The following is a 112,531-nucleotide window of genomic DNA, read 5'->3' as shown; positions in this document are numbered from 1 at the left end:
GCCGTCGATAAACGGGGTCGCGGGCAGGTCGATCTCGGCGGCGATGGCGCCATATTCTTCGCGGGTCAGAAGGTCAGTCATTTGGCCTCTCCTGTGATTTGGGCTATCGCCGTGTTCATGGTGCGGATCACTTCCTCAAGCGCGCGTTTGTCGTCTTTGTTGAGCGGGTGCAGGGGCTTACGTGGCGGGCCGCCGGGAATGCCGCGCATGGTCAGGCCGTGTTTGATGCATTGCACGAACTTGCCACCCTGTTCGAGGACGCGCATCAGCGGCAGCATCGCTGACATGATCGCCCGGCCCTTGGTGAAATCGCCCTCAACCACACAAGCCTGATAAAGCGCGATGTGCGCCTCGGGCGCGAAATTGGATCCTGCACAGACCCAGCTTCGGGCGCCCCAGGCGAAGAATTCAAGCGCCTGATCGTCCATGCCGCAGCTGAGCGCAATATGCGGATAGTCCCGCGCCAGCATGTGCAACCGGTTGATATCGCCAGAACTTTCCTTGATTGCACAGAAATTCGGAGAGCGGCCCAAACGGTCCAGTGTCTCTTCGTCCATGTTCACGCCCATCCGGCCCGGATAATTGTACAGCATCACCGGCATGTTGGCGGCGCGGTCAACAGCGAGGCAATGTAACGCCACTTCGCGCCCGGTGGGGCAGGAATAGGGCGGGGTCGCGATCAGCAGGGCGTCAGCCCCTAACCCCTTGGCAGCCTTGGCATATTCGATACTGTTTTCGGTCCGGATGTCGCCGGTGCCCGCGATCATCGGCACGCGACCCTTGATCAGCTTGTGCACGCGCTTCATCATCCAGATGCGTTCATCAAAGGTCTGCGCGTAGTATTCGCCGGTCGTGCCCGCCACGATGATGCCATGTACCCCGGCCCCGATCAGCAACTCGACCGTGTCGGCAAGTGCTTGTTCATTCACGCTAAAGTCATCGTGATAGGGTGTCACGATCGGCGTGTAGATGCCTTCAAAGCGCATGTTTATGTTCCTTCATTGCAATCACATCCAGCGGCAGAGGATCTGGCGAGACGAATTGTTCAAGCCGGTCGCGGGAGAGGTTCCAGTGGTCGATGGTCAGGTCGACAATGATGGCCGGTTCCTGACGCTCGATCGCGACAATCATCGCGTCGTGATGATCTATCGCACTGATAACACGTGTCTTTTCGTCTTCGGATTTGGGCCGGTAGAATGTCTGGCTAAGGCGGGTGTGGTCGATCAGCATCCGTCCCAGGCTGGCGCGCAGGTACGGGTTGTGAGACATGACGCCAATTTGTTCATGAAATGAATGGTTTAGCAGGGCAGACTGGCCGGTATTTCCGGCCAGAACAGCGGCGCGAAACTGTTCCTGAATGGCCCTAAGCGGCGGAATCTCGTCAGTACGCCGATTTTCGGCGGCCAGACGAGCCACATTGGCATAAATCATCGGCGCGGTCTGGAAGAACATGCGCATGACGCCCAGATCCATCGACGCCACCTTGGCCCCCCGGTTCTGTTCGATCCGCAAATAACCTTCACCGCTAAGCCTTTGAAAAACCTCGCGCATCGGCGTCCTTGAGATACCGTAGTGATCACATAGGGATACCTCGTCCAGATCAGTTCCCGGCGCGATATCCAGCATCAGGATACGCATGCGCAGGTCTTCGAGACAGGCAAGTTTCTTGTCTTTGGACATCGATTCTCCTCACTTGAATACATTTTGTATACACTTCGAATACCGAGTCCAGAAAAATCCTGACCCGATATGGAAAAACGTACGTCCCGTACGGCATGTACGCGAATTACGTACGTTTCAAATTTGATGAGCGCAATGAAGAGGAAAGGCGGTCAGACCCCGAGATACCGGTCGGTCAGATCCGCTGTCAGATCGCCGAAATCACCGGCCCAGACCGAACGGCCCTTTTCAAGGATGACAGCGCGGTCGGCGACGGCGGCAAGTTCGGACAGGGATTTGTCGATCACCAGAATGGCCATGCCGGTGTCGCGCTTCAATCGGGCGATGGCGGCCCAGATCTGTTGCCGGATGACCGGAGCCAACCCTTCGGTCGCCTCGTCCAAGATCAGCAGGCGGGGATTGGTCATCAGCGCACGGCCGATGGCGAGCATCTGCTGTTCGCCGCCCGAGAGCGAGGCAGCGGATTGATCGCGCCTCTCGGCGAGGGCCGGGAAAAGCTGTGCAACGGTTTCAAAGGTCCAGTCGCCGGGACGGGCGGCGGCGATCAGGTTTTCATGCACGGTAAGGTTGGTGAAACAGCGACGACCCTCGGGCACCAGACCGATGCCAAGGCGGGCCGCGCGAAACGACGGCAGCGCGGTCAGGTCGCGACCATCAAACGTGACCTTACCGTCGGGGTTTCCCAGCAGGCGGCAGATCACCTTGACGGTTGTAGACTTGCCCATGCCGTTGCGCCCCAGAAGCGCCAGCACCTGCCCTTCGTCCAGCGAGAACGACACGTCAAAAAGTGCCTGCGAAGGCCCGTAAAAAGCCGTGACATTCCGGAGGGACAACAGGCTCATGTCAAGGCCTCCTCACCCAGATAAGCTTCGCGTACCTGCGGGTTGGCGCGGATCTCGGCGGCGGTGCCTGTGGCGATGATCTGGCCGTAAACCAGCACGCTGATCCGGTCGGCCAGGGCAAAGACCGCGTCCATGTCGTGCTCGATCAGCAGGATCGGCGCCTGTACGCGCAGCCTGTCGAGTAGCGCCACCATCTGCGCCGTGCCCTCGGTGCCCAGACCCGCCATCGGTTCGTCCATCAGAAAGGCACGAGGTTTGAGCGTCAACGCCACGGCGACCTCTAGCTGGCGGCGGCGGCCATGAGACAGCTCGGACGTGCGGGTATTGCGGACATCGCTCAGACCAACCTGTTCAAGCGCCTGATCAGCGATGGTCAGCAGCTCTTGATCTTTCATGACACGATTGAAGAGGCGAAACACGCCGCCACGCTGTCCAAGCGCACCGAGGACCACGTTTTGCAGCACGGTATAGTCCATCGCCAATGCGGAAATCTGGAAGGTCCGACCCATGCCCAGACGGGCGCGGGCGGCGGCGCTGAGGGTGGTCACGTTGGTGCCGCCAAAAATGACGTTGCCGCTATTGGGGCGCAGGCTTCCGGTGATCTGCTTGATCAGCGTTGATTTGCCCGCGCCGTTAGGGCCGATCAGCGCGTGGATTTCACCGGCGCGCAGATCGAGTGAGATGTCCTTGCTGGCTGTGAGCGCGCCGAAGCTTTTGGTGATGCCCTTGGTGGCAAGAACAGCGTCAGTCATCCGCCACCTCCCGCCCCGCCAGCAGGCCGATGAGGCCGCCCCGCGCAAACAGCACGATCCCCAGCAGGATCGCCCCCAGATAGATATGCCAGAACTCGCTGAGGCCCCCCAGCACATGTTCGAGCAGGATGAACATTGCCGCCCCCGCCACCGGGCCATAGACCCGCCCGACACCGCCAAGGATGACGAAAACCATGATCTCACCAGAGGTTTGCCAGCTGAACATCGTGGGGCTGACGAAGCGGTTGAGATCGGCAAAAAGCGCGCCTGCCAGACCGGTGATCGCCCCCGAGATGGTGAAGGCCGCGAGATAGAGCGTGAACGGGCGCTGACCCACCGCCTGAATGCGGTCTTCATTCTGGCGCGCGGCACCAAGGGCAAGACCGAAGGACGAGCGGACGAGGCGCGCGACCAGCCACAGAACGGCCAGCAGCATCGCATAGCAGATGGCAAAAAACGTGATCGGGTCCATCGTGTTGAAGCCCGCGAACCCGTTGCGGACATAGATCGAGAGGCCATCCTCGCCGCCATAGGCGGGCCAGCTGATGGTGAAGAAGTAAAACATCTGGCCAAAGGCCAGCGTGATCATGATGAAATAGACGCCCGAGGTACGCAGTGACAGCGCGCCGATGCCAAGGGCGGCGATGGCGCTGGCGATGGTGGCGGTGAGCCAGATCACCGGCATGGATTTGGTGCCGTCGATCACGAAATGCCATTCGATCAGCGGCGTGTAGGTTTGGGCATGATAGGCTAGGATGCCCATTGCATAGCCGCCTATGCCGAAAAACGCCGCGTGGCCAAGGCTGACCAGCCCGCCGAAGCCAAGCGCGAGGTTCAGCCCGATGCCGGCAATGGCAAAGATTACCGCGCGGGTGGCCAGCGTGATGATGAACAGCTCGTCCAGTATCAGCGCGGCCAGAGGCACTGCCAGAAGCAGGACCAGAAGGGCCGCGTTGAGGGTGGTTTCGCGGATCATTCAGGCCGCCCCGAACAGGCCGCGAGGCCGAAAGATCAGCACTGCCGCCATGAGGATGTAGATCGACATGGAAGCGAGTGACGAGCCAATGGTAGTGGCCGATGACGTGTCCATGAACACCCCGAAGAAAAGCGGCAGCAGCGACCGGCCTAGCGTGTCGGTCAGGCCCACCAGAATGGCCCCGATAAATGCGCCCTTGATTGATCCGATACCGCCGATGACGATCACGACGAAAGCGAGGATCAGCACCGGCTCTCCCATGCCGACCTGCACCGACTGGATCGCGCCGATCAGCGCGCCCGCAAACCCCGCAAGCGCGGCACCAAGGGCAAAGACCAGCGTGTAAAGCCGGGCGATGTTGACACCAAGCGCGCCCACCATCTCGCGGTCATTTTCACCGGCACGAATCTGGATGCCGATGCGGGTGCGGGCGATCATCAGAAAAAGCCCGGCAGCGACGGCAAGACCCACAAGGATGATGGCAAGGCGGTATTTCGGATAGGTGATGCCAAAGGGCAGCTGCGTGCTGCCCTTGAGCCAGGCAGGCGTGTCGAGATAGAGGGGAAACGATCCGAAAAGCCATCTGGTGCCTTCAGAGAAGATCAGGATCAGCGCAAAGGTCGCCAGCACCTGATCGAGGTGATCGCGGTCATAAAGCCGTCGCATCACCGTCATCTCGACAATCACACCGGCAATGGCCGCGACAGCAAGGCTGGCCATCAGCGCCAGCAGGAACGACCCCGTGGCGGCCGCAGTCGCCGCCGCCGCAAAGGCGCCGATCATGTAGAGAGAGCCATGCGCGAGGTTGATCAGCCCCATGACGCCGAAGACCAGCGTCAAACCGGCGGCCATCAGAAACAGCATCACGCCGAACTGGAGGCCGTTCAAAAGCTGCTCGATGAATAGAAGAAGGGGCATTTGATCGTCCGGGGGTGTTCGCGCCTGCCCTACCGGTAGCGGAAAGGCGGCGCCGGGGGTATAGCGCGTTGTGACGTGGTGCGGGAATGGGCGATTTGGGCAACATATACCGAAGCCTGGACAAACCGGCGACAACAGGGCCAATGCGTCGGATGCAACACGCTGCGGGAATTGGGAAAAAGCACTGAAATCTGATGCTTCGGCGGCATTTGATCTATCCGAACAGATCCTGAATGACGTCCTCGGCAACCGAAAACCCGTGTGTCATGCCCTGACCATTTGTCATTGTAACGGCTGTCACCCCATCGGTGGGCAGCAATATAAGTGTCTCCCTGCTTGGCAGATATGCATAGTGCCCGATCCATCGCTGGGAAATCCGGGGGTCAGGCAGGGCAATCATACCGGATAAATCGCTCAGGATGAGCTGGTCAATCTCGTCGGATCGTCCGCCATCCGGGGCATCGCCATACGCATGCGAGTCACCGATCGTTATGCTGCCGTCGGGCTCCTGACATGCGATCACATGCACGCCATGCGCAAGGTGCGACGCGTAATGTGTTTTTTGATAGTCTTTAAGGGCGGGCAGGCTCGGGCAAGTTTCAAAGAGATTGTAGCGCGTCATACTCAGGCCGCCCAGAATGAAGGGCTTTAGCTGCCAGTTGTCAGGTTGCGGCGGCGTTCGCAGCATTTGCAGCTGACACCGGGTGACACCCAGCGCGCGGAATGTGTCTGGGAAAAGCGTTTCGAACTCATCTCCGCCGCAGAGAATGATCTGTCCGGCTTTGAATGTTCCCGCCGAGGTTTCGAGCGCGCCCGTTGTTACCGAGTGAACATTGGTTGAAAAGTGAAACGAGACGCCGTGTTCACTTTGCAACCAGTCAGCGATCCTGGCCAAAGCCTGACGCTGATCAACTTTCCAGGCATCCGCGCTCCACAAGCCACCAAGAAGCTGATCCGACGGCAAGTTTGGCGCGTAGTCGGACAGGGCTGACCTCGGCAACAGCTCAAGTGAATGGTCATTGTCGCGGTTAACTACGGCACTTTCCTCAAGAACCTGCATTTCCTCGGGCGCCCGAGCCAGAAACAGGCATCCCGCACGTCGCATCGCGATACCGGCGTGAAGCGCCACCTCCTGCCAGCACGCCAACGACCGCTGAGCGGCGTCAAGCTGTTTTCCCGGTGCCTGCGCCACGACAGCAAGCATACCGAAATTTCGTACGGATGCCCCACGGGCTTCCGGGGACCGTTCGAACACGGCAACGGTCAGCCCTGCCCGTACCGCATGGATGGCGTGCGCCAGCCCCATGATACCCGCGCCGACAATAGCTACATCCACCTGCTTCATCGCTGCCCGTCCCGCATACCCGACCAACCCAATTGAGCGTCATAGATTTCTTTGTTGATCAAATATGGTTCAATTGTCGGCTCCGGACAAATTCAAAGTCGGCAAAGCCCGCTGAGCCGTCATGTAACGCGCTGCCTACGGTATTTATGAACGGCGCCGGCGTCTAACCGTAGGCCGGGTCGGAACTGCTGTCTTTCCAGTTCGGCTCGAACCCCAGCACCGCGGTGTCGGGCGGCATGTTCGGGTTGAAGAGCGTGTTATGAGCGACGGTGGCCTTGTGCAACAGGTTATGGGGGGCGAGCCGCCAGACCTTACAGGTCAGATCGAAGCTTTGCACGTAGGCGTCAAAGATCAGGCGGCATTCACCGGCATCATGGATTTTCGCGGCGCCTTCTGATCCGGGTGGGAAGGTAGCGGTGAGGATATCAGAAAACTCGACCGCGTTCTGGTAGTAGCCCGCTGACAGGAACCGGATCGCGGCGTCGCGGCGCTGCGCCGGGTCGTTGGTCTTGGCAGACATGTGCACCAGTTCCGAGGTGACCGAATAGCCGGGCGATTTGCTCATCACCGTGATGATATGGCCCATCGGTTCGGCCTCGCCGGGCAGAACCACGGCGGGCATGATCGCATCATCGGGACGACCGTCCTGTTCGCGCATCGACATCTGCCGCACCCGGCATTGCCAGCGCAGGAACGCCTTGCGCAGCGGGTGGTCCGAATAGCTTTCACCCAGTTGGGAGGCGACAGAGCTCATGCGACATTCCTTTTGGTATCATTGGTCAGGGTATAGGGGCGGTCATGGCCAAGGCTGGGGATGCGGCGCTCGGTCTCGGCCACTTTATCCAGATCAATCCGGGCCTGCACAACCCCCGGCAGGGTGCCGCCATCGCTGATCACCTCGCCCCACGGATCGACCACCAGCGAATGGCCATAGCTTTCGCCGCCGCCGGGGACCGGACCAATGGCGCAGGGCGAAATGACAAAGCGCGTGGTTTCGATCGCTCGGGCGCGGTTGAGCACATGCCAATGCGCCTCGCCGGTCTTGCGGGTGAAGGCGGCGGGGCAGATGATGATCTCGGCCCCCGCCTGAGCGAGTTGGCGGAAAAGATCGGGAAAGCGCAGATCGTAACAGATCGTATGGCCGATCCTGGCAAACGGCGTGTCGTGGATCACGGCCTTGTTCCCGGCGCTGACGCAGGCGCTTTCGCGGTAGATTTCCGTTTCGCTGAGTTGAATGTCGAACATGTGGATCTTGTCGTAAGAGCCACGGATGCCGCCATTGTCATCGAGCATGTAGCCGCGATTGATGATCTTGCCGTCGGGACCGTCCACGGCGATCGAGCCGAGGTTGATCCAGACCTGCCGCTTGGCGGCAAATTCCTGCATCGCCTGCAGGAACGGATGTGCGCCCTCGGGGGCCGAGGGGGGCGTGACGCGCGGACCATCGGTTTTCAGCCCGCCGCAGTATTCCGGTAGAAACAGGATGTCCGCGCCCGCTGTTGCGGCTGAATTGGCCAGTGGCATCGCCTCGTCCAGAGCCTGTGCAAAATCGGGCATCGGGCGGGTCTGAAGGCAGGCGATATCAAGCGGGCGCGGCATGTTTTCAGTCCTTTGTCAGAACTTCATATAGGCCTTTCTGAGCGAGACCAACGGGTGACGGTCGGACATCTGATACTTGATCAGAAATTCCCGGGCGATCATGTCGCGATCCTGCTGGTTGTCGGGCAGATCATAGGATTCCGGCACCCGGACCCAACCATTGTTGTTGCGATCAAAGACGGCGGCAGCGCCCTCTTCATAGCCCATGTGCACGTCTTCAAGCCAGTTCAGATCGTCCCAGCCCATAGTTTCCATGTATTTGCTCAGGAAGGGGGTGATCCGGTCGTAATCCGGCACAAGGTTTACGTCATAGCGATAGCCAATGTGCTGACCGATTTCCTTTTCGCGTTCCGAGGCCAGGCCATCGGCATCGTTCAGGAACTGATTGACATCGGTGATTTCCGAGCCGCGGTACTGTGTTCCAGCCATTTTCTTTCTCCTTATCGGAGCGTGGGCGCCGTGCCCGGCGATCAGGTCGCCGGGCGGACAATCCACGCTTTAGAGGTGGTGATAATCTTCGACGCCGACCGTGTGGTTGGTGCCCGCAAGGGGAACACCCGCCATGGCCGAGGCTTCCATCGTGAGCGCGGCCAGATCCTCGGGCTCCAGCGAGTGGAGATAGGTCTTGCCGCAGGCACGGGCGAAAAGCTGTGCCTCGATGGTGAGCGTATGCAGGAAGTTATACACGCGCTCCGCCGCCGCATCGGGATCGAGACGCTTGCGCAGTTCCGGATCCTGCGTCGCCACGCCAACCGGGCAACGGCCCGTGTGACAGTGGTAGCAGTAGCCGGGTTCTGCCAGGATCTCTTCCTGATAGTTGGCCTCGGGAATATCCTTGTTGCAGTTCAGCGCCATCATCACCGAGTGACCGATGGCAATCGCATCTGCACCAAGCGCAATCGCCTTGGCCACGTCGGCACCGTTACGGATACCGCCCGCGTAGACCAGGCTGATTTCACCACGCTTGCCGAGATCGTCAATCGCCTTACGCGCCTGACGAATGGCCGCCATACCCGGCACGCCGGTATCTTCGGTAGCAAGGTGCGGACCGGCACCGGTGCCGCCTTCCATACCGTCGATATAGATGCTGTCCGGGTCACACTTAACGGCCATCCGAACGTCGTCATAGACGCGGCTTGCGCCGAGCTTGAGCTGGATCGGGATCTGCCAGTCGGTGGCTTCGCGGATTTCCTGGATCTTCAGCGCCAGATCGTCCGGTCCCAGCCAGTCGGGGTGACGGGCGGGTGACCGCTGGTCGATCCCGGCAGGCAAGCTGCGCATCTCGGCAACCTGGTCGGTCACTTTCTGACCCATCAGGTGACCACCAAGGCCAACCTTACAGCCCTGACCGATGAAGAATTCGCAACCATCCGCCAGAACCAGATGGTTCGGGTTGAAGCCGTAGCGTGACTGGATGCACTGGTAGAACCATTTGGAGCTATAGCGCCGCTCGTCCGGGATCATCCCGCCTTCGCCGGAACACGTCGCCGTGCCAGCCATCGTGGCACCTCGGGCCAGCGCGGTCTTTGCCTCATAGGACAAAGCGCCGAATGACATGCCGGTCACATAGACCGGGATATCAAGCACCAGCGGGTTCTTGGCACGAGGGCCAATCACGGTCTGGGTTTCACATTTCTCGCGGTAGCCTTCGATCACGAAACGCGTCAGCGTGCCGGGCAGGAAGGTCAGGTCATCCCAGTGTGGGATTTTCTTGAAGAGCGAGAAACCCCGCATCCGGTAGCGGCCAAGTTCGGACTTGATATGGATATCGTCCATCACCGCAGGGGGGAAGATGAAGCTGTCACCGATACGGTTGGTATCGCGCGCCAGCGGTTTTTTCTTGGGCAGATCGCCGTCAGCCATTGTACTGTTCCTTTCGCTGGGCTTAGAGAATGAGTTTCTTCTCGTTGGGTTCCAGGTTGTCGTAGTTCCAGAGCATCTTGCCCGCGACGACCTTGGTGAAATGATCAACGCCCTTGTCCGGCATCATCCCGTATTGCTTCAGCTTGCGCGTCAGCCAGGCCTTGTCGAGATCGGTCAGTTCCGCCTCGACCGCGTCGACACCGTAGGACTTGGTTTCGCCACCGACGAAGATCGTGCCGTCATACATACTGTCGCCCAGGTTCTTGCCCGCGTTGCCACAGATGATCATCCGGCCCCGCTGCATCATGAAACCGGTCAGCGCGCCAACGTCACCGCCGACGATGATCGTGCCACCCTTCTGGTCGATACCCGTCCGCGAGCCCACCGAGCCCCGGCATACGAGGTCACCACCGCGCATCGCCGCGCCGAAGGTGGAACCTGCGTTCTTTTCGACCAGCACGGTGCCCGACATCATGTTCTCGCCGCAGGACCAGCCAACGCGACCCGTGATGCGCACATTCGGCCCGTCGATCAGGCCGACGCCGAAATAACCGGTCGAACCTTCGATGATCAGATTGAGCTTCGAGAGGATACCCACACCAAGCGAGTGCTTGCCGCGCGGGTTCTGAAGCACGATTGTGCCATAGCCCTCGGCCATCTTGGCACGGATCGCCTGGTTGACCTCGGTATTGGTCATGTCGTCGGTGTCGATTTCGGTACGCTTGTTGAAATCAACCTTCGGGGCCCAGGGGTATTCGAACCGTTCTTCGGCATCGGGGTCGAACTCTACGTAGAGAGATTTACCCGTCAGCTGTTCGGTGCGCATGCCCAGAGCGGTGACCCGCTCTTCCTGGGTCATCTTCTTGAGTTCTGCGTCGCTTACGCTTGCCATACCCGGACCTCCTCGTCGTAGGGATCAGTTGTGTCGATTTCTTGTGGCAGGATCGCGCGGATCGCCACCTCTTCCGAGGCCATGGCGATCAGGTCGTCCGATTCGTAAAGAACCAGCGGCTTGGCAGCCATCGTGTCCTTGGCCATACCAAGCTGATCCTTGGTGGCGACCAGATAGGTAAACACGCCGTCGATCTCTTGGATGGACTGGCGCAGGCTGTCTTCGAGCGACACACCGTTGGCCAGGTTATGCGCGGTGTAGACCGCCAGCAGTTCGCTGTCGCAGTTCGACATGAACCGGTGGCCCTTGCGCTCCATCTCGCGGCGCATGATCCAATAGTTGGTGATCTGGCCGTTATGAACGACGCTCACATCGTTATAGGGGAACGCCCAGTAGGGGTGCGCCGATTTGATGTCTACGTCGGATTCGGTCGCCATCCGGGTGTGGCCGATGCCGTGGGTGCCCTGAAAATCGTTCAGGCCATATGCCTCGGCGACCACAGCAGCGTCACCCAGATCCTTGATCAGCTCGAGCCCGTTGCCCATGCTCAGAATCTCGACGCCTTCGGTTTCTTCGATATGGCTTGCCATTTCGCCGGTGTCGCCCGAATGGGTCAGCACGTAGCGCAGGGAATACTCGCGCGGGGCTTCCTTGGTCTTGATCTTGGCGCCATGCTCGGCGAGGATCGTTTCGACCTCGGTGATCCGGTCGGCAATGACCCGATGGATGCCGCGGCCGCGGTCCATATCCTCGGCTTCAGCCACTTTGAGGCGCATCACGTAGTCGCCTTCGACCGGCTCGCCGTAAACCGCGTAGCCGGTGCTGTCCGGTCCCCGGTGCTTGAGGGCCTGCAACATCGCGGTCATTTCCGACCCGACATTGGCGCTTTTGCCCTTGTGTATCAATCCAGCAATTCCACACATCTGGATACGCCTCCTTATAAGTTGGCTAGTTCAAGTTCAGAAGAAGCGGCGGCAGGTTCAGGGCACCTGCCGCCAGTGTTTGGAATGACTCAGGGAAGACATTCCATATACGTGTCGTTGTCCCAATCGGTGACGGTCGCCATGAAGCGGGCGTATTCGTCGTATTTGTACTCGTGGAACAGACGGTACATTTCACCTGGCAGTCCGCGCTGGACGACTTCACTATTTTCAAGGAAATCAAGCGCTTCTCCCAGTGACATCGGCAGTTTCTTGACCTGTTTGCCGGCCTTGATCGCCTCGTAGATGTTACGCTCTTCGGGCTGGCCCGGATCAAGCTTGTTATCGATACCGTCATCCATGGCAGCAAGTAGACAAGAGCCCATCAGATAGGGGTTCACCATGGAGTCGACTGAGCGGTATTCGAACCGTCCGGGGGCCGAGACGCGCAGGCCGGTGGTGCGGTTCTGGAAGCCCCAATCCGCAAAGATCGGCGCCCAGAAACCGGTATCCCAGAGGCGGCGGTAGGAGTTCACCGTGGACGAACCGATGGCGGTCAGCGCCTGCAGATGGTGGACCACGCCGCCGATCGCCTCAAGCCCCTCTTTACCGGGCATTTGCGGATCGTCGTCGTCCGGCATGAAGGTGTTTTCACCGCCTTTGACGTACATGTAGTTCTCGGCCATGCCCGGCAGATCATCCGGATTGTTGCCGCATTTCACGAACTCATCCTCGCCACCGCGCCAGAGGCTCATGTTGTGGTGACAGCCCGAGGCCGACACGCCCATGAATGGCTTGGTCATGAAGCAGGCAAAAATGCCCTCTTCCCGCGCGACCTGCGCACAGATCTGGCGATAGGTTGTCAGACGGTCGGCATTGCGCAGCACGTCGTCGAACATCCAGTTCAGTTCCAGCTGACCGGGCGCATCCTCGTGGTCGCCCTGGATCATATCAAGGCCCATCTGACGGGCGTATTTGATCACTTTCATCGACACCGGACGCAGCGATTCAAACTGGTCGATGTGATAGCAGTAGGGCTTGGAATAACCATCCTTCGGCTTGCCGTTCTCGTCGAATTTCAGCCACATCATTTCCGGCTCGGTACCGATCCGCAGCGAACGGCCATGCTTGGCTTTGAAGTCTTCATGCATACGGCGCAGGTTGCCGCGACCATCCGAGGTCAGAAACCCACCCGGGTTTTCCTTTTCCTCGCGGTTGCGGAAAAGCGTGCAGTAGAAGCGGCCGATTTCCGGCGCCCAGGGCAGCTGCATGAAAGTTTCGGGCTCGGGGATACCGATCAGTTCGGCGGCTTCGGGGCCGTAGCCCAGATAGTTGCCGGCGCGGTCTGTGAACAGGTTCACCGTGGCGCCATAGACCAGCTGGAAACCCTTCTTGGCGATGCTTTCCCAATGGTCGGCGGGAATGCCCTTGCCCATGATCTTGCCGGTCACGGACACGAATTGCAGATAGAGATATTCAATGCCCTTTGCATCGATCATCTCACGAACCTGTTTGATCTTCTCGTCACGGCCCGGGGCTTCGACGAACTTTTCGAGATCTGTAGCCACTGTTTTAGTCTCCCTGAATGTGTTGCCTCTGCGATGCTGGCGCGCCGCTTCGGCCGGTTGGTTCAGCCCGTTGCATCCGGACCGTTATGGACCGGCTGCAAACCACCAAAGGCGGACCGGTCACGTTGAATTGGTTTAGGTTTGATTTGCCGATTGGTCGGCGTTGCGTTCAGATTGGCCGAGCGCGCACGGTGGTCAAAAACCTGTACGGAAAAGACCCGCGATGCCGCCGCATGATCGGTCGATGACGCGCCAAGCTTCCATGCAAGAGGCCCACGGTGTATACCCATATCAGTGATCACGAAATCAACTTGATCCGTAAGTGTCATCTGATTGGCTCCCTGGGGTCTGGTTGGGTGGCTTGATGTGCAAATCGAGGCGGTACAGCAGTTGTTAACGAAATCTTTCCCCTTACCTACCCAAAAGTCAACCACTTTTGGTCCAAATATTATCTCAACGCCTGAATTATTCCATTTTTGGTTCACTTTTGGTATATATACGGATGTTAGCGCATGACAGGCGAGGCTGATCAGAGATTGGGCGCTGCCGATATTGCCGCGCTGCTAAGGCGCGAGATTTCCAAGGGAATTCTGCAACTTCATGACAGATTACCACCCGAACGCGTGCTGGCAGACACGTATGGCACCGCCCGGGGAACCGTCAGAAAGGCGCTCAACCTGCTTGAAAGCGAGGGGTATGTCGAAACCCGCGCAGGCAGCGGTACATATGTGGTTCACATGCCAACCGATTCGTCTTCGGACGCGATTGATAACGCCACACCGCTGGAATTGATGGACACGCGATTCGCGCTTGAGCCGCATATCTGCCGGCTGGCGGTGCTGCATGGACGCCGCGCCGATTTCGACAAGATGGAGGCGCTGTGCACGCGGATGGAAACCCTTGCCGATGATCCCGTGTCCTTCTCCGAGGTCGACACCGAGTTTCACCGCGCCCTGACCAGCTCCACCCGCAACGGATTGCTGATCTGGATCATCGACCAGATCGCCCATGTCCGCAGCCAGGATGACTGGACCCGGATGCGCCACCTGACACTGGATGCGCGTACGATCAACCAGTACAACGCCCAGCACCGGCAGATCCTGAACGCCATCCGCACTCGCGAACCCGAGCGCGCAGCGAACATCATGAAAGAACATCTGGAAACCGCGCGGCTGTCCTTGACCCGCGCCGCCGAGACCTAGCCGGCCTTCGCCGTCATCTGCAGCCAGTTCATGTAAAGCCGTTCGGCCATGTCGTTGAACGTGTCCATGCGTTTGGCGCATGCAGCATCGAAGCTTTCAACCGCGCCCTTGCCCATCGCCTTTTCCAGCGCCCCGGCATATACAGGGATATCGGCCCAGTTGCGCACGGTGTCGGCCTCAAGCTCGATATGAAACTGCATCGACACGGCGCGGGTGCCCCATTTCATCGCCTGCACCGGACAGGCCGGTGAGGTGGCCAGACATTGCGCGCCGGCGGGCATCTGTTTGACCTCTGCAGAGTGCCATTGCAGCGTCTCGAACTTCTCGGGCAACCCATCAAAGAGAACGCCTGTGGCACCCGCCTCTGTCAGCTGCACCTCCATGACGCCGATCTCTGGCGTGTCGGACGGCCCGACGCTGCCACCCAGGGCTTCGGCCAGTAACTGATGGCCCAGGCAGAGGCCAAGAAAGGGCAGGCCCTTTTCTTCTACCGCCTTGCGAATGAAAGCTTTTTCATCTTTCAGCCAGGGGTGCGCGTCCTCCTGCCAGACATCCATCGGCCCGCCCATAACCCAAAGCGCATCATAGCCCCCAAGCTCCGGCAAAGCCTCACCCTGATCCAGTTCAACCGCGTCCCAGGTATGCCCGTCCTCCTTCAGGAAGCTGCGGAAAATACCGGGGTGCTCGACGCTTTCATGTTGCAAAACCAGTATGTGCATGGGGCCCTCCAATTTTGGCCGACCCTAAGCCGCAATCGACGCGCGGTGCAAGTATCCTAGCGGTTGGCCGAGGGTGGCTGCCCGTAATGCTGGGTGTAAGCGCGTGAGAAATGAGAAGAGTTGGCGAAGCCCGTCGCCAGCGCGATTTCAGTCAGCGACAGCGGCGAATGTCGTAGCAAACTCTGGGCTTTATCAAGCCGCAGCTCGCGGTAATACCCCATGGTCGACCGCCCCAGTTTTTCCCGGAAAAGCCGGTTCAGCTGCCGCGGCGAAATGCCCGCCGCCCCGGCCAGATCATCCAGCGGGATCGGCTCGGCCACGTGACTTTCCATTGCGTCCACGGCATCGAGAATCGCCGCGTTGGTCGAGCCCACCCGCTCGACCAACCCCCCCCGCTGCGGCCCGATCGAGGGGCGAATTTCAGTGTGCATGAACCAGTCGCTGACCAGCCGGGCGAAGGGCGCGCCGTGGTGTCGGGCAATCAGCGCATGCATCAGGTCAAGGGGTGCGGTACCGCCCGCGCAGGTCACCCTGTCGCGGTCGATCACATAAAGCGAGCGTTCGATCATCAGATGCGGCGAGATTTCGGCCAGTGCCTCGGCATGTTCCCAATGCACGGTCATGCGCCGCCCGTTCATCAGCCCCGCCCGCGCCAGCACAAGCGGTCCGCCCGACACCCCGCCAAGCCGTGTCCCCGACCGCGCCAAGCGCAAGAGCCAGGGGAAAATCGGGCGCTCGTTATAGTGCGCCGGGTTGCCCCCTGCGACGATGAACAGATAATCCAGCTTCAGATCATCATGGATGGTGGCCTGCGGCATGACCACCGCCGCGCCCGAGCTGGGCACCGGGTCTTGCGAGATGCCGATATTCACCACGTCATAAAGCGTGCGCCTGCCCAGCAAATTGGCCGCGCGCATCGGTTCCACTGTCGAGGAATAGGACAGCAAAGCGAATCCTTTCAGCGCCAGCACGCCGATCCGACGTTTTTCCGCCAATGTACCAATCGTGTCCATTTTGGAAATGTAACCGTCTATTTCAGAGAAGTCGATTCGCTTTTAAAGCGCGATGCTTCGGAAATAGGGATTCTCGGGGACGTCCATCCATGCGTTATTCAGCTTTCAAGATACTTACTCAGGGCTTGACCGGCAATAAGGGCTGGAAACCGGTCTGGCGCGAACCAGACCCGAAACCGGAATATGATATCGTCATCATCGGCGCGGGAGGTCATGGGCTGGCAACGGCCTATTATCTGGCCAAGGAATTCGGCATCACCAACGTGGCGGTCGTCGAAAAGGGCTGGCTGGGATCGGGCAATATCGGGCGCAACACCACGATCATCCGATCGAATTACATGCTGCCAGGCAATGAACCGTTCTATGAATTCAGCATGAAGCTGTGGGAAAATCTTGAACAGGATTTCAACTATAATGCGATGATCTCGCAGCGGTCGATCCTGAACCTGATCCATTCCGATGCGCAGCGCGATGCCTTCATCCGGCGTGGCAACGCGATGTTCCTGGCGGGCGCGGATGCGGAATATGCCAGCGCTGAGCAGCTTCGTCAGGAATTGCCGTTTCTCGATTTCGACAATGCGCGCTTCCCGATCAAGGGCGGGCTTTACCAGCGGCGCGGCGGCACCGTGCGCCACGACGCGGTCGCCTGGGGCTATGCGCGCGGCGCCGACAGTCGCGGCGTCGATATCATCCAGAATTGCGAAGTCACCGGCTTTGACATTGAGAACGGTACCTGCCGCGGGGTCGAGACGACCCGCGGCCCAATCCGCGCCAAGAAGGTCGCGGTCTGCGTGGCTGGCTCTTCGGGGCGGGTCATGGCCAAGGCGGGCATGCGCCTGCCGATTGAAAGCCACGTGTTGCAGGCTTTCGTGACCGAGGGTCTGAAACCCGTCATCCCCGGCGTCATCACTTTTGGCGCGGGACACTTTTATGTCAGCCAGTCCGACAAGGGCGGGCTGGTCTTTGGCGGCGATATCGACGGCTACAACACCTATGCCCAGCGCGGCAACCTGCCGGTGGTCGAGGACGTGGCCGAAGGCGGCATGGCGATCATGCCAATCATCGGACGCGCGCGGCTGTTGCGGTCGTGGGGCGGCATCATGGACATGTCGATGGACGGATCGCCCTTCATCGACAAGACCGACATTGGCGGGCTCTATTTCAACGGCGGCTGGTGCTATGGCGGCTTCAAGGCGACGCCCGCCAGCGGCTGGTGCTATGCGCATCTGCTGGCCAAGGATACGCCGCACCCGGTCGCAACCGAGATGCGTCTGGACCGGTTCAAACGCGGCCATATCATCGACGAAAAAGGTCAGGGCAACCAGCCCAACCTGCATTGATCGGAGGGACAGGACATGATCATCAACCATCCGCTGCTTGGCCCCCGCGACGCCGCCGAGTTCATCTATCTGGGCGATGCAAGCCTGATCGACAGGCCCGATTGGCAGGACGAAGGCGCCGACGAAAAATTCTATGAATACGGGTATTTGCGCGACAATCCCGCCGGTGAACACCAGGAGCTCTGGTATCACGAACAGGGGGATCGCTCGTGGCTGGTGGTAACGCGCAACACGCTGACGCATGAGATTTCGAAGGTTGAACTGGCCCGCGACGTGGCCCGTGCGCGGGGGCGCAGCAAATGACACAAGTGAACCGATTGACAGGCGGCCAGGTCGACCGCTCGCAGGTGCTGAACTTCACCTTCAACGGCAAGGCGATGCAGGGCCATCCCGGCGACACGCTGGCCTCGGCGCTGCTGGCAAACGGACAGCGTCTGGTGGGGCGGTCGTTCAAGTATCACCGTCCGCGCGGCATTCTGACCAGCGGGTCGGAAGAACCGAACGCGCTGGTGCAATTGCGCAGCGGCGCACATCAGGAGCCGAACACCCGCGCCACGGTGGCCGAGCTGTTCGACGGGCTGAGCGCCACCAGCCAGAACCATCGCGGGTCGCTCGAACATGACCTGATGGCGGTGACCGATCTGATGTCACCGTTCCTGAGCGCGGGGTTCTACTACAAGACATTCATGTGGCCCAAGGCGTTCTGGGAAAAGCTGTATGAACCGGCAATCCGCAAATCCGCCGGTCTGGGCCGCTTGTCGATGCAGGACGACCCCGACAGCTATGACAAAGGCTTTTTGCATTGCGACCTGCTGGTCATCGGTGCGGGCCCCGCGGGCCTGAGCGCGGCACTGGCCGCCGGACGCAGCGGCGCGCGCGTCATTCTGGCGGATGAGGATTTCGCCCCCGGCGGACGCCTGAATGCCGAAACGCTGGAGGTTGACGGGATGAGCGGCGCAGACTGGGCCGCCGCGGCAATCGCCGAGCTAAACGCCATGGACAACGTGCGCCTGATGACCCGCACGACCGTTTACGGCGCCTATGATCACGGCATCTATGGCGCGCTGGAGCGCTGCACCGATCACCTGCCCACCTCCGCCGGCAAGCCCCGACAAGTGCTGTGGCGGATCTATTCGAAACGGGCGGTGCTGGCGGCAGGCTCTACCGAACGCCCGATTGCCTTTGGCAACAACGACCGTCCCGGCATCATGCTGGCAGGAGCTGTGCGCACTTACGTGAACCGTTATGGTGTGACGCCCGGCCAGCAGGTTGCGGTCTTCACCAATAACGATGACGGCTGGCGCACTGCCGCCGATCTGGCGGCCAAGGGCATCGCGGTCACCAATATCATCGACACCCGCGACGCGCCCGCGGTCTGCGAAGTGCCCGGCGCGCGGCATATCCGCGATGCGGCGGTGATGGACACTGTCGGCCGCAAGGGTCTGAAAGCGGTCACACTGACCAGCGGTCAGGTGATCCCCACTGATTGTCTGGCGGTTTCGGGCGGGTGGAACCCGAATGTGCATCTGACCTGCCACCAGCGTGGTCGCCCGACCTGGCGCGAGGATATCAACGCCTTTGTCCCCGGCGGCGATCTGCCCCCCGGCATGGCCGTGGCCGGTGCAGCCAATGGGTCACTCACCCTTGCCGCCGCACTGTCCGAAGGCCGGAACGTGGCCAATGCGCAGATCAAGGAGCTGGGCTTTACCCCATCCCGCAAACCCGCCCCCAAGGCCGAGGACGAACCCAGCAACGGCATGGCGATCTGGCACATTCCGGAAAGCACGAAACGCGCCTGGGTCGATCAGCAGAACGATGTGACCGTCAAGGATATCAAGCAAAGCTACCGCGAAGGCTTCCGCTCGGTCGAGCATCTGAAACGTTACACCACGCTGGGCATGGCCACCGATCAGGGCAAGACCGCCAACATCCCCGCGCTGGCGATCATGGCCAACTGTACCGGCAAATCGCTGCAAGATACCGGCACGACCATCTTCCGCCCGCCTTATACGCCGATTCCAATGGGTGCGCTGGCGGGTCGGGCGCGGGGCCAGGATTTCCGCCCCTTCCGCCTGACGCCAAGCCACGACTGGGCCTCGAAAAACGGCGCCACCTTTGTCGAGGTGGGCAATTGGCTGCGAGCGCAGTGGTTTGCCCGCCCGGGCGAGCAGGGCTGGCGCGACAGCGTTGACCGCGAAGCGCTGATGACCCGTGGCTCGGTCGGCATCTGCGACGTGACCACGCTGGGCAAGATCGACATCCAAGGCAAGGACGCCGCCGATTTTCTCAACGTCGTCTACGCCAACGCCTTTGGCAAACTGCCCGTCGGCAAGGTCCGGTATGGCCTGATGCTACGCGAGGATGGCATCTGTTATGATGATGGCACCACCGCGCGGATGAGCGAGAACCATTTCGTGATGACCACCACTACCGCCAACGCGGTTCTGGTGTTCCGCCGGATGGAATTTGTCCGCCAGTGCCTGTGCCCGGATATGGATGTGCACCTGATTTCGACCACCGATGGCTGGGCACAGTTTGCCGTGGCCGGTCCCAACGCGCGCAACCTCCTGCGCAAGGTGGTGGACGAGGCGCATGACCTCTCGAACGAGGGGTTCCCGTTCATGGCCTGTGGTGAGGTCACCGTCTGCGGCGGCACGCCCGCGCGGCTATTCCGGATCTCGTTCTCGGGTGAGCTGGCCTATGAGGTCGCCGTGCCAGCGCGCTATGGCAATTCGATGATCGAGGCGCTGATGAAGGCGGGCGAGGAATACAATGCGGTGCCGTATGGCACCGAGGCGCTTGGCGTCATGCGGATCGAAAAGGGCCACGCGGCGGGTAATGAGCTAAACGGCCAAACCACCGCGCTGAACCTTGGACTTAATGGCATGGTATCTTCCAAGAAGGACTGCATCGGCAAGACGCTTGCCGCGCGCCCCGAGATGAACCGCGATGATGCGATCCGCCTGGTCGGCTTCCGGCCCGTGGACCGCAGCGTCAAGCTGATTGCCGGATCGCATTTCATCACCAAGGGTGACGATGCGACCATGGCCAACGATCAGGGCTGGATGACCTCGGTGGCGTATTCGCCGTCGTTGGGCCACTCTATCGGCCTGGGCTTCATCAAACGCGGCCACGAGCGCAAGGGCGAGATCGTCCGCGCCGTCAGCCCGATCCACGAGACTGAAATGGAGGTCGAAATCGTTTCGGCCCACTTCATTGATCCCGAAGGAGAACGACTCCGTGCTTGATTTCAAACTCGTCTCCGCGCCGCCGCTGGCGGGCTATGATCAAAGCTTTGAGGGCGTTACCCTCAGGGCGCCCGCAGATCTGGCCATCGTGTCGCTGGCCCTGCCGCTCGGGGGCGAAGCCGCCGCCGAAAAATCCGTGAAAACCGCCTATGGCGCGGCCCTGCCTGGTATCGGCAAATCGGCGCTTTCCAAGGATGGCAGCGCGCGGCTGGTCCGCCTGTCGCCGGATGCGGCCTTCGTGATCTTCACCCATGCGACGCCCGATGCCGAACCGCATGTTGCGAAGAAAATCAAGGGCGCGGCCTATACCACCGATCAGACCGACGTGTGGACCGGGCTAGAGATTGCCGGGCCCCGCGCCCGCACCGCGCTGGAACGCATCTGCCCCATCGACCTGCACCCCGACAGTTTCGATGTCGGTGACGCCGCCCGCACCACGATGGAACATCTGGGCACGCTGATCATCCGCACCGACGAGGATACCTTCCTGCTGATGTCGGGCAGTTCGTCGGCCAAATCATTCCTGCATGCGGTCGAAACCTCGATCCAGAACACGGCCTGACCGCTTGAACCCCATCCACCCGACGCCGAAGAAGGAAATTCGCGATGTATCTTGAAACACTGGAACCCACCCGATCGCCCGTGCCTTCCATGATGCATTGCCGGCGTAGCCTGTCCGGGGATTTCGTCTTTCTGTCGCAGAACGAAACCGTGTCGTTCGCGGCCGAAGCCTGTATCGACGTGTTGCGATCGGCCAACCGGCTGACCGGTCAGGACGGCTATAGCTGGACGCATCACACGGGCGAGGAATGCCTTGAGGATGGCCCGATCTGTGGACCGGATCAGACGCTGGTGCTGGTGGGCGGCGTCGAAAACCCCTGGCAACCCTCGCCCGAGTATCTGCACGATCTGCGCGCCTGCATCCGCAACGCGGCACGGATCTGCGTCGTTGGGGCCGCCATTTTCGTGCCATTGGCCGCGGGCGTGCTGGGCACCAAGCAGTTATCCGTGCATCCGAATTTCCGACCCGGCGTGCGCGAAACTGGCCGCATGCTGGAACTGACCGAAGGCGCAACATGTCATCACAAGGCGCTGTCCAGTGCCGTCAGCCCCACTGCCGCGATCCGCATGATGGTCGAGTTGGTGGGTGCGCGTGACGGCGAATTTACCCGCGCGACATTGGCGAAATACCTTGGGCTCAGCGATCCCGACGAAGATGCAGGCATGGCCGAACACTGGCGCTATAAACGAATGGCCCAGGGCAATCTGGTCATCAGCGAAGCGCTGAAAATCATGCAGGATCATCTGGAGGATACGCTGAACGTGGGTCAGATTGCCGATATCCTGGATGTCTCGCCCCGCAAACTGGAACGCGGGTTTCGTGATTTGCTGCACCAGACACCGCTGAAGGTATACCGCGACCTGCGGCTGGACCGGGCACGCAGCCTGCTGGCGCAAACGTCACTGCCGCTGAACGAGGTGTCGGTCGCCTGCGGGTTCTCGAACGTGACGCTGATGAAGAAATGGTTCATCGAGAAATACGGCGAACTGCCCGGACAGGTCCGCCAGCATGCGTTTGGGGGCGTCCTGCGCACGTGATTTGACCGCGCTTTCTCGTCTTGCGATGCTGTAACCCATGATACGCGGCATTCTTCTTGATCTGGCGGGCGTTCTCTATGATGGCGGGCGGGCGATTGATGGTTCCGTCAGGGCGGTTGCGCGGCTGACCGACGCCGGTGTGCCTTTGCGATTTGTCACCAATTCCACCCGGGCACCGCGCCGCAAGCTTTTGCAAAAACTGCAGCAGATGGGGTTCCGGATCGGCCCGGATCAGCTTTCTACACCCGCAAGCGCCGCCTGCGCCGCGCTGACTGCAAGCGGACGCAGGCCGCACCTCTTGATCCACCCGGACCTGACCGAGGATTTCGCTGATCTGTCCGAGGGCCGTGCGGGGACATCGGTCGTGATCGGGGATGCGGCAGAATATTTCACCTATGACGCTATGAATTCGGCCTTCCGCGCCCTGACAGACGGCGCCGACCTGTTGGCGCTGGCGAATAACCGGAGTTTTCGTGACGCGGACGGGGCGCTCAGCATCGATATCGGAGCCTATGTCGCGGCGCTGGAATATGCCAGCGGCCAGAAAGCGACCATATTGGGCAAGCCCGCACGCGGGTTTTTCGAGGCCGCACTGGCCAGCATGGGGGTGGATGCGGCCGAGGCGGTGATCATTGGCGACGATGCCGAAGCCGATGTCGCAGGTGCCCTGAGCGCCGGGCTGGGCCGCGCTGTTCTGGTGCGCACGGGCAAATACAGCAAAGGTGACGAGGCTAGGTTTACCCCGGCGCCAAGCCTTGTGGCAGATAATCTGGCCGAGGCAGTGGACCTACTTTTGCCCGAGATTACCTCGCAACAATAAACCCGGAACGAGACTGCCGTGGGGTGTAAGTTAGAGCATCGACCTTGAGTCTCGAACTGCGAACAATCTCTATAACCCATTGAATTAATGATATATATAAGGCGAGAAACGCCTCCGGCTTATCGCTTTCACTCTAGCCTGCGTGACGCCGGTCACCCCGAAACTCCGTTTCGTCGGTGACGGTAAACCGCCCGCCTTTGATTTTCTGGATCTTACCGTCGCGCAGCAATTGCCCAAAAGACCGTAACCCGTCCTCGCGCGAGAAATTCTCTCGCTCGATTTCCGCAACCTTATGCATCAGCATGGGACGCGAAAACTGAGAGCGGCCTTCAACATCCGACATGTAGGCTGCCGCAGCTTCCAGCAGATCGGGCAACTGCGTCGCACCCATTTCGCGGGCATAATCACTGAAGCTGTTGTCGCCTTCCTCGGCGGTTTGCTCCTGGCTACCAGCCGACTCCGTGGCTGCAATACGGCGGGGGCGGATCGGCTCCTGAGCGATATCGACACGCTGCTCGGCAACCAGTTTCAGTGGCGCCGGGCGGGCTTCAACCGGGCGTTCCGATCGGGCACCCTCCGCAGTGTTTGGGCGGTTCGGGCGTACTACGCTGGCCAGATCGCTGCGATAGGGCGTGTCATCGACACCCTTTTCAAGGTCCGAACCCGCTTTTTTCTCGGCACGAGTAGCGGCAACAGCGGCACGCAGATGCTGAATGGCACTGCGACGCTGGTTCGATTCAGGTTTTTCAAGCTGGCTGTCAGCTTCGTCGAAAATTCGCGAGATATCGGTTTGGCCGTCGGCGGTTTCAAATTTGTGCCGACCATCGCGAGCGGATGATGGTTGCGCAGGCTCACGGGCTTCACTAGCGTCCTCATCTGCATCAGCCGACACCAGATCAGCCTCGTCGACTTCTTCATCTGCGTCAGCCGACACCAGATCGGCCTCGGCCGCGTCTTCATCCGCTTCAGCCAAAGCTGCGTCGGTCGTGCTGTCGTCGTCATTCATGTCAATCGACAACAAATCCGCTTCGACCTCTGCCAGCTCGCGCTGCAACTCTTCTTCCTGCTCTGGGGTCAGCGACTGATCGTTGCCTGAGACGTCCACTGCGGTACTCGCATCAGATTGCATCAGATCTGATGCATCATCCGAACGGTCGTCATTAACCATTTCATCTGTGGTCGCGGCGTCAGCCTCGGTATTTTGCCCCCGGCGCATGCGCGCGCTGAGCCGCGCCGGCATCTCATCGTGATCACTTACATCTGCGTCAGCCTCGGAGGTCGCGGTTTCATCAATCACCTCGGCTGATGGCTGATCATCCTGGTTTTCATCATTTATTTCAATGGCTTCTCGCGAATCCACATCTTCGGGAACGGAGTTCTTTGCCAACCGGGACAGTACATCCTTAAGATCGTCACCGCCTGCCGCGTCATCAGTCTCAGCGACCGGCGCCTCGACCTCGGCAGCCTGTTGCTCGGACGTATCGTTATCCTCCTCAAAGGTATCCGCGCCGTTCAATTCGGCCACGTCATCCATAGCCAGCGCGGCGCCCAGTTCAGCGGCAGTTTCGCTCAGGAAATCCTGGGCGTGTTCATCTTCGCTGTAATCTTCCTGTTCTTCAGGCTGGTCGTTTTGCAACACGACCGAGCGAATACGGGTCAGCTTGGCCGTGATAGACTCCGGATCGGCAACCAGCTCCTCCACCGTTTCGCTTTCATACACGGTTGGGGCGTCAGGGCCGGGCGAGTTCTGAAAGAACTCTTCCGCGGTTTCGATATCGTCGTCTTCGATCATGGGACCATCGGCGGCGATATTGTCCGTCTCGCCCATCTCGGCCGCCATGTCCGGAACGGGTTCAACTGTTTCTACATTTTCTTCCGCTGGTGCCACCTGATCGTCGGCGACTGTATCTGCTACTATGTCGTCGGCAGCTTCATCCACAACGGTTTCAGCCGTTTCCACAGGTGGTTCGGCAACAACGTCTTTGGCAGGCGCGTTGGCTGTCTGGGTGACGACAGGATCGGCGATGGCAGGTTCCTGAAATGCGACGTCACCCGGCGCAGTTTGCACAGTGGGTGTATATTCTGTCCCGGCTTCGGGTTGCCCGGCTGAGGCTTCCTCGACCGGTTGCAGATCTTGAGCAGCGTCGTCCGCGTTTGGTGTATCGACATCCGTGGCCTGATCCGGCGCCGATGCAGCTATCTCGGCCGAGGTGGCAAGTGACGCCGTTTCGGCTGCTCGCAGAACGATACCGCCCTGGTCCTGGCGCGCTTCTACCTGACGGGCGATTTCACGTTCCGCTATCCGCGCCAGCATATCGGCGTCGGGTGTCGGTGGTTCAGCCCCGAAGTAACGGTCATCCGCCGCAAGATCGCGAAAATACTCTGCAATCGCCTTCATCGTCTCGAAGGAGTCATCGAACCCTTCAAGCGTGCACGAAAAAGTGCCATAGGAGACCGTGAGTATCTTACTTGTGTTAACCATGCCAATCGCTCGCTTTACTCTGCCTGCAAGCTCCATTTTTACCATGCCCGGAAAGACCAAAGCCGCCCGATTCTTGGAATTTTAACGTACCATTTTGTGACAAGAATGTGTTCTCTTCCATAAATTGAAGTTAACTCGGGGCAAAAATGATCGTTCAACAATCCCATCCTGTGACGCTGATTGGTGGCGCAAAGGTATACAATCAAGGGCTTCAGCGCGCCCTGACACTGGCCCCGACATTGGTGGCGGCGGATGGCGGGGCGGATTCGGCACTGATCGAGGGCCGGATGCCGGATGCCGTAATTGGCGATTTTGATTCGCTGAGCGATTCGGGGCGACATTGTATCCCACCCGAGCGCCTGCACGAGATATCAGAACAGGACAGCACCGATCTTGACAAATGCCTGCGCAATGTCGACGCGCCGCTGATCATCGGCGTGGGCTTCTCGGGCGCGCGGCAGGATCATCAGCTGGCGGCCTATAACTCGCTTGTACGTCACCCAGATCGCCGTTGCATCCTGCTTGGCCGGGACGAGATCGTTTTCCTGTGCCCGCCGTCGCTGCGGCTGGATCTGCCTGTGGGGACACGTCTGTCGCTTTTTCCGATGGGTGCTGTCGAAGGGGTGTCCGACGGATTGAAATGGCCGATCGCCGGACTGAATTTCGCTCCTGACGGGCGGGTCGGCACCTCGAACCAGACCACGGGGCCGGTCCATCTGAGCCTGACCGCGCCGAAAATGCTTACCATTCTACCCGAGAATGCGTTGGAAACAGCGACCACCGCCTTGCAAAATACCGTCGCCGGGTGGTCGTGAACGTCGGAAATCGCGATTTCAATTCCGCCAACGACCGCAACGAGCCCATCGTGACCGATGCTCCGAGCTGGTCAAATGTCTGCTCTCGGACGAGTTGACTTCTCAAGGTGTTCTGCAGACAAACGGATCCTAGTTCACGAACGACATCAGCAACCGCCGCAAAGAAATGAAAAATGAAACAGACGGTATCGACGCCCTCCAACCTGGATCTTGAGCGGCTCGAAGAACAAAGAGCCGTGGTAGTTCGATTTGTATCAGCTGATAGTCTTTCAAATTATCAGACTGTAGCAGGTAAACTCGGTACGTTGCGTGCACTTCTTGACGCCTCAGTTTTCGCACCGGATCAGACGTACGAACTGCAATGCATGGGCATCGTCTTTGGAGATGCGTTTGTTCAGCAGCACGGTTTTGAATGGGTTAGCGTTGAAGATGAATACGGTCGTGATCCTGCTCTTAGATTTCCCAGAACCAGCGTCTTGTTATTTCCTTTGACAATGATCTCAAAGCGCATCGAACGCGGTGAAGCCATTGATGTGTTCGATATGTTCAATGGTGTAGCCGACATCGCCCTAGAAAAGGTGCAAGAAGAACTCAAGGGTTGAATGGTTGCGAAGGATCTCAGTGTAGGTGCGCACTGCGACTATCGCTATCAATAAAAAGAAGCCTTTCGCGAAATCGCGGCGCAAGTCCGCAAAGTCCGCAGAGCGGGCAATAACGTTTGACTGAGCTGTTTGACCCGGATCGGTCGTTTTCTGGCGTGCCGGGCTTGGGTGCCGACATAAGATCGGAGCTATGAACACATCCTACCGGCTGCATTTCGCCCCCGATAACGCCTCTCTGATCATCCGGCTGGCGCTGGAGGAACTGGCGCAGCCCTATGAAACCGTACTGGTTCATCGCCAGGCGCGGGCGCATAAATCACCCGATTATCTGCGGCTTAACCCGCAGGGGCTGATCCCGGTACTGGAAACACCCGACGGGCCGCTGTTCGAGACCGGTGCGATCCTTCTGTGGTTGGCCGACCGACACAGGGCGCTGGCGCCCCAGGTCGGTGATCCGCAGCGCGGGGCGTTTCTAAAATGGCTGTTTTTTACCTCAAACACGGTACATACGGCGCTGCGCATGAACTTCTATCCGGATCAGTATATCGGCCCGGATCCGAACCGGCAGGAGGAGCTGCGCCACCACATGCAAAAGGCGCTTTCTGGGCACCTCTCGGTGCTGAACACGATGGCGGCGGAGCATCCCTCCTGGCTCGGAGCGACACAGCCCTCGGTGCTGGATTTTTATCTGGCGTGCCTGATGCGCTGGATGGTGTTATACCCTGAAGGCGGATCGGACTGGTACGACATCGGCAAATGGCCGCTTTTGCGGGAAATGGCGGCGCGTCTTGAGGCTTGTGATAGCGTCCAGTCTGCCATACATGCCGAGGGCTTAGGGGCGACTCCATTTACCGCCCCTCAATACGCTCGGCCACCAGAAGGGAGTGCCACCTGATGTTCCTGTCGGTTTTTGATATGTTCAAAATAGGCATTGGCCCGTCCTCGTCCCATACGATGGGGCCGATGGTGGCGGCGGCACGGTTCCTCGACAAGATGCGCGCGGCGGATTTCACCTGCCACGGCGTCAAGGGATCGCTACACGGCTCACTCGCCTTTACCGGCGTTGGCCATGCCAGCGACCGGGCGACCATTCTGGGCCTCGCCGGTTTCGTGCCGGAAACCTATGATCACGAAAAGGCCGAAGCTGCACTGGAACAGATCCGCGAAACCCATACCGTGTCGCCCGAGGGTCTGCCCGAGCTGGCATTCAACCCGAAAGAGGATCTGCAATTCGATTTCGGCCCCAATCTGCCGGGCCATGCCAACGGGATGATCCTGATGGCCACTGACAAGCAGGGCGATGTGATCCTGCAGGAGACGTATTACTCGATCGGCGGCGGCTTCGTGATGACAGAGGCCGAGCTTGCACAAGGCCGCAACACCGATGAGGGCGATCCTGTCCCCTACCCGTTCAAGTCCGCCGCCGAGATGCTGGAAATGGCCGAAACCAGCGGCAAGAGCATTGCCGAGATGAAAAAGGCCAACGAACATGCACGGGGCGGGCCGGAAAGCCTGACATCCGGTGTCACGCGGATCTGGCAGGTGATGAACGACTGCATCGAGCGCGGCATGACAACGGATGGCATCCTGCCCGGCGGACTGAATGTCAAACGCCGGGCCAAGGGCATCCGCGATGCGCTGATCGAAGAACGCGGGACAAACCTGAATGCGCCGCACAAGATCAACGATTGGATGAGCCTTTATGCCATGGCCGTGAACGAGGAAAACGCCGCTGGCGGTCAGGTGGTCACCGCGCCCACCAATGGCGCGGCAGGGGTTGTACCGGCCGTCGTCAAATACTGGCTTGAACATGTGCCGGGTGCCTCGGAGGCGCAAATCGAAGATTTTCTGCTGACCGCTGCTGCCATCGGCGGGCTGGTCAAGTTCAACGCCTCGATCAGCGGTGCCGAAGCTGGTTGTCAGGCGGAGGTGGGTAGCGCCTCGGCCATGGGCGCCGCCGGTCTGGCGGCGGTACTGGGCGGCACGCCCGCACAGATCGAAAACGCGGCCGAGATTGCGCTTGAGCATCATCTGGGCATGACCTGCGATCCGGTCAAAGGGCTGGTGCAGGTGCCGTGCATCGAACGCAACGGGCTGGGCGCGATCAAGGCGGTCTCGGCAGCGTCGCTGGCGCTGCGCGGGGATGGTACGCATCTGGTGCCATTGGATGCCTGTATCGAAACAATGCGCCAGACCGGCGCCGATATGAGCGAAAAATACAAAGAAACGTCACTAGGTGGATTGGCGGTAAACGTCCCAAATTGTTGAATTTTTCGGCGTTTTCGCCAAATCTCCACGTCCTGGTCTAACTTTCGCCCGGTTGGGGCAATGAAATCGATTCAACTTTGAAATGAATCGGGACAACTGCTCCATGCGTCTGGTATTTGCTGTTTTTCGACTGCCCTTTTGGGTGTTTCTGGCTGCCGCTGGCGGGATTTTCTATCTGGGTGAATTAGCCCATCGCGACACGTTGGCACAAAATCAGGAAATGACCCGGGCGCTGGCAGGTAACCCGCCCGAGACCGTCGATCTGGCAGATTTTTCCCGCACCATGAATACGGGCCCAGCTGACGAGATTTCGGTCCGGGGCATCATCAATCCGGACTACAATTACGAGCTGACGAAACGGCGCAAGGGTGCCGACAAGACACGCTACATGTTTGTGCTGTTTGATGCGGCTGACCCGGCAGACTCGAAAATGGCGCGCGGCGCGCTGGTGCTGACCGAGGATGAGAAAGACAAATTCGTCAATGAATACTACTTTGAGAATTCCGCAATTGCCTTTGCGGAGACCGGCGCCGTCAGTGTGATCGCCCTGAATGGCCAGGACGAAGGCTCGCCGGACCTGTCCTCAATGGTCCGGGATGCTTTTGAAGAACAGAACCTGACAAAATCCGAGAATTTCATCTATATCGAGCCGTTTTTGGATGGGCGCGAGGCGGGGTTGACCCCGACGATGAGCGCCAATGAACTGCGGGATATCATCCGCGGCGTTGGTCTGGTTGCCGCATTGATCGGCCTTGTCAAATTTGCCCGCCGACGCCGGAAAAAGGCCGCTCGGTCCGATGAAGGCTATGAAGAAGTACCCGCAACCAGTGATGCTGGCGCCCAGTTTGTGCAGACTGTTCCGGTAGGGGGGCATGGCACGGATCCGGCAGCCGACACCGGGGCGGCGCGGGACGGGGCAGCGACGCGGGACGGGGCAGCAGCGCCGAAACGGCGCCTTCCGTTCAAGACATTGGCAGTCGTCGCGCTGATTGCCGTGGCTCTCTACAGCGGAAATTTCGCCTATCTTTCTATCGCCCTTTTCATAGCAGCCTATGTTTTCATCATCCGCAAAACCCACAAAGCGATCAGCGGCGGGCTAAACCGGCTGGGTGTGACATTGCCCGGGTCAAAATCGGATGCGGCGATACTTGCCCAGTTTCAGAAAGACGCAGGTGCCGGTGCCGAAATCGGTGCGATGGCGGCAGAGGGGGACGTACGCGAAAACGGCACGGGCCTATCGCCATCCATCCATAAGAAAGATCTGGTCGAAGACAGCAAGGAGCCGGTCGGCACCGAAGCATCGCTTACGCGCGGACGATTCAAGCTGCCATTCGTTAATCGCAAACGCTCTGCCGCACCAGAATCTGCAATCGAAGGCAACAAAGACGATGAGACGGGGCACAAAGGGTTAGGATTGCCTCTGCCCGGACTGAACCGCGCCGAAGAAGCAACCCCGGCGGCGTCTGCACCCCGGGCCCCGGTCAGGCGCAGCAAAGAAGCGTTCCAGGCCCCGGTTCTGTTCGACTCTGGTGACACCGACGAAAGCCGCTCAATCGGCGGCAAACTACAGCTTCTTCTGGCCCGTCTGAAACCCGCCGAAGGTGCGCCGCGCGCGCTTGCCGGGCGGCCGGACCCGTTTGAAAAACTGGCATCAGAATCCCGGGGCAACACGGCACGCTGACGCCTGCTGACAGTTTCTGACTATTTTAAACCCAAGATGGATTGCCAAGTTCCAGTGCTGGCCCTAGCGTCGCGCCATGAGCAAGGATCGCACCTTATTCGGCATTCTTCTGATGGTGGGATTTTCGCTGATCGCCCCGCTGATGGACAGCTTTGCCAAGCTGATTGGCGATGCGGTTGCCGTGGGGCAAATCGCCGCCACACGGTTTGCGGTTCAAAGCGCGCTTTTGCTGCCGCTGGCGATACTGATGGGCTGGCTGCACCGGCCCGGCGGCTCCGAGATCGGCCTGCATCTGGCGCGCTCACTGCTCTTGATGGTGGCGACTGCGTTTTTCTTTACCGCCGTTCGATACATGCCCATTGCCGATGCGATTGCGATCTTTTTTGTCGAACCTTTCATCCTGACGCTGCTGGGTGGGTGGCTATTGGGAGAGCAGGTCGGCCCGCGCCGTTACATCGCCTGCGCCGTCGGATTTGGTGGGGCATTGCTGATTATTCAGCCCAGCTTTCAAGAGCTTGGTGCGGTGGCGTTTCTGCCGCTGGTCACCGCGCTTTGTTTCGCCTTCTACATGATCCTTACACGGCGCATGGCCACCCGCATGCACCCGATCTCTTTGCAGGTATATACCGGCTTGGCGGCGCTGCTGATCGCGGTACCGGTCCTATGGGCATTCAACGACAGCGGCGTGGCACCGCTTGATCCGGTCTGGCCGGAAGCGCGCGAGCTGAAGCTGCTGGCCGCTCTTGGGGTTGTCGCTACGCTTAGCCATGTCTGCATCAGTTTCGCCCTGTCTCTGGCGCCTGCGTCGGTGCTGGCGCCCCTGCAATATATCGAGATCGTCGGTGCCACCTTCTTAGGGTATTACATTTTCGGCGACCTGCCCGATGGGCTCACATTCGTGGGCATCGCCCTGATCGTCGGGTCGGGGCTTTATGTCTTTGTCCGCGAACGCGCCCTGCAACGCCGCCCGGTGCCGCCTGTCTGACAAGACACGCACAATCCGCCAGGATTTCAGATACACAACAAATTCCGTCGAAACTGGCAGTCCCAAGTTAGCCGGTCTCCACCAAATTTCCCTGATAACAGGGAAGCTCCGAACATGTTTCTGGGAAACGGCACCGATGGTTTAAATCCAGCAATTCATCTTCCTGTTATCCGGTAAGTAGGTAGAAGCAGACCCAAAGCCAAGTTGCGACTAAGGCTTGAAAGGAGCTCCACTCGACTACGTTTGCAATGAGGGGCGCCTTCGTGGGTTTCAGAGATGTTGGTCCATCTGGCACTGTCGCAGTTCTGCAACTGCAATCCAAATGACCCAAGGAGCGTGAAATTTGGTGAATGAATAATTGTGAGCTACGGTATTGGTCACGTACGAGAATTGGGGCTGTCATGCGATCTGGATGCATCTTGTCGATCATGTTTTTGGTTCATTTTGCCGATGCGGCTACAGCTTTCGACCGGGCTCCAGAGCAGCGTGCGAATTGGATGGTATTAGAAGCATCCAAGGACATCTTGGAGTTTCCGGACTTCATATTCGCCGCAAAGCCCGAGATATGAGCATATCAATCCTCGTCGATGCGGATGCGTGTCCGGTCAAAGACGAGATTTTCAAAACCGCATATCGGCATAAAACGCCGGTTGTGCTCGTGGCAAACAGCTATCTGCGCACGCCTGACCATCCGCTGATCTCGATGCAGATGGTCTCCGACGGGTTTGATGCGGCGGATGACTGGATCGCCGAGGCCGCCACCCCGAAGCATATAGTTGTTACTGCAGACATATTACTCGCAGGTCGGTGCATAGAGGCTGGCGCGACAGTACTCGCGCCGACGGGTAAGCCGTTTAACAGCTCGAATATCGGTGGTGCGATTGCGACGCGGGCCATTATGGCAGATTTGCGTGGTGGGTTGGAGCAGACCGGCGGTCCGCCACCCTTCTCGGCGAAGGATCGTTCTCAATTCCTAAACGCGCTTGATCGAGAGCTGAACCGTCTCACACGGCTTTTCTAAGTGTGGAACGTCGCGCTTCTTTGACTCGTTGCAGCCAGAAATTATCCCCGTCGCTACCGGATATGACATCACGCCGCTGAGCCTCCGCATTTGAAGGGGTCCACCGTTATGTTTAGGGAACGGAGGACAGAATGGCAAACACGCGATTAAAGCCGGAAGAGATTGTCTCGAAGTTACGGCAGGTTGAAGTTCTGATGGAGCAAGGCATGCCCCGTCTGGATGCAATCAGACAGATCGGGGTTGTCGAACAAACCTATTATCGCTGGCGCAAGCACGGAGCCTTGTTGCGCCATTGGTCCGAGCGACAATGGCGACGGGCGGAATAAGCGTAGACCAATTGAAGGAACTAAAGCGACTCCAAAAAGAAAATGAGCGGCTGAGGCGTGCAGTGTCAGACCTGACGCTCGACAAGTTGATCTTAAAGGAAGCCGCACGGGGAAACTTCTGAGCCCCGCTCGTCGCCGTACTTGCATCGATCATGTTCGCAGTCAGTTCAAAATCTCGGAACGTCGGGCTTGCCGCGTGCTGGGACAACACCGATCCACGCAAAGGCGTATTCCTCGGGGCAGACCGGATGAAGAACAACTGGTGGCGGATATAGTCGAGCTGGCCAGGCAATATGGTCGGTACGGTTATCGCCGGGCTGCGGTGTTGCTGAGGGAGGCTGGATGGTCTGTCAGCGATGGCCGCATCGAACGGCTCTGGAAGCGAGAGGGTCTGAAGGTTCCGCACAAGCAGCCGAAGAAAGGACGGCTCTGGCTGAACGATGGCTCCTGTGTTCGACTTCGACCAGAGCATCGTAATCATGTGTGGTCCTATGACTTCGTGCGTTGCCGCACCGATGACGGAAAGACCTTTCGTACACTGAACAACGAGACCTTGTCCGCCACCGGTCCGAGAACAATGGTCGAGTGACGAGTTCAGTCGGGAGTGCCTGACCATCAGGGTGAAACGGAAGCTGAACTCGGCGGATGTCGTCGACGCTCTGACCGATTTGTTCATCCTGCGAGGTGCACCGTCCTACATCCGTTCAGATAACGGCCCTGAGTTCGTTGCCCTGGCGGTTCGCGACTGGATTGCGGCTGTCGGCGCCAGGATGGCCTAAATTGAGCCGGGATCACCCTAGGAGAATGGATATTGCGAAAGCTTCAACGGTCGAATGAGGGATGAGCTGTTGACCGGGGAAATCTGTTATTTGATCAGAGGAACGCAGATCAACATCGAAGAACGGAGGAAACACCATAGCACCAAAACGGCCACATTGGGTATTGGACTACCGCCCTCCGACACCGGAAACCATCATACCAATGGAACCCAGACCGATCATACACTAACAATCAATTTGGACCAGTCAGATGAAGCTGCTCAACTTTACCGGCTCGGTACCAGTTAATCGGCATGGTTTGACCTGGAATGCTCAAAAAGTTAGAAAAGTTTTCAAAAAAATTTGAAGTTTTTTGGTGCCGCGCGCCACCCGCAAATTAACAAATTTTCTAGTCCACCGTGCCTAATAATGGCTTTGGAAAAGATGCGGCAACCGGTCCTGGTCTCAGCAAGCTTCCGGTCGAAACATTCGTGTTGATCATCGTATCGACCGGTACGCCGATTGCGAGATAGCATGTCGGAGCAGTGATTAATGGCGACGTATAACTTCACTGGCTTTGCGCCGGATGCATTTTCCCAGCCGACCGGCAGTACGATGCAACTGGAGCCGGACTGGGATGGCCAGGACGACGGTTATGATTTCGAAATCACCGATGATGAAAGTGATTTCCAAGGCGATGCCAACAATAACGAGACCGGCGACGACACCAGTCAGCAGACCGCCGTTGTCCGAGATGAAACCTATGATCAGGACGGCCCCAATACCATCACCGGCACCACCAATGACGATACGCTTCGCGGTGGTGGAGGGAATGACAGTATCGAAGGTGGCGAGGGTGAGGACAGCATCGACGGGGGTGCAGGTGACGATTCCATCTATGGCGATGCCGGCAATGATACGATGTCCGGCGGCGACGGGACAGGCTACGGCGACAGCATCGACGCGTCCGCCACCACAGACGGAACCGAGATCGAGACCGGGGGCGGCGACGACACCATCACCGGCGGTCAGGGCGACGACCGCCTGCTGGGCGAGGATGATGCCGACACGTTCATCGTCGAGGATAATTTCGGCAACGACACGATCGACCTGACCAACCTATCCGGTCCGGTCACCGTCACCTATTCGGGGGAAGAGGCCGGGACGATCACCGACGGCACATATTCCAGTAAGTTTTCTGTTCGAGACCAGTAGGTAATTGTCCAGTTCGCTGGCTAGAACCAATTTCTTTATTCTGGGCAATTCCTCCATCAAGCTTCCAGTTTTTTTACAGGGTTGAAAAAATCCTTATCGCTGAATGATGCATTTATTCCGTTGGTATGTTTGGCTTGGATGATTGTGCTACCTGTCCAAGGTGAGGCCGATGATGGATAACGTTCGGCGGTGCCGTGGAATTTAGAATCTTTGCCGCCATCTTTACCTTTTGCGAAGCCGACCAAACCGACGCCAAAAAGTCTTTGTCCCAGCGCCATGAGGACTTGTTCAAATTGGTCGTCAGAAAGATCGTAATAGTTCAATTTTTGCTCGCCCGACTATTAAGCGAGTAGCGGCAGCAGTTTTGATATTTAGCAACTTCCAATAGATGTTAATGCCTGTCAAAGATCAGCTTCGGGGTGAGAAAGGTTAGGAGCGACCTGCGATTTTCTCATATCTTATCAGTCATCGGTACGCGCACTCCGCAGGCGAGATGATTTGGAGCAAAATAAAATCTCTTGATCATTGCTGATCTATCGCAGGTCTGAAGATGGAAATGATGATAAGAATTATTCCGAATAACTGAAAAGTTGTTTTCTTACAATCGATTGCAGCTGGTAAGTGGCAGCCCGTAGGGGAATCGAACCCCTCTTTCCAGGTTGAAAACCTGGCGTCCTAACCGATAGACGAACGGGCCATACCTTGGCGTGAGGCGTTCTCTAGGCAAAACGGGGGGCTGACGCAAGGGGCATTTTGCAAAAAAGTGTGGTGCGCCGCTGACGGGCCGGGCTCAGGATCACGGGTGAGTAACGTCAGCCTGCGGGGGCTGCGTCTTCGAGGCGGAGCTGTACTGACTGGCGGCCGCCCCAGCTGTTGATGTCCAGCCGTCCGGCCAGATGAAAACGCGCGCCGCCATGTGCTTCCAGCGCAGAGCCCAGAGCGGTGTCGAACGCCCCGAAGGCGATTGCATCCATCTGCGCGCCCAGACCATCGCCAAAGCGCAGTTTCAGGTGGCTGTCACCGACCCGTTTGGCAAAACCAATCGCCATGTCGGGAAAGACGTATCGCGGCCCTGGTGCGCCAGCGCCGAAAGGGCCTGCGGCATCGATCTGGTCAACCAGTTCGACCGTTGCCGCCCCAGGCATCAGCACACCGTCGAGGCGCAGGTCCGACGGCCCGGCCTCGGCGGCGCCCTGACGTTCCAATAATTCCGACAGCCGCTCCATAGCGGCTTCCAGCTGGTCGCGTGCAACGCTCAGCCCCGCGGCCATCCGGTGGCCACCGCCCTTGTTCAGCAACCCCTCGGCGGCCAGCCGCTGGATCGATGCGCCCAGGTCGACACCTGTGATCGACCGGCCCGAACCTTTACCCTCGTCGCCATCAAGCCCGATCACCACGGCGGGGCGGTTGGTGGCCTCTTTCAGACGGCTGGCGACAATGCCCACGACACCCGGGTGCCAGCCCTCGCCAGCGGCCCAGACCAGCGGCGCATCCAGCCCACGCCCCTCGGCCTGCTCCATGGCGGCGGCGCGTACCGAGGCCTCGACCTCGCGGCGCTCGGCGTTGAGCTGATCCAGCCGCTCGGCCAGGCTGCGGGCCTCATTGGGGTCGTTCGACGCCAGCAAGCGCGCGCCCAGATCCGCCTTGCCGATCCGCCCGCCCGCATTGACGCGCGGACCCAGCACAAAGCCCAGATGATAGGCGGTCGGTGCGCTGTCCAGCTTTGCCACATCCGACAGCGCCACAAGCCCCGGACGGTCGCGCCGCGCCATGACCTTCAGCCCCTGCCGCACAAAGGCGCGGTTCACACTCCTGAGCGGGGCCACATCCGCCACGGTGGCCAGCGCCACCAGATCGAGCATCGCCAGCAGGTCAGGTCCTGATTTGCCTGCCTCACGCAATTGCCGCCCGGCTTCGACCAGCATCAGGAACACCACTGCAGCGGCACAGAGATGCGCCAGATCGCCGCTTTCATCCTGCCGGTTAGGGTTCACCACGGCCAGCGCATCCGGCAGGGTCTCGGCGCCCAGATGGTGATCAAGGATGATGATATCGGCGCCTTTGGCAGCTGCTACCGGGCCATGACTCAGCGTGCCGCAATCGACGCAGATGATCAGGTCGTGGGCGCGAGCCAATTCGGCCATCGCGGGTTCATTAGGGCCGTAGCCTTCGTCGATCCGGTCGGGCACATATAGGGTTGCGGCCACGCCCGTCTGCCGCAGCCAATCCACCAGCAGCGCGGCGGAGCTGCCGCCATCGACATCATAATCCGCAAAGATCGCGATCCGTTCACGCTGTTCTGCGGCCAGCAAAAACCGTGTGGCGGCGCGTTCCATATCCTTCAGCCCGCGCGGATCGGGTAGCAGATCCCGCAATTGCGGTGCCAGATAGGTCTCGGCCTCCTCGGGCGCAACGCCAAGCCGGGCCAATGTCTGGCACAGGGGGCGCGGCAGGGTGGTTTGTTGCACCATCGCTTCAGACTGGCGCTCGACCTCTGCCGAGGGACCGACCCAGGCCCGCCCGGTTAGCGAGCTTTCGATGCCAAGAAAGTTCATGACCTTGTGGACAGGATACTGTCCGTGCTCATCGCGTCGGCAAATTCGCCGTGCAAATGGGAGATGGCAGTGACGTGAATGGTTTCGGGGTCCATCTCGGGCAGCGACGGGGCCCAGCCGGTATTGGCATTGGCGCTGAACGCAGCGCAGGCATCATGGGCAATGGTGACGTCAAAACCCAGATTGGCGCCCATGCGGGTGGTGGTTGAAACACAATGCGGCGTGGTCAACCCGCAGATCACCAGCGCGGTGACACCAAGACCTTGCAGATGCGTCTCCAGCCCGGTGCCGATGAAGGCGGAATTGACCGATTTCTCAAGGATTACTTCGCCCTCGACCGGCGCCACCAGCGGATTGAATGCTGTGCCGCCGGTATCCGGGCCAAGCGGGCTTCCGGGTTCGATGCTGACATGGCGGATATGGACGACGGGCCAGCTCTGTTCGCGCCACGCCGACAACAGGCGCGCGGCATTTTCTTCGGCACCGGGATTGTTGCGCTGACCCCAGACCGGGCTTTCGAAACCGGTCTGGATGTCGATCAGAACAAGCGCCCGGGCCACGAGGTCACTCTACCGGGTTGCGGTAGATCATCCGCCGGAAAGACCCGGTTTTCGACCGCATCAGCACGGTTTCGGTCTCGACATAGCCGGGACGGCGTTTCACGCCTGCGACGATCGAGCCATCGGTCACGCCGGTGGCCGCAAAGATCACGTCGCTGGTCACCATCTCGTCGCGGTTGTAGATGCGGTCGAAATCGGTAATGCCCGCCTTGCTGGCGCGGCCACGTTCATCGTCATTCCGAAACAGAAGCCTGCCCCAGATCTGCCCACCCATGCATTTCAGGGCACTGGCCGCCAGTACACCTTCGGGTGCCCCGCCTGATCCCATATACATGTCAATGCCGGTACGATCAGCCTCGGCGCAGTGAATGACGCCGGCCACATCGCCATCGGTGATCAGATAGACCGCAGCACCGGTGTCGCGCACTTCGGCGATCATGTCCTGATGGCGCGGGCGTTCCAGAATGCACACTGTGATGTCGCTGGTCTTGCAGCCGCGCGCCTTGGCCAGCGCCTCGACCCGTTCGCGCGGACTCATATCAAGCGAGACAACATCCTTGGCGTAGCCCGGCCCGATCGCCAGCTTTTCCATATAGGTGTCCGGCGCGTGCAGCAACGTGCCACGCGGGGCCATCGCAATCACGGTCAGGGCGTTGGGCATCGCCTTGGCGGTCAGCGTCGTACCTTCCAGCGGATCAAGCGCGATATCCACGCCTGGGCCATCACCGCTGCCGACCTCTTCACCGATATAAAGCATCGGGGCTTCGTCGCGCTCGCCTTCGCCGATCACCACGACACCCTGAATGTTGAGCATGTTCAGCTGTTCGCGCATGGCATTGACGGCGGCCTGATCGGCGGCCTTTTCGTCGCCGCGCCCGATCATGTCGGCACAGGCAAGGGCCGCGGCCTCGGACACACGGGCAAGCCCCAATGAGAGCATGCGGTCGTTGAAATCAACAGTGGCGGACATCGGTTTTCCTTATTTTCGTGGTCGGGCCAGCATTATCCGGCGTGCCCGCAGGGCGCAAGCACCGCCTCAGACCGTTTCAATCCTGAGCGCGACGGGCTTGCCCGCCAGCACATCCAGCCTGGACATCGCAGCCAGCGCCTCATCAAGCGACGCACGGGTGGTCTTGTGGGTGACGATCAGCACTGGTGCGGTGGTGTCGCTATGCTGATACTGGCGCATCCGGTCGATCGAAACAGCGGCTTCGCCCAGCACCTTGGCCACTTTGGCAAGCGCACCGGGTTTATCCTCAAGCGCGAGACGCAGATAGTAGGGCGCGGGAGTAACAGCCTTAGCGGGTTTGGCGGGGCTAAGACCGGCGGCGGGCTGACCAAAAGTCGAAATCCGGAAGCCACGGGCAATATCCATCACGTCGCCCATCACCGCGCTGGCGGTCGGGCCTTCACCGGCGCCGGGGCCACGCAACACGATCTGTTCGACACTGTCCCCTTCCAGCACGCACATATTGGTGCCACCCTCTAGCTGACCCAGCGGGCTGGTTGCGGGCACAAGGCAGGGCGACATGCGCTGTTCAAGCCCCCGACCGGTCATCTGGCAAACCCCCAGCAACTTGATGCGGTACCCCATATCGGCAGCCTGATTGATATCGTCGATGGTGATCCGCTCGATCCCTTCCAGCTCAACCCCGTCGAAATTGACCTGGGTACCAAACGCAACCGAGGCCAGAAGCGAAAGCTTGTGCCCGGCGTCGATCCCGCCCACATCGAGCGTCGGATCAGCCTCGAGATAGCCCAGCTGGTTGGCCTCTTCAAAGACCTCCGCATAGGGCAAGCCCGCCGATTGCATGCGGGTCAGGATATAGTTGCAGGTGCCATTCATCACGCCCATCACGCGGGTGATGTCATTGCCCGCGAGCCCTTCAGTCAGGGCCTTGACCACCGGGATGCCACCGGCAACGGCGGCCTCAAACCGGATCACACAGCCAGCCGTCTCGGCGGCTTCGGCCAGCGCCTGGCCGTGATGTGCCAGCATTGCCTTGTTGGCGGTAACAACATCCTTGCCGTGAGCAATCGCTGCTTCGGTCGCTGCTTTGGCCGGTCCATCACTGCCGCCCATCAGCTCCACGAGCACATCCACATCGTCACGCTTGGCAAGGGCGACGGGATCGTCCTCCCACGCGTAATCCGAGATATTCACCCCGCGATCCTTCTCGCGCGTGCGCGCCGAGACCGCCGTGATCAACACCGGACGCCCCGAACGGGCCGTCAGCAGGTTGGCCTTTTGCCGGACGATCTTGACGACACCGGTGCCGACGGTGCCCAGACCGGCGATGCCAAGGCGCAGGGGTGTTGTCATGGGACTCTCCGATCAGATTTCGCGATTGTGTCTGGGGCTGCGATGTAACGGGTTCACACGTTGCTTGCAACGCGGGTTTTGGCCCCTGCGCCAGCTATTCCGAAACAGGCTCGATCCCGCTTTCCATCCGCCTCTGTGTGGCCTTGTCGACAACCGAGCCCCGCTTCAGCCGCTTGGCCCGCGCCTTCAGCCGGTCAACGCGCTCTTCCAGGTCTTCTTCGGTCTCGGGCTTGATCTGTGTTTCGGCGACACCGGCCGTGATCGTTTCGATCGGTACCAGATCAGGATAGACAGCATCCCGCGCGGCACTGTCTACAGATTCGTCCAGCTCGGGGAATTCATTGCAGGCGCCGAGGGCCACAAGAACGGCGAGGGGCAGAATATAAGTCTGGCGCATATGCGTGACAGGTCCATTGAGCGGGCATCTGATCCGCTTCATGGCATTTTTTGGTCTACCGGGGCAAGCAGGGGATTGATTTGAACGAATGTTCAGTTAAATCTGGCGCATGGCACGAACCCAAGGCTCTCATTCCGATATTACCGGCCCAAAGGTCCGCGAGGCAGCGCTGAGGCTTTTTGCGCGCCACGGTTATGCAGCGGTGTCGATGCGCCAGATTGCAGGCGAGGTCGGCGTGCAGGCGGGCGCGCTTTATAATTACACGCCCGACAAGCAATCGCTGCTGATGGACCTGATGAAAGGGCATATGGACGAGTTGATCGCGGCCTGGGAACACCAGTCCAGCGCTCGGGACCCGATGGCGGCATTGGAACAATTCACACGCTTCCACATCAGGTTTCATTCCAAACGCCCCGAAGCGGTGTTCATCTCATATATGGAATTGCGCAATCTGAACCCCGAGAATTTTATCGTGATCGAAGCCTTGCGCCGCACCTACGAAGATGTGCTGGCCGATATCCTGCGCGCGGGCGTCAATAAAGGCGAGTTCAGCGTGCCCGAGCCGAAAGTCGCCGCGATGGCGGTCATCGCCATGCTGACCGGCGTCAACACCTGGTATCGCGACGAGGGGCGGCTGAGCCTGGCGCAGGTCGAAGAGATTTACTGGGGCATGGTGCGTAAGACGGTCGCCGCCTGACACCAAACTGTGTGACCGTTGATCAGCTTGGCCCTCTGTCACGGGGTCACACCGCAGATAAGCGATGCGACCTCTGGTGACAGCGACATTACGCCGGAGGAAAAAGCCGATCAGACCGCCAGATTGGGAATGATCTGCTTTTTGCGGCTCATGATGCCGGGCAAAACCACTGTGTCGCCCGACACGTTGGTGCCGAAAGATTTTTCGGCGACGGATTTCACCAGATCGTTGGGCACCAGCAATGTCGCTTCCTCGTTCAGAATGTCGACAACGAAGAGAAGCACCTGATCGACGCCATCTTCGGCGGCCACAGCGGTCATGCTTTGCATCAGGCTGGCCTTGCGGTCCAGTACCGTGCCAGGTGCCGTGGTTTCCAACACGCTGACGCGGAAGTTGGTGTCGCCCACGCCGTATTCCTTACTGTCCATGCGCAGCAACTCGGCGTCTGAAAAGGCCGAGACATCGGATTTCGCGGCAAACATCTCGGCTGCGTAATCGGAAATGTTGATGCCCAGATCGGCAGCCAGTTTCTCGGCCACGGCACGGTCATGGTCGGTCGTGGTAGGACTGCGGAATTCCAGCGTGTCCGAGAGGATGCAGGTCAGCGCCGCGCCCTTGGCCCAGTCGGGCATCTTGTCAGCGTCATCGCCCATCAGATCGACCATGATCGTCGCGGTACAAGCCAACGGACGGATGGTAATGTCAATCGGGCCTTTGGTCTCCAGACCGCCCACCAGCTTGTGGTGGTCGATGATGGACTGCACATCGGCGCTGTTGATGGTTGCTGGCAACTCGGCCGGGTTGTTGGTGTCGACGATCACGCAGGGCTGATCCGCGTCGACATCGGCGATGATGCGGGGCTTGGGCAGGTCCCAGCGCTCAAGCATGAACGCCGCTTCGGTATTGGGCTCACCCAGAAGAACGGCCTCGGCATCGCCGCCTTTGACCTCATTGAGATACCAGGCCCAGAGGATGGGCGAACCGGTCGAATCCGTGTCGGGGGATTTATGGCCGAATACGAGCGTGGTCATGGAGAGATTCCTGTGCAATTCCTGAATTTTTGCGCCTTATAGGCGGCTTCAATCGGCTTGTCACCCGTTCGTGCTGCAATGCGGCACTGTGCCGGGTGCAAGGCGCCGCACAGGTTTCATATCGACAGGATATGGCCCTGCGCCTAGAGTGCCGCCATCGGGCAGGATGTCAGGCGACGGGAGGCGAATTTTTGGGAAACCAGCCACTAAAGGGGGTTGCGCGTTTGCGCGCCGCGTACCGGAATTCGGTGACCGGGTTCGGCGATATCTGGCGCGGAGAAGAAGCCTTTCGGCAGGAAGTTATTGTCTTGCTGGTCTCAATACCGGCTGCATTCTGGCTGACCGAACGGCCGATTGCGGCCGGTGTGCTGATAGCCTCGGTATTGCTGGTCCTGATCGTCGAGGTCCTGAATAGCGCGATCGAGGCGGTTGTGGATCGTATCGGGCCTGAACGTCATGACTTGTCGCGGATGGCCAAGGATCTTGGGTCATTGGCGGTGCTGCTGACGATGTGCATTCCAGCCATACTGTGGCTTTGCGCGCTTTATGCGAAACTGACAGGTCAGGTTTTCTGATCTTCGGAAGATGTACTGCGGCGCTACAGGAAAAAACCTTCGCCATTGCAGGTCGCACATCGTCTGGTCCGACTGCCAAAGCAACCAGAACAGCGCCCGGTTTTCTGATTGCCATAGGCATCCTTGCCCTGCGGCACCTCGCCCTTTCCGCCGCAGATTTCACAAGGCGCGCGGCCGGAACCGTGACAGCGGTGACACCGCCGTTTGATCGGTGGTGTCTGTTTGCCGTCAGGCGTTTTCTTCTGCATTGGCGTGCCTCGTCAAGATCTTGACTGCATCAGAGCACAAGACGCCTGCCCTGTCACCTTTTCAGTTCTTTGAAGGTTTACGACCTGAATACCAAAAAAAAAGACCCCGGACGGTGCCGGGGTCAGTCCAACAGGGAGGTGCATATGAAGACCCGCATATGCGACGGGTGTCGGTCTGATCCTAGAGGAGGGACAGCGGAGCAGACATTGATCTTGGTCAAGGCGGGTGAATTTACGCCAACAACCTGTAGCCACCGGATTCAGTCACCAGCAGGCGTGCATTCGAGGGATCGGGTTCGATCTTCTGGCGCAGCCGGTAGATATGCGTTTCCAGTGTGTGCGTGGTGACCCCGGCATTATAACCCCAGACCTCGTGCAGCAGAACATCGCGTGGCACGACACCTTCGGTCGAGCGATAGAGAAACTTGAGGATATTGGTTTCTTTCTCGGTCAGGCGGACCTTCTTGTCATCCTGGGTTTCAAGCATCTTCATTGCCGGTTTGAACGTGTAGGGCCCAAGCTGGAAAACCGCGTCTTCGGATTGCTCATGCTGACGTAGCTGCGCACGGACGCGGGCCAGAAGTACAGGGAATTTGAATGGCTTAGTGACATAGTCATTGGCGCCGGCGTCGAGACCCAAAATGGTGTCTGCATCGCCATCGTGCCCGGTCAGCATCATGATCGGGGATTTGACACCCTGCTTTCGCAAAAGACGACACAGTTCGCGTCCATCGGTGTCGGGCAGTCCCACGTCGAGAATTACAAGGTCGTAAATCGCGTCTTTTGCCTTGGCCATGGCTTCAGAGCCGTTGGTGGCCTCGAACACATCGAAATCCTCGGTCATCACCAGCTGCTCGCTGAGTGCCTCGCGCAGATCGTCGTCGTCATCCACCAGCAAAATTTTCTTCAATTGTCCCATTGGGAAATCCCTTGTGCAATTTTTTTAGAACATGCGGTAGTGCGGGTCGTTGAACAAGGTCTGCTACAGAACAATCACGGCCACGTGTTGCCACGCGAGGGATTGTTTCATTCCATTTCAAAAGGCTGTAGTTCTGGCTGGAATGAAGACGGACAGAGCAACATCATGAGTCTGGCACCCGACATTACCGAGATACTTGCCCGTGCGCGGGCCGATTTGCGCATGGGGGTTCCCATCGTGCTGAAGGATGGCGACAGCGCGGCGCTGGCCCTGGCGGCCGAGACGCTGGACGCGCAGCGACTGGCCGATATCAGGGCCCTGGGAAATGGGACCGTGCTGACCATTACCGCGCGACGGGCCGAAACGCTGAAAGCGCGCGCCTATGACGGCGATCTGGCACGGATCACCCTGCCACCGGATGCGACGCTGGCCTGGGTTTTGGGTGTGGCTGATCCGGCGGATGATCTGAAAACACCGATGAAGGGCCCGCTGATCTCTGAACGGGACGGCGTTGCCGATCTGCACCGGATCGCGTTGCGGCTGACCAAAACGGCAAGGCTGCTGCCCGCAGCGCTGATGGTTCCACTGACCGATGGTGCGGTGTTTTCAACCTCGCACGGGTTGACGCTGGTTGATGCCACGCAGGCCCGTCCGCTGCTTGAGACGACAAGCCCGCTGAACCCGGTGGTCAGCGCCCGGCTGCCGCTTGAGGTCAGCGAAGCCGGGCGACTGCATGTATTTCGCCCCGAAGATGGCGGCGAGGAACACTACGCCATCGAGATTGGCAAACCCGCCCGTGACAAGCCGGTTCTGGCACGGCTGCATTCGGCTTGCTTCACCGGCGACCTGATGGGCAGCCTGAAATGCGATTGCGGCCCACAGCTGCGCGGCGCACTGACGCAGATGGGGGCCGAAGGTGCGGGCGTCCTGCTTTACCTCAATCAGGAGGGGCGCGGCATTGGCCTTGCCAACAAGATGCGCGCGTATTCCCTGCAGGATCAGGGGTTCGACACGGTGGACGCCAATCACCGGCTTGGATTCGAGGATGATGAACGCGATTTCCGCATCGGTGCTCATATCCTGACAAAGATGGGATTTTCCGATGTGCGGCTTTTGACCAATAACCCCTCAAAAATAGCGATGATGGAGGCGAACGGCATCACCGTCACCGACCGTGTTCCGCTACAGGTGGGCGAAAACGCGCATAACCGCGCCTATCTGGCGACCAAGGCGAAGAAGTCGGGGCATTTGCTGTAATACCGACAGCCCGAAAGCACGGGCCACCCTCGTTTTACCATTCTGGCTCTGTCGGTAATTGAGAACCGACAATCGCCCAGAATTAGCTAGCACATTACTTCGATTATTTCTAAACAATGCTCAGATACATTAGGAACACATCAGGCAACATCTGATTTCGGAAAGGCCGCGGCTATGTCACAGGCATCTTCCCGCAAAGACCTCAGTCTGAAATGGCTGGAGCTGTTTCAGATCTGCGCCCATCAGGGATCGTTGCAGGCGGTTGCGGACGAAACCGGGCTGTCGGTCAGCACGGTTTCGCATCACCTGCGAAACCTTGAAGAGCATTTGGGGGTCGAGCTGTTCAATCATGCGCGCCGTCCCATGGTGCTGACACCCAAGGGGCGGGTGTTCCTGCGGAATATCGAAGAGGCCCTGTTCTCGATACGAAAGGCCAAGGCAGAGGCGTCTTCCGGCGACATTGCCGAAGCCAGTTATCTAAGGGTCGGGACGATTGAAGACCTGGACAGCGACATTATTCCGGAGCTAGCGGTGTCATTGTCAGCAAACATGCCGCTCTGCAATTTCATGTATCATACCGATACCAGCCAATCGATCATCGAGATGATGCGCAACCGCCACCTGGATCTGGGCGTGACGACACAGCCATCAGAGCGTTTGCGTGACTTGCAGGATCGCCCGCTTCTACGCGATCCGTTCGTGGTGGTACTTCCGCTGGCGGCCGAATTTTCCCTAAAAGACGTTGTTGAGGGCCGTTCCAGGCTGCCGTTTCTGAGGTTCTCAAGCAGCCAGATCATGGCCCGGCAGATCGAGGCGCATCTGCGTCGTATGGGAGTGTCTTCGTCGCACAGGTTCGAATGCAGCAACGACCAGACGCTGATGGCCATGGTCGCCGCCGGCGCCGGATGGACGATCACCACACCGCTGCTCTATTCCCGTGCAAAAAGATTTCAGCCCAAAATCCGGATGCACCGCTTTCCCGGGAAAAGCTTTTCGCGCTCTCTAGCGATCGTGTCGACGCCAGATTGCTCGCATTCCATACTCGACCTTGTGGATAGTCGACTTCGCACATTGATAACCGATCATGCAATCACCCCATTGCACAATGAAGCCCCTTGGCTGAAGGACAGTTTCGTGCTGATCGACTGATCGCGGCGGGCCGGGTTACAGTATTTTGAACGCAGCTCGGATTTGCGCATCCTGCTCTGCGGTCAGATAGTCCGGATGGTGCGTCGCAAGGATCTCGCGTGACTTTTCGCGTGCCAGCGACCACGCATCGGTCGCGCCCTTTTCCGCCCATGTTCGTGGCTCATCCCGGTCCGCCAGCGTCGGATAGAAATAATCCCGTTCCATCGCCGCATAGGTATGTTGCCCGCCCAGAAAATGGCCCTCGCCCAACACGGCTTCGCAAATGGCATCATATCCGAGGTTTTCGTCACTCACCTCGATGCCGCGCAGGGCGCGATAAGTGTGGGAATGCATCTCGTCATCCAGCACGAAGGCTTCAAAACTTGCCCCCAGCAGCGATGCGGTCATGCCGGAGCTTTCGTAGATTAGATTTCCACCTGCCAATGCCGCCGCTAGAGAGGTAATGCCTTTCTCGGCCCCATACTGCGCATCAATCGCCTTGGCGTCCGACATCGAGCAGGCGACGCCCGAAGGCAATCCCAGCCAGTTTGACAGCTGCGCCGACGCTGCATTCAGCACCGCGGTTTCGCCGCTGCCGCCGGAAAACGCCCCGGTGCGCAGGTCAATCACCAGCGGCCAGTTGGAAAACACCATCGGAAAACCTGGCTGGATTGCATGTACCATGACAAGGCTTGCCAGCGTTTCGGCCAGCGATTGGGCCAGGAACCCGGCCATGGTTGCGGGTGCCGTCGCTCCGGCCTGCGCTGCGGTGATACAGGACATCGGTATATTATGCCTGATACATTCATAGACCACGTCGACCGCATCTTCGCCATATCGCATGGGCGAGATAACGGGGCTGATATGGGCCTTCATGAAGGGACGTTTGGAAAACTCGCTGGGGCCGCCCGCCGCGATGTCCAGCATTTTGATGATGGGGTCCACATGCTCGGCCAGGGTGAAGGATGTTGCCGTCGGCTTGGTCGTGTTTTTCAGCAGCGCATAGACCGTGTTTACATCCAGATCGAAATTGTCGGGCACGTCGGTTGCGACGCAACAGCGCGTGAACCAGCTTACATTGGCCAGCGTATCCTGAAGCCGCGTGAAATCGTGCAGATCCCTCAGCGTCGAGGGCCGGTAGACGGCGCTGTCCAGATCAAGCGTCTGCACCGCGGCCCCGCCGGTTCCGAAATGCACACGATTTCCGCCGACCTCGATTGAACGGGCCTCGTCACGACCGTGCAGAACAAAGGTTTTCGCGGCCTGATCTATGGCTTTCTCGACAAGAACAGGAGGGAAAAGCAGACGCCCCGCCCCATTGTCTTTGGCACCAATGGCCAGCAAATCATCCCGCAGGCGCGGCGGCACCTCTCCCATTCCCAGATTTTCCAGCAGGTCCAGCGCCGTGCTGAAAATTCTTTGGACCTCGTCTTCGGTAAGGGGTTTGTACGCACCGCCGATCTGACCCGGCGGGCAGGGATCAATCGCGGGCTTTGCCGCCCGTTTTGCCAGGCGTTCGCGTCGTCCTGCTCGTTTTGCGCGTTGCCCCGCCATAACCCGCTCCTTGTGATTGGAATACTGACGCATGAACTGCGATCAAACAGCCGCTTGCAACAGGGTTCAGCATTATTCCCATAATTTCTGATAATAAATTCGAATAAGTATGAATAAGCTAAATTTCATTGCTTTCTCAGACGAGTCCATTGTCAATCCCGACCAATAGATACCGGAGGCACATCCCATGAAAACCCAAACGCGTTGCGTCGTAATAGGCGGTGGTATTGCTGGTTGCTCGACACTGTATCACCTCACCCAAGAGGGGTGGACCGACGTGGTTCTGGTAGAGCGGGACGAGTTGACCAGCGGCACAACCTGGCATTCTGCGGCGCAGGTGACCAATTTCGGGATGAACCAGACGATGGTGGGTCTCAAGTCCCACTCAATCGCACTCTACAAGAAGCTGCGCGACGACCCCGAATACCCGGTCGGCTATCATCACGGCGACGGTGGCATCCGGCTTGCCAATACCGAAGAACAGATGCAGGCCTATCGCCATTTCGCGTCGATGGCGCGCGGCATGGGCGTGCAGTTCGAGGTGATCGATGCCGAGGAATGCGCCCGCCGCCACCCGCTGCTCTCGACCGACAACTTGCTGGGCGGGCTTTGGGATGGCGAGGATGGCGATATTGACCCTGCACAGCTCTGTCAGGCGCTGGCCTTCCACGCGCGCAAGGCAGGCGCCGAGGTCTATCGCAACACCGCCGTCACGGGCCTGACCCAGCACACGGATGACGGCTGGACCGTACATACCGAAAACGGTGACATTGACTGCGAGGTTGTCGTTAATGCCTGCGGCTACCGGGTGAACGAGGTGGGCGCGATGATGGGTGTGCACCACCCCGTCGCGTCGATGGAACACCAGTATTTCGTCACCGAGGACATCCCCGCCATCGCCGAGGCAGGCCACCGCATGCCCCTGCTGCGCTGCCCGATCTCGGACTATTACAGCCGACAGGAAAAAGGCGGCCTGCTTGTGGGCTTCTATGAACAGGCATGCCGGACATGGGGCCTTGACGGGATCAGCCCGGATTTTTCCAACGATCTCTGCCCCGACGACCTCGACCGCGTGATGGATGTGCTTGAAGGCGCGTTCGCGCGCATGCCCGCGCTGACCGAGGTGGGTATCAAACGCGTGGTCAACGGCCCGATCACCTATACGATTGATGGCGCGCCGCTGGTGGGGGCCATTCCCGGCAAGCGCAACGCGTTCTGTATCATCGGGTTGCGCGCGGGCTTGGGTGAAGGCGGCGGTCATGGCTGGCTCCTGGCGCAGCAGATCGTGCATGGCGAGGCGTGTTATGACACCTGGATGCTTGATCCACGCCGCTTCACCGGCCACGCGAATGTGGAACTGACGGCGCTGAAAGCGATCGAAGATTACCAGAACGAATTCCGCTTCCATTTCCCGCATGAACACCGCCCGGCGGGCCGACCGGCCAAGACCACGCCCCTGACCCCGATCCTGGCGGCGGAAGGCGCGGAATTCACCGTGGTCAACGGCTGGGAGAGGGTGGATTACATCAAGCCCGACCCGGATTTCCACCCCTCCCTGAGCTTCAACTTCGACGAAGCCTTTGACGTGATCGCCGCCGAGGTCAGAAACGTGCAGGAAAATGTCGGCCTGTGTGAAGTCAACGGCTTCAACCGGTTCGAGATTACCGGCGCGGACCGCCATGCCTTCCTTGACCGGATGTTCTGCGGCAATGTCACCAGGCGCGATGGCCGCGTCGGTCTGGGGTATCTTCTGAACCACCACGGTATGGTCAAGGGCGAAGCGACCGTCGCCAACCTGCCTGCTAGCGATCGCGGGCCCGCGCGTGTCTGGTACGGCTCTGCCGCGGCGTCCGAGTTTCACGACATGGACTGGCTGCAACAGCACCTGCGCGCAGATGAAGACGTGCAGATCCGCTCGCTCACCAATGACCAGACCATTCTTGTGCTGGCCGGGCCGAAATCGCGCGATGTGCTGACGGCCTGTTCGCGCGGCAATTGGTCAAAAGACGCCTTCCCCTGGCTCAGCGTCAAAGAGTGTTTCATCGGCTTTGCGCCAGCAACCGTCATGGGCGTCAGCTTCTCGGGCGAACTGGCTTACGAAATCCACGTGCCCAACAACCAGCTTTACGCCGCCTATCTGGCCCTGCGCAAAGCGGGCGCGGAACATGGGCTCAAACTCTTCGGTGCCCGCGCGGTCGAATCGATGCGCATGGAAAAAGGCTTCCTGCACTGGAAGGCCGATCTGATCACCGAATACGATCCCTTTGAAACCGGTCTCAACCGCTTCGTGAAACTGGACAAGGGTGATTTCATCGGCAAGGAGGCCCTGCTTAAGCGTCAGGCAGAAGGCCCGCGCAAAAAGCTGGTTTCGCTTGAGCTGGATGCCACAAGCGCGCCGGCACATGGCGGGGCGTCGCTGATGCGCGACGATACAGTCATCGGGACAGTCACATCAGGCGACTGGGGCCATCGGGTTGGCAAAAACATCGCCTACGCCTTTGTTGATCCTGACATGGCGGATGAGGGCACCGCGATGAAGCTGGATATGTGCGGCCAACTTGCTGACGCAACCGTCATCGGCCCTTGCCCTTACGATCCCGACTACACCCGCATCCGTGGCTAAAACCCAATGCACGAGGAATCCGTCGCAATCATTGTCGAGCGGGGCTTTGTGCCAACCGAATTGGCGCTGGTTCAGGACATTCTTCGCATCGCAAGCCGGTTGAGTGACGTTCTCCGCTTTTCGACCAAAATCTATACCTCGTCTGCGCCGGGGCTGGTCGAGGGAATGGGCGGCATGATGGTGCGTGCGGATCAACTAAACGCAGATATGTCAGATCTGCCCCAGTACATCGTTGTCCTGGGTGGCTCCGATCTGAAGGATACATTTACCGACATACGCGTACGCCTTCGTTGGTTCGAGCGGCGCGGATGCACAATTATCCTGCTCTCCGACGCAGCTTTGGAATGGCGAAAGCTGTTTCAGGGAAGCGACGGTTTCGTCACCCATTGGGAAAACCAGCAACTGCTGGTGGATGCCGGGGATGTCGAACGCGAAAACCTGCCTTTATATTCGCAAAAAGGCCGGATCATAACGGCGGCCGGTATGATAGCCACTGCCGACGTCATTCTGAAAAAGATCGTCGCCGAGAAATCGCCGAACCTGGCGCAAGCGACCAGTCTGGTCCTGCTGGTGGATCGCATTCGGGACGGCGACGCGTACCAGCGACATAGCGGCAACAACAATGTCGTGTTGCAGCTTGCCGGGCTGAACGCCGTGATCGCGGGAATGGAACAGAATTTGGACTGCCCCCTGTCTGCAAGTGAATTGGCCGCACTATCCGGCCGATCCATCCGACAACTGGAACGCAGGTTCAGGCTGGTCGTCGGTCAAAGCCCAATGGCGTTCTACCGGTCCTTAAGACTGCGACGCAGCAAAACAATGCTCGAACAGACAAGCTTGCCGATCACCGAGGTAAGTTGTTCCTGCGGTTTTGGCACACCTTCCACATTCTCAAAGCTGTTTCTGCGCGAGTTCAATATCACGCCGACCAAGCTTAGGAACCAAATGGTCGCCAGCAAAAGCCCCAGCGCCAGACCGCGCAAAATTTGACCGCATATCACATGTACCGCGTCTCAGGCAGGAAGATCGGGCAGCCAAATTTGGCGCAACAGAGAGCGTCATCCGACAAGGGGGTACGGCGCGGCTCCTCCGCCTCAAAGGTGCGTTTCTGCGATCTGGGACGTCACTCCGGTGAATTGCACTCGCACCTCGTTGGCATTGCCCTTATAACCCTGCCAAACATCGGGGAGTCGCCGCCATGTCGCAAGAATTGTCGCCCATCGACAAAGCCAAATTCGTCGCGGCCAAAAGAGCCGTTGATTTTGTCGAAGACGGGATGCGGGTTGGCCTTGGCACCGGCAGCACGGCGGCCTGGATGGTCCGCTGCCTGGGCGAACTCGTCCGCGACGACGGCCTCAAGATCCGCGGCGTGCCAACCTCGACCCGCACCGCCGAACTGGCACGCGGCGTGGGAATCGAGGTCATCACTCTCGATGAGGCCAAGTGGCTTGATCTGACCATCGACGGCGCCGACGAGTTCGATGCCGATCTGAACCTGATAAAAGGCGGAGGCGGCGCGCTCCTGCAGGAAAAGATCGTTGCCACCGCAAGTGACCAGATGGTCGTAATCGCGGATATCGGCAAAGAGGTTGAAACCTTGGGTGCGTTCCCACTGCCGGTCGAGGTGATTCCGTTTGGATGGCAGACCACCAAATCGCTGATCGAAGAGCTTTTGATCAGCATGGATGTGCTTGGACGCGAAGCCAGGCTCCGGATGAACGGCGCCAGCCCCTTCGTGACCGACGAGGGTAACTACATCCTCGATCTGCATCTGGGCCGGATCGGCAACGCGCAGCAATTGTCTCTGGCGATGAATCAGATGCCGGGGGTGGTTGAAAACGGCCTGTTTATTGATATCTGCGATGTGGTCGTTCTGGGCTACGGCGATGGCCGGGTCGAGACGCGCGACATCAACCAAGGCACGGTGGCCGAGGATCGTCTGGATTTTCTGGAATCCGACAACCTGTTCACCGACATGTCCGACTGAGGCAGGAACAGCAGATGGCATTCGACTATGATCTCTTTGTGATCGGCGGCGGCTCGGGCGGTGTCCGGGCAGCACGGGTAGCGGCGCAAGGCGGCGCCAAAGTGGCGCTAGCCGAAGAGGACCGCTATGGCGGGACCTGCGTGATCCGGGGCTGTGTGCCCAAGAAACTTATGGTGTTTGCCAGCGAATACTCCGGGCTGATGCAGGATGCTCGCGCCTATGGCTGGGATGTGACGGCGGGTGCGCATGACTGGCCTGCGTTCAAGACAAAACTCCATGCCGAGCTTGACCGGCTTGAAAGCGTCTATCGCAGCATTCTGAAGAACAATGGTGTCGACAGCTTTGATGCCCGCGCGCGACTGGCGGATGCGCATTCGGTCGCCCTCAGCACCGGTGAAAGCTTCACCGCCAAGCATATTCTGGTGGCCACCGGCGGTCATCCGGTCAAACCCGATCTGCCGGGCGCGGAACATGCGATTGTCAGCGATGATATCTTCCATCTGGACAAGCTGCCAAAATCCGTCCTGATCATTGGCGGCGGCTACATCGCCTGCGAATTTGCCGGTATCCTCAACGGGTTGGGTGTCGCGGTCACGCAGTTCTATCGCGGCCCACAAATCCTGCGCGGCTTTGACGATGAGGCGCGCGGGCTGGTCGCGGACGAGATGAAGGCCTCGGGCATCGACCTGCGGCTTGACACCAACATAAGCGAAATGACTCCGGTCGAGGGTGGCTACCGCGTCACTTCCACCACCGGTAGCACAGATGTGGTCGAGACCGTCTTTTTCGCAACCGGCCGCGCGCCCAATAGCGGCGATATGGGTCTGGAAGAGGTCGGCGTCGCCCTGGGGAAAGCGGGCGAAATCAAGGTCGATAAATATAGCCAGACCAGCGTGCCTTCAATCTACGCGATTGGCGATGTTACCAACCGGGTGGCCCTGACACCGGTGGCGATCCGTGAAGGCATGGCCTTTGTCGAGACGGTGTTCAACGGCAACCCGACCCCGGTGGATCACGACCTGATCCCGACGGCGATTTTCACCCAGCCGGAAATGGGCACCGTGGGCCTGTCCGAGGAAGACGCCGCCAAACAGGAACCGATCGAGGTCTACGCCACATCGTTCAAGCCCATGCAATCAAGCTTTGCCGGGCGCGATGACAAGGTGATGATGAAACTGATCGTCAGCCAGAAGACCCGCAAGGTGCTGGGCTGTCACATCGTGGCGCCGGGCGCCGGCGAAATGATCCAACTCGCGGGCGTGGCCGTAAAGATGGGCGCGACCAAGGAAGATTTCGACCGGACCGTGGCGGTGCATCCCACCATGTCCGAGGAAATAGTAACGATGCGAGATTTTGTGCGCAGAACTTGATTTTTTGCATCTCCTGCACAGGTTAGATACACCGCTTGCAAAGGCGGATTCGAAAGGAAAGAGGATACATGGCTGGACATTCTGGCGGCCCTTGGGGCGGCGGCGGAAATTCGGGCGGCGGCGACGATGACGACCGCGGCGGCAATCGGGGCGGCAGACGCCCCTCCGAGGGCGGGCAGATACCCGAAATCGAACAGCTCATGAAAAAGGGCCAGGACCAGCTGCGTGTGCTGATGGGCGGTCGTGGTGGCTCCGGTGGCTCCGGTGGCTCGGGCGGCGGTCAGGGTCCCGGCTTTGGCAAAGGCACTTTCTTTATCGGCGCACTTGTGGCTGTTGGTCTCTGGGGCGCGGCAAGCTTTTACACGGTCAAACCCGAAGAGCAGTCGATCGAGCTGTTTCTGGGCAAGTTTTCCGGCATCGGCACCGAGGGCCTGAACTTTGCCCCCTGGCCTGTTGTGACCGCCGAGGTATTCAACGTCACCACCAACCGGACCGAAAGCATCGGTGTCAGCCGCGGCGGCGGCGACAATGACGGTCTGATGCTGACCACCGACGAAAACATCGTCGATATCGACTTTCAAGTGGTCTGGAACATCAAGGACGCCGAGGATTTCAAGTTCTCGCTGAAATACCCCAACGAGTCCGTGCGTGCCATTTCCGAGGCGGCGATGCGTGAAGTGATCGCCCAGTCCGAGCTGGCCCCGATCCTGAACCGTGACCGGGCAGCGATTGAAGCGCGGGTCAAGGAACTGATCCAGGAGACGCTGGATAACCGCGAAACCGGCATCAACATCATCCGCGTCAACTTTAACAAGGTGGACCCACCCAGCCAGACCGTCAGCGTGACGGATGCCGAAGGGCGCACTGCGAACGAGTCGGTGATCGACGCCTTCCGCGATGTGCAGGCGGCGGAACAAGAACGCGACCGGGTGGAGCGTCAGGCCGATGCTTATGCCAACCGCAAACTGGCCGAGGCGCGCGGTGAATCCGCACAACTGCTGGAAGCCGCCGAAGGCTACCGCGCCCGGGTCGTCAATGACGCCGTGGGTGAGGCCAGCCGTTTCCTTGCGGTTCTGAACGAATATCAGGCCGCGCCTGAAGTGACCCGGAAGCGTCTCTATCTTGAAACTATGGAAAAAGTGCTGGGCGATGTCGACAAGATCATCCTCGAAAACAACACCAATGGCGGCGGGCAGGGCGTCGTACCCTACCTGCCACTGAATGAACTGCGTCGCAGTCAGGGAGCAAACTGATGGGAAAAACCAAATTCCTCTTTCCGATCCTCGTTGTTGCCGTTGTTGTGGCGCTGTCGTCGATCTTCATTGTAGATGAGCGCGAAAAAGCTCTGGTGTTGCGCTTTGGCCAGATCAAGCAGGTCCGTGTCGAACCGGGCCTGGGCTTCAAGGTGCCGATGCTGGACGAGGTCGTGCGCTACGAAGACCGTATCCTGTCGCTTGAAACGCCGGTGATCGAGGTGACGCCCGCTGATGACCGGCGGCTAGAGGTTGACGCCTTCGTACTCTACCGCATTGCCGATGTGCGCCAGTTTCGTCAGGCGCTTGCGGCAGGCGGCGAACGCGAGGCAGCGATTCAGCTCAACGATATTCTCGATGGTCAGATCCGGGCGGTTTTGGGCTCGCAGGGGGTGACTTCGAACACAATCCTGTCACCAGAACGGGCCGGCCTGATGAACCAGATCAGGAACCGCGCGGACAGCCGCGCCAAGGCACTGGGCCTCGAAGTGGTAGATGTGCGCCTGCGCCAGACCAACCTGCCCGAGCAGAACTTTGACGCCACCCTGCAACGGATGATCGCCGAGCGCGAGCGCGAGGCCACCGACGAACGCGCCCGGGGCCGCGAGGCGGCGCAACGGGTGACGGCAACCGCCGACCGGACCTACGAAGAGATCCTCTCGGAAGCGCGTCGTGATGCCCGTATCATCGAGGGTGAGGCCGATGCCGAGCGCAACAAGATCTTTGCTCAGGCGTATGCTCAGGATGCCGAGTTCTTCGAATTCTACCGCTCGCTGGCGGCCTATGAACATTCGCTGACTGGCAATAATTCCAGCATGGTACTGTCGCCGGACAGCGAGTTCTTTAATTACCTGCGCTCGGATCAGGGGGCTGCGGCCAACCGGGCCAGCGCGGCGCAATGATCGAAACGACGTTTCTGGCCCTCGGGCTGGTACTGATTGTCGAGGGGCTGGTCTATGCGCTGGCCCCTTCGCTTATCGACCAGTTGCTTGTCGCCCTGCGCGCCATGCCGGTTGAGAGTCGCCGCCTGATGGGCCTCTTGGCGATTGTCCTGGGTCTGATCATGGTCTGGGTCGCCAAAACGCTTGGCGCCTGATAAACTTCTGACAAATTGTTCACATGCGCGTGACCCTTTGTTGCTATCTTTGCGATAGGCAACCCGGTACCTACATGTAACGCAGACAGGTCCGGCACTTACGCCGGAAATACTTAGGACAACGAAGGAGAGCCCCGCGTGAAAGTTCAAACCGTTTCCAAGACACGGCAGAATATCAATGGCCTGCGTGCCTTCTGGCTGACAGCGCTGGCGTTTGCTATTCTGCTGGCACAGACGATTACCGCCCTGGCCCGGCCCGACAGCTTTGCCGATCTGGCCGAGAAATTCAGCCCGGCGGTTGTGAATATCACCACCTCCACTGTGATGGCCCAGGGCACCGGCCCTTCGCCGATCGTGCCCGAAGGCTCCCCGTTCGAGGATTTCTTCCGCCAGTTTCGTGAACGGAACGAAAATGGCGATCGCCCGCGCCGCACGTCGGCGCTTGGATCAGGTTTCGTCATTTCCGAAGATGGCTATGTGGTCACCAACAACCATGTGATCGAAAGCGCCGATGAAATTATCATCGAGTTTTACTCGGGCGGCGAACTTGAGGCCAAGGTGATCGGCACCGACCCCAAGACCGATATCGCGCTGCTGAAAGTTGAAACCGACGAGCCGCTGCCCTTTGTCAGCTTCGGCGACAGTGACGTGGCACGCGTCGGCGACTGGGTTGTCGCGATGGGCAATCCGCTGGGCCAGGGGTTTTCGGTCTCCGCCGGCATCGTGTCGGCCCGCAATCGCGCGCTTTCCGGCACTTATGACGACTACATCCAGACCGACGCCGCCATCAACCGGGGCAACTCGGGCGGGCCGCTTTTCAACCTTGATGGCGAAGTGATCGGCGTGAACACGGCCATCCTCAGCCCCACCGGCGGCTCAATCGGCATCGGTTTTTCGATGGCCTCAAATGTCGTGACCAAGGTGGTGGACCAGTTGAAGGAGTTCGGCGAGACCCGTCGCGGATGGCTGGGTGTTCGTATTCAGGACGTCACCGATGACGTGGCCGAGGCGATCGGCCTTGAAAAGGTTGCCGGTGCGCTGGTGACCGACGTTCCCGAAGGCCCCGCCGCTGAATCCGGTATGCAATCGGGCGACGTGATCATGTCCTTTGATGGCAAGGAAGTTGCCGATACCCGTGGCCTGGTGCGTCAGGTCGGCAATACCGAGGTCGGCAAGACCGTGCGTGTGGTTGTCTTCCGCGAAGGCAAAACCCAGACGCTCAAGGTAACTCTGGGCCGCCGCGAAGCCGCCGAGGGTGCGATCCCCGCCGCTCAGGTTGAGGATGGCGACAATGGCGACAAGGCCCCCATGCAGAAGAAAATGCTGGGGCTCAACATCGGCCCGCTGGATGACGAGGCGCGCACCGTGCTTGAACTGGATGCAGATGCCACCGGCCTTGTAGTCCGCGACGTCGATGAATTGTCCGAAGCCTATGAAAAGGGCATCCGCGCCGGTGACCTGATCGTCGAGGCCGGGCAAGAGAAACTGCTCAGCATCTCTGATCTGGATGATCGCATTGCAGAAGCCAAGGATGCTGGTCGCAAATCGATCCTGTTGCTGGTCCGCCGCGCCGGTGACCCGCGTTTCGTGGCCCTCTCGCTTGAGGATGCGGACGCAGAAGAGAAGGAAAGCACCGAATAAATCGGTCCCTTTCCGAGATAAATATGTTGCGGGCGCTCTTTGACGGGGCGTCCGTTTCATCTTGATTACCGGTGATTTTTTACACGAGCTTAGGCCACATCAGCTTCAGACGATCTTGATGAGGCGCATTCTGGCAGTGAACGGGCATTGGCGGTACACGGGCCACGCCGCCGTACCGGCGACAAACTCGAACAGCATCTCGTGACGCCGCAGAAACCATTACGCCGCCGATCGACTTAATTCAGGCGAAACACCGGCTGAAATGCGGGCGGGGCAAGCGATCCGTCCGAGCCGACTTCATCCAGATTATCCTGATCGACAATGACGACGCGCGGACCCGCATGGGTGATCTCCAGCTTGCCTTCAAGCGCCCTGACCGCCTGTTCGATCGCCAGCTTTCCCTGCAAAACCGGGAAATCCGTTGGTGCCGACAGAATGCGGCCGCGGCGAATACCGCGGAACACCGCATGGGTCATATAGTCGGACACGATGCCGATTTTATCGCTCAGCCCGTTGGCGCGCAGGATCGACACGGCCGCCTCTGCCGCCGGGGCGCTGCCGACGATATAGTCGATATCCGGGCGTTCGATCAGCGCCTCTTCGACCAAGCGTACCTGAATTTCGCGGCCCGTATCACCCCATTTCGTCACCACGATTTCCGCCGAGCTTTCCGCCAGGGCCTCCTCGAACCCCTGCTGAACGAAGGTCACCCAGCCGGCACCTTTCGGGCCGGGAAACCAGGCAATCTTGACCGGCGCGCTGCCCTTGGGATGCCGGTCGGCGATGGCGCGCCCGGCGGCGGCGCCCATCTGCACCCAGGACACACCCGACTTGGCGATAATGCCGTCGCTGGCGATGTCATTTACCGTGGCGATCACCGGGTTTTCCCGCGCGATATCCAGCAGGGTCTCGGTCAGCCCGTCATAAGACACAGTGCCGACAACCAGCGCATCCGCCCCCTCGCGCATACATTCCCTGATCTGCTGGATCTGACGGTCGAGGTTGGGATACCCCCCTGCTTCAACCAGCCTGAACGAAACGCCCAGGCGCTGCGCTTCCTGCACCATGCCGTAATTGACACTCAGCCAGTAGGCATCCTTGAGATGCGGATAGGCAACACACAACCTCCATGTCCGCGACGCCGCACCGATACGCGCATACTGGATCGCCTCGGTGTCGCTGGCATAATCCAGCGGGGTCAGCCAGCGTTCCAGGTCCCAGTCTTCCAGCGCACTGACCGAGGTTGCAGCAAGTGCGGCGAAAAGGAATGCAAAAGGTGCTGCGAGAATTTTCATTCGGTGATCCTAGGGCATGCATTATCACTTCGCAATTTGCAGAAAGCGCACAGCGGCAGTAAGTTTTTCAAATGAAATGGCGCATCGGTCTTGGTGAACGACTTTTTCTGGCGTTTCTTGCGATTGCCGGTGCGCCTGCACTGGCAGGGCTTTTCGCGTGGGTCGAGCTGCGCGATATCGCCCAGACACAGACCGACATCGCTGAGCGGACGATCCCACAGATTACTGAAGTGCGCGCCATTGCCGAAGACAGCGCCCGGATCGTGGTGGGCGCCCCTGAGCTTGGCAGCGTGGCGACGCAGGAAGCGCGCGAAAAGCGCAAGGCTTTCCTGATCTTTCACGTCAAGGCCCTGTCGGACCGCCTGAGCAGCTTTGCCGGCCCGGAAGGGCTGGATAATTCGGAACTGCGGCTTACCACCGTCCAAATCGGATCGAAAATACGCGATCTCGACAGTCTGGTCGAACATCGGATAAAGCTGGCCAGGGCGCGGGACGCACGGCTGAAAACCATTCTGGGTGCCTCGGCGGCGCTGGCCGAAATATCCGACACGCTGGTCGCCAATGCCGATATGGCGACCACCGCGATCATTTCGTCGCTTTATGAAATCGACGGCGGCCGCGAAAATTACTTCGATGCGCTCGACAAGCTGATCGAGGTCGACCTGTTCCAGCTTGGCCTGATGTTTGAACTGCGCTCGCGCGCGTCGGAAATCGGACTGGTGATCAACCAGATTTCCAGCATCGACCAGCAGGCCGACCTTGCCCGGCTTGAAGACGAATTCAAACGGTTGCTGGAATTTGTTGCCCGGCGTGTATCGGCTATTCGCGACCCGGTTCGAGCAGGACAAGCGGCTGATCTGCTGCAGGTTCTGGGGACGGAAACGGATTCGACCGCCGAAGGCGGTATTTTCGAGATTGTGAGAAGAACACTCATCATTAACGAAAAAATTGTTTGGGTTCAGAATGATATCGCCGTTCTCGCCCAGGCACTGGGCCAACAGGCAACGGATCTGGCACAACGTTCGCAGGAGGAGGCAGTGCTGTCCGGCGCGAACGCGACCCGCGACATCCGCGACGGTCTGATCCGGCTGACAGTCATCGCCGCGATTGCCGCGCTGGCCTCGCTGACAGTGCTGTGGTTTTACGTGCGCGGTAACCTGACCAAGCGGCTGGACCTGTTGTCCCAGCACATGAAAGCGCTGGCGGACGGGGATATCGACCTCAAGGTCAACACCGTCGGATCGGACGAGATCGCCGAGATGGAGCGCGCGGTCGAGGTGTTCCGCGAGCAGGCCGTCGTGAAACGCGAGCTGGAAGAGGAACGCGAACGGACCGAACAGGAACTGCGCGCGCATCGCGAAGAGCTGCAAAGGCTGGTCTCGGAACGCACCGCCCAGCTGCAACGCGAAGCCGAAGCGCACGGCGCCGCACGCGAGCAGGCCGAAAAAGCCAACCGGGCCAAATCCGAGTTTCTGGCAATGATGAGCCATGAAATCCGGACCCCGATGCACGGCGTGCTTGGCATGCTGCGTGTCCTGCCCGAAGAGCCGCTGAGCCCGACCCAGACCGAGCGCCTGAAAATCGCGCTCGCCTCGGGCGAAAGCCTGCTGGGCATCCTGAATGCCATTCTTGATCTGTCGAAGATCGAAGCCGGGCGGGATGTGGTGAACAACGTGCCCTTCGATCTGGATACCCTATTGCAGGGCATCATCAATCTGATGAACCCGGTCGCCCTCGAACGGGGCACAACGCTAAGCCTGGACGTGGACAGAAGGTTGCCCGAGGTCATCATCGGCGACATGAACAAAATTCGCCAGATCCTGTTCAACCTTCTGTCCAACGCGATCAAGGCGACATCGGATGGTGACGTGGTACTGCGTGCCCGCCTGATCGGTGTGACCGATGCCAAGGTCGATCTGGTGCTTGAAGTCAGCGACACCGGCGAGGGCATTCTGCCCGAGGCTCAGGAACGCATTTTCGAAGCCTTCGAGCAGGCGGATGCCTCGGTGATTCACCGCCTCGGCGGCACCGGGCTTGGCCTTGCCATATGCCAGAGGTTCACCAATGCCTTGGGCGGCACCCTGTCGGTCGAAAGTACGCTAAATGTCGGGTCGATCTTTACCCTGCGGGCGACATTCGGGCTGGGCGACCAGAAGATGCTGGATCCGGACACCATTCCGCTGAAGGTGAACGACGCCGTAACGCCCCTCAGGGTGCTGGTTGTCGAGGATAACGAGATCAACCAGATGGTGGCGGACGGGTATCTCAAGAAAATGGGGCACGAGGTATGCCTCGCCGAACGCGGCACCGAAGCCGTGACCCTTGCGGCGGAAAATGACTTCGACGTGATCCTGCTCGATATCAACCTGCCGGATTTCAGCGGTATCACCGTCGCACGGAAGATCCGAAAATTGCCGCATCCTCAGCGGGCCTCGACACCTATCATCGCCATGTCGGCGCATGTTTTCGACGATCAGATCGATGCCCATCTGGATCAGGGTATGGATGCGTTTCTGGCCAAACCCGTATCACCGGAGCGGTTGATGAACGCGTTGTCGGCGGTTGTGTCAGACCGGCAGGCCCGCAAGGTCTTTTTGTCGACAAGGTCCGATTCTGGCGATGACCGGCAGGCCAGTTCGCTGATGAAAACCCTTGCTGCCGACAGTGCCACCATCGGCGTGGAACAGGTCGGGCGGATCATCGACCTCTATCTGCAACAGGCCCCCGAGAGGATGTCGGCCATACGGCAGGCCATTGGCACAGGCGACCACGTCGCTGCCCGGCAGGAATTGCACAAACTACGCGGGGCCGCTGCGAATTTTCACATCTCGGCCCTTCAGCAATGCCTGGAACACGCTGAAAAGCTGGCGATCGACGGCGACATTGAGGCGTTGCAGAAAAATTTGCCTATGCTGGAGCGTGAAGCCGCCAACGCCGATCGCCTGCTGGCGCGATGCGGGCAGGACATCAGCGCGGAACAGCAACCTCATTCAAGTGCGGCGGTGAATATGTAGCCCTCGCCATGCGCGGTCGAGATAATTTGCGGCGAGCGTGGATCGCGCTCCAGTTTGGCCCTGAGGCGCCTGACCAGAACATCGACCGTCCGTTCGTTCCCCCCGTCTGACCGGTGGGTGACACCCTGCATCAATCGTTCTCGGGTCAGCACCTGCCCGGGATGTGTTGTCAGGATCGCAAGAAGCTCGAATTCGGCGCGGGTCAGCGGCACCAGTTTTCCATCGCGGGAGGTCAGCCAGCGGCTTGAAAGGTCAAGCTGAAACCCGTCAAAGGACCGGACGCTGCGGGTCAGTTGCCGGGCGGCCCGCGTGCGCCGCAACAGGTTCTTTACCCGCGCCAGAAGCTCGCGCTTGTTAAACGGTTTGACGACGTAATCGTCAGCGCCCAGTTCAAGGCCGACGATGCGGTCGACATCATCGGACCGGGCCGAGACAAGGATGATCCCCACCTCCGATACCGCGCGCAGCTCGCGGGTGATTTCCAATCCGTCCTTTCCGGAAAGATTGATATCGACGATCAGCAGGTCGGCGGGATCGCTCTGCAGAATGTCATCCAGCCCGGACGAATCCTCGGCCTCGCTAGTGCGATAGCCCTGCGCCTCAAAATAGCTGGTCAGCGTCATCCGCGTGACCGGCTCATCCTCGACAACAATGATATGAGACCGTTCAGACACTCAGCTGCTCCTTAAGAGAGCATTTTGTTAACAACTTTTAACAAATCCGTAAAGCGTGTTCATCTTGACCCGTAGATTGGTTCACATCCCGCCCCTAGCGTTACGGGCAGGACGACGCTGACGTCTCCGTTGTTCATAAGAAACGGTAAAAAAATCCATCAGGGAGAAAATGATGAAAAAACATATTGCAATTGGGCTAGCCGCAAGCGCCCTGGCCATGCCGGCCTTTGCCGCGGACAGTTCTGACCCGATCGTCATTCCGATTCACAACTGGTCAAGCCAGATCGTGATGAGCAATGTCGTGGGCCAGATCCTCGAACAGAACGGCAACAATGTCGAATTTGTGACTACCGACAGCCAGGCGGTATACGAATCGATACGCCTGGGCGACGTGACGCTGGAACTGGAAGTCTGGGAAGGTGCTTTTGGTGCGTCATTCCGCGCCGCGCTGGAAAAAGGCGGTATCGTCGATGTGGGTGATCATGACGCGGTGACCCGCGAAGACTGGTGGTACCCGATGTGGACCAAGGACGCCTGCCCCGGCCTGCCAAGCTGGGAAGCGCTTAACGATTGCGCCGAGGTATTCGCCACCGCCGAAACAGGCGACAAGGGCCGTTATCTGGATGGTCCGGTGGACTGGCTGAAGCACGGCAAAGAACGTGTCGAAGCTCTGGGCATGGATTTCGTCGTGATCAATGCGGGCTCCGCGGCGGCGCTCTGGGCTGAAATTGGCGCGGCCGAGGCCGACAAGAAGCCGGTTGTTGTCTTCAACTGGACACCCAACTTTGCCGAAGCCGTCTGGCCCGGCGAGTTTGTCGAATTCCCTGCCTGGGAAGATGGCTGTGACAAGGATCCTGCTGTGGGCCCGAACCCGGATGCGCTTTATGACTGCGGCAACCCGGCAACCGGCTATCTGAAGAAAGCAGCCTGGGACGGCATGGCCGACAAGTGGCCGGATGCCTATGGGATCCTCGAAAAGATCTCGTTCACCAACCCGCAGATCGCCGAAATGGCCAAGCTGGTAGACGTTGACGAGATGGAACCAGAAGAGGCCGCAGCGGTCTGGCTGGAAAACAATGAAGACGTCTGGCAGGGCTGGCTCAGCTCGGGAAGCTGAGGCGAATGCTTCACTAGACTAGCGTTCTCGTAATCAGTACCCGGCCCTCCTGAATTGAGTTTCAGGAGGGCCGGATTTTTTGGGCTACCTGAAGCGGAACAACCTTATCCGGAAATTGACGGCGGGGTTTGGGCCTAATCCGTCATCCGGAATTCTACCGTGCTAGAAACCGCCTGCGAAGTTCTCAGCCGCGGCGCTCGGCCAGCATCAATTCAACCCGTTTCAGCTCGCGCAGGATGCGGTCGGCCTGCATCTGCGGCATCAGGCTGGTTTTCAGAATTGTCGCCATGATCATCAGCACCGCGCCCGACAATCCCCATTTGAGGGCCAAAACGACCTCGGTCGCACCAAAGAACCGGATGGCGCACCAAACCCCGATCAGGAATAACGTGGCCTGCACGATCATGATCACCCAGGTCACCCAGCCCAGCTTGCCACGGAACTGGCTCAACCCCAGTGCAAACCAGCCCTGTTCTTCGGTGGCTTCCAGAATGGCGCGGTCCTGGTCTTTCAGCGCCTCTTCGATCAGTTCGTCAAGTTTACGCATCATCCTCTCCTTTCAAGGCTGATTTCAGTTTGTCGCGCGCATGCATCAGGCGAGTCTTCACCGTGCCGCGCGGGATATCGAGGGCGATCGCAACTTCGGCGACGCTCATGTCTTCGAGGTAAAACAGCGCGATGGTCGCGGCCTGTTCCGGCGGCAGGGTCGCGATCGCCGCCCTTACTGCGCGGGCATCGGATGCGGCGGGTCCGGCCTCGGGCTCAGTGGCCTCACTTTCCTGCACCAGCATTTTTGCAACCGCCCGGTCGGATACACGGCCCTTGATATACCGCGCTACGCGCCGGGTCGCGATTCGCGTGGCCCAGGATGCAAAGGCGCGCGGCTCACGCAATCCCGGCAATCCACGCAGGATTTCGATCCAGGCATCCTGCACCACGTCTCGGGCCGCATCCGCGTCGCCCAGCAATCGCGCCGCATGGATCAACAGCCGGGGGCCTCGCAATTCGGCCAGATGATCCATCGCGACCCTGTCCCCGGCCTGCGCCTGCTGTACCAGCAGCTCTTCGTATATCCGCCCGGCGTTTCGCATCTGCTCTCTTCCCGTGGCTATCGTATAAAGGTGCACACAAACGCCAAAGCGGTTCAAAGAAATTCACAAAATTGCTGTTCTGCCTGTCAACCGATGATCAGTTTCAGCGCGATGGCCCACATGGTCAGGCCCACGATCACGTCCAGCACCTGCCAGCTGCGTGGCTTTCTGAACAGCGGGTCAAGTATCCGTGCCCCATAGCCCAGGCCGAAGAAGAAAACGAAGCTTGCACTCATCGCTCCGGCGGCAAAGTTGGTCTTCTGAGCGTATTGCGCCGATACCGATCCAAGCAGCACCACCGTGTCCAGATAGACATGCGGGTTAAGCCATGTCAGCGCCAGACAGGTGATCAGTGCCGTGCGCAGGCTACCCGTGCCGCGCGCGTCTTCCATCGTCTCGCCGCCGTGCCATGCCGCCAGCAGGTTGCGCGCACCGTACCAGATCAGAAACGCCGCCCCACCATAGCGCATCGCCTGTTCCAGCCCCGGCACCGCCTCGGCCAATGCGCCGAACCCGGCGACACCGGCGGCGATCAGGATCGCATCGGAAAACGCGCAGGTCAGGCAGACGGCAAATACATGCTCGCGCCGCAGTCCCTGCCGGATGACAAAGGCATTCTGCGCACCGATGGCCAGAATAAGAGAGAACCCGAGGACAAACCCGGCAATCGCTGCCTGCATCTGAGGTCATCCTCTCATGAAAGGGTCGGCGTAGCCGATCACTACCGGTTATGTACGTTTTTTGCGTACGGAGCATACGGGCCGTACGTCTTGCGATCAGCGCTACAGCTGCTCCATCACCTCGTCGCTGGCCTCGAAATTCGCGGTAACACGCTGCACATCATCGTCATCATCCAACGCGTCGATCAACCGCATCAGCTTCTGCATGCCCTCAAGATCCAGTTCTGTTGTGGTGGTGGGGCGCCAGGTCAACTGGGTCGATTCAGATTCGCCCAGTTCCGCCTCAAGCGCGTTCGAGACCTCGTTCAGATCCGTGTCGGCACACCAGATCGTATGGCCCTCTTCCGATGATTCCACATCTTCTGCCCCGGCCTCGATCGCGGCCATCATCACCGTGTCGGCATCACCGGCTTCGATGGAATAGGTCACCTCGCCCTTGCGGTCGAACATGAACCCGACCGAGCCGGTTTCACCCAGATTGCCGCCATTCTTGGCAAAGGTTGAGCGTACGGTGCTGGCGGTGCGGTTCAGGTTGTCGGTCATTGCCTCGACGATCACCGCCACCCCACCGGGGCCGTAGCCTTCGTAGCGGATTTCCTTGTAATCCTCGGCATCCCCGCCGGTCGCTTTTTTGATCGCGCGGTCGATGTTGTCATTAGGCATCGACTGGGACTTGGCACTTTTCACCGCCAAACGCAGGCGCGGGTTTTTTTCGGGATCCGGATCGCCCATCTTGGCGGCCACGGTTATCTCTTTGGAAAGTTTCGAAAAAAGCTTGGAGCGCGCCGCGTCCTGACGCCCTTTGCGGTGCTGGATATTTGCCCATTTTGAATGGCCGGCCATCTTATGTGCCTCCGATCGGAACCTGAGATTTTCGTCTCTATACGGCAGGGGCATGCCCGCTCGCAAGCCGGTTGCTTTTGACGGGCGGATGCGCTTGGGTCGGGGGGTGAGGAAAGGGCGGCATGACGACAGATCAGATTATCCTTTTCAGTCTCTTCGGGCTGGTCTTCGCTCTCCTGCTCTGGGGGCGCTATCGCTATGATCTCGTCGCATTTGCCGCACTCATTGCAGGCGTCGTTCTGGGTGTGGTCGAAACCAAGGAGGCGTTTTCCGGCTTTGGCCATCCCGCAACCATTGTCGTCGCACTTGTGCTGGTCGTCTCGGCCGGGCTGGTCCGGTCCGGCGCGGTGTTTCTGATCACCCGCACATTGGTCGACAGCACCCGGGCATTGGGCAGCCACATCGCGCTGATGGGGGCCATCGGGGGGGTGCTTTCGGCCTTCATGAACAACGTTGCGGCACTGGCGCTGCTGATGCCGGTCGACGTGCAAACCGCCCGCAAGGCCAAACGCCCCCCGGGCCTTAGCCTGATGCCGCTGTCCTTTGCCACGATCCTTGGCGGCATGGCGACGCTGATCGGCACCCCGCCCAACATCATCATCGCCTCGTTCCGCGAAGACGCGCTTGGCACACCGTTCCGGATGTTCGACTTTGCCCCTGTCGGCGGGCTGACTGCGCTGGCCGGGTTGGCCTTTGTCGCACTGATCGGCTGGCGGCTGATCCCGAAACGTGAAGATGCCGTGCTCAGCGCGTCGGAAATCGCGCAATATATCGCAGAGCTTACAATCCCCGAGGCATCGCCCCATATCGGTAAACGCCTGATCGAGCTGGATGAAGCGGCACAGAAGACCGATGTCGCGATGCTGGGGCTGATCCGCGATGGCAAGCGCCGCTATGGCACGTCGCATAACACATTGCTTCGCGCCGGGGACACGCTGGTGCTCGAGGCAACACCTGACGCACTGGATGAATTCCGGTCCGCGCTGTCACTGGCCTTTTCCGATCAGGAACGGGAAGACAAGCTGAAGGCGGCGGGCGAGGGGCTGGATATCATCGAGGTCGTGGTGCCAAAGGAGGCGCGGATTGCAGGCAGGACAGTCCTGTCCACCGGGCTTCACTGGCGCCATCATACCGTCCTGATGGGGATTTCCCGGCAAGGCCGCAAGATAACACAGCAAGTGCGTAAAACGATCGTCCGGCCGGGGGATATCCTGTTGCTGCTGGTGCCCAAGGATACCGGCGGCACTGTCACAGACTGGCTGGGTTGCCTGCCGCTGGCCGACCGGGGTCTGGCGGTGACGCAAGACAGCAAAACCTGGCTGGCAATCGGCCTGTTTGGCGCCGCCGTCCTCGCGGCCAGCGTCGGCCTGCTTTACCTGCCGGTCGCACTGGGGCTGGTGGTCATCGCCTATGTGTTGACCCGAATCGTACCGCTGAGCGAGCTTTATACCCATATTGAATGGCCTGTTGTCGTCTTGCTGGGCTCGATGATCCCATTGGGTGCTGCGCTTGAGAATTCGGGCGGAACCGAGCTGATCGCGGGCAGTCTGATCGGGCTGACCGGCAATCTGCCACCCTGGGCAATCCTGACGGTGCTGATGATCGTCACGATGAGCCTGTCGGACGTGCTGAACAACACCGCAACAACCATCGTCGCCGCCCCGGTGGGCATTCAGATGGCAGAGGCATTGGATGTCTCGCCTGATCCCTTTCTGATGGCGGTGGCCGTGGCCGCCTCTTCGGCCTTCCTCACGCCCATCGGTCACAAGAACAACACGCTGATCCTGGGTCCGGGCGGGTACAGTTTCGGGGATTACTGGCGCATGGGGCTGCCGCTTGAGGTGCTGGTGGTGGCCGTGTCCATACCCGCCATTCTGGTTTTCTGGCCGCTCTGAAAGCAGGGCGGTGCCTTACCGTCTCAGGGCACCGCGCAGCTCTGACAGGCGGAACGCCCCGATCAGCTGACCAAAGCCGAAATAGCTGAGACCACCAAGAACGATCATCAGCAGAAGTGCGATGACGCGCAGGCCCGGCACACCAAAAAGCGGCCCCATCAGTATCCATAACACCCAAAGCACTGCGCCCATCACCACTGAGGCCGCGATAATACGCCACAGACGTTGTTTGAACCGGGCATCGAACCGCGCCACATTGCCAAAATTACGTGCGCCGCGCAGCAGCAGCCAGACCATCGCCCAGCCGGCAACCGTGGTCGCCAGGGCAGCGGCAATCCAGCCGATGGCATAGGCCAGTCCGATCGCCACGGCGGCGTTGATCACCATTGCAACCAGCGCGTAGCGGAACGGGCTTTTGGTGTCTTCGCGGGCAAAAAACAGCGGTTGCAGGATCTTCTGCAGGACAAAAGCAGGCAGGCCCAGCCCGTAAATTGCCACGGCCAGTGCGGTGGCGGCGGTGTCATCCGTGCCAAAGGCGCCGCGTTCAAACAAGGTCGAAACCACAGGCAGCGGCACCACCATCAGCGCCACAGCCGAAGGAATGGTGAGAGCAAGTGATATCTCTCCGGCGCGCGACAACGCCTCGCGCGCGCCGGTATGATCGTCGGCCTTCAGGCGGCGCGAGAGATCGGGCAGCAGCACAATGCCCACGGCGATGCCCACCACCCCCAGCGGCAGCTGGTAAAGCCGGTCGGCGGCATAAAGCCAGCTGACTGCCTTGTCGTAATTCGAGGCAACAAGCTGACCCACCAGCAGATTGACCTGCATGACCCCACCGGCAAGCGCGGCAGGCACGGCGATGCGCACGAGCTGCGCCATCTCGGGCGTCCAGCGCGGCCGGGTCGGGCGGACGCGTAACCCCGCACGGTCAGCAGCGATCCAGACCAGGGCCAGCTGCGCAAAACCCGCAAAAGGAATGGTCCAGATCAGCGCATCGGCGACGGCGCCACCCTGATACCAGGCCACGCTCATTGCGGTAACCAACATGATGTTCAGCAGCACGGGCGCGGCGGCGGCGGCGGCAAAACGATTGGCGGCGTTCAGCACACCGGAAAACAGCGCCGCCAGCGAAATGAAGAAGATATAGGGGAAGGTGATGCGCCCGAATTCGACGGTGATGCCAAAGCGTTCGTCACCATAGAACCCTTCTGCCGTGGCCCACACCAGCGCGGGCATGAAAATCATCGCCAGCGCGGTCAGAACCAGTAGGACAAGGCAGAGGCCCGACAGGGCCAGACGGGCGAACCCGATCGGGTCTTCATCCGCCTCGAGCCGCTTCGAGAACATCGGCACGAAAGCCGCATTAAACGCGCCCTCGGCGAAGAAGCGGCGAAACAGGTTGGGCAAACGGAAGGCGGCGACGTAGGCGTCCATCAGGACACCGGGGCCCAGCAGGTTGGCAATGATCACGTCGCGCACGAAACCCAATACCCGGCTCAGAAGCGTCCAGACGCCGACGGTCAGCACGCTGGAAATCAGACGGATGGGTTGCATGAATGGGCCTTACGTCCGGCTGCGGTTGACCGCAGAACTAGCGGATCAGGTCGTGGGGGGGAAGAGGGCGCAGGAACCGGGATCAGTTTTCGTTCAGCCCGAGCACATCCAGCATGTCATAGGCGCCGGGTTTGCGACCGATGCCCCACAGCGCGGCCTTGAGCGCGCCACGGGCAAAAATGCCGCGATCGGTGGCGAGATGGCGCAAGACGATGCGCTCACCCGGGGCAGCAAAAAGCACATCATGTTCACCCACGATATCGCCGCCACGAATGGCGGAAAACCCGATATGGCCACGCTCACGCTTGCCAGTGATGCCATCGCGACCCCGGTCCGAGACATTATCCAGCGACACACCGCGCCCTTCGGCGGCGGCTTCACCCAGCATCAAAGCAGTACCCGACGGGGCGTCGACCTTCTGATTGTGATGCGCTTCGATCACCTCGATGTCGAAATCTTCATCCAGCGCCGCCGCCACCCGTTTGGTAAGCTGGGTCAGAAGGTTGACGCCGAGGCTCATATTGCCTGCCCTGACGATCACCGCATGGCGCGCGGCGGCATCGAGTTTTTTGATATCACTGTCGCTCAGCCCGGTGGTTCCGATCACGTGGACACAACGCGCCTGGGCGGTGATCGTGGCAAACTCGACAGTTGCGGCAGGTGCCGTGAAATCAATCACCGCCTGCGCCGAGGCAAACGCCTCCAGCGGATCATCAGTGACTTTGATACCAAGTTCGGCACCGCCCATGGCCACGCCCACATCCTGCCCGATCCAGTCATGGCCCGGGCGTTCCAACGCTCCGATCAGCCGCGCGCGGGGGCTGTCGCTGATGGTACGCATCAGCATCTGGCCCATCCGACCCGATGCGCCGGTCACCACAATTCCGGGCAGATCGCTCATGTCTAGTACTCCTGTCTCTCGCGCGTCCTGCATAGCGCGGCGAGGGGCGAGGGGACAATCGCGAAGTTCAGCGATGTCGTACGGGCTTGCCACAATGCGGGCAAAGGCCCGCTTCCGTGGCCTCGCGATCCCTGAGAAGTTTATCACGGATCTCTGTCGCCACGCGCTTGCTCAGGCCCAGATCGCGGCGCAGATCTTCCAGTTCCTGCTCTTCCGCGGCGTCGATGACCCCGTCCTCAAGGGCTTCGCGAAGCTCTTCGGCCAGCTCCGCGCGCGTGCGGCGCAACCGATCGGCCATACCACTGGCAAGGATACCCGCAGGCAGGGCCGCCATGCCGATACCGACAACGGCGACAAGCGATCCGAACAACTGCCCGGCAGGTGTCACCGGCGTCACATCGCCATAGCCCACGGTGGTCAGTGTCGCCATCGCCCACCACATCGCGGCGGGGATCGAGCCAAACTTGTCGGGCTGCACCTGATGCTCGGCCAAATAGGCCCCGCTGGCGGCCAGCACCAGCAGGACAATGAGGATGAAGAAGCCCGCGAAAAACGCGCTGGCCTCCTCGCGAAACACCTCAAGCAGCATCGACATCGCCGACGAATAGCGGGTGAGCTTGAGAACGCGGAGAAGCCGGAGCACCCGCAGAAAACGCAGATCCATCTGTACGATAAAGCCGAGATAGAACGGGAGAATCGCCAGTAGATCGATCAGCGCCATGGGAGACAGCATGTAACTGAGCCGTGGTCTGGATTGGTCCCTGAAACGGGGATCTTCGACACAGACCCAAAGCCGCGCCGCATATTCGACGCTGAAGACCGCGACCGAAACCGCCTCAATTAACCAGAGGATGTCGCGATAGCGGGCCTCGATCGCTGCAACCGTTTCAAGGATCACGGCAAGAACATTAACGGCGATCAGCACGATCAGAAAAAGATCGATCGCCCGGCTGACCCGATCATTTTTCTCATCCGGGTCGAGTTTTTTGTAGACGGCCTTGCGCAGTGCACTCATCTGACTGGCCTCTCGCCTGCCCCTTCTTTCCGTTTAGACCAACTGGGAAAGAGTACCACATATTGCGTCAGGGGTCGTAACGGGCAGATAATGGCCGTCAGCGCAATGCAACGTTCTGCGATCAGGCGCCGTAGTCGCGCTCACCAAAGATGGCGCTGCCGACGCGAACGTGGGTGGCACCGAGGGCGATGGCGCTTTCGAAATCGCTGCTCATGCCCATCGACAGGCCCTTCAGCCCGTTGCGTTCGGCAATCTTAGCCAGCAGCGCAAAGTGCAGGCTGGGTTCTTCATCAACGGGCGGAATACACATCAACCCTTTGACCGGCAATTCCAGCGCACGGCATTCGGTCACAAAATTGTCCGCGTCAGCGGGCATCACGCCAGCTTTCTGATCTTCTTCGCCGGTGTTGACCTGCAGAAAAATATCGGGGCAATAGCCTGTCTCGTCCGCCAGCCGGGCGATGGTCTTGGCCAGTTTCGGGCGATCGACCGAATGGATGGTCTGAAACAGCTCGAAGGCCTGCCGCGCCTTGTTGGTCTGCAGAGGGCCTATCAGGTGCAGATCAATCTCATCATAGCTTTCGCGGAAATCAGGCCATTTGCCTGCGGCCTCCTGCACCCGGTTTTCGCCGAAACAACGGTGGCCGGCTTCCAGCACGGACTGCACCCGCTCGTTGGGCTGCACCTTGGAAACAGCAATCAGGGTCACACTGCCCGGATCACGGCCAGCGTCGGTTTCGGCTTTACGGATGCGGGCGGTGATATTAGAGAGGCTCAATCTCGGGTCTCCGGTTCGGGGATCAAACTGTTCGGAACAGGGATAGACCGGCAAGCCGGGCAGATGCAAATAATCCGGGGCTGCGACGAAGTTGCTATGATGCCGGCTTCATGCACAGCAAACACCTTGCCCCACTGTCTCGCGTTGGATAGTAGAGTTAGGGAAACAGTTCCGGATGGTATGATGATCCACTCGCGTATGAATAAAGTTGTCCTAGCGCTGACTTGTGTGCTGATGGTCGCGTCCTGCGGGCGGATCAGAGATACGTTCAGAGGTTCGAACTCTGAAGAGGCGTCATCGGAAAGCAGACCGATCGGCCCGCCCCGGAAGCGGCAACTTAACAGCAGTAGCAGCCTGCTTGATGCTTTCGGACCCAAGGAAGCCAGTGTCAAAGTAAACCGGTTCCTCTGGACTGCGTCCCTGGATGTGCTCAGCTTTCTACCTGTACAAACTGCAGATCCCTTCACCGGCGTGATTTCAACCGGCTATGGCCGCCCCCCGGGCGGCGGGCAAGCCTATCGCGCGACCGTGCTGATCAGTGACCCGGCTCTGGACGCGCGATCATTGAAGGTCGCGTTACAGTCGCAGCGCGGACCGGTCAGTAACGAGACACAGCGCGCGGTCGAAGATGCAATTCTGGCGCGGGCACGCCAATTGCGAATCAGCGCTGGACGATTCTAGGCGGAAACGCCCAGGCTGGTTTCCAAGGCCAATTCAGATTGGCGAAAATGTCTTGGTGTCGCAGCTATACTGTTCGATCCCACCTTCACCGATATCATGCCAAAGCCCGTGCAGAGTCAGGTGGCCGCTATCGACCGCTGATTTGACGAACGGGAAGGTCATCAGGTTTTCAAGTGACACCAGAACTGCCTCTTTTTCAAGCGCAGCGGTTCGTTCTACCGGGTCTTTTATGTCTTTGACCCGTTCATAACCGGGGCGCAGGATATCCATCCAGCGGCCGACGAAAGATGATTTTTCCTCGAGTTCAGGCGCGATACCCGAACACATGTCGTGGCACCCCTTGACCCCGCCGCAACTTGAATGACCAAGCACGATCACATGCGCGACCTTTAGCGCGGTGACGGCATATTCGACGGCCGCCGAGGTGCCGTGTTGCGCGCCGTCGGACACATAGGGCGGCACCAGGTTGGCAATATTGCGATGCAGGAAAAACTCGCCCTGGTCGGCCCCGAAGACCGAGGTGACATGAACCCTGCTGTCGCAACAGGAAATAACCATCGCCCGCGGGTGCTGGCCTTCGGCCAAACGCCGGTACCAGGCTTGGTTTTCAGCGTATGTGGTGGCTTTCCAGCCGTGGTATCGCTGGACGAGGTAGTTTGGCAGGGGTCTGGCAAATTTCATGTCTTCTTCCGCAATAGCTGACTGTTTGGCCTGTAGTTAGTAGAAATTCGAGAAGAATTCGAGAGATAAAAACCCTAGGTTCAACGATTTGGGAACTCCTTTGACAGATAATCCGGTCAGGTGTGGAGCTATGAATCTTAAGGTGAGACCGTGGAACAGGTAACGTTACTGAGGCAAAATGAAACTGTACGGGTAGATCCGGACAGGCTGGAGGAACTTTACCACCAGTTGGGAGAGGCCGGTGCCGAAGACATTGTCTGCCGGGCGCTCGAAGAACTGGCCGGGCGGCTGTCGCATACGGAACGCTGTTATCGCGAAATGCGGTTTGAAGACATGCGCAAAAGCGCCCGTTCTCTGGTCGCGATCGCCGAACAGATCGGCATGGCCCACCTGGCGCAGGTGGCGACGGACGTCACCATCTGCATTGACGCCGGTGAAGCGATTGCGCTTTCGGCAACGATGGCGCGTCTGTTGCGAATCGGCGAACGGTCCCTGACCGAAATCTGGGAGTTGCAGGATCTTTCGATTTGAAGGCTTGAAGGTGCCGCACAGACCGATAGGCTGGGCCCGACATGACCCGGCAAGAAAAGACCCGCACGATGACCCTTACCTTTGCGCCGCCATCTTCCGAGGCGCTGCCCCTCCAGGTGATCGAAGCAGATGCGCTTGAAACCTGGCTGAAAACACAACCGGACCCAGTGTGCGACTGGATTCGCAACACTGGGTTTACCGCGTCTCTCGGCAGCACCGCTCTGGTCCCGGACCCGCAGGGCACTGTCATCATGGCGCTGGCTGGATACGGCACGCCCGGCACGCGCGCGCGGGGACGGTTTCATCTGGCGGCAGCGGCCAACACCCTGCCCGCAGGCAGTTATCGTCTTGAAGGCCTCGATCCGACGCGCGCCGAGGAAGAGGCGCTTGGCTGGCTTCTATCGGGATATGTCTTCGACCGTTACAAGGACCAGAAGCCTGCCAAAGCCCGGCTAATCGCACCCGAAGGCGTGGATGCCGGGCGGCTCGAAGTGATCGCTGCGGGCGAAGCACTGACCCGCGATCTGATAAATACACCCGCCGCGGATATGGGACCGGCAGAGCTTGAGGCGGCCTGCCGTGAACTGGCTGCGCAGCACAATGCAGAGATCGGTGTGTCCGAAGGCGACGCGCTGCTCGACCAGAACTTTCCGATGATCCATGCGGTTGGCCGTGCAGCAGACCAGACCCCACGCCTGATTGACATGAGTTGGGGGGATGACGGGCCCGCACTTACGCTGGTAGGCAAAGGCGTGTGTTTTGATACCGGCGGGTTGAATCTGAAGCCCGGCGGCAGCATGGGGTTGATGAAAAAGGATATGGGCGGGGCCGCGACGGTGCTGGGGCTGGCGCATATGATCATGGGGCTGGATCTGCAATTACGGCTGCGCGTGCTGATACCGGCGGTAGAGAACGCGGTCAGCAGCAATGCGTTTCGACCCGGAGACATCCTGACCGCGCGCAATGGTTTGACAGTCGAGATCAACAACACCGATGCGGAGGGGCGCTTGGTTCTCGCCGATGCGCTAGCGCTTGGGGCCGAGGCGACACCCGATCTGATGATTTCGATGGCCACGCTCACCGGTGCGGCACGGGTTGCGGTAGGCCCCGATCTGGCGCCATATTACACCGATGAGGATGCCATGGCCTCAGCCCTGGACGCAGCGGCGGCAAGGGTGGCGGACCCGGTCTGGCGAATGCCGTTTCACACCCCCTATGAGGCGATGATTGAACCCGGTATCGCCGATCTGGACAATGCGCCCAAAGGCGGATTTGCAGGTTCTGTCACGGCGGCATTGTTTTTACGGCGTTTCGCCGGAGAGGTGCCCTATACTCATTTTGACATCTATGGCTGGAACCCGGTCGCCGCCCCGGCCCGACCTAAGGGAGGCGTTGGAATGGGCGCGCGGGCGCTACTTGAGGCGTTACCGGAAATGCTCAGCTTATGACTGATCGCCGGACATTATTTGCGACGAAATCGGTCGCTCACAGCTCGCTCAAAGGCCAGGTGGAGACACTGCGCTTTACCGACGGAGAATTGAAGCGCGTCACCAAACCGGTTGTTGATATATACGGAAATGCCACGGGTGACTTGATGCGACAAGCCCTTATGGGAGAACCGGTACGGGTCTTGGATGTTGCTGACACAAAGGCGTTTGGCCGAGCCGAAAACACGGGATATGTAGGATTTTTTACGCCGTCACTGGGCACTTGGATCGAGCCGACTCATGCGGTCCGCAACCGCGCAACCTTTCTGTTTGAGGCCCCTAATCTCAAAAGTCCCAATCCCGTAGCAATATCGTGTGGAAGCTATCTGACGATTCAGGGGTACGAAGGGCGCTTTGCGCGGACTTGCGACGGAACATATGTCATTTCTGACCATCTGCGACCGGTGGATGTTCCCGAACAGGACCCGGTATCCGTTGCGGAGCGATTTCTCGGGACGCCCTATCTCTGGGGCGGAAATTCGGCCTTCGGCATCGACTGTTCCGGACTCGTGCAAGCCGGGTGCATGGCCTGTGGCATCCCCTGCCCTGGTGACAGTGATATGCAGCGGGACGAGTTAGGAGAATTCCTGCCTGACGATGCAGAACTGCGGCGCGGTGATCTTCTATTCTGGAAGGGCCACGTGGCTTGGGTGTCGGACCGGGACACGTTGTTGCACGCGAACGCTTTTCACATGGCAGTCGCCCACGAGCCGTTGCAGGATGCGATCAATCGAATCGAGGCCCAGGGCGATGGCCCGGTAACCGCGCGCAAACGTCTGGGAGGACTTCCATGAGCGATCCGTTTTTTCATCCGGTCTCGGCATTAGAGCTGCCGCGTTTTGCCGGGGTGCCAACCTTTATGCGCCTGCCTTTGGTTCAGCATGGCAATGCGCGGTTTGACGATGTGCAAGTCGGGCTGATCGGTGTGCCCTGGGACAGCGGCACAACCAACCGGCCCGGCCCGCGGCACGGACCAAGGCAGCTGCGCGATGCCTCGACCCTGATCCGCGCCCAGCATTCGATTAGCGGTATGCGCCCATTCGAGACGGTCAATTGCGCCGATTTGGGCGATGTTGGCCCCAACCCCACCGATATCATGGACAGTATGGAACGGATCACGGGGTTTTATGATCAGACGCTTGCCGCCGGAATCATGCCACTGACAGCGGGCGGGGACCACCTGACTTCATTGCCGGTGCTGCGATCGCTGGCCAAGGTGCACGGACCGATGGGTATGGTGCATTTCGACAGCCATACCGACCTCAATGACACCTATTTCGGCGGCACGAAGTTCACCCATGGCACCCCCTTCCGCCGCGCGGTGGAAGAAGGGCTGCTGGATCCCAAACGCATCGTCCAGATCGGTATACGCGGCACCATGGCGGGCACCGAGGATCGCGATTTTGCCGAGGCAAACGGCATCCGTATGATCCTGATCGAAGAATTCCATGCCCGCGGGGTCGAGGATGTAATGGCCGAGGCGCGCGAGATCGCAGGAACGGGCAAAACCTATGTCAGCTATGACATCGATTTCATCGACCCGACCTTTGCCCCCGGCACCGGCACGCCCGAGGTCGGAGGGCCGAACAGCTATCAGGCCATTCAGGTCTGCCGTGAACTGGCGGGGTTGAACGTGGTGGGGGCGGATATGGTCGAGGTGTCACCGCCCTTCGACACGTCGGGCGGCACGGCGTTTTTGGGCGTCTCGGTGATGTTCGAGATTCTGTGCGTGATGGCCGGACAATTGGGCGGGTAACAACATGGTTGCAATGAATACCGACCAGTCGGAATACTGGCGTTCAGCCCAGCAATGGGTGGATTGTCAAGACCAGCTGGATGTGCTGATGCAGCCGGTGTTGGACCGGCTATTGGCCGAGACAAACCTACAGCCAAGGGAACGGGTGCTGGATATCGGCTGTGGCACCGGGGCCAGCAGCATGGCGGCGGCGGGGATTGTCGGAACCGGCGGGCACGTAACCGGAGCGGACATTTCCCAGATCATGCTAGACCGCGCCCGCGACCGAGCCGCGCAGGCCGGCATGGGCAATATAGATTTCATCGCGGGCGACGCGCAGACCCATCCCTTTGACGATGCAGCGTTCGATCGGGTGATCTCTCGTTTCGGGGTGATGTTCTTTGATGATTCCGTGGCCGCCTTTCGCAATATCGCTCGAACACTCAAGCCCGGCGGGACGATGGTATTTCTGGCTTGGTCCGGATTGGCCGGAAACCCGTGGTTTTCGATCCCGGCCAAGGCGGCGATAGATGTCGTGGGTGCGCCCGCGCCGTCTGATCCCCGTGCACCCGGGCCGATGGCCTTTCAGGAACGCGCCTATGTCGAGGATATTCTGACCGCGGCGGGATGGCAGGAGGTGGCAACAACCGAGACCAAGTTGGACCTGACCCCAGCCGGGACGGTTTCGGATATTGCCGCCTTTGCCACCAGGTTGGGACCAGCATCACGAATCATCAAGGATATGGGCGGGTCCGACGCAGCCGCCGCACAGATCGAGGCGGCCGTTGCGACGGCGATGGCGCCTTATGAGACTAGCAGCGGCGTGCGGGTTCCGGCGACGCTCAATCTGGTGCGGGCACGGCGTTGATTACTTGCTGTCGATGCGCAGGGTAACAAGGGTTTGCTCAAGTGCGGCCTTATCCTTGAGCGAGGTCGAAATCACCACATCGCCGCGTCGATAGCGGCGCAGGTCATAGCTGTCAGGATGGTTCACGCTGTCATCGGCGGGCAGCGCCTGCGCCCCGCGTATGCAAACCGGTATAAGGCGGTCGAGCATGTCGAACACGGCGGCAGCCCCCGGGGCGCGGTAGGCGAATTGCCAGGTACAGAGATAAGTTTGCGTCCCGTCGCTGTTTTGCAACAAATCGCAACTTTCAACCTCGTTGAAGCTTTCATCGGGCTTGCCATCAGCGAAACCCCCAGCAGCCGATTGCGCAAGCGTGCCAAGGCCTGCACAGTTTCCGGCAAAGGCCGTTGCCGGGAAGGACAGCATCAATATGAGCCCCGCACGCGGTATCATTTGACTGCACGGATCAGCTTACGCTCCAGCACACGCAGAACAACCCTGAGGTCCGAGCCGCGTTTAAGTACCTGTCCTTCGGGACCGATCACTGCGTACTCGCCCTGGCGCAACCGCAGCTTTGGGTGTTTTTCGATGCGATAAAGCGGTGTTTCCGCGGTGCGGCGAAAGACCGAGAACACCGCCATATCACGCAGGCAGGAAATACCGTAATCGCGCCATTCACCGGCGGCAACCATGCGGCCATAAAGGGAAAGAATGACGGAAAGCTCGTTTCTGTGAAAGGCGACCTGGGGGGCGCCTTGCGGCCCCGGGAACGGGGTTAAGGACTGAAAACTCATAAAGACAGTTTGCGCCAAATGACGGTTTAATCAAGACTTTTCGCGCGAAAGCGTTAAATGCAAAGAAGGTCAGACCGGTGACATATGCCCGTCACCGGCCTGATACGAACTTACCGCTGGTGGGTTGTCTTTTGCCTGGTCACCGTTTCGCTTTCGTTTATGTCGCTCGGAAAGCTCAAGGCGGGCGTCAGGCCGGTCATGCTCATGCCTTGGGCGAAGGCAGCTGTGCCCGAAAGCGACAGGGCCAGAAGGAAGGTAAACGTTTTCATTGTCTTGTCTCCTGAGAGTAGTTTTGTTGGTGACAAGTAACATGCGGCTTAGATGTTTCAGCTATACGTCGGCGCGGCAGGAAGATTGTTTCAATTCATTCAGCTATGTACGCAATCCGTTGCTCTACGGGCGAGTTCGGACAGCAGCGCCTGTTTGAGACAATCATATTCCCGTAGTGGAATGCCCCTCATTGCGTCCGATGTAGAAAAAAGCTCGTCCTCGTACGGAGTGAGCGCTTCGACGCGCGCGCCCGGCGCGGCAAACTGGCTATCGGTCAGGTCATAGCGAATGCCGTCCATCCTGTTGTAATAGTGCCAGACGCCACCGATGCGCGTGCGAAGAATATCTCCGTCAAACAGATCGTGGATAACCGCGGCTGTCACGTTGCACTGCCAAGAGGCCGGATTTCCAGAGGTCCATTGAACTGCTGTTTCCAGTGACCAAGCCTTACGGAGCGCCTTGCGAATTTTCAGCTCGTCAAAGGTCATAGCCTGTTTCTTTCGCTGTCGCGCACCTCCGGAGTGGTTGCTACCCTGCCAGCGCTATTTCTCGGCCTTCTTTTCCCAGCGGCCGCTTTCCTCTGACCAGTATTGCGCGGAGCTGCCCGCATCGGTCAGGGCCTTCCACTGGCCGCGTGCCACGTCAACGGCAGCAGGATCGTTACCGTCGAACAGCACGCAGACGCGATCGAGCGTTTCTACTTCTTCGGACGTGACATCAGCACCATCGACGCTCATCAGGCAGGTGGCATTATTGGGCAGGCCCCTGGTGGTGGTTAGCAACACCGGTTGATCAGCCTCATGTGGCTTGCCGCCCAATCCGTGGGGCAGGAACCCGTCATCGGGGCCAAGCCACAGTTTTTCGTCCAGCCATTCCATCCGGGCCGGATCGCATCCGCGCACCGCCACGCGCCAGCCAGCGCCCAACGCCTTGCCCAGCAGCATCGGCAGGGTCTGTTCGACCGGCGCGCGTGTCAGGTGATAGAAATAAGCCGCTCCCAATCAGTCGCCCTCGTAACAATCCGCGACCAGACGGTTAAGCGCCATGACACCCCAGCCGGTGGCACCCTTGGGCGAGTATTTCGTTTCCGATTTGACCGAGGCCACACCGGCGATGTCGAGATGAATCCAGGGGCAATCATCATTGACGAACCGCTTGAGGAACTGCGCCGCCGTGATCGACCCGGCCGCCCGGCCACCGACGTTTTTCATATCTGCGATCTGGCTTTTCAGCATGTCGTCATAGGCCTTGCCCATCGGCATGCGCCAGGCACCTTCTCCTTCGGCTTCAGCAGCCTTGAGAAAGTTCTTGCTGATCGTGTCATCATTGGAAAACACACCTGCGTTTTCATGTCCCAACCCAATGATGATCGCACCGGTCAGGGTGGCGAGATTGATCATGCCAGAAGGTTTGTACTTTTCCTGAGCGTACCAAAGCACGTCGGCCAGCACCAACCGGCCCTCCGCGTCGGTATTAATGATCTCCACCGTGTCGCCCTTCATTGAGGTCACAACATCACCGGGGCGCGTGGCGCGGTCCGAGGGCATGTTTTCAACCAGACCCACCAGACCCACGACATTGGCCCTGGCCTTGCGCAGCGCCAGGGCTCGCATTACGCCCGCAACCACGCCAGCACCGCCCATATCCATGGTCATGTCTTCCATGCCAGCCGCCGGTTTCAGACTGATGCCGCCGGTGTCGAACACCACGCCTTTGCCGATCAGTGCCAGCGGGGCGTCGCCTTTCTTGCCACCGTTCCATTCCATCACCGCGACTTTCGACGGGCTGGCGCTGCCCTGACCAACCGATAGCAGCAGGTGCAAGCCTTTCTTTTTCAGTTCATCCTCGTCAAGGATGGTGATCTTGAGGCCCAGATCCTTCATCGCGGCAATGCGATCGGCAAACTCGGTCGTGGTCAGATGATTTGCGGGTTCACTGACCAGATCGCGGGTAAAGAACACACCCTCGGCAACCGCCAGCGCCGGAACGGCATCGACCTTAACCTCATCGGGCCGGGCAACCATCAGGGTCACGCCAGCGCCCTCTTCCTTTTCCTTCGTCTTGTGAGTCGCGAACTCGTAGGCGCGTAGAATAATACCAAGGGTCAGTTCCACCGGGCGACGCACCTGACCGGCGAGCACCAGAAGAGCGGCATTGCCCTTGGCCTTACCCAGCGCGACGCCTGCTTTACGCACCTCTTCCGGTTTGGCAGCGCGCGGCAGGCAGATCACGTCAAGCGCATCCGCCGCCATACCAGTGGGCCAGGCAATGGTCACCAAATCACCGGGTTTCTTCTTTTCCCAAGCCTTGCTTTCCACCAGACGCGCCAGTGCACCTTTGGTCAGTTTATTGGCGCGGCGCGCGCCCGCGTCCAGCTTGCCATCCGGAGTTACGATAACCGCAACGCGCCCCTTGGCCCCGGTGATCTGATCAAGATCTGTCTCGCAAAAGTTAACGGCCACCGGGTCTGTCATGGGTCTGCTCCTGTTTTGGGGTGTCTCAGTCCTAGCGCGCGACTGCCGACTTGACCAGATAGCAGTTTTCCCGCCCGGTCAATTCCGTTAATCTGCCCGGAACGGGACTGATTTAATGGGGGTGAGTGTGACCAGATTCGACAGATACATGCTGTCGCAATTCATGGTGCTTTTTGGGTTCTTTGCGCTCGTGCTCGTATCGATCTTCTGGATCAACAAAGCCGTGCGCATGTTCGACCGCCTGATCGCCGATGGCCAGCCAGCCTGGGTTTTTCTTGAATTCACCGCGCTCACTCTGCCAGGTGTGATCGGCATCGTGCTGCCAATCGCGGCCTTTGCCGGTGCGGTCTACGTCACCAACCGGCTTAGCACCGAAAGTGAGTTGACGGTAATGCAGGCGACTGGCTATTCGCCCTATCGGCTGATCAGGCCCGTGGTTGTGTTCGGGATTATCGTGGCCGCGATGATGTCTATCCTTACGCATTTCCTCATTCCATCCAGCCTCTCGCAGCTGGAACGTCGTCAGGCCGAAATCAGTCAGAACATCACTGCCAAACTCTTGACCGCAGGGGAATTTCTGCACCCGGCACCCGGTATCACCTTCTACATTCGCAACATCACACCGGTCGGAGAGCTTCAGAATGTCTTTCTGTCGGACCGGCGCGACCGCGACAACCCGGTGACCTATACCTCGTCCACCGCCTATCTGGTCCAGCAGGACGGTGGAACCAAGCTGGTGATGGTCAAGGGCCTGGCACAAACCCACAACCGAGAGAATAATCGGCTTTTCACCACGCATTTCGACGATTTCTCTTACGATATCAGCACGCTTGTTGTCAGCGATTCGACAGGTACGACCGAGGTTGCCTTTGCAAAGACATCCGACTTGTTGCTCAAACCAGGGGAAATCGCCGAACAGAGCGGGGTAGGGTTGGGCGCGGTGGCCTATGAGGCACATAGCCGATTTGCCCAGGTACTGATGTGTATCGTGGCGGCGACGATTGGCTTTGCCACACTTCTTTTGGGAAATTACAGCCGTTTCGGCGTTTGGCGGCAGGTGATCGTCGCGTTCCTGTTGCTGGTATCGATCAAATTGGTGGAAGGGGCAGCTTCGGGGCCCGTGTTGAAAAATGCAAGCCTTTGGCCTCTGATGTATGTGCCTGCTGCCGTAGGCAGTATCCTGAGCCTGATACTGCTCTACATCTCGGCAAATCCCGGCTTCACAAGAATGTTCACGCGGCGCCAGTCGGCAGGAGACGCACCATGACCCTGCATTTCTACTTCGCGCGCAGGTTTCTGTTGACCTTTGTCAGCATTTTTATCGTTTTTGCCGTCCTACTGGGTTTGATCGATCTTGTGGACGAATTACAGGATTTCCCCGATCTGGCTTTCGGCGATGTTGTCGAGATCGTCCTGCTGAACCTGCCACATGCCACCTACGAGATTCTGCCCCTTATCATCATTCTGGCCTCGGTCGCGCTGTTTGTGCGGCTGGCGCGCAGTTCCGAACTGGTTGTCGTGCGCGCGGCGGGTCGTTCGGCATTGGGAACCCTGATGGCGCCGCTTACGGTGGCGGCGATGATCGGCATTCTGACGATAACGATGTTCAATCCGATCGTTGCAGCGTCGTCGAAACGATATCACGATCTGGTCAATACCTATTTCGGCTTCGGCTCGAACGTGCTGGCGATCACCTCCGAAGGGTTGTGGCTACGCCAGGGCAGCTCGGAGGGTCAGACCGTGATCCATGCAGCGCGGGCCAGTTCGGATGTGGGCGTTCTTTATGATGCGACCTTTGTTTCGTTTTCACCTGAAGGCACACCCCTGACCCGCATCGCCGCACGGGAAGCAAAACTGGGCGATGGGGAATGGCTCTTGAAACGGGCTAAAAAGTGGGACCTGAAACGTGGCGGAAATCCTGAATCCGAAGCCATCGTCATGAAGCAGATGTCCATCCCGTCCTCGCTGACGCAGGCAAGGATCATCGATAGTTTCGGCAAGCCCGAGTATATCCCGATCTGGGATTTGCCACGCTTCATCGCACAGCTGGAAAATGCGGGATTTTCGGCGCGGCGCTATTCGATGTGGTTCCAGATGGAGCTTGCGCGACCTCTGTTTCTGACGGCGCTAGTGCTGATCGCCGCCGGCTTCACCATGCGACATACAAGGCTGGGCAATACGGGCGTTGCCGTGTTGACCGCGGTACTGTTGGGGTTTGGGCTGCACTACATCCGGAACTTTGCCCAAATCCTGGGTGAAAACGGTCAGATTCCGATCCTTTTGGCAGCTTGGGCGCCGCCGGTGGCGTCGTTCCTCTTGGCACTTGGCATCGTGCTGCATATGGAGGACGGATGATCCGCCGTTTTCCACGCCTGGCCGCGATTCTGATTGCGCTGATAAGCCTGCCGACTTCTGGCATGGCACAGGATGCCTCGGCTTTGGGGGCGCTACTCGTCGCGGATGAGGTCTATATCACCGGCGACGACAAGCTCGTTGCCGAAGGCAATGTCGAGGCGGTCTATCAGGGGCAGCGCCTGAAAGCGAAATCCATCACCTATGACCGCAGCACCGAAATGCTGTCGATCGAAGGGCCAATGACGTTGAATGATGGCCAGTCGACCCTGGTACTTGCCGATTCCGGCGAGCTGGACCGGAACATGGCAAACGGCATCCTGCGCGGCGCGCGTGTCGTGTTTGACGACCAGTTGCAAATGGCGGCCCACAGGATGGACCGGGTGAACGGGCGCTACACGCAGCTCTACAAGGCTGCGGTAACCTCGTGCCGTATCTGCAACGATGACCATGCCCCGTTATGGCAGATCAGGGCGCGCCGGATCATCCATGACCAGCACGAACGTCAGATCTATTTCCACGATGCCCAGTTCCGGGTGCTGGATGTGCCGGTCTTCTACCTGCCCCGGCTGCGCTTGCCCGACCCGACACTGGAACGTGCGACCGGTTTTCTGATCCCTTCGCTGATAAATTCCAGCGATCTCGGCTTTGGCGTGCGGGTACCTTATTTCATCAAACTGGGCGATCACCGCGATCTGACGGTAACACCGCTGCTGGCCACCAAATCTACTACGCTGGCGCTTCGGTATCGCCAGGCTTTCGTTAATGGCGATATCGAGATCAACACGGCGATTTCCGATGACGAGGCGGGGGAACGTTCGACCCGGGGCTATTTGTTTGCCGAAGGCAAATTCAACCTGCCAAGGGATTTCAGACTGGCCTTCGATCTGGAAACCGTCAATGACGATGAATACCTCGACGATTACGGAATCACCGCCAAGAACCGGCTGGACAGCGAAATCTCAGTAACGCGGGCACGGCGGGACGAATTCATTCGCGGAGCCGTCACGCATTTCAAGACACTTCGCAGACGCGAAAGCAACGCGACCTTTCCCACCGTCGTTGGCAATATAGAATACGAAAAACGTTTCTTTCCAAAACGCCTGGGCGGCGAGTTGCGGTTGTTCGCCGAGGCGCATAGCCACTACCGAAGTTCTGATCTGCGGTTCGACGGGCCCGATTTCGACAGGTTTGCAGACGGGCGCGATGTGACCCGCTTCACAAGCAGCTTGGATTGGCATCGGTCCTGGATTCTGCCGCAGGGTATCCATACGCGGTTTCAGACCGGCGTCGCGTTTGACAAGTTTCTCATCAACCAGGCAGGCGGTACGTCACGTTCTCAAGCAAGCGAGATCACCCCATCAGCCTCGGTCGTCTTTCGGATGCCTCTGATAAAAAAGACTTCAAATAACGCCACGCATATCATCGAACCGATGCTGCAACTTGCATGGGCGGGCGGCAGCAACCCTGACGTGCCCAACGACGAGAGCACCCGGGTCGATTTTGACGAAGGCAATCTGCTGTCACTTTCACGTTTTACAGCCCCCGACAGGCGCGAACGCGGCGCCAGTCTTGCTTACGGTATCAACTGGACCCGCATAGCCCCGAAAGGCTGGACGTCGACACTGACGTTCGGGCAGGTGATCCGAAACGAGAGACAGCTAGAAATAGATGGCACAACCAGCTTTACCGATGCCTCCGGGCTTCAGGGAAAAGCATCGGATTTCCTGCTCGCGGGTCAGATCAAACTGAAAAATGGTGTTTCTTTTACCGCGCGCAGCATTTTCGAGGACTTTTCGAATGTAACCAAAACCGAGGCTCGCGCCGGGTGGATAAATGGCAAGGCCAATATCGGCGCAAGTTATATATGGCTACAGGCTGATCCGGCAGAAGAACGTAACAGCGATGTTTCCGAATGGGAGTTTGACGGCAGTTACCGAATCTCGCGGCACTGGACCGGCAGTGCCGAATGGCGTTATGACGTGGTTGCCGATCGCAATGTACGAGCGGGTGTTGGCGTGACCTATACGAATGAATGCGTGGAGATCGAACTTGCAGCCTTGCGGCGCTTTCGCACCTCTACGAACCGCGAAGCAACAACCGATATCAGCCTGACGGTTGGTCTCAGAGGGTTTAGTTTCAAAACCGAGGACAAATCCTATGTCCGGAAATGCAGGAAGTAAGCAGTATGAGAGTTAGGATGCGCAATATCTTCGCCGCGTTTGCCCGGATCGCCATGATTGTGGGGTTGGCTGGCGCCACTGGCATGCCAGCAGGGGCCCAGAACCTCTTCGACACGGTGATAACCGTCAATGACCAGTCGATCACCCGATACGAGATCGAACAGCGCGCCCGCATGCTATCGCTTTTCCGGGCACCGGGAGATCCGGCCAAACTTGCGCGTGAACAGTTGATCGAAGACCGGCTGAAACTGGATGCCGCCAAGGCCGATGGCATCGTTGTGGAAGACACCGATCTGCAAGCCGGTATCGAAGAATTTGCGGGCCGTGCCAACCTGGAAGCCGAACAGATGATCCGCCAGTTAGAGGGCGCTGGTGTTGCCAGATCGACCTTTCGCGAATTTGTACGTGCCGGGATTAGCTGGCGCGAGGTAACGCAATCCCGTTTCGCCCGGCGTGTATCGGTTAGCGAATCGGATCTGGAGCGCGCCCGCTCGGCGGTATCAGGGCAAGCAGGCGTACGCGTATTGCTTTCAGAGATCATCATGCCCACGGACGGTGTGGATCCTCAGGTCATGCAGGAACGCGCCACCCGGATCTCGGAAATAACATCAGAGGCCGAATTTTCCTCGGCGGCCCGAAACTATTCGGCCACTGCGAGCAGGGATCGCGGCGGACGTCTAAACTGGCAGGCAATCACCGACCTGCCACCTGGGCTACGGCAGATCGTATTGGGCCTTGGTCCGGGCGAAGTGTCAGATCCGCTGCCGATCCAGGGTGCCATCGCTTTGTTCCAGCTACGCGACATCGAAGAGCTTGAAGCACCGGTCCAGGAGTATTCCGCCATCGAATTCGCCGCCTATTATATCGATGGCGGACGTAGTGAAAAAGCACTCGCGCGCGCCGCCCGGATCGACGCCGATACCGACACCTGCGACGATCTTTACGGGATCGCCCACGGCCAACCCGAAACTGTGCTGGAGCGTGGAACCAAAGCACCGGCCGAACTGCCAACCGACATCGCCTTCGAACTGTCCAAGCTTGATCCGGGCGAGGTATCGACAACGCTTACGCGCGCCAACGGGCAAACCCTTGTCCTGCTCATGCTCTGCGGGCGAACGCCGAAACTGGAAGATGACGGACCCACCGACGAGGCACTGAGCGGCTTTATCCGCAACCAGCGGCTTCAAGCCTTTTCCGAAGGCTATCTGGAGCAGTTGCTGGCTGAGGCGCGGATAATCGAAAAATGATACTGCCCGTTGCGCTCAGCTGCGGCGAACCGGCGGGGGTCGGTCCTGAACTCGCGGCCCGCGCGTGGGGTGTTCTGGGGACGGAGTTGCCGTTCTTTTTCATCGGCGATCCCCGGCACCTGCCAGCGGGTACCCCGACGACCGAGATCAGCGCAGCATCCGAGGCCGTTACCGCCTGCGCCACCGGGCTGCCCGTGCTGCGGCATGATTTCGACGGCACACTAACCCCCGGTATGCCCAACGCTGACCATGCCCAAGGCGTGATCGACGTGATCGCCCGGGGTGTTGATCTGGTTCGGGACAGTGCGGCATCGGCGCTCTGCACCGCACCGATCCACAAACAGGCCCTTCAGGATGGCGCGGGGTTCGCTTATCCGGGCCATACGGAATACCTGGCGGCACTCGCCGGGGTGGATCGCGTGGTGATGATGCTGGCAAGCGATCAGTTACGGGTTGTGCCAACCACGATCCACATCCCGCTGCACGAAGTGCCACGCCACCTGAACGCCGATCTGTTAGAGGCGACACTGCACATCACACATACCGCGCTGATCCGCGATTTCGGCATCCCCGCGCCCAGACTGGCCGTTGCCGGCCTTAATCCTCACGCAGGTGAAGGCGGAAAGATGGGCCGGGAAGAAATCGAGTTGATTGCGCCGTTGATCGAGCGGCTGCGTCGGGAAGGGTTCGATCTGGCGGGCCCAATGTCGGCGGACACGATGTTTCATGCCAAGGCACGGGCGGGTTATGACGCCGCAATCGCGATGTATCACGATCAGGCGCTTATTCCGATCAAGACGCTGGATTTCGATCGCGGCGTGAACGTCACCCTTGGCCTGCCCTTTATCCGCACCTCACCAGATCATGGCACCGCACTGGATATCGCCGGGAAGGGCGTCGCCAACCCAACCTCGCTGATCGAAGCGCTGAAAATGGCCGCTCGAATGGGCGAGGCGCGGCGCAGATGAACCTTAATGCCCTACCCCCGCTGCGTCAGGTCATTGCCGAACATGATCTGGCGGCGCGCAAATCACTAGGGCAGAATTTCCTGCTGGATCTGAACCTGACCGCCAAGATCGCCCGTCAGGCCGGTGATCTGAGCCAGTGCGACGTGCTTGAAATCGGCCCTGGCCCGGGGGGCCTGACCCGTGGACTGCTGGCGGAAGGCGCGCGCCGGGTGCTGGCGGTGGAAAAGGATACTCGCTGCCTGCCGGCACTGGAACAGATTGCCGAGGCAGCACCAGGACGGTTGCAGGTGATCAACGCCGACGCGCTGGAGCTTGACCCACTCACATATCTCACGCCGCCGATCCGCGTTGCAGCCAACCTGCCCTACAATATCGGGACCGAGCTTCTGGTGCGCTGGCTGACCCCGCCGCAATGGCCGCCTTTCTGGCAAAGCCTGACGCTGATGTTCCAGCGCGAGGTGGCAGAACGGATCATCGCCCGGCCCGGCTCCAAGGCCTATGGACGGTTGGCATTATTGGCGGGCTGGCGTTGCGAGGCGCGGATCGTGATGAACCTGCCACCCGAGGCGTTCACACCTCCGCCAAAGGTTTCAAGCGCCGTCGTGCATCTGACCGCTCTGCAGGGGCCGCGTTACCCTGCCGATGCCAAGACCCTGGAAATGGTCGTCGCCCGGGCCTTCAACCAACGCCGCAAAATGTTGCGCGCCGCGCTAAAAGGACTTGCACCGGATATCGAAGATCGTTTGATCGCAGCAGGGATCAAACCCACTGACCGCGCCGAAACCGTCGAGCTTGAGCAATTCTGCGCCCTCGCCCGACAGATGCAGAATTAACAAAGCGCCACCCGAAACGAGCAGCGCCTCGATGATTACACACCATATTTGAGCTTACTCAGCGGCCTCAGGTGCATCTGGAGCGCCGTCTTTGGGCTGCGCTTCAGCCGTTTCCGCCGGCGCATCCTCAACCGGCTTTGGTGCCTTGGGTTTACGCGTACGCTTGGGCTTTGGTGGCTGTTGGCTTTCGGGGGTCTCGACCAGACCGCTATCCCCTGCCTCGGGCTGTCCCATGACATCGGGCTGGGGTGCCTCGGAGGGATCATCGCTCAGGGGGGCGTTTGATTCGCGTTCCTGACGTTTGGCGCGCTCACGGTCGCGTTCTTGCTGGCGTTCGCGGTTCTCGCGTTCCTGCTGCTCGCGGCGGGCGTCCTGTTCTTTCTGGGCAGCCCCCAGAAGGCGCAGGTAATGCTCGGCATGCTGCTGGAAGTTCTCGGTAGCGACCCGGTCACCAGATAGCTGCGAATCGCGCGCTAACTGGTTGTATTTCTCAATGATTTGCTGAGGTGTGCCACGCACTTTGCCCTCAGGCCCCGAGCTGTCAAAAACCCGGTTTACAACATTTCCAACCGATCGGTTGTTGCGGTTGGATTTATTCCGCGAACGTGACTTCTGTGATCTCATGATACTTGCTGTGCAGCCCTATGCTCAAATTGTCCGCTGATCCGACTGGCGCCCCTTGCGCCGATAAAAATGAAACCGAATCCGACATGTCTTGGCTTGAAATCAAGCGGGACCGCCCAAGGGCATCCTCCGTCTTGATCTGCATACCAATAAGCACGACAGTGACGATGGCACAAGTCTAAAGCGCGGAATTTAATCGTTTTATGCGGTTTTGAGCCTGATAACAGCAGGATTCCGCGGAACTAATGGCGCCAAATCCCCTGCACAACACGGTCCCGCCCGTCCAGATCGGGCAATATTTCAACCCCGTCGAATCCGTTTGCGCGGAACATTCCGGCCACGGCTTTGCCCTGCGTCCAGCCGATTTCCACCATCAGATGACCACCCGCGCGCAGATGTTCCGGCGCGCCCGCGGTGATTGCGCGGTAAGCGCTGAGGCCATCGCCCTCATCGGTCAGCGCCATGCGAGGCTCAAAGGACAGCTCCGGTCCCAGCCCGGCCATTTCCTCTGCCGCGATATAAGGCGGATTCGACACGATCAGATCGAACTGCCCGGATACGGCTCTGAACCAATCCGACAGGATCAACTCTGCCCTGGTTTCAAGTTCCAGCCTCGCTCGGTTGCGACGCGCGACGTTCAGGGCCGCTTCTGAAATGTCGGTGCCAACTCCTGTCGCTATTGAGCGCGCGGCCAGCATGCTCAACAATATACAGCCGGACCCCGTACCCAGATCGAGCACCCGGTCAAACGCCCTGTCGAGGGCCAACGCAACCAACGTTTCCGTCTCGGGCCGTGGGTCAAGCGCATCGCCGCTCACCTCGAAACGGTGCTCATAGAAATCCCGATATCCCAGCAGATGCGACATAGGTTCACGGGCACAACGCCGTTCGATCAGGCGAAAGAATTTCTCTTCCATGCCACCTGCCATCGCAGCCTCATACTCCGCGTAGCGGCGCCGAAAAGCGGCCCGCCAGAGAATTCTTGCTTCGCGCTGCGGGTCCGGAATGCCACTTTTTTGCAGTAAAGCCGCCGCGCGAGAAGTCGCCTCGGCTTCGTTCACCCGTTCATCTCCGCCAACATCGTCGCCTGAGCGTCCGCCGTCAGCGCATCGATTACCTCGTCCAGATCGCCCGCCATCACCTGATCGAGCTTGTAGAGCGTCAGGTTGATGCGGTGATCGGTCATCCGGCCTTGCGGAAAGTTATAGGTACGAATGCGCTCGGAGCGATCACCCGAGCCGACCTGCGCCGCCCGGTTCGCGCTGCGTTCGCTATCGACGCGCTGCCGCTCCAGATCATAGAGCCGGGTTTTCAGCACCTGCATGGCGATCTCGCGGTTGCGGTGCTGGGATTTCTCGGAACTCGTCACCACGATCCCTGACGGAATATGCGTGATGCGCACCGCTGAATCTGTGGTGTTCACATGCTGCCCGCCCGCACCCGAACTACGCATCGTGTCGATCCGAATGTCATTCGCATCAACCTGAATATCTACATCCTCAGCCTCGGGCAGCACCGCAACCGTCGCGGCGCTGGTATGTATTCGCCCACCGGACTCGGTTTCCGGCACCCGCTGCACCCGGTGCACGCCGCTTTCGAACTTCAGCCGGGCAAAGACGTTTTCGCCCTTCACATGCGCCACCGCTTCCTTGATGCCGCCCAACTCGCTCTGCTGTTCTTCGATCAGCTCGAATTTCCAGCCATGCGCCTCGGCATAGCGCTGGTACATGCGCAACAGATCCCCGGCGAAAAGGGCTGCTTCATCGCCGCCGGTGCCGGGGCGGATCTCCACGATTGCGGGCCGCTTGTCGGCCTCGTCCCGGGGCAGAAGCGCCAGTTGCAGCGCCTGTTCCATCCCCGGCTGGCGGGCTTCCAGCTCAGCCAGTTCATCGGCCGCCAGTTCGCGCATTTCGGGGTCGTCCAGCATGGATTTCGCGGTCTCGACATCATCCAGAAGCTGGCGATAGGCGCGGATTTCCTCGACCACCGGCCGCAGATCGGAATATTCCTTGCCCAGCTTGGCGATATCCCCCGCACCCTCGGCCATCTGCGCCTCGATAAACTCGAAACGCTGGGTGATCTGCTGAAGGCGGTCCAAAGGTATCATGGCGACCATGTCCCCCATCCTTGGGGTTTGGTCAAGGGCACAGAACGTGATATAATCGCGATATGAGATGGTTATGCGTATTCCTGATCGCCGCCGGCCCGGCGCTGGCCGATGTGAAAAACAAGGGCAAAACGATTGATTGCTATTGCACTGATCGTCAGGGCGAACGTGTCGAACTTGGTGATATGACCTGCCTTCAGGTCGATGGCCGCATGTTCATGGCGCAATGCCAGATGTCGCTGAATGTCCCGATGTGGCGCGAGATTTCCGAGGGCTGCCTGTCATCCTCGCTGCGCCAAAGCATCAAGCCACCCGTCGATGCGGGCAGCGTTGACCCCCAAATCTGACGCCCCGTACCGCGCCCGGCCAAAGATTTCGATCTGCCCGTCGCGCAGGCGGATAGTGGTGTAATCGGGAAAACCGATGGCCGCAGACCGGGTGACATAGGTGATCATCCCCGCCTCCACCGATCCCGCCAGAACCTGCGTCCGGGCCGTGCCGCGGATGATGGTATCCAGCCGCACCAGATCGTCTGTCCCCGCCTCGATGATCCGCACAGCGCCGTTATCAAGGTCCGCGACCTGCAGATCGGCTGGCATCCGGTGCCAACGCTCAACATTAGTTGGGGCAATGCGGACATAGGTTGCTAAAGCCAGTACGAGGAGTGGTAGAACAGCAGCAGAAACGCCAATCCATTTCACGTGCCAAAAACCTCTATCTGATTGAAGCGGACGATGTCAGCCTTGGCGTTCATATGTCCCCTCTTTCAATCGCGGCCAAGCCTCTTCATACGGCATAATGTCGTCGTGATTGGCGCGCCAGTGTGCATCGATTCCGTCCCAACCATTGCCCTGAAACACGTGCCCGCATTCTGGACAGTTTTTCTTGGCCTTGCGCCGGGTCCAACCCCAGAGGCAGATCAGCTCCGTCGCCACATGCGCACCGGCAATGGCCGTGGCCCCGGTGGTGTCAAAGGGCGGCGACACCTCGACCACGTCCCCGCCGACCATGTTGATACCGGCGATATCGCGCAGCATGATCGACGCCTGTGCGCTGGTCAGCCCACCCCAGACCGGCGTGCCGGTGCCGGGCGCATAGGCCGGGTCCAGCCCGTCGATGTCGAAGGTCACATAGGTCGGGTGATCGCCCAGAATGGATTTGATCTTCTGCGCCACCGCCACCGGCCCGGTTTCATGCACTTCGCGCGCGTCGATGATGTTGAATCCCATCGTGTCGGGGTTATTGGTCCTGATGCCCACCTGGACCGACCGCGCCGGGTCGATCAACCCCAGTTTCACCGCCTTGTAGAACATCGTGCCATGGTCGATGCGGTCCATGTTGTCATCCGCCCAGGTGTCGGAATGGGCATCGAATTGCAGCAGCGACAGCGGCCCGAACTTTTCGGTATAAGCCTTGAGGATCGGGAACGAGATGTAATGATCCCCGCCAAGGCAAATGCTGGCCGCCCCCGCCGCCAGAATGCCCCTGATATGCGCCGTCAGCGTATCCGGAAAATCCGGCACCATCGCATAGTCAAACGCCAAGTCGCCGTAATCGACGATGCTCAGCTCGCTCAGCGGATCATAGCCCCAGCCATAGGGCGCGTCCGGGCTTTGCAGGCTGCTGGCCTCGCGAATGGCGCGCGGTCCCAGCCGGGTTCCGGTACGGTTGGTCACCGCCTGATCGAATGGGATGCCCGTCACGGCGATATCCACACCCGACAAATCCTTGGTATAGCGCCGCCGCAGGAACGAGGTCGCGCCCCCAAACGTGTTCTCATTGCTCAGACCACGGGTGTCTTCGCGGGTGAACGCATGATCAACTTGGTTTTTCGCGTCTTCAAGTGCCATTTTGATGCCTTTCAGAGTGGCGGGGAGGGTGGGTGGGCGACGCTCTGAAAGGCATCAAGCCACCGGTTGCGCCCGCTCTACCAGCCGGGCAAAGAACGAGGCGCCAACCGGTGCCACCGCATCGTTAAAATCAAAACCTGGATGATGCAGCCCAGCTGCGTCCCCCTGGCCCAGAAACAGATAGGCGCCGGGGCGCTCATTCAGCATGTAGGAAAAATCCTCGGCCCCCATCTCGCGACTGCGGTCTGTCACCACTGGTGCCTCGCCCGCCACATCGCGCGCCACTTCGGCGGCAAACGTCACGCGCCCCGGGTCATTCACCGTGGCCGGATAGCCCTGGTCAATCCGCAACTCGGCGCTGACACCATAGGATGTCGCCTGCCCCTCGACGATCTCGCGCAGCCGCGCCCAGACCATCTGCTGCACATCCTTGTCGAAACTGCGGATCGTGCCGTTGATATATGCCGTATCGGGGACGATATTTTCCGCACTGCCGGTATGGATCTGCGTCACCGACACCACGAGTTCATCCAGCGTATAATGGTTCCGGCTGACGATTGTCTGGATCGCCTGCACCATGCCCACAGCCGCCACCACCGGATCGCGGGTATCCTGCGGATAGGCGCCGTGCCCACCACAGCCCTGAATGTCGATGTGAAACGTGTCCACCGCCGCCATGATCGGCCCCGGACAGGTGAAAAACCCGCCCGCCTCGACCCCCGGCAGGGTGTGCAGCGCATAGACTTCGGAAATATCATAACGGTCCAGAATGCCCTCTTCGACCATCACACGCCCGCCGCCCGGCCCCTCTTCGGCGGGCTGAAAGATCAGCGCGACACGGCCCTTGAAATTGCGCGTCTCGGCCAGGTATTTCGCCGCCCCCAGCAGCATGGTGGTATGCCCGTCATGGCCGCAGGCATGCATCACCCCGGGGGTTTCCGACGCCCAGATCGCGCCGGTCGTCTCATCAATCGGCAGCGCATCCATATCGGCCCGCAACCCGATCGTCGGCCCCTCGCCCTGCCCCTCGATCACCGCCACCACGCCCGAGGTGGCAATCCCGGTCTCAATCCCGTTGATCCCGAATTCGCGCAGCCGTTCGACCACATAGGCCGCCGTTTCATGGCACTCGAAGCCCAGTTCGGGATGCGCATGCAGATGCCGCCGCCACGCGGCCATTTCCTCGGCAAATCCGGCAATACGATTGATTACCGCCATGGTCTGGACTCCGCCCCAATTGCTTGTCACGGTCCACTCAATCCGAAAGAGGATGGAACCGCAATGCCAGATGACGCCCTGATTCACGACGCCAGTCAGGCCATGCCCCGCCTGATCGAGATCATGCGACGCCTGCGCGATCCGGATGCGGGCTGCCCCTGGGACATCGAACAGGATTTCGCCACCATCGCCCCCTACACGATCGAAGAGGCATACGAGGTCGCCGACGCGATCGAGCGCAGCGACTGGGCAGAGCTGCGCGGCGAGCTGGGCGATCTGCTCCTCCAAGTCGTCTTTCACGCCCAAATCGCCGACGACAAGGGCCTCTTCCAGTTCGAGGATGTGGCCAACGCCATCGCCGACAAGATGGTCGACCGGCACCCGCATGTCTTTGGCGACGAATCGCGTGACAAATCCGCCGAGCAGCAGACCCGCGACTGGGAAACCGTCAAGGCCGCCGAACGCGCCGCCAGGGCGCAAAGCGGCACGTTGGACGGCGTCGCCGTGGGCCTGCCCGCGCTTCTGCGTGCGTTCAAACTGCAAAAACGCGCCGCGAGGGTGGGGTTCGACTGGCCCGACGCGTCCCATGTGCTGGACAAGATCACCGAAGAGGCCACCGAACTGACCGAGGCCGCCGACGCCCTAAGCCCTGAGAAGGTCGAGGAAGAATTCGGAGATCTGCTGTTTGTGATGGCCAATCTCGCCCGGCATATGAAGGTGGATCCCGAGGCGGCCCTGCGCGCCGCCAATGCCAAGTTCATCCGACGCTTCGAGCGAATCGAGACCCTGCTTGCCGATCGTGGCAAAACGCCCGATCAATCAGATCTGGCCGAGATGGATGCGCTGTGGGATCAGGCAAAATCAGAGGAGCGGCGCTAGACGGACGAAGACGACTTTCGGTGAAAGCTTACCAATGACCGCCTTATCCCTCCAGCGCACCAATCATCTCCACTCGCGTCGCGTGTCTGCCGCCCTCAAACTGAGCGGATAGGAAGGCATCAACGATATCAAGAGCCAGCCCTTCACCCACAACGCGCGCGCCAATCGAAAGCATGTTGGCATCGTTGTGCTGGCGGATCATGCGCGCTGAAAATGCGTCGGCGCACACGCCACACCGGATGCCTTTAACTTTATTCGCCGCCATCATGATGCCTTGACCAGTACCGCATAGAATGATGCCAAGCTGGCACTCGCCAGACGCAACAAACCGCGCCGCTGCTTCGCCATGCTTAGGATAGTGGGTGCTCTCGGGTGTTCTCGGCCCGATATCGACGACCTCCCACCCCTGCTCTTCGACGTGACCAGAAATGGTCTGTCGGAGTTGAATTGCTGCGTGGTCGCTGGAAAGGACAATACGTTTGCTGGCTGTCATGCGGGAGAGTATCCACCAAAAAATCGATTGAGCAACCGAAAGTGGTCGTTCGTTCACCTCGCGGCGTTTGGTAATTGGGCTCGGAGCAACCACTAAACGCACCACGGAATTTGACGATACCCTCTCATACGGCCAGTGAGAGGGTGGCCCAAAGCAAACCCTAACTGACACGGCCGGATGCTGCGATACGGCCTGCCATCGCTGCCGTTGGTACATTTCGCGGCCAGTCCCGAATGTGATCGGCGGCTTCTAGAGAGTAAACTGAGTTTAGAACCCTGGCTTTTCACAGGCCATTGCATCAAAAAAACCGCTGCACTCACTGCAACTTGAAAAGCGAAGTGGCAGTATGCCACTATTTGACTGCTGAACGGATTTACCCTTGAGGTGCTTTATAAGCGTAGCCAATGGATGAGGTTCTCAAATACGGTCTGCTTCTTATCGGTAACTTGATTGCCTTTTCCGGAGCATGGTTGGTGTCGTTCACCGAGATCGACAAGGTGACCAAGCGAAAGCGGCTTACCAAATGGGGCAGACGCGCACTTCCGTTGGCAATCATCCTTCTTGTCGCGGGGTTCGCCCTCACAATATTGAACGACCGCCAAGGCGCCCAAAAGGCGCTGGAAGCGCAAAGGGCTGCGGAGCAACGCAACCTTAAGATCACCAGGTTGCTAAGCGAAAGCGAAGCGCGAGATGATCAAATGGCAGCGCTTCTCACACAGCTTTTGACACAAGTTGCCGATGCATCAGCAGAGCCGGACGCGACTCTGGTCTCAAATCTCGCTGACAGCCAAGTAGTCTCTCAGCTCGCCGCCGACGACCCTGAATTGGCAGCGGCACTCAATCAGCTGGAGGAACGGTTGGGGGGCAGGGGCGCGACGATTGAGAGGATGTCACAACGCGGCGTCGCACTTCCGGCAGCAACTGACGACGTTCTTATTGCCATGCACCTGGGACTCCGGTGGTTCGGCGGCAACCCTTTCCGGGATGCGGAAGAAGAAATCGATCCGATTACCGTCACTGCGCTTCAGTCGATTATTCGTGGAGTCAATGCCGACGTCATCGCAGTGACCGAGATCTCTGACGTGTCATCATTCGAAATACTGATTGATCGTTTGCCACAATATCGCGTCGTGTATGGTGAGCGCGGTCTGGGTGGCCGCATGGGTACAGCGATGCTGTATCGTCCCGACAGAGTCCGATTGGCCCGACAGCCCGGCACGATTTACGGAGAAAACTATCGTTTCCCGCGACCACCCCAAGTTCTGAGCTTTGAGTTCACAGGGCAGAAATTTCAAACCGTTCTTGTGCATCTGAGATCGCAGCGCGCTTCAGACGAAGATCCAAGGGGAAGCGTGCGCAGAGAAATGGAGGTTCAGGAGCTACTCGTGGCGCTGGATGATCGTCCGCCTATGCCCACTTTGATCCTTGGCGTCCTAAACGCACCCAACCAATGGCCGGAGTTTGAGAGATTCAGAGAAGTTGACGCGCGTTTTGCAGGAAATGACCTTCCAGCAGACGCGACAACATTCATCAGCGAGCGATTTGGGCCTATGGTTCTGAGTGACTTTGCAGCGCTAGGCGGGCTGCAAGACAAATACCTTGATCAATCAATTGAGGTGATTTCGCTTCCCGATTGGCTTGGGCCTTCCTGGACGTCCGAACAAATCACTGAACGTATCTCTGATCATCATCCGATCGTAGCAGCATTTGATTTTGGTAACCTCGCCGAACCTTGAGATAACTCCAATGAACGGCCCATTGCGGTTATGCATTGGGACCTGACCATGCGGCGTGCGAACCGTGAAACCCACCATTCGTGTATGGCGCAGCATTTTCGATGAGCGGATAGCGGCAGGGCGAAACACAGCCGTCATTTGATAACGAGGCCAACCCTACCCTAGCGTTTTTCAACGCCGTGAAGAGCTGTCACACGGTTCATTGCGCTGGCCGTTGTTATGTTCAGCTAAACGAAAATAGACATGATACTCGTCTCAAGGTAGAAATCATGAATTGAAGGCTGACATTAGGAAGGTAGTCTGATGGCGATTGACAATACTAATGGCCATTTGGCCCCTTCGTGGTTTGTGGCGCCCGGGGAGAGTGACCATCTGGCATGGTTATCATTTGCCTTTATCTGCCTTGCTCTTTTCGGATTGGTGACACTATACGCAGCTTTTGATCGCTGGGCCGAGCACCAATCCAAGGGAACGCCTCTTGCCAAGACGATCCCAACGATGTTGACCGTAGCTTTGCTGTATGAAATTTTCCCACTGGGACATTTCAACATCCTGTTGCCACTGGCCGCAATCCTGATCGCACTGATGGCGGATTGGTCGAGGTTTAATCTACGAAGTGAGGTTGGAGCGGAGCCTCTCCTTGCGGGAGGCACAGCAACACACGATGGGTCATCAGGCGATTTTGTTGACAGGAGTGTTATCGCGACAGACGCGCCTTCGATTTCAGATGACATCGAAGAGGAGCGCAAAGATGTTTGAGCTTCTTCTGACATCCTTTCCCGTCATAATCCGATACTTTCAACTTAAGCGTCGTGGCGAAGTAATGAGCGTCTGGAACATGCGTAGCGCCGTTTTCTTGTGGGCGATCATGGCGTTTTTACTGTTCTTGGTGATCTTCTATTTCCATCCGAAGTCATATTCCGGATTGCTCCCGTTCCGCACCGTCTCGGTTGTAGCTCAAACCAGCGGCCCAGTGACCGAGGTGGCGGTTCAGAACGGTCAACGTATCGCGAAAGATGATCTTCTTTTTCGTATCGAGAGCAGCGCGCAACAGGTTGCACTTCGTCAGGCAGAAGCTGAGTTGGACAAGCTGGCCGCTGCTGAAACCAAAGCACAGAATACTTTGAAGGTGGCTCAGGCCAGCGAGGTTGAGGCAAAGGCGTCGCTGGAAAAAATGCGCGTTGACCTTGAAAACGCCCAGACCTTGTTTGCCCGAAATGTCGGCACTCAGGACGCAGTTCGTAAATTGGAGGCAGGGGTTACTGTGTCCGAAGCCGAACTGGCGGCGGCACAAGCGCAGGTGGAGCTTGCACAATCAGATATCGCTCAGGCAATTCCGGCACAGCGTGAGGCGGCCAAGGTTGCGGTAGAAGCTGCACGGGTTGCACTTGATCAGACCGATGTGCATTCGTTTACCGATGGCGTTGTTACCCAATTGGCAATGAGTGTCGGCAGTCCGGCCTCAAAGCTGATCCTGAGCCCGGCGATGGTTATTATTCCCGACCGCCCCGAGGGCCTGCCACTTCGCATTACAGCTGGATTCTCACAGGTTGCGCGTGCCACGCTTTACGAAGGGATGCCTGCGGAAATTGCTTGTGATAGCAATGTGAGCCTGTCGTTCAGAAATGCCGTATTGCCGGCAAGAGTCTTGTCGGTCCAGCCCGCGATTGCCGCGGGTCAGGTCGTGCCCGGAGGCAGGCTTTTGGAACCCAATAACGGTTTGGCGCGCGGCTCTCTTCTGGTCTATTTTGAACTCGAACACCCCGAGCACGAAGCGATAATGATAGATGGCAGCGGCTGCATCGTGCAGACCTACACCAACAACCTCAGTGGCTTCACAGGCCATGTGATTGCTGCGACAGGTGTGGTTAAGGCAGTGGGCCTGCGTCTCAAGGTCTGGGGATCATTGATCTCTGGTGTGGGATTGGCAGGTGGTGGCGGGCATTGATTTACCCGCACCAGATGCGGGTGACGGTAGCGGCCTCATCCAGATCTACATTCAGCCGGGCCGGGTTGTGATCCATGGTCATCGCCGATCCCGGCGGCAAAACACGCAGGGGTTGGCCTTCCGTTTCAAAACTACCTGAGTCGAAAGGCAATCCGACAAGAACCTGCAGCTTCGATGCCCCGCAGACATCGTCTGCAGCCGCTTGCCTTGCTGGCCGTTCCTCCTCGGAAACGCAGGCGCCTAGCAGTGTCAGAATGACAATTACAGTGGTTCGCATGCGTCAGGCGTCCTTCGATTTGCGACAAGCGTTAAGAAATCTGACGCATTATCGCATGCGCGCGCCGCGCCGCCATTGAAAAAGCGCGACCTTTCAATCAATGTCTCGGAAAACGCATTGGGAGGACATGTATCATGCGCACCACAGCCGCCGTTGCCGTTGAAGCAGGCAAACCGATGGAAATCATGGAGGTGAACCTTGACGGCCCGAAGGCGGGCGAGGTTCTGGTGGAAATCAAGGCCACCGGGCTTTGCCACACGGATGACTTTACCCTGTCGGGCGCGGACCCCGAAGGCGCGTTTCCCGCGATCCTGGGCCACGAAGGAGCCGGTGTTGTGGTTGAGGTCGGCCCCGGTGTGACATCGCTCGAGGTCGGCGATCACGTGATCCCCCTCTACACGCCCGAGTGTCGGACCTGCGAATACTGCCTGAACCCGAAGACCAACCTGTGCCAGTCGATCCGGGAAACCCAGGGCAAGGGCGTGATGCCTGATGGCACCAGTCGGTTCTCAATGCTCGATGGTACGCCTATCCTTCACTATATGGGCTGTTCGACCTTCTCGAACCACACGGTTCTGCCCGAGATCGCACTGGCCAAGGTGCGCAAGGACGCGCCGTTCGACAAGATCTGTTACATCGGCTGCGGCGTCACCACTGGGATCGGTGCGGTAATCAACACCGCCAAGGTCGAGATCGGCAGTCGAGCGATTGTCTTCGGACTGGGCGGCATCGGCCTCAACGTCATCCAGGGGTTGCGGCTGGCGGGGGCCGACCAGATCGTCGGCGTCGATCTGAACCCCGGCAAGGTCGAGATGGCCACAAAATTCGGTATGACCGATTTCGTCAACCCGTCCGAAGTCTCGGGCGATCTGGTGGGCCATCTAGTCGAGGTGACTGGGGGTGGCGCGGATTACACCTTTGACGCCACCGGCAATGTCGGCGTGATGCGCACGGCGCTGGAGGCCGCGCATAAGGGCTGGGGTGAATCGATCATCATCGGCGTGGCACCGGCAGGGGCCGAAATCTCGACCCGGCCGTTCCAGCTGGTCACCGGGCGCAGCTGGCGCGGCACGGCCTTTGGCGGCGCGCGGGGCCGCACGGATGTGCCAAAGATCGTCGATTGGTACATGGATGGCAAAATCGAGATCGACCCGATGATCACTCATATTCTCAAGCTCGAGGACATCAACAAAGGCTTTGACATGATGCATGCGGGCGAGTCGATCAGATCCGTTGTTGTGTACTGAAGCGTGAAAAACCAAAAAACCCGGGCGTCGCCCGGGTTTTTAGTTCTGCATCAGGTCAGCAGGCTTTTTCTTCATATAATTCCACGGGGCGGCAACCATAGGTCCGAGCACGTGATCAGTGGTAGAACTTGCTGCGACGATGGCCGTATTTATACCCATGGCGATGGCGCTTACCGTATTTGTAACGCTTGTGGCTTGAATGACGATAGTATTTCTTTTTTTGACCGAAGCGGCCGTAATAATTCTTCTTATGGCGAGAATGGCCATAATAGCTCTTTTTGTGGCCGTGATGGCCAGACGCGACATACCCGTGCTCTTTGCTCTTGCTGTGCTTGGCGATTGCCGTGCCGATAATAACCAGGGCTGCTGCACCGGTGATGATTTTGGCCGTATCGTCACTCGCCTGAGCGGTCGTGGCGGATATGCCGGAAATCGCGAGGCCAAGCGCTGTTACAGCGGCAATGAAGTGTTTGTGTATCATCGTTCTTCCTCTCACTACGTGGGCCTCTGACGAGGGCCGTTGCTGCTGATAGACAAATGGGGGCTGCGGCGGCGCCCGACACCCTTTCTGTCGACTTCGTGTACGCTACCCGCCGCGCGTTCACCTTCGCGTGTGCCCCATGGCGGACCGGGCTGGAACATGACCTTTCGATAAAGTCGGAAAGACGCACAGCTCTTGTGCGCTGCAGTATGTTGATGTCATGAATAGCGACCTTAACTATTGCTGAATACGGAAAGCAGAGGAAACGTCATGAGCGATGATACTTATACGCCCCCAGAAATCTGGACATGGGAAGAAGAAAACGGTGGCGAGTTTGCCTCGACCAATCGTCCCATCGCGGGGGCCACCCACGACAAGGAGCTTCCTGTCGGCAGACATCCGTTTCAGCTCTATTCGCTGGCCACGCCCAACGGGGTGAAGGTCAACGTGATGTTTGAGGAGCTGCTGGCGGCGGGGCATGACGCCGAATATGATGCTTGGCTGATCCGCATCGGCGATGGCGACCAGTTCGGCAGCGGCTTTACCGAGATCAACCCAAACTCGAAAATCCCGGCGCTGGTGGATCACAGCGGCGACACCCCGGTGCGGGTCTTCGAATCCGGTTCGATTCTGATGCACCTGGCCGAGAAATTCGGGGCGTTCCTGCCCGCCTCGGGCCCCGAACGGACCGAGGTGATCAACTGGCTGATGTGGCAGATGGGCAGCGCGCCATACCTGGGCGGTGGTTTCGGGCATTTCTATTTCTACGCGCCGCAGCACTGGAAATACCCGATTGATCGTTTCGCGATGGAGGTCAAACGCCAGCTTGACGTGCTTGACCGGCAACTGGCCGACCGGCCCTATATCGCGGGCGAGAATTATTCCATTGCCGACATGGCGATCTGGCCCTGGTACGGCAACCTGACCCTTGGCCGCGCCTATGGTGAGGCTGGCACGTTCCTCGATACGAAAAGCTACAAGCATGTTCTGGCCTGGGCGGAAAAGATCGACGCCCGCCCGGCGGTGCAACGCGGCCGGATGGTCAACAAGACCAGTGGCGAGCCATATGAACAGCTGCATGAGCGCCATAATGCCAGCGATTTCGAAACCATGACGCAGGACAAGATCAGCGAAGACGCCTGAACGGCCCCTTGCGGATAATCCGGTTTCGCGTCGCTTGAACTTCGGGCATGGTGGCCCAAAACAGGAACTGCCATGCCCGCTGAAACCCTCCTTCTCGCTGTGCTGATCGACGCCGATAACGTGCCTGCCAAATATGCCGATGCGATCCTGAAAGAGGTCACCAGCTATGGCGAACCGGGGTTGCGACGGGTGTATGGCGACTGGTCCAGTCAACAGCTTTCGGGCTGGACGGTAACGGCGCAGAAACTCGGGCTCGTCCAACATCAGCAGACCGCCAACACCAAGGGCAAGAACGCTTCGGATATCGGTTTGGTGATTGATGCGATGGATATCCTGCACGCCGGACACTTCGATGGCTTTGTGCTGGTGTCCTCTGATAGCGATTTTACCCGGCTGGCCAGTCGCATCCGCGAACAGGGCCTGACCGTGATCGGTATCGGAGAAGCCAAGGCACCTGACGCGCTGAAAAACGCTTGCAATCGCTTTGTCGCCATCGAAAACATTTATGATGAACCCGGCCCTGACAAATCTAAATCATCCAAGCTGAACCAGCAGAAGGTCGCCGACGCTCGCCATCTGATTTTCGATGCAATGGAAAAGATCGATCAGGATGGAGAGTGGTATCCGCTGGGCCGCATCGGACAGCAGATCCAGGCTGACAAACCGGATTTCGACACTCGCAGCTATGGCCGGAAAAAGCTGAGCGACTTGGTGAAAGAACTGAAAGTCTTCGAAACCAAATCCAACCCCGGAAATCAGCTTCTGGTGCGCCGGGTCGATTAGGGCGCTCAGAAAAACGGCAGCTGGTGGCCAACTATGATGGCGGCCAGCCCCGCCGCCATTGTCACCACCACGTTGTTGCTGGTAATCGCCACGGCAAGTGCCACTAGCGCCGCCAGCCATGTCACAATCGGCTCTCCCGCCAGGGACGATGCAACAAGCCCCACCATCAGGCATCCCGGCAGATCATCCAGAAACGGTTTCAGCCGCGGGTTGGCGGCAATGGCCCGGCCCCCGATCAGGCCCGCCAGCCGCACGCCGTAGGACGCGACGGCCAGTAATCCGATCAATAACCACTCGGCGCTGCTCATGCGGTTTCCTCCCTGCGCGCCCGGCGCATCTGGGCCGTGAAAACACCGACCAGACTGCCCAGAACGATGGCATAGGCCGCGCCCATCCCGGCCTGTACCAGGCCCAGCGTGACTACAAATGTGACCGCCCAGGGCAACACCGTACGCCGGCCCCGCCACATCGCCCGAGCCATGGCGATAAAAGCCGCGGTAAAGGCAAAGCCAAGCCCGTAGCCTTCCAGATCGGGGATCGCGCCGCCAATCAGTGCCCCGGCACTGGTCGAGATGACCCAGACCGAGATCATCGTCAGCCCGGACCCGATCAGGAAAGCCGCGCCGATGGTCGGATCATGCGCCCGCCTCGCCATCGTCAACGCCCAGTTCTCATCGCCGGTGATATGGATCGCCAGCAGTTTCACCCGCAAGGGCACGTCCCGCAGCACCTCCGAAAGCGACGCGATAATCCCCAGATACCGCAGGTTCAGCGCCGCACCCGCCAACACCGCGCCCAGCACGAAACCATGACTGCCGAATTGCTCTACCGCCACGATCTGGCTGGACCCGGCATGCACAACGCCGCTCATCAACGCCACGCCCCACCATGGAAACCCGATCTGTGCCGCCAGAACGCCGAAGGCAAAACCATAAAGCGCCGCGCCGGCTGCCAGCGGCAAGATGGAAAGAAAGCCCTGCTTCATGGCGTGACTTTATGAAATTCTGGTGATCTTTATACATCAATTACGCTATTATAGATGATCGAATGCCATCAAACTTAGGTAGGATATAATGGATATAGTTGATTTAGACGCCGTAGATCGCAAAATCCTGTCGGCGATTCAGGAGGATTCGCGCCGCCCGATCGCCGAGCTTGCCGCCTTGGCCGGGGCATCGACCGCGTCAGTGCAACGGCGCCTCAGACGGTTACGTGAAAACGGTGTGATCCTGCGAGAGGTGGCCCAACTTGACGCGGCCCTGCTTGGCTTTGGCATCACCGCAGTCGTTTCGGTCGATCTGGAACGGGATCGGCTGGACCAGATTGACGCCTTCAAGCGCAAAGCACGAACAGATCCTAATGTGCAGCATTTCTACTGCGTGGCGGGCGAGACGGATTTCATCATCGTCGTCGTGGCCCGCGACATGGCGGATTACGAACAATTCACCCACCGGTTTTTCTTTGCCGACAAGAATGTGCGTAAATTCCGCACTTCAATCGCTGTCGCGCGGGAAAAATCCACGCTGGCGCTGCCATTGGAGACGTAACCGTCGGTTTGTTTCAGCACGCTGCATTGTCATTCATGTGCCGCGTGGACTCTTGTCACGACCCAAGAATGTGCCAGCATAAAATATGCAACCAAAGGTCGTTTACTTCACAGGTCAAAGCTGTAACGTTTTCGTTATTAACCAATTTGAAAGGACGCGCGGCATGTCTACGATCGAAAGTTTTTTCGGGCTGATTGGCGATTTGACCTGGGGCTGGTCTTTGATCCCGCTTCTGGTGATCTTCGGGCTTTTCATCACCGCCCTCACCGGATTTGTTCAGTTCAGGTTTTTCAAGCGGATGTTCCGCGTTTTGTCCTCGAAGAACCAGTCGGGCGATCCCAACGCGATTTCCGCGCGCGAGGCGCTGCTGATCTCGGTCGGGGGGCGCGTCGGCGGCGGCAATATCGCCGGTGTGGCGGTGGCGATCACGTTGGGCGGGCCCGGCGCGGTGTTCTGGATGTGGGCGATTGCGCTCGTGGGCATGGCCACCAGCCTTGTGGAATGCTCGCTGGCGCAGCTCTTCAAGGAGCGTCAGCCCGACGGCACGTTCCGCGGCGGCCCGGCACGGTCGATCATCCACGGGCTTGGACATGAATTCAAATGGCTGGCGGTGATCTACGCAGTCTGCCTGATCGCAGCCTTCGGCCTTGGTTTCAACGCGTTCCAGGGCAATACTGTTGCCGGTGCCATGGAAGACAGCATGGGCATCAGCCGTTTCATCACCGGCGCTGTTCTGGCCGTGATCGCCGGGTTTATCGTCTTTGGCGGCATTCACCGCATCGCCAAGGCGGCCGATGTGGTCGTCCCGATCATGGCGATCGGCTATATCCTGATGGCCCTCGTCATCATTGTGATGAACATCGGATCGTTGCCCGGCGTCATAAGCTCGATCTTCGCCAATGCCTTCGGGTTGGAAGAGGCCGTGGGCGGCGGCATGGGCGCGGCGATCGCCCAGGGCCTGCGCCGTGGGCTCTTCTCGAACGAGGCCGGCCTGGGCTCGGCCCCGAACGTGGCGGCCACCGCGGATGTGCGCCATCCGATCAGCCAGGGCATCACGCAAAGCTTTTCGGTCTTCATCGACACGATCTTCATCTGCAGTTGCACCGCCTTCGTGATCCTGCTGGGCGATGTCTATGTGCCGGGCGCCGAAGGTGTCGACGGAATCGCGCTGACCCAACAGTCGCTGGTCTCGCATCTGGGCGAATGGGCGCAATACTTCCTGTCGCTGATGATCCTGCTCTTTGCCTTTAGCTCGATCATCTACAACTACTATCTCGGTGAAAACGCCCTGACAGTGATCACCAAAAGCACGGCGGCACTGAACGTGCTCAGGATCGTGATCATCGGCATCGTCTTTCTGGGCGCCACAGCACCGGGCGCGACATCGGTCTTCTTCTTCTCGGATCCGATGATGGGCATCCTGGCGGTGGTGAATCTCGTGGTGCTGATGATGCTGCTGCCAACCTGCCTGCGGCTGCTCAAGGATTTCCGGGCACAACTGGCCGCTGGCGTTGCCCGTCCCGTGCTGAACCCGGATGACTTTGCCGATCTCGAGCTGGACCGCACTGCCTGGACAGGCAAGGCGCCGGCCGAGTAGTAGGCAAACTGAAACAAGAAACGGGCGTCGAATTGTGGCGCCCGTTTGCATTTCCGAATTCTGGTCGTGACTTAGTTCATCAGTCCCGCGTGGCGCATGCCATCGTCGATCAGCGCTTTGGTCCCATCGGTCAATCCTGTCAGGGGCGAACGGACCTCATCGCTGCACAGGCCAAGCTTCGACATGGCGTATTTGGCGCCAACAAGGCCCGGTTCGGTAAAGATTGCCTTGTGCAGGGGCATCATGCGGTCCTGCAACTCGAGCGCGGTTCCGTAGTCACCTGCCAGTGTTGATTCCTGCATCTGCGACAACATCTTGGGTGCCACATTCGCGGTAACCGAGATGCAACCCACACCGCCCTGGGCATTGAAGCCATGCGCCGTGGCATCTTCGCCCGACAGCTGAATGAAATCTGCGCCGCAGGTCATCCGCTGGTACGACACCCGCGCCAGATCGCCGGTGGCGTCCTTGACCCCGACAATACGCGGCAGTTTCGCCAGTTCACCCATGGTCTCGGGTGACATGTCCACGACGGACCGTCCCGGGATATTGTAGATGATGATCGGCAGCTCGCAGCAGTCGTGCAACGCGGTGAAATGCGCAATCAACCCGCGTTGCGTGGGCTTGTTGTAATAAGGTGTCACCACCAGCGCGGCGCTGGCCCCGACACGGTGTGCATGCTGCATGAACCGGACCGATTCGACCGTGTTGTTGCTGCCCGCCCCCGCGATCACAGGGATTCGCCCCGCAGCAGCCTTGACCACCTCCTCGACCACGGTTTCGTGTTCTTCATGGCTTAATGTGGGGCTTTCGCCGGTGGTGCCGACAGGCACAAGGCCGTGGCTACCTTCAGAAATATGCCATTCTACAAGGTGTTTGAGCGCATTTATGTCCAGTTCGCCGTTCTTTAACGGCGTCACCAGCGCAGGAAAAGATCCCCTAAACATGCCACGCTCCTTCCACATTTCTAATTTAGCCTTAACGGGCTGATCATAAATCGCACGCTACGTTAGCGGTATGACGCCTTAGTGCCAAGTTTGTGCATAGACGGGTCCGCTGCGCGTGCTTAGGTTGGCGCTGTCTATCCTTCGCCAGAGAGGGAAATGCAAGGGATGTCGCGTTTCGTGACGTATATTATGGCTCTGATCTGCCTTGCCCTGCCGGGTGGGGCTTCTGAACACGCGCCGCAAGCACCCCGCCCTCTTGCCAGCGCATTTCACGCCATGCAGGAAGATCGCTGGGGGGTTGCGGCAAAGCTTGCCGCCCGCGACGGACCAGCAGCAGCCGACCTGATCGAATGGTATCGGCTGCGATCGGGGCGGGGTACGCCCCAGGATATTCTCAGCTTCCTCAGACGCAATCCGGACTGGCCGGGCCTGGATTATCTGCGTCGTCGGAACGAGGTGCGGATGATCATCGCCAGCAATGAAGAAATTCTGGAATTCTACAACGACCACACACCGCAAACCGGCATCGGGGCCCTGACCAATGCCAGCGCGCTTATCGCAGCAGGCCAGACCGGCGATGCCGAGGCAACGATCGTCATGGCGTGGCGCACCTTGGACCTTACCACGGACGAGCATGATGCCTTGATAACGGCCTATGGCGAGTTGTTGAAGCCGCATCATGAAGCGCGCATGCACATGGCGGCCTGGCGCGGCCTGAAGGATGTCAAGGATATGATGCCTTTGGTTTCCGCAGATCTCCGCAAGCAGATAGAAACCCGAAGAAGCATCGAAAACGGTCGCAAGGCGCTGGATAAATGGATCGCCGGTCTGCCCGGCCCTCTTCGCCGAAACGCCCATGTCGCCTATGCCGAATTCAACCACCTGATGAGCCAGCGCAAGACCGACAAGGCGATCAAGCTGATGCTTCGCCAAAGCCGGATCGATGGCGGTTTGGGCGAGCCCGACCGCTGGGCCAATAATCGCCGTTCGCTTGCACGGGCGCAGATGCGTCAAGGCAATCATCAGCTTGCCTATGATCTGGCCTCGACCCATCAGCTGACCGAAGGATTCAGATATTCCGATCTGGAATGGTTGTCCGGCTATCTGGCGCTGCGGTTCCTTGATGCGCCCGAACTGGCACTGGATCATTTCCAACGCTTCAGCGCGGCGGTTGAAACCCCGATATCACTGGGCCGCGCGGGCTATTGGATCGGTCGTGCACAAGACGCGCTTGGCGATACTGAGGCAGCGCAGGTCGCCTATACCCGTGGCGCCGATCATCAGACCAGTTTCTACGGGCTTCTGGCTGCTGAAAAGGCAGGGCTGCCGCCCGATACCACCCTGGACGGAACCGAGAGTTTTGCCCCCTGGCGTGATGCCGAATTCGCAAACTCAACTGTCAATCAGGCCGCAATTCTGGCGTTGGCCACCGGGCGGCTCAATCTGGCCGAGACATTCTTTGTGCATCTTTCGACTCATCAGAACCGCGAAGGGTTGGGCCAGATGACGCAAATGCTCGAAGAACTGGAGCAACCGCACCTTCAGATCATGCTGGGCAAGGCCGCGGCGCGGCGTGCCATCGTATTGCCCGCCGCCTATTACGCCCTGCACCCGCTAGCGCGTGAAACCCTGCCAGTACCGACTGAACTGGCGCTGACCATCGCCCGCCGCGAGAGCGAATTTGATTTTGATGTCGTTTCAGGTGCCGGCGCACAGGGGCTGATGCAGGTCATGCCGGGCACTGCCAAAGAGGTCGCTGGTGATCTGGGCATCGAGTATGATCGCACCCGCGTGATGCAGGACTGGCGTTATAACGTCAAACTCGGATCGACCTATCTGGCGCAACTCGCTGACTGGCTGGATGGCAATCCGGTACTGATGGCGGCTGGCTATAATGCCGGGCCCGGTCGGGCACGCCAATGGATTGAAACCCTTGGCGACCCCCGTGACGAGAGTATCGATATCATCGACTGGATCGAACATATCCCCTTCCGGGAAACCCGGAACTACGTGATGCGCGTCACCGAAAGCCTGCCGGTTTATCGGGCTCGGCTGGGCAAGGCGCCGCTTCCGGTTCCATTCACCGAAGAGCTGACCGGAACCACCTTTCTACCGGACCGGCGCGCGACGCTCAGCGACTGAACATGCCCTGTCCGCGCCCTAAGACCGGCCTGCTATCTTGTGTTGACGCCAAAGCGTAAAGAGCCCTGCCGATACGATCAGCACGACACCTAAGGCCACATTCAGGCGAATGGTCTCGCTAAAAACCAAGATCCCGATCACGCTGGCAAACCCCAGCTGCAGATAGGCAAAGGGCTGTACGGCGCTGGCTTCGGCCACCTCATAGCATTTGATCAGCGTCCAGTGGCCCAGCGCACCGGTTATGCAAAGCGCCGCCATCCAACCCCAGTCAGGGCCGTTCATCGGCTGCCAGAACCAGATACCGACCGCCGTCATCGCCACCGATCCCACTGTGCCGGTCCAGAAAAAACTGGTTGCCGTGTTGTCCTGACGCGCCACATAACGGGTCAGCAAAGCATATAACGCAAACATCAACGCTGCGGTCAGCGGCACCACAGCCTGCGGCTTGAAGACGCCGAAGCCCGGTTCGAGGATGATCACGACGCCGACAAAGCCGACCCCGATCGCGGCCCATCGCCGCCAGCCGACATGTTCCCCAAGCACCGGCCCGGACAGGGCGGCGACCAGCAGCGGATAGCAGGCGAAAACCGCATGGCTTTCGATCAGTCCCAGAAGTGTGAAGCCCGCCACCATCACACAGATTTCCGTTACCAGCAAAAGTGACCGGAACCCCTGAACCAGCGGCTGTTTCGTGGCTGCTGCGGCCCGCACTCCTCCTGCCTTGCGCGCAGCGATGGTGATAACGAAGGCGGCGAAAAACCAATAGCGGATCATCACCACCATCAGCACGTTATATTCCGCCGCCAGATGACGCGAAATCCCGTCCTGCACGGCAAAGATGAAGGTCGTGGCAACCATCATTAGGATGCCAAGCCGTGTGTTTTGCTCACTCATGTCTGCCTCAATACT

General features: G+C 59.3%; 112 protein-coding genes, 1 tRNA gene and 1 pseudogene (2 of these 114 cut by a window edge). 54 read left to right on the top strand and 60 right to left on the bottom strand.

The annotated features are described in order from the left end of the window. The 16 genes from LC334_RS10040 to LC334_RS09965 form a co-directional block, all read right to left on the bottom strand. On the bottom strand, positions 1-81 hold the 5' portion of the coding sequence (locus tag LC334_RS10040; protein WP_085800263.1) for an aldehyde dehydrogenase. Its footprint begins 1,410 nt before the window's first position; the window shows 81 of its 1,491 coding nt (coding positions 1-81); the start codon lies at positions 79-81; its stop codon lies off the left edge, out of view. Next, entirely contained in the window at positions 78-986 is a 909-nt protein-coding gene (locus tag LC334_RS10035; RefSeq protein WP_085800264.1) for a dihydrodipicolinate synthase family protein, read from the bottom strand. Before LC334_RS10035 ends, LC334_RS10040 begins: the two co-directional genes overlap by 4 nt. Then, complete coding sequence (locus LC334_RS10030) at positions 976-1,680, bottom strand: GntR family transcriptional regulator (RefSeq protein ID WP_085800265.1); 705 nt, start codon at positions 1,678-1,680, stop codon at positions 976-978. The genes LC334_RS10035 and LC334_RS10030 overlap by 11 nt, the downstream gene beginning before the upstream one ends. Before the next feature lie 152 nt (positions 1,681-1,832). Beyond that, the gene (locus LC334_RS10025; RefSeq protein WP_085800266.1) at positions 1,833-2,522 is read right to left on the bottom strand and encodes an ABC transporter ATP-binding protein; all 690 of its coding nucleotides are present in this window, start codon (positions 2,520-2,522) and stop codon (positions 1,833-1,835) included. After that, positions 2,519-3,274, bottom strand: a complete 756-nt coding sequence (locus LC334_RS10020) for an ABC transporter ATP-binding protein (protein WP_085800267.1) — start codon at positions 3,272-3,274, stop codon at positions 2,519-2,521. The genes LC334_RS10025 and LC334_RS10020 overlap by 4 nt, the downstream gene beginning before the upstream one ends. Then, complete coding sequence (locus LC334_RS10015) at positions 3,267-4,250, bottom strand: branched-chain amino acid ABC transporter permease (RefSeq protein ID WP_085800268.1); 984 nt, start codon at positions 4,248-4,250, stop codon at positions 3,267-3,269. The genes LC334_RS10020 and LC334_RS10015 overlap by 8 nt, the downstream gene beginning before the upstream one ends. Continuing rightward, a complete protein-coding gene (locus LC334_RS10010) occupies positions 4,251-5,168 on the bottom strand; it encodes a branched-chain amino acid ABC transporter permease (protein ID WP_085800269.1) in 918 nt (305 codons plus the stop codon). 214 nt (positions 5,169-5,382) lie between these two features. Beyond that, positions 5,383-6,513, bottom strand: coding sequence for a TIGR03364 family FAD-dependent oxidoreductase (locus LC334_RS10005; protein ID WP_085800270.1), 1,131 nt, complete (start codon positions 6,511-6,513; stop codon positions 5,383-5,385). Positions 6,514-6,676: 163 nt separating this feature from the next. Further along, entirely contained in the window at positions 6,677-7,267 is a 591-nt protein-coding gene (locus tag LC334_RS10000) for a hypothetical protein (RefSeq protein ID WP_085800271.1), read from the bottom strand. After that, on the bottom strand, positions 7,264-8,112 hold the full coding sequence (locus LC334_RS09995) for a carbon-nitrogen hydrolase family protein (RefSeq protein WP_085800272.1): 849 nt from the start codon (positions 8,110-8,112) through the stop codon (positions 7,264-7,266). The genes LC334_RS10000 and LC334_RS09995 overlap by 4 nt, the downstream gene beginning before the upstream one ends. A gap of 15 nt (positions 8,113-8,127) precedes the next feature. Further along, positions 8,128-8,541 carry a hypothetical protein gene (locus tag LC334_RS09990; protein WP_085800273.1) on the bottom strand — a complete coding sequence of 138 codons (414 nt, stop codon included), beginning with the start codon at positions 8,539-8,541 and terminating at the stop codon, positions 8,128-8,130. A gap of 69 nt (positions 8,542-8,610) precedes the next feature. Next, positions 8,611-9,975 (bottom strand): FMN-binding glutamate synthase family protein, encoded by a 1,365-nt coding sequence (locus LC334_RS09985; protein ID WP_085800274.1) that lies wholly within the window; start codon positions 9,973-9,975, stop codon positions 8,611-8,613. Between the two features lie 22 nt (positions 9,976-9,997). Continuing rightward, complete coding sequence (locus tag LC334_RS09980) at positions 9,998-10,867, bottom strand: GltB/FmdC/FwdC-like GXGXG domain-containing protein (RefSeq protein WP_085800275.1); 870 nt, start codon at positions 10,865-10,867, stop codon at positions 9,998-10,000. Beyond that, entirely contained in the window at positions 10,855-11,790 is a 936-nt protein-coding gene (locus tag LC334_RS09975; protein WP_085800276.1) for a class II glutamine amidotransferase domain-containing protein, read from the bottom strand. The genes LC334_RS09980 and LC334_RS09975 overlap by 13 nt, the downstream gene beginning before the upstream one ends. Positions 11,791-11,879: 89 nt before the next feature. Further along, entirely contained in the window at positions 11,880-13,355 is a 1,476-nt protein-coding gene (locus LC334_RS09970) for a glutamine synthetase family protein (RefSeq protein ID WP_085800277.1), read from the bottom strand. A 62-nt stretch (positions 13,356-13,417) separates the two neighbouring features. Next, on the bottom strand, positions 13,418-13,684 hold the full coding sequence (locus LC334_RS09965) for a hypothetical protein (RefSeq protein ID WP_085800278.1): 267 nt from the start codon (positions 13,682-13,684) through the stop codon (positions 13,418-13,420). Between the two features lie 183 nt (positions 13,685-13,867). Between LC334_RS09965 and LC334_RS09960 the strand changes: the two genes are divergently transcribed. Then, positions 13,868-14,557: a FadR/GntR family transcriptional regulator gene (locus LC334_RS09960; RefSeq protein ID WP_085800279.1), complete on the top strand. Its 690-nt coding sequence runs from the start codon at positions 13,868-13,870 to the stop codon at positions 14,555-14,557. Here the strand turns inward: LC334_RS09960 and LC334_RS09955 are convergent. Both LC334_RS09955 and LC334_RS09950 read right to left on the bottom strand, forming a co-directional pair. Continuing rightward, positions 14,554-15,276, bottom strand: a complete 723-nt coding sequence (locus tag LC334_RS09955) for a type 1 glutamine amidotransferase (protein ID WP_085800280.1) — start codon at positions 15,274-15,276, stop codon at positions 14,554-14,556. The two genes, LC334_RS09960 and LC334_RS09955, sit on opposite strands and share 4 nt — an antisense overlap. 56 nt (positions 15,277-15,332) lie before the next feature. Then, on the bottom strand, positions 15,333-16,289 hold the full coding sequence (locus LC334_RS09950) for a GlxA family transcriptional regulator (protein WP_223412939.1): 957 nt from the start codon (positions 16,287-16,289) through the stop codon (positions 15,333-15,335). Positions 16,290-16,378: 89 nt separating this feature from the next. Here LC334_RS09950 and LC334_RS09945 point away from each other — a divergent pair, with 89 nt between their 5' ends. The 6 genes from LC334_RS09945 to LC334_RS09920 are packed head-to-tail and all read left to right on the top strand — an operon-like array spanning position 16,379 to position 23,296. Then, the gene (locus tag LC334_RS09945; protein ID WP_085800282.1) at positions 16,379-17,629 is read left to right on the top strand and encodes a sarcosine oxidase subunit beta family protein; all 1,251 of its coding nucleotides are present in this window, start codon (positions 16,379-16,381) and stop codon (positions 17,627-17,629) included. Positions 17,630-17,644: 15 nt separating this feature from the next. Beyond that, a complete protein-coding gene (locus LC334_RS09940) occupies positions 17,645-17,932 on the top strand; it encodes a sarcosine oxidase subunit delta (RefSeq protein WP_085800283.1) in 288 nt (95 codons plus the stop codon). Continuing rightward, positions 17,929-20,877 carry a sarcosine oxidase subunit alpha family protein gene (locus tag LC334_RS09935; RefSeq protein ID WP_085800284.1) on the top strand — a complete coding sequence of 983 codons (2,949 nt, stop codon included), beginning with the start codon at positions 17,929-17,931 and terminating at the stop codon, positions 20,875-20,877. The genes LC334_RS09940 and LC334_RS09935 overlap by 4 nt, the downstream gene beginning before the upstream one ends. Next, the gene (locus LC334_RS09930; protein WP_085800285.1) at positions 20,870-21,439 is read left to right on the top strand and encodes a sarcosine oxidase subunit gamma; all 570 of its coding nucleotides are present in this window, start codon (positions 20,870-20,872) and stop codon (positions 21,437-21,439) included. Before LC334_RS09935 ends, LC334_RS09930 begins: the two co-directional genes overlap by 8 nt. Before the next feature lie 44 nt (positions 21,440-21,483). After that, positions 21,484-22,476: a helix-turn-helix domain-containing protein gene (locus LC334_RS09925; RefSeq protein ID WP_085800286.1), complete on the top strand. Its 993-nt coding sequence runs from the start codon at positions 21,484-21,486 to the stop codon at positions 22,474-22,476. A 37-nt stretch (positions 22,477-22,513) separates the two neighbouring features. Continuing rightward, complete coding sequence (locus LC334_RS09920; protein WP_085800287.1) at positions 22,514-23,296, top strand: TIGR01458 family HAD-type hydrolase; 783 nt, start codon at positions 22,514-22,516, stop codon at positions 23,294-23,296. A 133-nt stretch (positions 23,297-23,429) separates the two neighbouring features. Here LC334_RS09920 and LC334_RS09915 read toward each other — a convergent pair whose 3' ends face one another. Then, positions 23,430-25,778 (bottom strand): hypothetical protein, encoded by a 2,349-nt coding sequence (locus tag LC334_RS09915; protein WP_223412938.1) that lies wholly within the window; start codon positions 25,776-25,778, stop codon positions 23,430-23,432. A gap of 146 nt (positions 25,779-25,924) precedes the next feature. On the opposite strand from LC334_RS09915, the gene LC334_RS09910 reads away from it, so the two are divergent. From LC334_RS09910 to LC334_RS09870, 9 genes and pseudogenes are all read left to right on the top strand, one after another. Next, positions 25,925-26,593: a thiamine diphosphokinase gene (locus LC334_RS09910; RefSeq protein WP_085800288.1), complete on the top strand. Its 669-nt coding sequence runs from the start codon at positions 25,925-25,927 to the stop codon at positions 26,591-26,593. A gap of 173 nt (positions 26,594-26,766) precedes the next feature. Continuing rightward, on the top strand, positions 26,767-27,195 hold the full coding sequence (locus LC334_RS09905) for a DUF3806 domain-containing protein (protein ID WP_085800289.1): 429 nt from the start codon (positions 26,767-26,769) through the stop codon (positions 27,193-27,195). Positions 27,196-27,385: 190 nt separating this feature from the next. After that, positions 27,386-28,090 carry a glutathione S-transferase family protein gene (locus LC334_RS09900; protein WP_085800290.1) on the top strand — a complete coding sequence of 235 codons (705 nt, stop codon included), beginning with the start codon at positions 27,386-27,388 and terminating at the stop codon, positions 28,088-28,090. Continuing rightward, the gene (locus LC334_RS09895) at positions 28,090-29,463 is read left to right on the top strand and encodes an L-serine ammonia-lyase (protein ID WP_085800291.1); all 1,374 of its coding nucleotides are present in this window, start codon (positions 28,090-28,092) and stop codon (positions 29,461-29,463) included. Before LC334_RS09900 ends, LC334_RS09895 begins: the two co-directional genes overlap by 1 nt. Positions 29,464-29,566: 103 nt before the next feature. Further along, positions 29,567-31,144, top strand: coding sequence for a hypothetical protein (locus LC334_RS09890; protein ID WP_085800292.1), 1,578 nt, complete (start codon positions 29,567-29,569; stop codon positions 31,142-31,144). 76 nt (positions 31,145-31,220) lie between these two features. Continuing rightward, positions 31,221-32,129, top strand: coding sequence for a DMT family transporter (locus LC334_RS09885; protein WP_085800293.1), 909 nt, complete (start codon positions 31,221-31,223; stop codon positions 32,127-32,129). 565 nt (positions 32,130-32,694) lie between these two features. Next, positions 32,695-33,150 (top strand): YaiI/YqxD family protein, encoded by a 456-nt coding sequence (locus LC334_RS09880; RefSeq protein ID WP_085800294.1) that lies wholly within the window; start codon positions 32,695-32,697, stop codon positions 33,148-33,150. Between the two features lie 131 nt (positions 33,151-33,281). Continuing rightward, a pseudogene (locus tag LC334_RS09875) lies at positions 33,282-34,484 on the top strand (IS3 family transposase). A gap of 302 nt (positions 34,485-34,786) precedes the next feature. Continuing rightward, the gene (locus LC334_RS09870) at positions 34,787-35,449 is read left to right on the top strand and encodes a calcium-binding protein (protein WP_085800295.1); all 663 of its coding nucleotides are present in this window, start codon (positions 34,787-34,789) and stop codon (positions 35,447-35,449) included. A 56-nt stretch (positions 35,450-35,505) separates the two neighbouring features. Here LC334_RS09870 and LC334_RS09865 read toward each other — a convergent pair whose 3' ends face one another. The 7 genes from LC334_RS09865 to LC334_RS09835 all read right to left on the bottom strand — a co-directional run bounded on the left by LC334_RS09865 (position 35,506) and on the right by LC334_RS09835 (position 41,326). After that, positions 35,506-35,772 (bottom strand): hypothetical protein, encoded by a 267-nt coding sequence (locus LC334_RS09865; protein WP_139836366.1) that lies wholly within the window; start codon positions 35,770-35,772, stop codon positions 35,506-35,508. A 299-nt stretch (positions 35,773-36,071) separates the two neighbouring features. Then, positions 36,072-36,146 (bottom strand) — tRNA-Glu (locus LC334_RS09860). 115 nt (positions 36,147-36,261) lie between these two features. After that, complete coding sequence (gene recJ / locus LC334_RS09855) at positions 36,262-38,004, bottom strand: single-stranded-DNA-specific exonuclease RecJ (RefSeq protein WP_085800297.1); 1,743 nt, start codon at positions 38,002-38,004, stop codon at positions 36,262-36,264. After that, positions 38,001-38,564 carry a cysteine hydrolase family protein gene (locus LC334_RS09850; RefSeq protein ID WP_085800298.1) on the bottom strand — a complete coding sequence of 188 codons (564 nt, stop codon included), beginning with the start codon at positions 38,562-38,564 and terminating at the stop codon, positions 38,001-38,003. Before LC334_RS09850 ends, recJ begins: the two co-directional genes overlap by 4 nt. A gap of 4 nt (positions 38,565-38,568) precedes the next feature. Beyond that, entirely contained in the window at positions 38,569-39,534 is a 966-nt protein-coding gene (gene glpX / locus LC334_RS09845) for a class II fructose-bisphosphatase (RefSeq protein WP_085800299.1), read from the bottom strand. A gap of 66 nt (positions 39,535-39,600) precedes the next feature. Next, positions 39,601-40,887 carry a homoserine dehydrogenase gene (locus LC334_RS09840; RefSeq protein WP_085800300.1) on the bottom strand — a complete coding sequence of 429 codons (1,287 nt, stop codon included), beginning with the start codon at positions 40,885-40,887 and terminating at the stop codon, positions 39,601-39,603. 94 nt (positions 40,888-40,981) lie between these two features. Further along, on the bottom strand, positions 40,982-41,326 hold the full coding sequence (locus tag LC334_RS09835; RefSeq protein ID WP_085800301.1) for a hypothetical protein: 345 nt from the start codon (positions 41,324-41,326) through the stop codon (positions 40,982-40,984). A gap of 67 nt (positions 41,327-41,393) precedes the next feature. Here LC334_RS09835 and LC334_RS09830 point away from each other — a divergent pair, with 67 nt between their 5' ends. Then, positions 41,394-41,981, top strand: a complete 588-nt coding sequence (locus tag LC334_RS09830) for a TetR/AcrR family transcriptional regulator (protein WP_085800302.1) — start codon at positions 41,394-41,396, stop codon at positions 41,979-41,981. A 110-nt stretch (positions 41,982-42,091) separates the two neighbouring features. Here LC334_RS09830 and LC334_RS09825 read toward each other — a convergent pair whose 3' ends face one another. Then, positions 42,092-43,012, bottom strand: coding sequence for a manganese-dependent inorganic pyrophosphatase (locus LC334_RS09825; protein ID WP_085800303.1), 921 nt, complete (start codon positions 43,010-43,012; stop codon positions 42,092-42,094). Between the two features lie 191 nt (positions 43,013-43,203). Between LC334_RS09825 and LC334_RS09820 the strand changes: the two genes are divergently transcribed. Then, complete coding sequence (locus LC334_RS09820) at positions 43,204-43,587, top strand: diacylglycerol kinase (RefSeq protein WP_139836367.1); 384 nt, start codon at positions 43,204-43,206, stop codon at positions 43,585-43,587. A gap of 480 nt (positions 43,588-44,067) precedes the next feature. Here LC334_RS09820 and LC334_RS09815 read toward each other — a convergent pair whose 3' ends face one another. Next, positions 44,068-44,754 carry a response regulator transcription factor gene (locus LC334_RS09815; protein ID WP_085800306.1) on the bottom strand — a complete coding sequence of 229 codons (687 nt, stop codon included), beginning with the start codon at positions 44,752-44,754 and terminating at the stop codon, positions 44,068-44,070. Positions 44,755-44,919: 165 nt separating this feature from the next. Between LC334_RS09815 and ribA the strand changes: the two genes are divergently transcribed. Then, complete coding sequence (ribA, locus tag LC334_RS09810) at positions 44,920-46,011, top strand: GTP cyclohydrolase II (protein WP_085800307.1); 1,092 nt, start codon at positions 44,920-44,922, stop codon at positions 46,009-46,011. Between the two features lie 174 nt (positions 46,012-46,185). Continuing rightward, positions 46,186-47,160, top strand: coding sequence for a LysR family transcriptional regulator (locus LC334_RS09805; protein WP_085800308.1), 975 nt, complete (start codon positions 46,186-46,188; stop codon positions 47,158-47,160). Between the two features lie 15 nt (positions 47,161-47,175). On the opposite strand, the gene LC334_RS09800 is transcribed toward LC334_RS09805, so the two are convergent. After that, positions 47,176-48,693, bottom strand: a complete 1,518-nt coding sequence (locus LC334_RS09800; protein WP_085800309.1) for a trimethylamine methyltransferase family protein — start codon at positions 48,691-48,693, stop codon at positions 47,176-47,178. Positions 48,694-48,880: 187 nt separating this feature from the next. Here LC334_RS09800 and LC334_RS09795 point away from each other — a divergent pair, with 187 nt between their 5' ends. From LC334_RS09795 to LC334_RS09760, 8 genes are all read left to right on the top strand, one after another. Next, positions 48,881-51,316, top strand: a complete 2,436-nt coding sequence (locus LC334_RS09795) for a GcvT family protein (protein WP_085800310.1) — start codon at positions 48,881-48,883, stop codon at positions 51,314-51,316. A gap of 6 nt (positions 51,317-51,322) precedes the next feature. Beyond that, entirely contained in the window at positions 51,323-52,306 is a 984-nt protein-coding gene (locus tag LC334_RS09790) for a GlxA family transcriptional regulator (protein WP_085800311.1), read from the top strand. 208 nt (positions 52,307-52,514) lie between these two features. Next, complete coding sequence (rpiA, locus tag LC334_RS09785) at positions 52,515-53,303, top strand: ribose-5-phosphate isomerase RpiA (RefSeq protein WP_085800312.1); 789 nt, start codon at positions 52,515-52,517, stop codon at positions 53,301-53,303. A gap of 14 nt (positions 53,304-53,317) precedes the next feature. Next, positions 53,318-54,673 (top strand): glutathione-disulfide reductase, encoded by a 1,356-nt coding sequence (gene gor / locus LC334_RS09780; RefSeq protein WP_085800313.1) that lies wholly within the window; start codon positions 53,318-53,320, stop codon positions 54,671-54,673. 68 nt (positions 54,674-54,741) lie between these two features. After that, positions 54,742-55,926: an FtsH protease activity modulator HflK gene (gene hflK / locus LC334_RS09775; protein ID WP_176237683.1), complete on the top strand. Its 1,185-nt coding sequence runs from the start codon at positions 54,742-54,744 to the stop codon at positions 55,924-55,926. After that, positions 55,926-56,828, top strand: a complete 903-nt coding sequence (gene hflC / locus LC334_RS09770) for a protease modulator HflC (protein WP_085800314.1) — start codon at positions 55,926-55,928, stop codon at positions 56,826-56,828. Before hflK ends, hflC begins: the two co-directional genes overlap by 1 nt. After that, entirely contained in the window at positions 56,825-57,022 is a 198-nt protein-coding gene (locus tag LC334_RS09765) for a DUF2065 domain-containing protein (protein ID WP_085800315.1), read from the top strand. Before hflC ends, LC334_RS09765 begins: the two co-directional genes overlap by 4 nt. Positions 57,023-57,160: 138 nt before the next feature. After that, positions 57,161-58,663: a Do family serine endopeptidase gene (locus LC334_RS09760; protein ID WP_085800316.1), complete on the top strand. Its 1,503-nt coding sequence runs from the start codon at positions 57,161-57,163 to the stop codon at positions 58,661-58,663. Positions 58,664-58,899: 236 nt separating this feature from the next. On the opposite strand, the gene torT is transcribed toward LC334_RS09760, so the two are convergent. Next, a complete protein-coding gene (gene torT / locus LC334_RS09755; protein ID WP_085800317.1) occupies positions 58,900-59,958 on the bottom strand; it encodes a TMAO reductase system periplasmic protein TorT in 1,059 nt (352 codons plus the stop codon). A gap of 71 nt (positions 59,959-60,029) precedes the next feature. On the opposite strand from torT, the gene torS reads away from it, so the two are divergent. Beyond that, complete coding sequence (gene torS, locus LC334_RS09750) at positions 60,030-62,972, top strand: TMAO reductase system sensor histidine kinase/response regulator TorS (RefSeq protein WP_085800318.1); 2,943 nt, start codon at positions 60,030-60,032, stop codon at positions 62,970-62,972. Here the strand turns inward: torS and torR are convergent. Continuing rightward, entirely contained in the window at positions 62,945-63,646 is a 702-nt protein-coding gene (gene torR, locus LC334_RS09745) for a two-component system response regulator TorR (RefSeq protein ID WP_085800319.1), read from the bottom strand. The two genes, torS and torR, sit on opposite strands and share 28 nt — an antisense overlap. A gap of 172 nt (positions 63,647-63,818) precedes the next feature. Between torR and LC334_RS09740 the strand changes: the two genes are divergently transcribed. After that, entirely contained in the window at positions 63,819-64,763 is a 945-nt protein-coding gene (locus LC334_RS09740) for an ABC transporter substrate-binding protein (RefSeq protein ID WP_085800421.1), read from the top strand. A gap of 184 nt (positions 64,764-64,947) precedes the next feature. Here LC334_RS09740 and LC334_RS09735 read toward each other — a convergent pair whose 3' ends face one another. From LC334_RS09735 to LC334_RS09720, 4 genes are all read right to left on the bottom strand, one after another. After that, positions 64,948-65,310, bottom strand: a complete 363-nt coding sequence (locus LC334_RS09735) for a DUF6768 family protein (protein ID WP_139836368.1) — start codon at positions 65,308-65,310, stop codon at positions 64,948-64,950. Beyond that, positions 65,303-65,854 carry an RNA polymerase sigma factor gene (locus LC334_RS09730; protein WP_085800321.1) on the bottom strand — a complete coding sequence of 184 codons (552 nt, stop codon included), beginning with the start codon at positions 65,852-65,854 and terminating at the stop codon, positions 65,303-65,305. Before LC334_RS09730 ends, LC334_RS09735 begins: the two co-directional genes overlap by 8 nt. Before the next feature lie 86 nt (positions 65,855-65,940). Further along, positions 65,941-66,534 (bottom strand): LysE/ArgO family amino acid transporter, encoded by a 594-nt coding sequence (locus tag LC334_RS09725; RefSeq protein ID WP_085800322.1) that lies wholly within the window; start codon positions 66,532-66,534, stop codon positions 65,941-65,943. Between the two features lie 102 nt (positions 66,535-66,636). Further along, positions 66,637-67,377, bottom strand: a complete 741-nt coding sequence (locus LC334_RS09720; RefSeq protein WP_085800323.1) for a YebC/PmpR family DNA-binding transcriptional regulator — start codon at positions 67,375-67,377, stop codon at positions 66,637-66,639. 122 nt (positions 67,378-67,499) lie between these two features. On the opposite strand from LC334_RS09720, the gene LC334_RS09715 reads away from it, so the two are divergent. Next, the gene (locus tag LC334_RS09715; protein ID WP_085800324.1) at positions 67,500-69,272 is read left to right on the top strand and encodes an SLC13 family permease; all 1,773 of its coding nucleotides are present in this window, start codon (positions 67,500-67,502) and stop codon (positions 69,270-69,272) included. Between the two features lie 15 nt (positions 69,273-69,287). Here LC334_RS09715 and murJ read toward each other — a convergent pair whose 3' ends face one another. The 4 genes from murJ to LC334_RS09695 all read right to left on the bottom strand — a co-directional run bounded on the left by murJ (position 69,288) and on the right by LC334_RS09695 (position 73,520). Continuing rightward, positions 69,288-70,826 (bottom strand): murein biosynthesis integral membrane protein MurJ, encoded by a 1,539-nt coding sequence (murJ, locus tag LC334_RS09710; RefSeq protein WP_085800325.1) that lies wholly within the window; start codon positions 70,824-70,826, stop codon positions 69,288-69,290. Positions 70,827-70,908: 82 nt separating this feature from the next. Then, positions 70,909-71,727: a 4-hydroxy-tetrahydrodipicolinate reductase gene (gene dapB / locus LC334_RS09705; protein ID WP_085800326.1), complete on the bottom strand. Its 819-nt coding sequence runs from the start codon at positions 71,725-71,727 to the stop codon at positions 70,909-70,911. A 67-nt stretch (positions 71,728-71,794) separates the two neighbouring features. After that, complete coding sequence (locus LC334_RS09700) at positions 71,795-72,742, bottom strand: ion transporter (protein ID WP_085800327.1); 948 nt, start codon at positions 72,740-72,742, stop codon at positions 71,795-71,797. A gap of 121 nt (positions 72,743-72,863) precedes the next feature. After that, complete coding sequence (locus LC334_RS09695; RefSeq protein ID WP_085800328.1) at positions 72,864-73,520, bottom strand: YggS family pyridoxal phosphate-dependent enzyme; 657 nt, start codon at positions 73,518-73,520, stop codon at positions 72,864-72,866. 183 nt (positions 73,521-73,703) lie between these two features. Here LC334_RS09695 and LC334_RS09690 point away from each other — a divergent pair, with 183 nt between their 5' ends. Continuing rightward, the gene (locus LC334_RS09690; protein WP_085800422.1) at positions 73,704-74,201 is read left to right on the top strand and encodes a DUF3576 domain-containing protein; all 498 of its coding nucleotides are present in this window, start codon (positions 73,704-73,706) and stop codon (positions 74,199-74,201) included. Between the two features lie 33 nt (positions 74,202-74,234). Here LC334_RS09690 and LC334_RS09685 read toward each other — a convergent pair whose 3' ends face one another. Next, positions 74,235-74,882, bottom strand: a complete 648-nt coding sequence (locus tag LC334_RS09685; protein ID WP_085800329.1) for a carbonic anhydrase — start codon at positions 74,880-74,882, stop codon at positions 74,235-74,237. 150 nt (positions 74,883-75,032) lie between these two features. Here LC334_RS09685 and LC334_RS09680 point away from each other — a divergent pair, with 150 nt between their 5' ends. The 5 genes from LC334_RS09680 (at position 75,033) to LC334_RS09660 (ending at position 79,503) form a co-directional block, all read left to right on the top strand. Next, entirely contained in the window at positions 75,033-75,413 is a 381-nt protein-coding gene (locus tag LC334_RS09680) for a hypothetical protein (protein WP_085800330.1), read from the top strand. Positions 75,414-75,481: 68 nt separating this feature from the next. Further along, on the top strand, positions 75,482-76,861 hold the full coding sequence (locus LC334_RS09675; protein WP_085800423.1) for a leucyl aminopeptidase family protein: 1,380 nt from the start codon (positions 75,482-75,484) through the stop codon (positions 76,859-76,861). Then, entirely contained in the window at positions 76,858-77,694 is an 837-nt protein-coding gene (locus tag LC334_RS09670; RefSeq protein WP_085800331.1) for a C40 family peptidase, read from the top strand. Before LC334_RS09675 ends, LC334_RS09670 begins: the two co-directional genes overlap by 4 nt. Continuing rightward, positions 77,691-78,656: an agmatinase gene (gene speB / locus LC334_RS09665; protein WP_085800332.1), complete on the top strand. Its 966-nt coding sequence runs from the start codon at positions 77,691-77,693 to the stop codon at positions 78,654-78,656. The genes LC334_RS09670 and speB (LC334_RS09665) overlap by 4 nt, the downstream gene beginning before the upstream one ends. A gap of 4 nt (positions 78,657-78,660) precedes the next feature. After that, positions 78,661-79,503, top strand: coding sequence for a class I SAM-dependent methyltransferase (locus LC334_RS09660; protein ID WP_085800333.1), 843 nt, complete (start codon positions 78,661-78,663; stop codon positions 79,501-79,503). Here LC334_RS09660 and LC334_RS09655 read toward each other — a convergent pair whose 3' ends face one another. The 6 genes from LC334_RS09655 to LC334_RS09630 form a co-directional block, all read right to left on the bottom strand. After that, a complete protein-coding gene (locus LC334_RS09655; protein WP_085800334.1) occupies positions 79,504-79,935 on the bottom strand; it encodes a hypothetical protein in 432 nt (143 codons plus the stop codon). It abuts the gene before it with no gap. Then, positions 79,932-80,276, bottom strand: coding sequence for a DUF2794 domain-containing protein (locus LC334_RS09650; protein ID WP_085800335.1), 345 nt, complete (start codon positions 80,274-80,276; stop codon positions 79,932-79,934). The genes LC334_RS09655 and LC334_RS09650 overlap by 4 nt, the downstream gene beginning before the upstream one ends. 110 nt (positions 80,277-80,386) lie before the next feature. Beyond that, positions 80,387-80,545 carry a hypothetical protein gene (locus LC334_RS09645; RefSeq protein ID WP_176237684.1) on the bottom strand — a complete coding sequence of 53 codons (159 nt, stop codon included), beginning with the start codon at positions 80,543-80,545 and terminating at the stop codon, positions 80,387-80,389. Between the two features lie 99 nt (positions 80,546-80,644). Further along, positions 80,645-81,034: a YunG family protein gene (locus LC334_RS09640; protein WP_176237685.1), complete on the bottom strand. Its 390-nt coding sequence runs from the start codon at positions 81,032-81,034 to the stop codon at positions 80,645-80,647. Between the two features lie 54 nt (positions 81,035-81,088). Continuing rightward, positions 81,089-81,547, bottom strand: a complete 459-nt coding sequence (locus tag LC334_RS09635; RefSeq protein WP_085800336.1) for a DNA polymerase III subunit chi — start codon at positions 81,545-81,547, stop codon at positions 81,089-81,091. After that, positions 81,548-83,020: a leucyl aminopeptidase gene (locus LC334_RS09630; RefSeq protein WP_085800337.1), complete on the bottom strand. Its 1,473-nt coding sequence runs from the start codon at positions 83,018-83,020 to the stop codon at positions 81,548-81,550. 148 nt (positions 83,021-83,168) lie between these two features. On the opposite strand from LC334_RS09630, the gene lptF reads away from it, so the two are divergent. From lptF to rsmA, 6 genes are read left to right on the top strand one after another with little or no spacing between them, the layout of a single operon-like run. Next, positions 83,169-84,287: an LPS export ABC transporter permease LptF gene (gene lptF / locus LC334_RS09625; protein ID WP_085800338.1), complete on the top strand. Its 1,119-nt coding sequence runs from the start codon at positions 83,169-83,171 to the stop codon at positions 84,285-84,287. After that, positions 84,284-85,375: an LPS export ABC transporter permease LptG gene (gene lptG, locus LC334_RS09620; protein WP_085800339.1), complete on the top strand. Its 1,092-nt coding sequence runs from the start codon at positions 84,284-84,286 to the stop codon at positions 85,373-85,375. Before lptF ends, lptG begins: the two co-directional genes overlap by 4 nt. After that, positions 85,372-87,555, top strand: a complete 2,184-nt coding sequence (locus LC334_RS09615; protein WP_085800340.1) for an LPS-assembly protein LptD — start codon at positions 85,372-85,374, stop codon at positions 87,553-87,555. The genes lptG and LC334_RS09615 overlap by 4 nt, the downstream gene beginning before the upstream one ends. 5 nt (positions 87,556-87,560) lie before the next feature. After that, positions 87,561-88,802, top strand: a complete 1,242-nt coding sequence (locus tag LC334_RS09610; protein WP_263286410.1) for a peptidylprolyl isomerase — start codon at positions 87,561-87,563, stop codon at positions 88,800-88,802. Further along, a complete protein-coding gene (gene pdxA / locus LC334_RS09605) occupies positions 88,799-89,770 on the top strand; it encodes a 4-hydroxythreonine-4-phosphate dehydrogenase PdxA (protein ID WP_085800342.1) in 972 nt (323 codons plus the stop codon). The genes LC334_RS09610 and pdxA overlap by 4 nt, the downstream gene beginning before the upstream one ends. Continuing rightward, positions 89,767-90,603, top strand: a complete 837-nt coding sequence (gene rsmA / locus LC334_RS09600) for a 16S rRNA (adenine(1518)-N(6)/adenine(1519)-N(6))-dimethyltransferase RsmA (RefSeq protein WP_085800343.1) — start codon at positions 89,767-89,769, stop codon at positions 90,601-90,603. The genes pdxA and rsmA overlap by 4 nt, the downstream gene beginning before the upstream one ends. Before the next feature lie 54 nt (positions 90,604-90,657). Here the strand turns inward: rsmA and LC334_RS09595 are convergent, their stop codons facing one another. From LC334_RS09595 to prfA, 3 genes are all read right to left on the bottom strand, one after another. Then, a complete protein-coding gene (locus LC334_RS09595) occupies positions 90,658-91,227 on the bottom strand; it encodes a DUF4167 domain-containing protein (RefSeq protein ID WP_085800344.1) in 570 nt (189 codons plus the stop codon). 242 nt (positions 91,228-91,469) lie between these two features. Next, positions 91,470-92,288 carry a peptide chain release factor N(5)-glutamine methyltransferase gene (gene prmC / locus LC334_RS09590; protein ID WP_085800345.1) on the bottom strand — a complete coding sequence of 273 codons (819 nt, stop codon included), beginning with the start codon at positions 92,286-92,288 and terminating at the stop codon, positions 91,470-91,472. After that, positions 92,285-93,334: a peptide chain release factor 1 gene (prfA, locus tag LC334_RS09585; RefSeq protein WP_085800424.1), complete on the bottom strand. Its 1,050-nt coding sequence runs from the start codon at positions 93,332-93,334 to the stop codon at positions 92,285-92,287. Before prfA ends, prmC begins: the two co-directional genes overlap by 4 nt. A gap of 62 nt (positions 93,335-93,396) precedes the next feature. Here prfA and LC334_RS09580 point away from each other — a divergent pair, with 62 nt between their 5' ends. Then, entirely contained in the window at positions 93,397-93,681 is a 285-nt protein-coding gene (locus LC334_RS09580) for a hypothetical protein (protein WP_085800346.1), read from the top strand. Here LC334_RS09580 and LC334_RS09575 read toward each other — a convergent pair. From LC334_RS09575 to LC334_RS09565, 3 genes are all read right to left on the bottom strand, one after another. Continuing rightward, positions 93,616-93,933 (bottom strand): DUF1499 domain-containing protein, encoded by a 318-nt coding sequence (locus LC334_RS09575; protein ID WP_085800347.1) that lies wholly within the window; start codon positions 93,931-93,933, stop codon positions 93,616-93,618. The two genes, LC334_RS09580 and LC334_RS09575, sit on opposite strands and share 66 nt — an antisense overlap. 138 nt (positions 93,934-94,071) lie before the next feature. Next, positions 94,072-95,184 carry an agmatinase gene (speB, locus tag LC334_RS09570; protein ID WP_085800348.1) on the bottom strand — a complete coding sequence of 371 codons (1,113 nt, stop codon included), beginning with the start codon at positions 95,182-95,184 and terminating at the stop codon, positions 94,072-94,074. 54 nt (positions 95,185-95,238) lie between these two features. Beyond that, positions 95,239-96,402, bottom strand: a complete 1,164-nt coding sequence (locus tag LC334_RS09565; RefSeq protein ID WP_085800349.1) for a M20 aminoacylase family protein — start codon at positions 96,400-96,402, stop codon at positions 95,239-95,241. Positions 96,403-96,465: 63 nt separating this feature from the next. Between LC334_RS09565 and mazG the strand changes: the two genes are divergently transcribed. Next, complete coding sequence (gene mazG / locus LC334_RS09560) at positions 96,466-97,281, top strand: nucleoside triphosphate pyrophosphohydrolase (RefSeq protein WP_085800350.1); 816 nt, start codon at positions 96,466-96,468, stop codon at positions 97,279-97,281. Positions 97,282-97,324: 43 nt separating this feature from the next. On the opposite strand, the gene rpiB is transcribed toward mazG, so the two are convergent. Then, complete coding sequence (gene rpiB / locus LC334_RS09555) at positions 97,325-97,774, bottom strand: ribose 5-phosphate isomerase B (protein WP_085800351.1); 450 nt, start codon at positions 97,772-97,774, stop codon at positions 97,325-97,327. A 404-nt stretch (positions 97,775-98,178) separates the two neighbouring features. Between rpiB and LC334_RS09550 the strand changes: the two genes are divergently transcribed. From LC334_RS09550 to LC334_RS09540, 3 genes are all read left to right on the top strand, one after another. Then, complete coding sequence (locus LC334_RS09550) at positions 98,179-99,510, top strand: endonuclease/exonuclease/phosphatase family protein (protein ID WP_085800352.1); 1,332 nt, start codon at positions 98,179-98,181, stop codon at positions 99,508-99,510. Positions 99,511-99,813: 303 nt separating this feature from the next. Beyond that, positions 99,814-100,269 carry a hypothetical protein gene (locus LC334_RS09545; protein ID WP_223412937.1) on the top strand — a complete coding sequence of 152 codons (456 nt, stop codon included), beginning with the start codon at positions 99,814-99,816 and terminating at the stop codon, positions 100,267-100,269. Next, on the top strand, positions 100,175-101,458 hold the full coding sequence (locus LC334_RS09540; RefSeq protein WP_223412936.1) for an HlyD family secretion protein: 1,284 nt from the start codon (positions 100,175-100,177) through the stop codon (positions 101,456-101,458). Before LC334_RS09545 ends, LC334_RS09540 begins: the two co-directional genes overlap by 95 nt. A gap of 1 nt (position 101,459) precedes the next feature. Here LC334_RS09540 and LC334_RS09535 read toward each other — a convergent pair whose 3' ends face one another. Then, positions 101,460-101,735, bottom strand: coding sequence for an I78 family peptidase inhibitor (locus tag LC334_RS09535; protein WP_085800354.1), 276 nt, complete (start codon positions 101,733-101,735; stop codon positions 101,460-101,462). Positions 101,736-101,869: 134 nt separating this feature from the next. Here LC334_RS09535 and LC334_RS09530 point away from each other — a divergent pair, with 134 nt between their 5' ends. Then, positions 101,870-102,982 (top strand): S-(hydroxymethyl)glutathione dehydrogenase/class III alcohol dehydrogenase, encoded by a 1,113-nt coding sequence (locus tag LC334_RS09530; protein WP_085800355.1) that lies wholly within the window; start codon positions 101,870-101,872, stop codon positions 102,980-102,982. A 115-nt stretch (positions 102,983-103,097) separates the two neighbouring features. Here the strand turns inward: LC334_RS09530 and LC334_RS09525 are convergent, their stop codons facing one another. Then, the gene (locus LC334_RS09525; RefSeq protein WP_139836370.1) at positions 103,098-103,463 is read right to left on the bottom strand and encodes a hypothetical protein; all 366 of its coding nucleotides are present in this window, start codon (positions 103,461-103,463) and stop codon (positions 103,098-103,100) included. A gap of 270 nt (positions 103,464-103,733) precedes the next feature. On the opposite strand from LC334_RS09525, the gene yghU reads away from it, so the two are divergent. Together yghU and LC334_RS09515 are read left to right on the top strand one after the other, a co-directional pair. Next, the gene (yghU, locus tag LC334_RS09520; RefSeq protein ID WP_085800358.1) at positions 103,734-104,606 is read left to right on the top strand and encodes a glutathione-dependent disulfide-bond oxidoreductase; all 873 of its coding nucleotides are present in this window, start codon (positions 103,734-103,736) and stop codon (positions 104,604-104,606) included. 72 nt (positions 104,607-104,678) lie between these two features. Next, positions 104,679-105,389 (top strand): NYN domain-containing protein, encoded by a 711-nt coding sequence (locus tag LC334_RS09515; RefSeq protein WP_085800359.1) that lies wholly within the window; start codon positions 104,679-104,681, stop codon positions 105,387-105,389. Between the two features lie 5 nt (positions 105,390-105,394). On the opposite strand, the gene LC334_RS09510 is transcribed toward LC334_RS09515, so the two are convergent. Both LC334_RS09510 and LC334_RS09505 read right to left on the bottom strand, forming a co-directional pair. Beyond that, positions 105,395-105,697 carry an AzlD domain-containing protein gene (locus tag LC334_RS09510; protein ID WP_085800360.1) on the bottom strand — a complete coding sequence of 101 codons (303 nt, stop codon included), beginning with the start codon at positions 105,695-105,697 and terminating at the stop codon, positions 105,395-105,397. Then, entirely contained in the window at positions 105,694-106,374 is a 681-nt protein-coding gene (locus tag LC334_RS09505) for an AzlC family ABC transporter permease (RefSeq protein WP_085800361.1), read from the bottom strand. Before LC334_RS09505 ends, LC334_RS09510 begins: the two co-directional genes overlap by 4 nt. Positions 106,375-106,462: 88 nt before the next feature. Here LC334_RS09505 and LC334_RS09500 point away from each other — a divergent pair, with 88 nt between their 5' ends. Next, the gene (locus LC334_RS09500) at positions 106,463-106,936 is read left to right on the top strand and encodes an Lrp/AsnC family transcriptional regulator (RefSeq protein ID WP_085800362.1); all 474 of its coding nucleotides are present in this window, start codon (positions 106,463-106,465) and stop codon (positions 106,934-106,936) included. Positions 106,937-107,099: 163 nt separating this feature from the next. Further along, complete coding sequence (locus tag LC334_RS09495; protein ID WP_085800363.1) at positions 107,100-108,533, top strand: alanine/glycine:cation symporter family protein; 1,434 nt, start codon at positions 107,100-107,102, stop codon at positions 108,531-108,533. Between the two features lie 71 nt (positions 108,534-108,604). Here LC334_RS09495 and dapA read toward each other — a convergent pair whose 3' ends face one another. Next, positions 108,605-109,480, bottom strand: a complete 876-nt coding sequence (gene dapA / locus LC334_RS09490) for a 4-hydroxy-tetrahydrodipicolinate synthase (protein ID WP_085800425.1) — start codon at positions 109,478-109,480, stop codon at positions 108,605-108,607. A gap of 177 nt (positions 109,481-109,657) precedes the next feature. On the opposite strand from dapA, the gene LC334_RS09485 reads away from it, so the two are divergent. Then, positions 109,658-111,622, top strand: a complete 1,965-nt coding sequence (locus tag LC334_RS09485; protein ID WP_306372158.1) for a lytic transglycosylase domain-containing protein — start codon at positions 109,658-109,660, stop codon at positions 111,620-111,622. 18 nt (positions 111,623-111,640) lie between these two features. Here the strand turns inward: LC334_RS09485 and LC334_RS09480 are convergent, their stop codons facing one another. Both LC334_RS09480 and mnmD read right to left on the bottom strand, forming a co-directional pair. Continuing rightward, positions 111,641-112,516, bottom strand: a complete 876-nt coding sequence (locus LC334_RS09480) for a DMT family transporter (RefSeq protein WP_085800365.1) — start codon at positions 112,514-112,516, stop codon at positions 111,641-111,643. Beyond that, positions 112,513-112,531, bottom strand: partial view of a tRNA (5-methylaminomethyl-2-thiouridine)(34)-methyltransferase MnmD gene (gene mnmD / locus LC334_RS09475; RefSeq protein ID WP_085800366.1) — the final stretch only. 662 nt of this gene lie beyond the right edge of the window; the window shows 19 of its 681 coding nt (coding positions 663-681); its start codon lies off the right edge, out of view — the gene reads right to left on this strand; it ends in the stop codon at positions 112,513-112,515. Before mnmD ends, LC334_RS09480 begins: the two co-directional genes overlap by 4 nt.

Source organism: Roseovarius aestuarii (genome assembly GCF_019966515.1).
GTDB lineage: Bacteria > Pseudomonadota > Alphaproteobacteria > Rhodobacterales > Rhodobacteraceae > Roseovarius > Roseovarius aestuarii.
This window is presented reverse-complemented; position numbering and strand designations above follow the sequence as displayed.

Excerpts from the sequence above, each read along its gene's own strand:
- LC334_RS09915 (WP_223412938.1), bottom strand. The coding sequence starts at position 25,778 with ATGGTTAACACAAGTAAGATACTCACGGTCTCCTATGGCACTTTTTCG.
- LC334_RS09545 (WP_223412937.1), top strand. The coding sequence starts at position 99,814 with ATGGCGATTGACAATACTAATGGCCATTTGGCCCCTTCGTGGTTTGTG.
- LC334_RS09950 (WP_223412939.1), bottom strand. The coding sequence starts at position 16,289 with ATGGACACGATTGGTACATTGGCGGAAAAACGTCGGATCGGCGTGCTG.
- mazG (WP_085800350.1), top strand. The coding sequence starts at position 96,466 with ATGCCAGATGACGCCCTGATTCACGACGCCAGTCAGGCCATGCCCCGC.
- LC334_RS09870 (WP_085800295.1), top strand. The coding sequence starts at position 34,787 with ATGGCGACGTATAACTTCACTGGCTTTGCGCCGGATGCATTTTCCCAG.
- LC334_RS09725 (WP_085800322.1), bottom strand. The coding sequence starts at position 66,534 with ATGCAGGCAGCGATTGCCGGGTTTGTCCTCGGGTTCTCTCTTATTCTG.
- LC334_RS09880 (WP_085800294.1), top strand. The coding sequence starts at position 32,695 with ATGAGCATATCAATCCTCGTCGATGCGGATGCGTGTCCGGTCAAAGAC.
- LC334_RS09955 (WP_085800280.1), bottom strand. The coding sequence starts at position 15,276 with ATGCACATACTGGTTTTGCAACATGAAAGCGTCGAGCACCCCGGTATT.
- LC334_RS10030 (WP_085800265.1), bottom strand. The coding sequence starts at position 1,680 with ATGTCCAAAGACAAGAAACTTGCCTGTCTCGAAGACCTGCGCATGCGT.
- LC334_RS09505 (WP_085800361.1), bottom strand. The coding sequence starts at position 106,374 with ATGAAGCAGGGCTTTCTTTCCATCTTGCCGCTGGCAGCCGGCGCGGCG.
- LC334_RS09905 (WP_085800289.1), top strand. The coding sequence starts at position 26,767 with ATGAAACAGACGGTATCGACGCCCTCCAACCTGGATCTTGAGCGGCTC.
- pdxA (WP_085800342.1), top strand. The coding sequence starts at position 88,799 with ATGATACTGCCCGTTGCGCTCAGCTGCGGCGAACCGGCGGGGGTCGGT.
- ribA (WP_085800307.1), top strand. The coding sequence starts at position 44,920 with ATGAGTCTGGCACCCGACATTACCGAGATACTTGCCCGTGCGCGGGCC.
- LC334_RS09980 (WP_085800275.1), bottom strand. The coding sequence starts at position 10,867 with ATGGCAAGCGTAAGCGACGCAGAACTCAAGAAGATGACCCAGGAAGAG.
- hflK (WP_176237683.1), top strand. The coding sequence starts at position 54,742 with ATGGCTGGACATTCTGGCGGCCCTTGGGGCGGCGGCGGAAATTCGGGC.
- LC334_RS09655 (WP_085800334.1), bottom strand. The coding sequence starts at position 79,935 with ATGATACCGCGTGCGGGGCTCATATTGATGCTGTCCTTCCCGGCAACG.
- torT (WP_085800317.1), bottom strand. The coding sequence starts at position 59,958 with ATGAAAATTCTCGCAGCACCTTTTGCATTCCTTTTCGCCGCACTTGCT.
- LC334_RS10005 (WP_085800270.1), bottom strand. The coding sequence starts at position 6,513 with ATGAAGCAGGTGGATGTAGCTATTGTCGGCGCGGGTATCATGGGGCTG.
- LC334_RS09815 (WP_085800306.1), bottom strand. The coding sequence starts at position 44,754 with ATGGGACAATTGAAGAAAATTTTGCTGGTGGATGACGACGACGATCTG.
- LC334_RS09530 (WP_085800355.1), top strand. The coding sequence starts at position 101,870 with ATGCGCACCACAGCCGCCGTTGCCGTTGAAGCAGGCAAACCGATGGAA.
- LC334_RS09890 (WP_085800292.1), top strand. The coding sequence starts at position 29,567 with ATGCGTCTGGTATTTGCTGTTTTTCGACTGCCCTTTTGGGTGTTTCTG.
- LC334_RS09645 (WP_176237684.1), bottom strand. The coding sequence starts at position 80,545 with ATGAAAACGTTTACCTTCCTTCTGGCCCTGTCGCTTTCGGGCACAGCT.
- rpiA (WP_085800312.1), top strand. The coding sequence starts at position 52,515 with ATGTCGCAAGAATTGTCGCCCATCGACAAAGCCAAATTCGTCGCGGCC.
- LC334_RS09550 (WP_085800352.1), top strand. The coding sequence starts at position 98,179 with ATGGATGAGGTTCTCAAATACGGTCTGCTTCTTATCGGTAACTTGATT.
- LC334_RS09660 (WP_085800333.1), top strand. The coding sequence starts at position 78,661 with ATGGTTGCAATGAATACCGACCAGTCGGAATACTGGCGTTCAGCCCAG.
- murJ (WP_085800325.1), bottom strand. The coding sequence starts at position 70,826 with ATGCAACCCATCCGTCTGATTTCCAGCGTGCTGACCGTCGGCGTCTGG.
- rpiB (WP_085800351.1), bottom strand. The coding sequence starts at position 97,774 with ATGACAGCCAGCAAACGTATTGTCCTTTCCAGCGACCACGCAGCAATT.
- LC334_RS09830 (WP_085800302.1), top strand. The coding sequence starts at position 41,394 with ATGGCACGAACCCAAGGCTCTCATTCCGATATTACCGGCCCAAAGGTC.
- LC334_RS09765 (WP_085800315.1), top strand. The coding sequence starts at position 56,825 with ATGATCGAAACGACGTTTCTGGCCCTCGGGCTGGTACTGATTGTCGAG.
- LC334_RS09685 (WP_085800329.1), bottom strand. The coding sequence starts at position 74,882 with ATGAAATTTGCCAGACCCCTGCCAAACTACCTCGTCCAGCGATACCAC.
- gor (WP_085800313.1), top strand. The coding sequence starts at position 53,318 with ATGGCATTCGACTATGATCTCTTTGTGATCGGCGGCGGCTCGGGCGGT.
- LC334_RS09985 (WP_085800274.1), bottom strand. The coding sequence starts at position 9,975 with ATGGCTGACGGCGATCTGCCCAAGAAAAAACCGCTGGCGCGCGATACC.
- LC334_RS10020 (WP_085800267.1), bottom strand. The coding sequence starts at position 3,274 with ATGACTGACGCTGTTCTTGCCACCAAGGGCATCACCAAAAGCTTCGGC.
- LC334_RS09690 (WP_085800422.1), top strand. The coding sequence starts at position 73,704 with ATGATCCACTCGCGTATGAATAAAGTTGTCCTAGCGCTGACTTGTGTG.
- LC334_RS09615 (WP_085800340.1), top strand. The coding sequence starts at position 85,372 with ATGATCCGCCGTTTTCCACGCCTGGCCGCGATTCTGATTGCGCTGATA.
- LC334_RS09925 (WP_085800286.1), top strand. The coding sequence starts at position 21,484 with ATGTATCTTGAAACACTGGAACCCACCCGATCGCCCGTGCCTTCCATG.
- LC334_RS09480 (WP_085800365.1), bottom strand. The coding sequence starts at position 112,516 with ATGAGTGAGCAAAACACACGGCTTGGCATCCTAATGATGGTTGCCACG.
- LC334_RS09900 (WP_085800290.1), top strand. The coding sequence starts at position 27,386 with ATGAACACATCCTACCGGCTGCATTTCGCCCCCGATAACGCCTCTCTG.
- LC334_RS09795 (WP_085800310.1), top strand. The coding sequence starts at position 48,881 with ATGAAAACCCAAACGCGTTGCGTCGTAATAGGCGGTGGTATTGCTGGT.
- dapB (WP_085800326.1), bottom strand. The coding sequence starts at position 71,727 with ATGAGCGATCTGCCCGGAATTGTGGTGACCGGCGCATCGGGTCGGATG.
- LC334_RS09525 (WP_139836370.1), bottom strand. The coding sequence starts at position 103,463 with ATGATACACAAACACTTCATTGCCGCTGTAACAGCGCTTGGCCTCGCG.
- speB (WP_085800348.1), bottom strand. The coding sequence starts at position 95,184 with ATGGCACTTGAAGACGCGAAAAACCAAGTTGATCATGCGTTCACCCGC.
- LC334_RS10035 (WP_085800264.1), bottom strand. The coding sequence starts at position 986 with ATGCGCTTTGAAGGCATCTACACGCCGATCGTGACACCCTATCACGAT.
- LC334_RS09910 (WP_085800288.1), top strand. The coding sequence starts at position 25,925 with ATGATCGTTCAACAATCCCATCCTGTGACGCTGATTGGTGGCGCAAAG.
- LC334_RS09740 (WP_085800421.1), top strand. The coding sequence starts at position 63,819 with ATGAAAAAACATATTGCAATTGGGCTAGCCGCAAGCGCCCTGGCCATG.
- LC334_RS09515 (WP_085800359.1), top strand. The coding sequence starts at position 104,679 with ATGCCCGCTGAAACCCTCCTTCTCGCTGTGCTGATCGACGCCGATAAC.
- lptF (WP_085800338.1), top strand. The coding sequence starts at position 83,169 with ATGCTGTCGCAATTCATGGTGCTTTTTGGGTTCTTTGCGCTCGTGCTC.
- LC334_RS09990 (WP_085800273.1), bottom strand. The coding sequence starts at position 8,541 with ATGGCTGGAACACAGTACCGCGGCTCGGAAATCACCGATGTCAATCAG.
- LC334_RS09565 (WP_085800349.1), bottom strand. The coding sequence starts at position 96,402 with ATGGCGGTAATCAATCGTATTGCCGGATTTGCCGAGGAAATGGCCGCG.
- speB (WP_085800332.1), top strand. The coding sequence starts at position 77,691 with ATGAGCGATCCGTTTTTTCATCCGGTCTCGGCATTAGAGCTGCCGCGT.
- rsmA (WP_085800343.1), top strand. The coding sequence starts at position 89,767 with ATGAACCTTAATGCCCTACCCCCGCTGCGTCAGGTCATTGCCGAACAT.
- LC334_RS09720 (WP_085800323.1), bottom strand. The coding sequence starts at position 67,377 with ATGGCCGGCCATTCAAAATGGGCAAATATCCAGCACCGCAAAGGGCGT.
- hflC (WP_085800314.1), top strand. The coding sequence starts at position 55,926 with ATGGGAAAAACCAAATTCCTCTTTCCGATCCTCGTTGTTGCCGTTGTT.
- LC334_RS09895 (WP_085800291.1), top strand. The coding sequence starts at position 28,090 with ATGTTCCTGTCGGTTTTTGATATGTTCAAAATAGGCATTGGCCCGTCC.
- LC334_RS09730 (WP_085800321.1), bottom strand. The coding sequence starts at position 65,854 with ATGCGAAACGCCGGGCGGATATACGAAGAGCTGCTGGTACAGCAGGCG.
- LC334_RS09500 (WP_085800362.1), top strand. The coding sequence starts at position 106,463 with ATGGATATAGTTGATTTAGACGCCGTAGATCGCAAAATCCTGTCGGCG.
- LC334_RS09535 (WP_085800354.1), bottom strand. The coding sequence starts at position 101,735 with ATGCGAACCACTGTAATTGTCATTCTGACACTGCTAGGCGCCTGCGTT.
- LC334_RS09965 (WP_085800278.1), bottom strand. The coding sequence starts at position 13,684 with ATGACACTTACGGATCAAGTTGATTTCGTGATCACTGATATGGGTATA.
- LC334_RS09640 (WP_176237685.1), bottom strand. The coding sequence starts at position 81,034 with ATGACCTTTGACGAGCTGAAAATTCGCAAGGCGCTCCGTAAGGCTTGG.
- LC334_RS09700 (WP_085800327.1), bottom strand. The coding sequence starts at position 72,742 with ATGAGTGCACTGCGCAAGGCCGTCTACAAAAAACTCGACCCGGATGAG.
- LC334_RS10010 (WP_085800269.1), bottom strand. The coding sequence starts at position 5,168 with ATGCCCCTTCTTCTATTCATCGAGCAGCTTTTGAACGGCCTCCAGTTC.
- LC334_RS09945 (WP_085800282.1), top strand. The coding sequence starts at position 16,379 with ATGCGTTATTCAGCTTTCAAGATACTTACTCAGGGCTTGACCGGCAAT.
- LC334_RS09805 (WP_085800308.1), top strand. The coding sequence starts at position 46,186 with ATGTCACAGGCATCTTCCCGCAAAGACCTCAGTCTGAAATGGCTGGAG.
- recJ (WP_085800297.1), bottom strand. The coding sequence starts at position 38,004 with ATGAACTTTCTTGGCATCGAAAGCTCGCTAACCGGGCGGGCCTGGGTC.
- LC334_RS10015 (WP_085800268.1), bottom strand. The coding sequence starts at position 4,250 with ATGATCCGCGAAACCACCCTCAACGCGGCCCTTCTGGTCCTGCTTCTG.
- LC334_RS09840 (WP_085800300.1), bottom strand. The coding sequence starts at position 40,887 with ATGACAACACCCCTGCGCCTTGGCATCGCCGGTCTGGGCACCGTCGGC.
- LC334_RS09575 (WP_085800347.1), bottom strand. The coding sequence starts at position 93,933 with ATGCCAGCCGATCTGCAGGTCGCGGACCTTGATAACGGCGCTGTGCGG.
- LC334_RS09790 (WP_085800311.1), top strand. The coding sequence starts at position 51,323 with ATGCACGAGGAATCCGTCGCAATCATTGTCGAGCGGGGCTTTGTGCCA.
- LC334_RS09580 (WP_085800346.1), top strand. The coding sequence starts at position 93,397 with ATGAGATGGTTATGCGTATTCCTGATCGCCGCCGGCCCGGCGCTGGCC.
- LC334_RS09935 (WP_085800284.1), top strand. The coding sequence starts at position 17,929 with ATGACACAAGTGAACCGATTGACAGGCGGCCAGGTCGACCGCTCGCAG.
- LC334_RS09940 (WP_085800283.1), top strand. The coding sequence starts at position 17,645 with ATGATCATCAACCATCCGCTGCTTGGCCCCCGCGACGCCGCCGAGTTC.
- LC334_RS09650 (WP_085800335.1), bottom strand. The coding sequence starts at position 80,276 with ATGAGTTTTCAGTCCTTAACCCCGTTCCCGGGGCCGCAAGGCGCCCCC.
- LC334_RS09960 (WP_085800279.1), top strand. The coding sequence starts at position 13,868 with ATGACAGGCGAGGCTGATCAGAGATTGGGCGCTGCCGATATTGCCGCG.
- LC334_RS09495 (WP_085800363.1), top strand. The coding sequence starts at position 107,100 with ATGTCTACGATCGAAAGTTTTTTCGGGCTGATTGGCGATTTGACCTGG.
- torS (WP_085800318.1), top strand. The coding sequence starts at position 60,030 with ATGAAATGGCGCATCGGTCTTGGTGAACGACTTTTTCTGGCGTTTCTT.
- LC334_RS09715 (WP_085800324.1), top strand. The coding sequence starts at position 67,500 with ATGACGACAGATCAGATTATCCTTTTCAGTCTCTTCGGGCTGGTCTTC.
- LC334_RS10000 (WP_085800271.1), bottom strand. The coding sequence starts at position 7,267 with ATGAGCTCTGTCGCCTCCCAACTGGGTGAAAGCTATTCGGACCACCCG.
- LC334_RS09800 (WP_085800309.1), bottom strand. The coding sequence starts at position 48,693 with ATGGCGGGGCAACGCGCAAAACGAGCAGGACGACGCGAACGCCTGGCA.
- yghU (WP_085800358.1), top strand. The coding sequence starts at position 103,734 with ATGAGCGATGATACTTATACGCCCCCAGAAATCTGGACATGGGAAGAA.
- lptG (WP_085800339.1), top strand. The coding sequence starts at position 84,284 with ATGACCCTGCATTTCTACTTCGCGCGCAGGTTTCTGTTGACCTTTGTC.
- LC334_RS09675 (WP_085800423.1), top strand. The coding sequence starts at position 75,482 with ATGACCCTTACCTTTGCGCCGCCATCTTCCGAGGCGCTGCCCCTCCAG.
- LC334_RS09510 (WP_085800360.1), bottom strand. The coding sequence starts at position 105,697 with ATGAGCAGCGCCGAGTGGTTATTGATCGGATTACTGGCCGTCGCGTCC.
- LC334_RS09825 (WP_085800303.1), bottom strand. The coding sequence starts at position 43,012 with ATGACCACGCTCGTATTCGGCCATAAATCCCCCGACACGGATTCGACC.
- LC334_RS09835 (WP_085800301.1), bottom strand. The coding sequence starts at position 41,326 with ATGAAGCGGATCAGATGCCCGCTCAATGGACCTGTCACGCATATGCGC.
- LC334_RS09670 (WP_085800331.1), top strand. The coding sequence starts at position 76,858 with ATGACTGATCGCCGGACATTATTTGCGACGAAATCGGTCGCTCACAGC.
- dapA (WP_085800425.1), bottom strand. The coding sequence starts at position 109,480 with ATGTTTAGGGGATCTTTTCCTGCGCTGGTGACGCCGTTAAAGAACGGC.
- LC334_RS09735 (WP_139836368.1), bottom strand. The coding sequence starts at position 65,310 with ATGCGTAAACTTGACGAACTGATCGAAGAGGCGCTGAAAGACCAGGAC.
- LC334_RS09885 (WP_085800293.1), top strand. The coding sequence starts at position 31,221 with ATGAGCAAGGATCGCACCTTATTCGGCATTCTTCTGATGGTGGGATTT.
- LC334_RS10025 (WP_085800266.1), bottom strand. The coding sequence starts at position 2,522 with ATGAGCCTGTTGTCCCTCCGGAATGTCACGGCTTTTTACGGGCCTTCG.
- LC334_RS09920 (WP_085800287.1), top strand. The coding sequence starts at position 22,514 with ATGATACGCGGCATTCTTCTTGATCTGGCGGGCGTTCTCTATGATGGC.
- LC334_RS09540 (WP_223412936.1), top strand. The coding sequence starts at position 100,175 with ATGGGTCATCAGGCGATTTTGTTGACAGGAGTGTTATCGCGACAGACG.
- LC334_RS09630 (WP_085800337.1), bottom strand. The coding sequence starts at position 83,020 with ATGACAGACCCGGTGGCCGTTAACTTTTGCGAGACAGATCTTGATCAG.
- LC334_RS09610 (WP_263286410.1), top strand. The coding sequence starts at position 87,561 with ATGAGAGTTAGGATGCGCAATATCTTCGCCGCGTTTGCCCGGATCGCC.
- prfA (WP_085800424.1), bottom strand. The coding sequence starts at position 93,334 with ATGATACCTTTGGACCGCCTTCAGCAGATCACCCAGCGTTTCGAGTTT.
- LC334_RS09975 (WP_085800276.1), bottom strand. The coding sequence starts at position 11,790 with ATGTGTGGAATTGCTGGATTGATACACAAGGGCAAAAGCGCCAATGTC.
- glpX (WP_085800299.1), bottom strand. The coding sequence starts at position 39,534 with ATGTCCGCCACTGTTGATTTCAACGACCGCATGCTCTCATTGGGGCTT.
- LC334_RS09995 (WP_085800272.1), bottom strand. The coding sequence starts at position 8,112 with ATGCCGCGCCCGCTTGATATCGCCTGCCTTCAGACCCGCCCGATGCCC.
- LC334_RS09595 (WP_085800344.1), bottom strand. The coding sequence starts at position 91,227 with ATGAGATCACAGAAGTCACGTTCGCGGAATAAATCCAACCGCAACAAC.